This is a genomic window from Streptomyces flavochromogenes (assembly GCF_000717595.1).
In the GTDB taxonomy this organism is placed as follows: domain Bacteria; phylum Actinomycetota; class Actinomycetes; order Streptomycetales; family Streptomycetaceae; genus Streptomyces; species Streptomyces flavochromogenes.
In genome coordinates, this window is sequence record NZ_JNZO01000026.1 from 1 (window position 1) to 108,465 (window position 108,465).

A 108,465-nucleotide genomic window follows, 5' to 3' on the forward strand; every position below is an offset into this window, starting at 1 on the left:
GTTGCGGTCGACGACGGCCACGGAGACGCGCTGGTTCTCCTTCTCGGCGGCGTCCAGGGTCGCCTGCGCGGCCTTCGTCGCGGCCTCGACCGTCAGGTGGGTCGACTGCTGGAGGTTGGCGTCGCCGGCGTCGGCGCGGACCACGGCGGCGGGGGCGGCGGCCGGGGCGGAGGCGTTCGCGGAGACCGCGCCGAAGGTACCGGCGGCGACGACAGCGGCGGCGGTGGCGCCGAAGAGGATCTTCTTCATGAGGAACTCCATGAGGGTGAGGGGGAGGACGACGAGGAGAAGCGAGCCGAGCCGAGGCGAACCGTGCGAGTGGTCCGTTCCTTCGCTCTGCCATCCATCCTGTGGCCGGAACCCGGGCCGTCCGGTCCACGGTCCGGCTGCCCTCCTCACGCACACTGGAGGACGGCCGGGTCAGCCGATCGGCTGATGCCCCCGTGGTCCCCCCGGGTCAGGATGGACAGATATCCCCAGGCCAGGAAGGTGAGAACGTGACACGGCCGACGGAGACCGAGCAGGACCCCGACACCGCCTGGCTGGCGCGGGTCATGCACATCGCCTTCTTCCTCCTCCTCGGCGCCTCGCTCGCCCGCTTCCTGCTGCGCCACCCCTGGGAGGACCGCAGCCCCTGGATCGTCGCCCTCTCCGGCGCCCTCGCCTCCCTCTACCTCCTCGGCCCCGTCGTCGGCACCCGCGCCGCGCCGCGCCGGATCGCCTGGCTGAGCACCGTCGTCGCCGTCTGGATCCTGCTCGTCGTCCTCGCGCCGAGCTTCGCCTGGTGCGCGGTGCCGCTCTTCTACACGGGCCTGCGCACCCTCCCGGCGCGGGCCGCGCTCGGCCTGGTCACGCTGCTCACCGCATTCGTGGTGTTCGCGCAGGTGCAGCTCGCGCACGGCGGCTGGGACCCGAACCTGATCGTCGCCCCGCCGGCCGTCGCCGCCATCGCCACCGGTGTCTTCGTGTACTCGGACCGGCAGGCGGCCCGCCAGCGGGCGCTCATCGACGACCTCATCCGCACCCGGCGCGAACTCGCCGCGATCGAGCGCCGCGAGGGCACCCTCGCCGAGCGCCAGCGCCTGTCCATGGAGATCCACGACACCCTGGCGCAGGGGCTGTCCAGCCAGCAGATGCTGCTCCAGGCCGCCGACCGCACCTGGGACGGCGACCCGGACACCGCCCGCCGCCACGTCCGTACGGCCGAGTCCATCGCCGAACGCAACCTCGCCGAGGCCCGCCGCTTCGTGCACGACCTGGCGCCCGCCGACCTCGCCGAGGGCGGCGGCCTCGAAGAGGCCCTGCGCGGCCTGGCGGCCCGGGAGTCGACGGCGTTCCGGGTCGACGGGAGCGCCGTCCCGCTCCCCGAACGGGTGCAGTCGGCGCTCCTGCGGATCGCGCAGGGCGCCCTCGCCAACATCCGCGAGCACGCCGGCGCGGACTCCGCCGCGCTGACCCTCACGTACCTGGACGACCAGGTGGTCCTGGACATCGCCGACGACGGCCGCGGCTTCGACCCGGTCGACAGGCCCGGCGGGGTACGGGGGCACGGACTGCCCGCGATGCGCGTGCGGGCGCAGCAGCTGGGCGGCACCCTGACAGTCGAGTCCACCCCGGGCGAGGGCACGGTGCTCTCGGCCGCGATCCCGCTCCCGAGCACCCCCACGCACCCGCGCCCGCCTTCGGTCCCTCCCGCTCACCCGCCCTCGAACCCGCCCGTCCAGGAGTCGTGATGTCCGTACGGATCCTCCTCTGCGACGACCACGTCGTCGTCCGCGCCGGCCTGCTCGCCCTCCTCGGCAGCACCCCCGACATCGAGGTCGTCGGCGAGGCCGGCAGCGGCGAGGAGGCCGTCGCGATGGCGGCGAAGCTGAAGCCGGACGTCGTCCTGATGGACCTCCAGCTGGGCGCGGGCATCGACGGCGTGGAGGCGACCCGCCTGATCGCTCCCACCGGCGTCCACGTCCTCGTCCTCACCACGTACGACACGGACGCCGACATCACCCGGGCCATCGAGGCCGGCGCCACCGGCTACCTCCTGAAGGCGGAGCGGCCCGAGGAGCTGTTCGCCGCCATCCACGCGGCCGCCCAGGGCCGCACCGCTCTCTCCCCGCCGGTCGCCAGCCGGGTCATGGACCGGATGCGCGGCGCGGCAGGCCCGAGCCTCACGGACCGGGAGCGGGACATCCTGGGCCAGCTGGGGCGGGGCCTCGGCAACCGCGAGATCGCGCGGGCGCTGTTCATCAGCGAGGCGACGGTGAAGACCCACCTCGGCCGCATCTACGCGAAGCTCGGCGTCGACACGCGCGCGGGCGCGGTCGCGGTGGCGAAGGAACGGCGCCTGCTGCCGTAGATCGCGCTTCGTGCACGCCCAGGGGTCCCGCACTGCTACTGTGCGTGGCCGCGCGACAGCGCGGTGTCATGCCTCAGGCCCGGTCAGTCCAGTGGGAGCGCACGTGAAGCTCGCGATCGTCGGCGGCGGACCCGCCGGCCTCTACCTCTCGATCCTGCTGAAGCGGCAGGACCCCGCCCACGAGATCACCGTGTACGAGCGGAACCCCGAGGGTTCCACGTACGGCTGGGGCGTGACGTACTGGGCCGGGCTCCTCGACAAGCTGCGCGCGGGCGACCCCGAGTCCGCGGCCGCCGTCGCCGAGGCCTCGGTGACCTGGACCGACGGGGTCGCGATCGTCCGCGACGAGCGCACGGTCCACCGGGGCGACGCGGGCTTCGGCATCGGGCGGCGGCGCATGCTGTCACTGCTCGCCGACCGGGCCGAAGAGCTCGGCGTCCGCGTCGAGTTCGAGCACGACATCGCGGGCCCGGAGGCGCCCGAGCTGGCCGACGCGGACCTGGTGGTCGCCGCCGACGGCGTCAACAGCGTGCTCCGCGAGGCCCACCCCGAGCACTTCGGCAGCGCGGTCACGGCCGGCCGCAACCAGTACATCTGGCTCGGCACCACCAAGGTCTTCGACTCCTTCAGCTTCGCCTTCAAGGAGACCGAGCACGGCTGGATCTGGTGCTACGCCTACGGGTTCAGCGGCGAGCGTTCCACCTGTGTCGTCGAGTGCTCCCGCGAGACGTGGACCGGCCTCGGCCTCGACACGCTCGGCGAGGCCGACAGCCTCCACCTCCTCGAGAAGCTGTTCCACGACCTCCTCGACGGGCACGAGCTGATCGGCCGCGACCGGGCCGACGACGCCGCCCAGTGGCTCACCTTCCGCACCCTCACCAACCGGGTCTGGCACCACGGCAACCTCGTCCTCCTCGGCGACGCCGCCCACACCACGCACTACTCGATCGGCGCGGGCACGACCCTGGCCCTGGAGGACGCGCTGGCCCTGGCGGACGCGCTGCGCGCGCACACCGACCTGGACACGGCCCTCACCACGTACGGGAAGCGCCGCCGCGCCGAGCTCGTCTCCGCGCAGAGCGCCGCCCGCTACAGCGCCCAGTGGTACGAGAACCTCCCGCGGTACATGCGCCTGGAGCCGGCCCGGATGTTCGCGCTCCTGGGCCAGCGCCACTCGCCGCTGCTCCCGCACATCCCGCCGCAGCTCTACTATCGGATCGACCGGGCCGCCGAACAGCTGGAGCCGCTGCGCCGCCTCAAGCGCTGGCTGGGCCCGCGGGTGGCGCGCGCGGTGCACGGCCGCCGCTGAGCGTCTCTCACACGCCCCGGCGGTGGACCGCGAGCAGGGCCACCGCCACCGCTCCGAGCGACCAGACCGCGTACACCGTCCGCGCCCCGCCCGCCGTCCTCGGGAACTCCACCGGCACCGGCGAGTCCCCGACCTCCGTCAGCCCCCTCCACGCCCCTTCCCCGGAGTCACCGCCCGTGAGCGCCAGGCACTCGCCCTCGTCGGCCGGGGTCTGTCCAACGGCGAGATCACGGAACGGCTCCACATCAGCGCGGCCACCGCGAAGGCGCACGTGGCGCGCCTCTTCACCAAGCCGGACGCCCGTGACCGGGTGCAGCCGGTGATCCTCGCGTACGAGGTGGGCCTGGCGCCGTGACACCATCGGTTCCGTGCTCGACATCGGCTACTCCCTCTCGCGTCGCTTCCCCGACCCGCCGCAGACCGACTACCGCCACGCGGACGTCCACGCCCTGCGTCACGACCTGTTCTGCGGGGACGTGTACCTCGCCGACACCAAGACGGACCGCGAGGTGTCCACAGCCTGGGGATGGGTGCCGGTCCTCGACTTCGCCTGGGCCCTGTGCGACATCGTCGAGCAGATCGACCAGGACCCGCGCGGCAACCGCGCCTCCCAGCCGCAGTACGCCGAGCTCGACTTCACCGAGTCCTCGGACCGCATGCTCTTCGAGCGCCGCTTCGGCTGGGTGGACGTCGAGGCCGACTGGATGCCGGGCGACGAGCCGCCGATCACCTTCAACCACAAGGTGCTCCGCCGTGAGGCCCGCGACTTCCTGCACGACCTGATCGCCGACCTCACGGACATGCACGAGGGCCTCGCCGACAACCCGGCCATCTGGTCCCTGCAGGCCCGCTTCCCCCGCCTGCCCTGACCCCCGGGCCCGGCCGGCCTCCCCCGCCTGCCCTGCCCGGTCCTGACACAGCCGGTCTCCCCGCCTGCCCCCCGTGCGCACAAGCCTTGCCCCTCCAGCGCGCAAGCCGTGCCCCCCGGCGCACAAGCCGCTACTCCTCCACCCGCACCCCCAGCTGCGCCGCGAGCACCGGCGCCAGGTCGAGGAGCTGGGCCGTCGAGATCACCGCGCCCGCGAGCGACTCGACCCCGCGCGCGATCCCCAGCCGCTGGACGCCTCTCAGGTCCACGTCCTTGAGCCGCGCCCCGCTGAAGTCCACGCCCGTGAGCACGCAGTCCACGAACTCCACCCGTTCGAGCAGGGCGCCCCCGAAGTCGGGCTCGCTCAGCACGCACCCCTCGAAGACGACGTCCTTCAGCTTCGCCGACCGCAGGTTCAGGTAGTCGCTCTTCCCGCCCCGTACGACCACTCTCTCCAGCACCGCCCCGTGCAGCTGCGCCCCGCCGAGCCGCGCGTCCACGAGCTCCACGTCCCGCAGCTGCGCCCCGGCGAGGACCGTCCCCACTCCCCGTACGCCCGTGAGCACCGAGTCGAGGAAGCGGGCCCCCGTCAGCCGCGCCTCGTCGAGTCCGCAGTCGCGCAGCGCGCAGTCCAGGAACCGCGCGCCCTCCCCGGACTGCCCCGTGAGGTCGAGCCCGGTCAGTTCGAGGCTGTCGTAGTCCCCGTCCGGTTCGAGCCCTCCCCCGTACGGCTCCAGGGGAGGCAGCCGCAGCTCCGGTCGCCGCGCCCCCGCGACCGCCGCCTTCTTCTTCCGAGTCGTCGCCATGCCCCCATGGTGATGTACGCCACTGACAACGCCCCGATGTCACGAACGCGACCCCGCCCCTCGTCCCCTTTGCGAGACCGGACACGAGGTCGACGCGAGGTCGACCCGATCGAGAGGGAGAGCGACATGCGGAAGCTCACGATCATCGGCGGCGGCTTCGCCGGACTGACCGCGGCCATCACCGCCGCCGAGGCGGGCGTCAAGGTGACCGTCCACGAGGCGCACCGGACCCCCGGTGGCCGGGCTCGCACCGCCGAGGGCCCCTACCTCGCCAACGAGGGCCCACACGCGATCTACGCCGGCGGCCCGCACTGGACCTGGCTCAAGCAGCGCGGCCTCCTCGGTGCGCTGGCCCCGCTGCCGGTCTCCGAGGCCCTCCGGCTCCGCTTCCACCGCGGCGGCGCCCTGCGCCGCACCCCGCCGCTCGGCATGCTGCGCCAGTCCCTCCGTGACGCCGGGCAGGCCCCCGTGGACGTCGACTTCCGCACCTGGGCCACCGGGCTCGTGGGCGAGCGGGCGGCGCACGCCGCCGCCGCGTACGCGGCGGTCGCGACCTTCCACCACGACCCGGGCTCACTCTCCGCCCGCTTCGTTCAGGAGCGGCTCCACCGGGCCACCTCCGTGCCGCCGGAGGCGCATTTCGTCCGGGGCGGCTGGGGCCTGCTGATCGAGCGGATGGTCGCGCGCGCGTGGGAGACGGGCGTGCGCATCGAGACGTCGTCCCGTGTCGACAGCCTCGACGCCCTGCCGCTCGGCGAGGGGCCCGTGGTCGTCGCGACCGCGCTGCCGGCCGCCGCCCGGCTGCTCGGCGACCCGTCGCTGACGTGGGAGAGCGGCCGTACGGTCCTGTTCGACCTGGCGCTGCGCACCCGGAAGGGCGACCCGTTCGTGATCTCGGACCTGGACGCGCCGGGCTGGATCGAGCGCTTCACGGCCCAGGACCCCACGCTCGCCCCGGCCGGGCAGCAGCTGATCCAGGCCCAGCTGCCGATCGGCCCGGGCGAGTCGAAGGCGGACGGTGTGGCCCACGCCGAACGGCTCCTCGACCTCGGCTTCCGAGGCTGGCGCCAGCGGACGGTGTGGCGGCGGGATTCGGTGTGCCAGGGGCGTACGGGAGCGGTCGACCGGCCCGGCACGACCTGGCGCGACCGGCCGGCCGTCGACCGGGGCGACGGTGTGTACCTGGTGGGCGATCAGGTGGCGGCTCCGGGCGTGCTCGCGGAGGTGTCGTTCACGAGCGCGGTGGAGGCGGTGTCGCTGGCGCTGCGCGCGGAACGAGGTGTCCTGCGGAAGGGCCTTGACCTCAAGCACGCTTGAGGTCGGAGGGTGTTCCTCGTCGGACCACGCCCACCCGCACGACGAACGGGGAACGCCATGCGCGCCATCCGCCTCCACGCCTTCGGCCCCGCCGAGAACCTCACATACGAGGAGACCCCCGACCCCGCACCGGGCCCCGGCCAGGTCCGTGTCAAGGTCGCGGCGGCCGGGGTGCACCTCCTCGACACCGCGCTCCGGGAAGGCATGACGGGCCCGTTCCCGGCGCCCGCCGAGCTGCCCACGATCCCGGGGCGCGAGGTCGCCGGCACCGTCGAAGCCCTCGGCGAGGGCACCGACCCGGCCTGGCTCGGCAAGCGGGTCGTCGCCCACCTCGGCATGGCCCCCGGCGGATACGCCGAGCTCGCCGTCACCGACGCCGCCCGCCTCCACGCGCTGCCCGACCACCTCGGCGAGGCGGAGGCCGTCGCCATGATCGGCACCGGACGCACCACCCTGGGCATCCTGCAGTTCACCGAGCTCGGCCCCGACTCGGTGGCCGTCGTGCCCGCGGCGGCCGGCGGCATCGGCACCCTGCTCGTCCAGTACGCCAAGAACGCCGGCGCCACCGTCATCGGCCTCGCCGGCGGCCCGTCGAAGGTCGCGCTCGTCGCGGAGAACGGCGCCGACCTGGCCGTCGACTACAAGCGGCCCGACTGGCCGGAGAAGGTCCGCGCGTACCTGGGCGAGCGCACCGCCACCGTCGTCTTCGACTCGGTCGGCGGCGACACGGGCCGCGCGGCCGTCGACCTCCTCGGCAAGGGCGGGCAGCACGTCGTCTTCGGCTGGTCGGGCGCCGGACTCCACGACGGCGAGCCGCTCACCTTCGCCCCGGAGGAACTCGCCGCGCGCGGCATCACGTCGGAATCCGTCCTCGGCCCCGTCATGCTCCAGAAGGCGGGCGGCGACGTCCGCACCCTCGAACTCGCCGCCCTGGACGCGGCGACCACGGGCACCCTCCGCCCGGCGGTCCACCGCTTCCCGCTGGCGGACGCGGCGGGCGCGCACCGCGCCCTGGAGACGCGGGGCACGACGGGCAAGGTGGTCCTGATCCCCTAGGGGGTGCCGTCACATTCCCGTCGTCGCCCGAAGGGCGGCCCGGGGACCAGGCCGGACACCCCCGGCCTCAGACGGCGGCCCCGACCACGTCCCAGGAGTGCGCCTTGAACTCCTTCAGGAAGTCGGGGTGGTCCTCCCACATCCGGGCGACGGAGCGCAGCACGTCCCAGTTGTGCTCCAGCGCCTGGTCCACCACCTGCCGCAGCTCGGGCGCCGACTCCCGCTGCTCCACGAGACCGTTGACGGCGGAGGCCGCCTGCACGGTGTACCGCGCGGCACGCAGCGCCCGGGAGGTGTCGTCCATGCCGAACCCGTGGTCACTCCCGTTCGCCGGGTCGAAGAGCGGCGTCAACCGCGCCTCGATGAACGCCGTGATCCGCTGAAACCGCTGGGCAATATCCGTATCCATGCCCCCTTCCTACACCCCCGCCCCACCCAGCTCGGCCAGCGCCCCGTCCGTCAGCCGGTACACCGTCCACTCGTCCTGCGGGCGGGCGCCGAGGGACTCGTAGAAGTCGATCGACGGCTTGTTCCAGTTCAGTACGGACCACTCCAGGCGCTCGTACCCGCGCTCGACGCAGATCCGGGCCAGTTCGGTCAGCAGCGCCTTGCCGTGGCCGCCGCCGCGCACCTCCGGGCGGACGTACAGGTCCTCCAGGTAGATGCCGTGGACCCCGCGCCAGGTCGAGAAGTTGAGGAACCAGATCGCGAAGCCCACGACCTCGCCGTCCTCGGTCTCGGCGACGTGCGCGAAGGCGGCGGGGCGCTCGCCGAAGAGCGCCTCATGAAGCTGCTCGGGGGTCGTACGGACCTCGTCGAGGGCCTTCTCGTACTCCGCGAGATCACGGACGAGGGCGTGGACGACGGGAACGTCTGCAGGCGTGGCTGTACGGATCATGGGGCAAGCCTGCCCCGGGCGCACCGTTCCCGGCCAGGAGGTTTCACGGGGCCCGGCGCACGCCTCACCCCCGCGCCGCCCGCAGGATCCGCGCCACCTCCACCTGCTCTCCGTCCAGCCCCGGCTCCCCGTCCTCCACGTCCCACAGCCCGTTCTGCAGCACCCGCCCCAGCGTCCACGCCACCGCCCTCCCCCGGTCGCCGACGACCTCGGCGAGGAGGTCGAAGCGCCACAGGACGTCGGCCGGGTCGAAGCGGTCCATCAGGGCCGGCAGCAGGTCGAAGCCCGGGTCGCCCGCGAGCGGCTTGGGGTCGATCGCCAGCCACGGTTCGCGCTCGGCCGCGAGGACGTTCCCGAGGTGCAGGTCCCAGTGGAGCAGCCGGTCGCCCGGTTCGCCCGCCACCTCCCGTACGGCCGCCGCGCAGTCCCGCAGCACCGCCGCGTCCTCCGCGCCGAGGCGTCCGGCCGCGTCCGGCACGTCCGCGAGCATCCCGGCCGCGATGTCGCCGAGTCCCCGCAGCCCCTCCGGCGCCGGCAGCGCCACCAGCCGGGCGAGCAGCCCCGCGACGACGCCCATCGCCTCCCGCGTGTCGGCGACGGAGCTCAGCGGCCGGGCCTCGTCGAGCCTTTCGAGGAGCATCGTCCCCGTACCGGCGTCGTGGTCGAGGAGCCGCACGACGCCGCCGCCGTCCCAGGCGCGCAGCCCGACCGGCTCCCCCTCGGTCTCATCGTCGAGGATCTGCATCTTCAGCGCGGCCGGCATGCCGTCCGTGACCCGCTCCACGGGCAGCACCAGCGACGCCATGCCGTACATGGAGGGCCCGGTGACCCGCAGCCCCCACCGGTCGAGGAACTCCTCGGCCCGTTCCGGCAGGCCGGCGACGAACGCCCGTCCCGCCTCCCCGTTGTACTTCACCTGAGACGCGACGAGTCGGTCCGGTACGTGAATCACCCCACGACCCTAGACACCCGCGTCGCGCAGCGCCTCCGAGAATCGGGCCGCGTCGTACAGGGCGTCCCCGCCCGGCGCTGCGAGGCGAAGACGACGATCTTCGTACCGTCCACGGCCGCGGGAAGCTTCGCGAGCACGTCCGCGTGCCCCTCCGGAGCCACCGTCACCACGGCGGCCTCCGACGCCCCCCCTCCGAACACCCCACCGCCGCAAGGCCGATGAGACCTGCCGAGACAGCCGCGGCCACCAGGCGCCGGGTCCTGCGCACGGGCAAGGGAGAGTCCTTCCGGAGCGACGGAATCCGTAGCGGCCACACGTGTGCCGTCCACCCTCGAAGCCAGGCCGGGCCCCCTCCGGGAATCGTCGCCGAAGGACCCGTATCCACAGGACCAAGGCCCCCGGTAACCTCCCGCCCACGCACCCGGAAGAGGGATACACATGAGTACGGTCAACGGCGGCATCTCGTTCTGGTACGCACAGGACGGCGCCCCCGATCCCCGCGAACCGCTCCCCGGCGACACCACCGCCGACGTCTGCATCGTCGGCGGCGGCTACACGGGCCTGTGGACCGCCTACTACCTCAAGAAGGCCGTCCCCTTCCTCAACATCACCGTCCTGGAGGCGAAGTTCTGCGGGTACGGCGCCTCCGGCCGCAACGGCGGCTGGCTCTACAACGGCATCGCCGGCCGCGACCGCTACGCCAAGCTCCACGGCCACGAGGCCGCCGTCCGCCTCCAGCAGGCCATGAACGCCACCGTCACCGAGGTCCTCGACGTCTGCGAGACCGAGAAGATCGAGGCCGACCAGCACCGCGGCGGCGTCCTGGAGGTCGCCCTCTCCCCCGCCCAGCTGGCCCGCCTCAAGGACTTCCACGCGGTCGAGACCGCCTTCGGCGAGACGGACCGGGAGATGTACGGCGCCCGCGAGACCTCCGACCGCATCCGCGTCACCGGCGCCGTCGGCTCCTCCTGGACCCCGCACGGCGCCCGCCTGCACCCGGTGAAACTGGTGAAGGGCCTCGCGGCGGCCGTCGAGGCGCTCGGCGTCACCATCCACGAGTCGACCCCGGTCACCGAGATCAAGCCGAAGCACGCGGTCACCCCGTACGGCACGGTCCGAGCCCCGTACATCCTGCGCTGCACCGAGGGCTTCACGGCCTCCCTCGCCGGCCAGCGCCGCACCTGGCTCCCGATGAACTCCTCGATGATCGCCACCGAGCCGCTCACCGACGCACAGTGGGAGTCGATCGGCTGGGCCGGCCGCGAGACCCTCGGCGACATGGCGCACGCCTACATGTACGCCCAGCGCACCGCCGACGGCCGCATCGCCCTGGGCGGCCGGGGAGTCCCGTACCGCTTCGGCTCGAAGACGGACAACGACGGTCGCACCCAGCCCCGGACGATCGAGGCACTCCGCGACGTCCTGGTCCGCTTCTTCCCCCAGCTGGCGGGTGTACGGGTGGACCACGCCTGGTCCGGCGTCCTCGGCGTCCCGCGCGACTGGTGCGCCACGGTCACCCTGGACCGCTCGACGGGCCTGGGCTGGGCGGGCGGCTACGTCGGCTCGGGCGTCGCGACGGCGAACCTCGCGGCCCGCACCCTGCGCGACCTCATCCAGCAGGACTCGGGCCAGTCGGGCCCGACCGACCTCACGGCCCTCCCCTGGGTCAACCACAAGGTCCGCAAGTGGGAGCCCGAGCCACTGCGCTGGCTGGGGGTGCAGACGATGTACGCGGCCTTCCGGGGCGCGGACCGCCGCGAGGCGACGGGCCACGCGGCGACGACGGACAGGGTGGCGATCCTGGCGAACCGTGTGAGCGGCCGCTGAGACCGCGCTCCTCGGCCCTCACCCCTCGCCCTCACCCCTCGCTCTCACTCCACGTCGATGCCGAAGTCCCCGACAAGCTCCTCCAGCCCGCCCCGGTACCCCTTCCCGCCGAGGACGAAGTCCCAGTCGCCGCCGGAGCGCCTCCGGAAGGACCCGAGGACGAGCGCGGTCTCGCCGGGGCGGCCGTCGGAGACGACGAGCCGGTCGAGCTCGGCGCCGGAGTCGTCCCGCAGCCGGATGCCGGCGTCGGTGAACCCGCCGAGGTCGGCGTCCGGATTGACCTCGGGGTCGACGGCGGCGACGAGCACGAGCCGGTCGGCGGAAGCCGGCAGGGCGTCGAAACCGACCCGGACGGCCGCCCGGTCGCCGGGCGGGGCGGCGACCATGGCGACGGAACCGTCGGGCGTGGCGGGGTTGTTGAAGAAGACGAACCACTCGTCGCCGAGTACCCGCTGACCGGAACAGACGAGCGCGCAGACGTCGAGCGCGGCGGACCCGGACCAGTCCATCCCGAGGAGATTGAAGTCGGCGTCGGCCTCGGCGGTGGGGGCGGCGACGGGCGCGGCGGAAGCGACGGGGGACGCGGGCGACGCGGGCGTCGTCCCGGCCCCCAGGCGCCCGCGAAGTCCGTGCTGGTGCAGCAGATCGACGAGCTCGACGCCGGAGATCAGGGTCAGCGGCTTGCCGTTGGCGAAGGTGTAGGAGCCGGGCCCGAACCCGGACGTGGTGACCAGGACACCCTTGTTGGCGCCCGCGCTCTGCACGGTCCCGAAGAGGTCGCGTACGGCGGAGGGCGGAACGGTGTTCCGGTACCGCTTCACCTGGACGAGGATCGACCCGCCGCTGATGGGGTCGGGGTCGAGGGCCTCGACGTCGACGCCGCCGTCGTTGGACCGCTGGGTGGTGACCGCCTGAAGGCCCCGGGCCCGGAAGAGCTGGGCGACGAGCCCCTCGAAGGCGATCGGATCCATGGCGAGCAGATCGGGCTCGTCCCCGTCCCCCTGCACGACGACCTCGGCCCCGACCTGCTCGGGAGTCCACAGGGGGGCGACGGCCACGCGTTCGTCGGGCTTGGCGGAGAGCCGGCCGCCGAGGGCGCCGGTCACGCACTCCACGGCCCCGACGAACTCCAGGTTGAGCCGCTCGAAGACGTCCCGCCCGACGGCGACGGAGGCGACGCAGACGCGCCCGGCGAGCCCGGTGGCGGGATCCACGCCCCCGACGTACCCGTTGAGGGTGACGGCCTCCAGGGCGCCGGAGCGATCGGCGCGGAAGAGCTCGTGCAGGGCGAGGAGAACGCTCTGGGCGAGCACGTCGCGATAAAGGGCGCGCCGCTGGGTCACGGGCCGGGGAACGTCCTTCTCCTGATCGGTACTGAAAAGGTATTTGACCCCCTTGGCCTCGGGAACGACCTCGTACCCGGGCAGGTCCCAGTCGAGTACGAGCCGGCGTCGGCCGCGCTCGTAGGCGGCGGACACCTCGCGGGGGAAGCCCTCGGGCCAGGCGGTGGAGGCGAAGAGCACGGCGGAGAAGAACTCGACGACCGTCTCGGCATCGCCGCCGCCGAGGGCGACCTCGGTCCCGGCGACCCCACGGTTGTGCGCACGTATCTCGTCGAGCCGGGCGGCGGCCCATTCGTCGTACGCCCTCCGGTAGGCGGCCAACTGCTCGACGCGCCGCGCCTCAGCGGCCTGGGCGGCATACCAGTCCCGCTCGAACCGGGCACGCGCGTCCCGCTCGGCCTGGGCCCGTCCCGAGACGGTCCAGGAGGCCTCGGGCCGATAGAACCGCTGATCGGGCATGGGTACGGGCTCCCCGAGCGGCCCGGGCGAGAACGGCTCGATGCTCTCGGCCCTCCGCAGCGTGTCGACACTGAAGGCGGGCGCCCGGCACCCGGCGGCCAACAACCCCTCGAGCACCTGCACCCGCGCGTCCAACTCCTGGGTCCGCCGGAGGGCGTCGGCCTCGCGCTGCTGCCGGTACGCGGCCTTCTGCTCCCGCTGCATCCGGGCGACGTCCCGCTCGTACGCCCGCTGCACCCGCTCGGCATCCCGCTGCTGCCGCAGCACGGCCTGATGCTGTCCCTCCCGCTGCCGCTGCGCCACCCGCTGCTGCTCGGCCCACACCCCGATCAGCCCCCCGGAACGCCGCCCCATCAGCCCCACCCCTCCCGCAGAACACCCCAGCCACCAGTACGCCCCCGTAAGGACCAAGTGTCCCGGACCAAGACCGTCCGGGACACAGGAACGACGGGCACGGGTGCGCGACGACGGGCACCGGTGCGGTACGACGACATCGCGCACGCCCGGCTCAGGGCTGCTCCGCCTGTTTCAGCAGCCCCTTGACGGACACCTCCGAGTTGACACTGACCCAGCCGAGGCCGTACCTCTCGGCCTCTCTCCGAGTCTCGCCGTCGTCCAGCTCCCCGTACATTTCCTCGATCGACGGGCTTTTCTCCCGACCCGTGAGATTGACCGAGGTGACGAATCCCTCCGTGACCTCCGTCGGCGACCAGAACGCCACCACATATCGCGGCTTGCGCGTCACGTTGATCAAGTTGGTGTTGTAGCGCACTCTGCTGTGGTAAATGACGTACTCGCCGCAGTCGTCGGGTGCGCAGCGCCCACCGTCCGCCTCGACCCAGGAGAGGTCGGCGTAGATCTCGTCATCGAGCTTTCCCCGGTCCTGCCGGAGGAAGGTGAACGAGAGAACGGCGTCCAGCGTCTCGAACCTCGTGTCCTTGGGAAGGGTGATCACCCGCTCCATCTTGAACTCCTCCCCGATGTCCAAGGTCGACCCAGGTCCCTGGAACTGCCCCGATGCGATGATCTCAGGGACGAGCCCCCTCGCGAAGGCCTGGGCGTCGGCGCTCCATTCGATGTCCCCCTCGTCGGTTTTCCACTCCTCCATGCCGAGACCGTCCCGGGCGAACTCCGTCATGTATCCGGTGACCGTGTAGTCGTCGACGACGAGGTACACCGGAATCCCGCCTGCGTTCTTCGCGTAGAGCTTCAGGGGGACGTGGATGTAGGGCGAATCGGCATCCGCCTGCGGTTTCCCGAAATCCGCCCTCAGGACGAAGTGCAGGGGAGCGGCGATGGGTTGGTACAGAATCGAGTACCCCAGGCTGACCGCGGTCAGCGTCGCCGTGACGGTGACACCTGCCGCGAACCTCCTGGGGTGCGGTATCCCTCGCCACACCTTCTCGTGGACGAGGACGTGGAGGGCCCACAGCGACCAGAGCCACAGCGCGAGAAAGACGACGACCGCGCGGATGAACTCCCTCTCCTGCAGCCACAGGAACAGGAGCAGAGTCGTGGTGGCCAGCGCCATGAGCACGCCGAGCAGGACCAGCGCTCCGGACAGCCTGACCTGCCGGCGGCCCCAGTGGTCGACGACCGCGGGCAACGCGGCCGCCTGAACCACGCCGGCCAACAGGAACAGAACACCGACCAGCCGTTGCGCGAAGGTCAGCGCCCCCAGCGCGTCGGCCCAGCCGATGACGAAATGGAGGCCGATCGAGCCGAGCAGTCCCACGATCATGAGGCCGATGACCAGGTGCCGCCTCCAGCCGCGGTCGTCGGGCCAGCAGTTGCTGTCACCGCCACGCCAGTGAACGCGCGAACGGTCGTCGAGATCCAGGTCGTCGGGGTAGCCCAGCCGGCCGAGCACCTTCCGCAACTCGCGAAGCGACCAGGCGCTGCCCACCGACTTGCCATGAATGGTGATCCGACGCAGACCGCGCCGGTCAGGCGGCTCGACGACCACCCAAGGTCGTATGCCCATGACCCCACCCTCGACGCCCCACCCGCCATGTGCACGCCGAACTGCTGCGTTGGACTGAATCGAGCCCCGCACTGCCGGGCGCCACAAGGCTCCCGTGACGACCATCGGACTCGCCACTCTGTGCACTCACCCGATTACCTAACGCTAGGATCGCGGGCGTCGCCGCGGCTATGCGGCGGACCGAGAGAGGGGCACCTGAATGGCCATCATCGTCACCTTCGACCTCCCTGGCGCCGGGCAGGAGCTGTACGACGCGGTCATCGCGCGCGTGACCGACGGGCAAGGCTTCACACAGTTCGCGGACCTGGGAAACCCGGGCCTCGTCTCGCACGCGGCGGGACCGGTCGACGGAGGGTTCCGCGTGACCGAGGTCTGGGAGAGCGCGGAGGCCCTCGAAACCCACGCGAAGACCTTCGGCCCCATCCTGGCCGACCTCGGCCACGCCGACGTCCAGCCCACGATCATCCCGGCCCACAACGTCGTGGTCCGCTAGGACCGTTCACCACCACCCCGAACGCCGAAGACCCCCGACCACGATCGGTCGGGGGTCTTCACCGTCAAGCACCCTGTCGAGTTCGGACCATGCGGCCGAACTGCGGCAGGAACGTGTCGGCGGAGTGCGGTCCACGCCCTGCCGCCTTCTCCAGCCGGGCACTCTCCCTTGCAACGGCAGCCCCGTCCTGGGCCTCTAACGGCCGTCCTGCCCGGGCACAAGGACACGGTGAGCCGCCCAGCCGGCTGGGGTGAGCTCCCAAGGATCCCCATGCCGCTCGTAAGGCTTGAGAAGGCCTGCCTTGACCATTCGGTTCCGCTGCCAAGCGGTTCGGTTCTCCCACTTGACTTCTCCGTTGGACGGTTGCGGCAAGTGGTCGGTCTCGGTCAACTGGGACCCGTATCGCTCTTCGATCCTCCGAAGCACGGACCGCTTGGAACCCGCACCGCCCATCTCACCCAGCGTTGCGAGGAGCCAACGGCCGAGTACCTCATGGGGTGTCAGCTGCATGGCGCCGATCGTAGGATGCCGCGCCGGCCGGTGTGGCGCCCTTTGCCGACAAAGTGGCCAGGCCCTAGATGTATTGATCACGAGCGTTGTTGACACTGGTCTGGTCTTGAACATGGCGAAGACCTCCGGTGTGGTGGGAGCTGTCTAGGAACTCACCTCACGGAGGTCTTCGTGGCCCACCGTAATGCCCGGTTGACCGTCTTTGTCTGCTCGGGGCGCCCGGTCGCTCATGTGGCCGCCGAGATGGGCATATCGCGGGCCACGGCCCACAAGTGGATCCGCCGGTGGCGGGCCGAGGGTGAGGCGGGTATGCACGACCGGTCGAGCCGGCCTCGCACGACGCCGCACCGGACCGCGGCCGCGGTGGAAGACCGCGCCCGCGACCTGCGGCAGAGCCGTAAGCCTGGCTTGCCGGAACCGGGTGGTACCGGGAAGAGCTCGCTCGGTGGAACGACTCCTCAGCGACGGTGTCCAAGGCCCGGCCGTCCCTGAGCGCAGCCGCTGATGTCACCCGTGGATGCCGAAGACCCCCAACCATGATCGGTCGGGGGTCTTCGACGTTCCTGCCTGGAGCCCCCTGTCGGGTTCGAACCGACGACCCCCGCTTTACAAGTCCGTGGCGGACGATCGCTTGGCCTGCGGAGGACCATCCACAGGTCCCTGACCAGCCAGTTTGGCGTCATGGACTGTCGTCGACTACCCCGGACTATCACTGAGTGATGTGTACGGCACGCGTACTGCCACGGAGCATCTATCGCTCCGGATGAGTTGCTTTTCGACTCGCGTACTCGTAGAGTCGACTCGTCGGCCCCCGGAAATGGGGGCGGCCCCGGCCGGTGCGTCAACACCGGACTCGAGGCCTAGGAACGACCCTTCGAGAGAGGGACGAACCATGAGCATCACCGTACAGCGTGCTGCCCACAAGCTGCTGGCATCTCTGCCCAGCGCACTCCGCATCGGCCGCCAGACGGCCACCCGTGACCGGCACAGCGTTCCGGTCACCGCGCCCCGCACGTGGACCTTCACCGACCGCGACAGCGGCGAGACGCTGACGTTCACCTGCATGGCCGGCTGCACGGACGACCACCGGGAGATCCGCGACGGTGTCGCCGTCGCCGACGACGTGTGGTGCCTGAAGTCCCTGGGCGAGCTCACGCTCCCCATCAACGAGAACGGCGCGCCGGAAGAGCTGTCGGTCCTGCGGGCGTCGATGAACGTCGACCCGTTCGACCGGCGGATCGCGCAGCGCCTCCCGCACATCGACCTCGAGGTCATGGACGGGGCGTTCATCGAGAGCCTCGACCCGGACGGGTTCGCCACGGTCATCAACACCCTCCAGGGCCGTCTCGACGAGATGCGCGCCATGCACGCCGACCTGGTCGCCACCCGCGCCGCGTACATCAAGCAGGCGCAGCGATGAGCGACGAGCGTGACCCCCTGGAGGGGATCCCCGACGCGCTGCTGGACTGGCACAAGGGCGCCCTGGAGGGCGACTTGGCCGTGTGCGCCGCGCCGCAGCCGGGCTACCCCAACTTCCCGTGCATCAACAATCGCGCCTCCCATGCGCGGCACCGGGACGTTCTGGGCCGCACGTGGCCGCTGGACACCGAGGAGCCGCTGTACGTGGCCCGCCGGTCCCCGGTCGTCGACGGCATGGTGACCGTCGAGACCCGCGACCACGGGGCGGTGACGCTGCCGGAGCCGGAGTGGTGCCGCGGCTTCCACACGGAGGGCGGGTACCGCTCGGACATCGAGCACGCCAGCGAGGAGGAGGCGACGGGGATCCCGACGCTCTGCCACGACCTCGTCGACGTCCTCGGGGTGTCCCTGGTGCAGCGCCCGTTCTCCCCGACCGCGCCGCAGGTGCACGCGCTGGTCAAGGTCGACGAGGAGGTCCACGCCCTGAACTCCCGGGGCCTGGACGTCGCCGCGGCCCTGCTGGTCGAGCACGCGGCCACGATGCGCCACCTGGCCCGCAAGCTGGCCGCCCTGGAGGTGCAGCGATGAGTTGGGACATGAAGGCCCGACTGTTCGACGAGGTGTCCTACGGCAAGCTGTGGGACCTCGAGATGGGCCCCGACGGGTACGACGACGCCCCGGACGACTACATCCGGACGCTGCTGCCGGTCCTCACGGACTGGAAGCGGCAGCTGGAGAGGATGCGCGCCGACCTCCGCGAGATGCCGGCGCACAGCGTCTACCGGCCGGGGAACGAGCGGCGACTGCGGGAGGGGTCCGCGGCCTACCAGCGGGCCCTGTTGAAGCTGTCGGAGGCGTGGCTCACGTACTTCTTCTGCTGGCAGGGCTCCGACACCCCGACGTCGCTCATCTTCGACGTGGACGGGGGCGAGTCGTGATCGCGACGACTGTGCGCCGGCCGACGGAGAACGCGGCCTTCGGGCGGGCCTGCAAGGCGACCAAGCCCCTGCCGTCCATCGCGGACGCGTTCGCGTGCCTGGCGGCCTGCGAGGCCCGCGGCGACCTCCAGGGGGCCCGGCTGTGCCGGTTGCTCCTGCAGCGCGTGGCGCGGGACGGGCGGGTGGGGGAATGAGCAAGCGCGGCTTCCTCAAGAACACGCAGACGCGGCGGATGATCCGGGCCTACGTCCTCGAGCGCGACGGCTGGCAGTGCCACTACTGCCGCCGGCCGTTCGCGGCGGAGGCGGACGTCACCCTCGACCACTACATCCCGTGGAGCATCTGGCAGCAGTCCCGGCCGCGAAACCTGGTCGCGGCCTGCCAGCCTTGCAACAACGCGAAGGCGGACGCTCTGCCGCTCACGTTCGCGTGGCTGCTGCTCCGTCTCGCGCCGACGCTCGAGCTCGCCGCGTAGCCGCAGGCCGAATCCCAAAAGGGTCGGTCTGGCGGACGGAAAGTTCCCAGCGTGCGACCCAAGTGTCCCCCCCTCTGGAGGGGGCCACGAATGCCCAGCGTGCATCGCAAATGCCCCTGTCGCCGCAGGTCGTTCCGCAAGTGTTCGGGCCCTCCGTCCCGGGCCGTACCCGCCCCCGCACTCCACCGGGGACGGTGACGGTTCGGGGCGCCCCGAATGCGGCAGTCCCCAATCCCCCCAAGGGCTCGAAGCCCAATTCCCACTTGGCCTCCGAGCCCTTTCCCCCCATGGGGTCGGAGGCCCCCGCAGCCCAATACTCGCTTGGCCTGTAGCGGCCTCCGGTAACACTCCGAAGGAGACGTCACCATGACCCTCTACACCGTCGACAGCGCCCACACCCTCGACCTCCCGCCGGCCCTGGCGCCCACCAACTTGTGGGGCGCCACGGAGCCCGACGACGAGCCGCGCGCCGTCATCACCCTCCAGGTCGCCATGACCCGCGACATGCTCGCCGTCGCCTTCGACCTCATGGGCGGGCACCGCGACGACGAACACCCGGACACGTGGACCGTCGAGGACATCCGCGAGGCCGTCGAGGCAGGCCTCGCCAGCCACAGCTGGACCCTGCTCCAGGACTACGCCCGGGACTTCCCCGACCTCCTCAACGACCTGTCCATCCGAGAGCAGATCCAGGCCGAGTACCGGGCCGTCGACCGCGCCTACCCGCTGTACGCCCCGAAGGAGTCCTGACCGTGAAGACGTACACCGGACCCACCCTTGGCGGAGCCGTCGCGACGATCCAGTGCCCCGACTGGTGCACCACCGATCACGCCTACTGGGACGACACGGCCGACGACTGCCTCCACCAGAGCAAGCTGGTCGAGATCCAGGCGCCCCGGGACCGCGACTCGCGGCGCACGGCGCCCCCGTTCCCGCTCATGGGTGCGGAGATTCGGATGCACTCGACGGAGACGTCCCCCGCCGCGGCCTGCATGTGGGTCCAGTTCTCCGAGGACAAGGCCGACGGCCTCGAGCTGGACACCGCCGGAGTCGACCAGCTGCTCGCCGCCCTCGACACCTACCGAGCCGGCCTGGCCGACCTGCGGCAGAAGCTGGCCGCCGAGGAGAACGAGCGGCGCAAGCGCTGACCTGTACGTTTCGCGGCGCCGCGAAGATCACGTTATGGGCATCCATGAAGTGATCACACAGCGCCCTGTCGCCCGCCCCTGATGCAACCAGGGACGGTAGGCGGGGCGCTTCGGCATGCCCGGCTATGGCCCGTCTAGAGGGCGCCTCGACCCCGGCTATGGCCCGTCTGCGGCTCGCCTCGGGCCGCCAGCTAGACGGGTCCAAGACGGCCCACAGACGGGTACAAACCGGGTGCTATCCAGCTGCTCAGGGCCTGCTCAGTACTGCTCCGCCGCAGGTGGCGGCCGCTCAGGAAACTGCTCAGGCCCTGCTCAGAGCGCGACCTGAGCGGGTCCTGAGCACCCCACTGAGCAGCCCTGACCTGCAGTCGAGCAGCACTGAGCACTTGGCTGAGCACCCGGATTGCCCCGATCTACACCCCAGACGGGCGGCGAGCCCGTCTGGACGTGTCCGGGGCCTGTCCGCCCTGCTGTCCGCCCTGCATACCGGGGCATAGTGGGTGCGCGTCCGGGTGCGCGACCCTGCGTATCGGCAGGTGGCACCCTGCACAGACCCTGCGCGTGCGGCGGGGAGGCTGCGCGTCGGCGCGCAGGGTCCGCCCCGAATACGCACCCCCTGCGCAGGGTCCGCGCAGGGCCGCATACCGGGGCAAGGTGGGGCGTGACAAGCCCGTGACACTGCAGGCCGGGCCCGTGACAGAGCCCGTGACAGAAGGGCTCGACCCCGTGACACGTCAACGCCTTGTCACGGGGTCTGTCACGGGCTCCGCTACCTCCTTCGCCCCGCACGGGCCGCCATAACGGTCGTGTTGACCATGCTCGTGATCTGGCGGTCGGCCCGGGCGTCGACGTAGCCGTGGAACTCCTGCCCGTCCACGACGAGCGTGAGCGAGTCACCGGGCTGGAGCCCGACCGCTCCCCCCTGACTGGCCATGCGGCCCAGGGCGTTGGCCTGGGAGGTCGTAAAGACCGGCTCCGGCCGACCGGTGCCGTTGTAGGCCAGATTGAGGCCGGGCTGGAGATAGCCGCCCGGGGACCCACCACCACACCGTCGCCTCCGCGCGACTCCACGTTGACGCCGCCGATCGTGCCTGCGGTGTGGCCCACCCCCGCGTTGGTGATGCCGATCATGAACGGGCTCTTCCCGCCCAGCACCCATCCGGGCGGGGCCGTCTTGCCGGAGAACGCGCCGGTAGCCCACCTGCGGTGCGGCTTCTGCCCGCGGATCACCGACTCGATTGCCGACATGAACCCGGAGCAGTCCCACGACGGGTTTCCGTTGCCGCCCCACTGGTAGGGGAGCCCGTTCTGCGTGCGGGCCCACGACAGGGCCTTCTGGATCCGGGGCCCGCCGATACCGCCGGCGCCCCGCTTGTCGGCCTCCTTCGAGTAGCCGAAGATCGAGTCGACGATCCTCGTCGGGATCCGGCGGAGCATGCGGCCGAAGTCGGTGTCGGCGCCGGGGAACTGGGCGAGGAGCGGATCCACGACGCTGTTGAGTCCAGCACGTGCCGAGGACGCCATCGTGTCCGTCAGCCAGTCGGCGCTCGACTTGATGCCGTTCCAGGCCGCGCTTCCCGCTCCGGCCACCTTGTCGCCGATCCAGCCGAAGATGCCTCCGTCCGCGTACTTCAGGCTGTGATCGGTGGCGACGGGTGCACTGCCGCCGAGCGCCGGAGCCAGGGCCGCCTTCACGCCGGCCATGCCGCGACTGCGAGCGATGGCGTTCATGCCGTTGACGAACCCGGAGCCGACGGCGCGCGTGAACTCCGGGCGCATGATGGCCTCGCCGCCGGACAGCTCGAGGCCACCGCCGGTCGCACTGTAGAACTTGTGGACGTCCTTCCCCGGCGTGTAGCCGGGAAGGACACCGCCGGTCGCCCAGCCCTCCGTCTTCATCTTCTCGATCTTCGGCGCGCCGAATGCGTCCGCAATGAGATTCCACGTCGGCACGATTCCGCCGTTGTAGACCTTGTCGATGATGAAGCGGACCGGCTTCTTCGCGATGTCGGAGATCTTCGACCAGGCTGTGTCGATGAAACCGCGGGCCGTGTCGAAGCTCTTGCCGACAGAGTCGATACCGCTCTTGATGTTGCTGAAGGCAGGCTTCAGGGCTTTCTCCCACAGCCAGCCGGCCTTGTCGCCGACCCAGCCAAAGACAGGCTTGAGGATGCTGTCCCACACCCACTTCGCCGCATCGCCGATCTGCCGGAAGCCCCTCTTGAAGTTCTCGAATGCGGGCTTGACGCCGTACTCCCACAGCCACTTCGCGGCCGCGGCAATGGCCTGGAACACGGGCGACAGGATGTTCCTCCACAGCCATGTGGCATCCGCCGCGATGCCCTCAAATGCAGGCTTCAGGACGTTCTGCCAAAGCCACTCGGCGACCACGGCCAGCCCCTTGAAGGCGATCACCAGCGGCGCGACGAGGACCGTCAGGATGATGGTCGCCAGCAGGGCGGCAGCGTCACCGATGAAGGTGAACGTGGGCTTCAGGACCGTCTCCCACAGCCACACGGCAGCATCCGCGATCGCCTTGAACGCGACAACGAGCGCCCTGAAGATGGGCTGCAGCACGTTCTCCCAAATCCAGCTGACCGTGGCCTTGATGCCCTCCCACGCGTTCTGGACGACCTGCCGGAATGTCTCCGAGTTCTGGTAGGCGTAAACGATCGCCACAACCAGGGCGATGATCGCCGTGATGATGAGCCCGATCAGATTCGCGCGCATCGCCGTATTCAGCGCCCACACCTGGCCGGTCATGATCGCGGTAACGAGAGTGGCCGCCATGACTGCGGTACGCCAGATACCGAGCGCAATCGCGGCCAGCTTCGCACCGATCGCGATCGAGGCGAACGCGACACCCACCACCGTCAGAACGTTGACGGGGATAGCGGAGACTCCGTCCGCCAGAGCATTCAGGAACGCAGTCGCCGTACCCGCCAGAGGCGCCAGAGCCGCACCGACGTTGAACAGAGCCCCGAACAGGTTGCCCAGCAGCTCGGCAACGAACGGGGCATGCTCCGCGCTGTACGCCAGGAACCGCTCGAACGCGGGCGAGCCCTTCAGTGAAGAGCCCCAGTTCGCGAACCGCTCCGTGATGGTCTGCATCCGACTGGAGATGCCGTCCATGTGCGGGAAGAACGCCTGCAGAACACCGGCCATGCCCTTGAAGATGTTGCCGAAGGCGACGCCCAGGCCCTCGAGCGCAGGCTGCACAGCCCCAGTCAGGTCGGCCTTGAACTCCTTCCACCACGGCGACTTGAAGCCGGCCGACGCACGGTCCTGCAGGTTGCCGATCGCGGTCGCAGCAGCAAGCACGATCGGAGTCAGACCGGGCAGAGAGTTCTTCAGGCCGTCCAGCGCACGCGTGAACAGAGGCATCACGGCCGGCTGCAGGCTCCGCGACCAATCGCCGAACGCGGTCCGCAGACCGGTGAACGCTGTCATCGTCTCCCGGGCCGACGGCGTCAGCTTCGCGAGCGCCGCCTGGTACTTCGCCTGCGCGGTCGCCGCGGCCGACGCGGTAGTCGCCGCCTGGATCTGCGACGACGCGACCTGCCGCTGGGCGGAAGCGATAGAGTCCGCGGCCTGCTGCTGGGCAGTCGCCACACCCTTAACGGCGTCGCCGATGCGCCCCTGCGCCTCCGCGATGTCCCGCGAGTTCTGCACCGCCACACGGGCCTGCTCGGATTGTGCGTCGGTCACCGCCTCCGTGCGGTCCGCGACCTGCTCCTGCGCGTCCTTCAGCCGCTCCTGTGCCGCCCTGACCGTGTCGGAGCCGTCCACGCCGGCCTTGTTCGCGGCGTCGACCTCGGCCGCCAGCCGGGCCTGTTCCTGGCGCTGGTCCCCCAGAGCCTTCACAGCCTGGTCGTAGGCCAGCTGGGCGCGGTCCTGGTCGAGCTGGGACGCCTTCGAGCCCAGCTTCCGAACCGCGGTGAGCTCGGCCTCCGCCTCCTGCACGCGCAGCACCGCGGCCCGCTCGTCGAGGGCGCCGTCCGCCAGGCGCTTGTTCATGTCGCGCAGCTGATCCGCCGCAGACTTCCGGGCCCGGGTTAGATCCTCCTGGGCCCGCACCGCGTCTTCCTGAGCGTCCCTCAGGTCCCGCTCGGCGTCCCGTACCTGCCGGGCCGCGTCCGCCGTCCGCTGGGCCGCCTGCTCGGCCGCCAGGGCAGCCCTCTGGCGGGCCTGAGACACCTGTTCCTGGGCGGCGGCCACCTGCCGGGCCGCGTTGCGCTCCGCGGCTGCGAGTGCCTGCCGGGCCGACGCCTGCTGGATCGCCTTCTGCTGGGCCGCCACAGCTGCGGCGGCCCCAGAGTTCGTCGACGACGTCGCCGCGTCCTGGGCGGCCTTCTGCGCCTGCAGAGCACCCGCGATGTCCTTGATGGCCGGGACGCCGACCAGACCCACGGCGCCGATACCAGCGGCTGCGGCGACACCCGCGGAGGCGATCGCACCCAGGCCCGCCAGAACCACGGGCAGGACCGGGAGGATTGCGGGCCCGAACGCTGCCGCGGCCGTGACCAGCATGCCGAACGAGCGGACCGCCGGATCCACCCGCACATCGATCTCACGGCCGTCGATGGCGTCGATCTCTGTACGCAGTGCGGCCAGCTGCGCTACAGCTGCCGCCGTGTTCACCCGGACCGCGATGTCCGGGCTTGAGGCTCCGAGCCGCTGCAGTTCGCGCTCGACCGCCTCGATCTGGCGGCGGGCCGTCGCCGTGTCCACGTCGATGCCGACGCGCTGCGTAGAGAGCTGGTGCAGCTGCTCGCGCAGAGCCCGGATGTCGGCGTCCGCCTCCGTGGTATCGGCGCCGATGGTGATGTCGGGCAGGGAGCGCACCGCGGCCTCGACGCGGGAGCGGAAACTGCGGCCGAACGCACCGCCCGCATCAGATCCCTGCCGGCCCGCTGCGGTCGCGGCCTGCTGGCCGCCGCGCTGGATACCGTTCCGCATCGCGTCCACCACGTTGACCGTGATGTGACGGCCGATGATGCGGCCCATCTCGCTACCCACGCTGTCCGCGGGCCCAGTCAGACCAGAGCGCAGACGGGCGTAGATGTTCCGTGTGTTCGGGACGACGTCGACCTCGACGGATCCCACAGTGATCGCCATGTCTCCCCCTTTCAGGGAGTCGTGGCGCGGGCCCTTGAAAGGTCAGACGGGTGGTGCGGTGGTCAAGCCCGGGGAGGAGCAGTCGCGGACTCCCACCAAACGGGCGGACTGAGATGAGCCTCCCAGTCACCTCCCTCTAGGTAAGTGCGGCGGGCCACAACCCACTTGATGCGCGCATAGCCGACCTGCGTCGGGTCCTCGGGATCCACAACCCACCAGTCGCCGACGTCGAACACGGCGAGCCGAGGCGGGAAGTTGTCCTGCGCAGGGTCCGGCCGGCGGCGTCTCATGCCACGCGCCGGACACCGTAGGAGCCGCGGACCGCACCGCGGCGCTGGGGACGCTCGTCCTCCTCGCCCGACGGCATCCGCAGCGAGGCCAGTAGCCGGGCCAGGACGAGGGACTGCTGGCGGTGCTCCGTGATGACCGGGTTGGTCACCTCCTCACCCTTGGCGTTCTTCACCGTCAGCCGGCCCCGGGAGGCCTCGAGGGCGAGGCGGTCCAAGAGGTCGGCCGTGCGGCAGGCCTGCAGCAGGAGCAGCTGCTCGTGGACGTCGAGGTCGAACCCGTCAGCCACGGACTCCCACAGTCGGGTACCCGAATCGTCCAGGCCAGCCGGAGTCGGTGTTGCGGCTACAGGTCCTTGACCTGCACTGATGCTCTGGCGAGCCATGAGGGCCCTCCTCCTCTCCCTGACTGGCCGTCAGGGTGTACGGCAAACCCGCAGGTCAGCGGGCTGCATGGGATCGTTTCAGGGGTCACAGACAGTCAGGTGCTATACGGCCCCGATACGGAAGGACCCCCGGAGGGGGGTATCCCCCCACCCCCTGAGGGGCTCCGGTCGGCTGGAGTGAGGAGCCGACCGGAGCCATCGGCGCTGGAGCGGCGGGAGGTAGCACGCGCCGCACCATCGGTCCGCCGCTCGACCATGAGCCATCGAGGGCAGTGCCGTTGACGCCGAGTTCATGGGTCATGCTGCTGCATCACCGTCGAGCGGCTGCTGCGCGAGTCCGTCGACCTGGTGTCGGTGGGCCTCGCCCAGCCCGTCGGGGACGGCGAGCCCGTACCGCATGGCCTGCTGCAGCTTGAAGACTCCGTCGTCGGTGTTGGGGAGTTCCTGCATGGCCTTGAGCGTCTCGGCCTCGACGGGCCGCTCGGCCACGTACTCCTGGACCAGGGCGCCCCAGTGCGGGTCGCCACCCCAGTCCGCGGCGCGGGAGGCGATGGCCTTGGCGAGGATGGTGTCGCCGTCGCGCTCGGCGCGCTGCAGGGCCCGGCGCGCGTCGGCCGGCGACTCGTACTTCGCGGCCCGGTCGTCGGCGTCCCGCTTGGCGATGATGAGCTGCGGGTCGGGGTTGAACCCGGTCGTGCCGAACAGCTTGCGCTCAAGCTTCTGACGCTCCCGGACGACGGCCTTCGTCTCCTGCTCCCTCAGCTCGGCGAGGGCATCCCGGGCTTCGACGTAGGCGCGGGCGAGCATGACGCGCTTGGCGTGCGGGGTCAGGTCCCGCTTGCCGTTGATGCGCTGGGTGGAGTCGGTGAGACGGGCACGGATCTCATCTGCGTTCATGACTGGTCTCCTTCGGTGGCTGCTTCCTGGGCGAGGGCCTGGGCCTCGCCGATGGCGTTCTGGATGGCTTCGGGGGTGACGACGCCGCGGAGCAGTTCGGCCATCGCGAGGATGGCTCCCTCCGCGGTGGCTGCGATCTCCTCGGGCGGCAGGGTGTGCAGGAGGAGGTGGACGGTCATGTCGTCGTCGCGGAGGGCCGCTGAGGTGATGAGCGCGGCCGATCGGATGAACTGGGCGGGTACGGTCACGGCGTCCCTCCGGGACTGTCGGTGAACTGGCGGGCCTGGCCCGGGCATTGGGTGTTGTGCCGGTTGTGGCACTGCTTGAAGCCGCGGCAGAGCTTGGCGCCGCAGCCCTTGGAGCACAGCAGGTAGGTGTTGCGCATGAGGGGCCGCGCGCAGCTGCCGCAGAACCCGAGCCGGATCCCGGCCCGCTTTGCCTTTGCCCGGTGCCGGGCCATGAGCCCGCCGGTACGACGGCCGGCGAGTTCGGCCCGCTGCTCCTTCTTCTGCTGCGCCTTTGCCCTGGCCGCCGCTATCCGGGCCTGCACCTGCTGCTCGACGTGGGAGGTCATAGCGCCACGTACCCCGCAGGCTCGGAGACGTAGATGCCGACGGTCAGCTTCGGCTTCCCGGGGTCGGGGTGGATGTCGCTGAAGCTGCGCCGGTAGTTGCTGGCGACCATCGGCACGCCCCGCCACAGGAAGACCGGCTCGATGTCCGTGCACTCCCGCGATTCCGACCAGTCGTCGCGGCGTACTACGGCCCAGGCGACGAGGGGGAACTTGTGCTGCTCTGCCGTGGTCGCCTTGCCGCCGGGGGGTGTCTCGTAGTGGTGGACGTCGACTCGGAAGCCGGGCGGCGCCGGGACGACGGAGAGGACGGTGTGGTCGAACGGTTTGCTCACTGGGTGACTCCTGGTCTGTGGTTGCTGTCGAAAGGCGGCAGCAGAAGGGGGTCAGTGGGGGGCTCGTCCTGACGGCTGTCTCTCCCTACACACGCTGGGAGGTGACGAGATTGGTGATATTGGTTCTGACCTGCTGTTTTGTCTTGACGAGATTGGTGACGAGATTGAGAGAGGGGGTGACGCGAATGGTGAAATTGGGCTGCCATTCGCGTCACCATTCGCGTCATTCGCGTCACGGGCCTGATCTTGTGGAACCGCAGGTCAGGCCCAATCCCGTCATTGACGTCATTCGCGTCACTGTGTGGTGGGGGGCTTCTCGATGGACCAGATGGCGCGTCGCTCCTTCCCGAAGCCGAAGGATCGGTGGTGGTACCCCAAGCGGCGTTTCGCCCGGTCCATCGAGGAGGCGCTGAACCCCGCTGCCTTGGCGTGGTCCTTGATCTCCTTGGCTTCGGCCTCGCCTCCGAGGTCGGTGAGGTAGCCGCGGAGCCACTCGCATGCCTCGTTGGTCTCCGCCCGGTCCATGTCGGGTACCGACTCGGCTCGCATGACGTCGCGAACCGATGTGGTGATCTCGGGTCCGAGGACGAACCGCGAGACGTAGGACGGGCCCTCGGGGGTGTCGATGGTGACGGCCTGGATTGCGTACTGGTGTGAGGGGAGCCCGAGGCGGCCGAGGTTGTTCTTCTCCAGGCTCATGACGAACCGCTCGTCGCCTTGCTCGTCCTCGTCTTTGGCGAACGCGATGAGCCCGCGGATGAGCTGGCCGAAGGCGCCGGAGCCTGCCACGCGGGCGAGGGGGTCGGTGCCGCCTGCCTTGGTGAAGTGGGCGAGGCCGAGGATGGTGAAGCGGTGGTGGTCTGCTGCGGCGACGAGCGGTTCGAGTGCCTGGCGGACCTCGGCGGCCCGGTAGTCGTTGATGGTCTTGTCGATGTACGACAGCAGCGGGTCCATGACGAGCAGGGCGACGCTGTGCCGTTCGGCTTCCTTGGCGAGCAGGGTTGTGTCGACGGGCAGGCTGAGCCGCGCGTGCAGCTGGTTGTCGTCCATGACGGTGACGTGGAAGACGAGGTCCATGTCCGCGCCGGCGGCGATGAGCCGGGGGGCGATGGTGTACGCCCACGAGTCCTCGGCCGCGCAGTAGATGACGGGGCGGGGCTGGCCGTACATCTCGCCGGGGAGTTCGCCCCGGGTGATCTGTGCGGTCATCCACACGGCGTACTGGGACTTGCCCAGTCCGGGCCCGCCTGCCGCGAGGACGAGCGAGTGGAGAGGGATGCGTCCGTGGGACGTGGGGGTGGCGCCTTCCGGAGTGGTGTCCCACAGCCAGCGGACAGGCCGGATGCGGACGGCCGACGCGGGCCGCAGCAGCAGGCCGCGCGGTTGCGGCTGCTCCGGTACAGCGACGAGCCGCGGCCCGTCGGCGGAGGCGCCTCCTTCCCAGCCCGTAGGCCACATGTCGGGGGTGGTCACGCGGCCTCCAGGTGGCGGACGGGTCGGGGGATGTTGTGGTCGAGGTCGACTTGGCGGCCGTCGAGGTTGTGGCGCCACGTCTCGGTGCCGGGGACCTTGATGGGCGGCCAGCCGGGGGTGGCGATGACGTCGTGGGGGCGCCGGTGCTTGGCGAGCGCGTCGAGTTCGGCGAGGGTGCGCCGGGCCCAGAGCGGTTCGCGGGTGGCGTTGACGTCGCGGAACCACTGCATGAGTGCTTCCTCGTCGCCGTACTTGCGCCAGTTCTCGGCGGCGTCGAGCGCTCCGGCGAGGCGGCGGGGGTCGTCGGGGTGGAGCTGTCTCCACTCCTTGCTGGCGTACTTGGGGAAGTCGGCCGCGAAGTACAGTTGTCGGGCTTCGGCCCACAACTGGACGGCGTCTTCGGCGGGGATGTGCTCGACGTGTTCGGCGAGCACGACCGGCGGGGGGCTGTCGCCGTTGCAGTCGGGGCCGCAGTCGAGCGGGTCGCGGTGTCCGCAGTGCAGCGGCTCACATCGCCCGGCGGCTTCTCGGCGCCGCTGGAGCTGCGCTACGGTGGCAGTGAGCCCGCCCTCAGCGGAGACTTCCTGAAACGCCGCACCTAGCCCGTGCGGCGTTTCTGCGTTCTGCAGGGTCATGCTGCGGCGCCTCCGGTCTGGACGGTCTGCGCCTGCAGCCATGCCTCGATGGCACTGCGCCGGTACTTGATGCGCCCGCCCTTGCCGGGGGTCTGCTTGATGTACTCCGGCCCCTGCCCCATCCACCGCCAGTTCGCGAGCGTGGGCGGGGCGAAGCCGTACTCGGCCTGCACCTGCTTCGGCGTGAGCAGCTGGTCAGTCACTTCTCACCTCGGTTGCGTTGAAATGCGACTCAACTGGAGCTACAGTCGCCCCATGACAGTGACAGTAGCAGAGAGTTTGGGGCTGAGCGAGATTCACTTGAGTCGTAAGCTGGCACGTATGACGACGCCCCCCGCTCCGAAGGTCCCCCGCAAGCCCACTCAGATCACGGACGAGACCGGCCGGAACGTTGCTACCAACGTTCGCCGGCTGCGCGAGCTGCGAGGCCACTCCACCTATGACCTCTCCCGCCTCCTGGAAGCGGCGGGGCGCCCCATCGCCCCTTCGGCCATCGCCAAACTCGAGCGTGGCGAGCGTCGTGTGGACGTCGGCGACCTGACGGCGCTCGCGGCCGTCCTCCGGGTGAACCCGTCAGCCCTGATGCTGCCGCTCACCGACAGCGCTGCCGAGACCGTCGAGCTCACGGGCGTCGGTGCGGTCAGCGCTGAGGCGGCCTGGGACTGGATGGACGGCGAGATGCCCATCGAGCGCATCGAGCCGGGCGACCCGTCGGGTGCACTTCTGCAGTTCCAGGTGTACGCGCGACCGCGGGGCCGTCGCATGCAGCTTGCCCCGGGTGAGGAGAACTAGATGGCGCGAGTGTGGATCGAGGACCGGGAGAACCACGAGGACTACCGGGAGTCCATGGCGAAGTGGCAGGAGGCGAAGCGCGCCGGCAGCAAGCGTCAGCCGCCCGGCCGCTGGCGGGTCCGCTGGTACGGCCCCGACGGCAAGGGCAAGGCGAAGACGTTCGGGAAGCTGCCGCAGGCAGAGGCCGAGGTGCACGCCATCACGGCCCGCCTCGACAAGGGCAGCTACAGGGATCCCCGATCCGGCAAGGCTGCCACATCCCTTGTCGCGGAGGAGTGGTTCAAGACTCTCCGGAAGCAGTCCCGGCGAACGAAGAACGACTACCGCGAACTCCTCGACCTGTACGTCATCCCGAAGTGGGGCGACTGGCAGGTGGCCGCGATCCAGTGGGACGACGTCTCTACCTGGGTGGACGATCTCATCAACAAGCCGGGGGCGTCCGGCCGGCAGTTGAGCCCAGGCCGCATCGCCAAGACGTTCTACGTCTTCGGCGGCGTCATGAAGCACGCCATCCGCACACACCGCATCGCGGTGAACCCTGCCAGCGAGCACACGCTCCCCCGGCCGGACGAGGACGACGAACACGTCTACCTCACCCACGACCAGGTCGAGTCGCTGGCGGAGGCCGCGGGGGATCACCGGCTTCTGGTGCTCGTCCTGGCGTACAGCGGCATCCGGTGGGGCGAGGCCATCGCCATCAAGGCTTCACGGTTCAACGTCGACACCCGGCGCATCCGGATCGTCCAGGCCTACTCGGACGTCAACGGCAAGCTCGAGCTGGGCCCGGTGAAGAACCATGAGAAACGGTCCGTGCCCGTACCGCGCTCCTTCGCGGAGGATCTGCGCCCCCTTCTGGACGGCCGGAAGCGTGACGACCTGGTGTTCATCGCGCCGCAGGGCGGGCCGCTGCGCTACCGGAACTTCCGCCAGCGGGCGTTCGACAAGGCTGTGGCCGCGGCGGGGCTCGGGGACCTGGGCATCACGCCCCACAAGCTGCGGCACACGGCTGCGTCGCTGGCCATCGCGGCCGGCGCCGATGTCAAAGTTGTCCAGGTGATGCTGGGCCACAAGTCGGCTGCGATGACGCTGGATGTCTATGGGCATCTGTGGCCGGACCGGCTCGACGAGGTCGCCGACGCCCTCGACAAGGGCCGTCTTGCCGCACTGGAGCGCCGGAGTGCGATGCTCGCCGCGTAGGGCTAAAAGATCCAGCACGTACAGAATGCGTACTGCCCGCCAAGGTGATCTTGGCGGGCAGTCTCGCGTGTACCCACTCTGAGCAGGCACTTTCCCTACAGAGCCCCCTGTCGGGTTCGAACCGACGACCCCCGCTTTACAAGAGCGGTGCTCTGGCCAGCTGAGCTAAGGAGGCAGCGAGTGCAGTGTAACCAACCTCGTCCCGGCGACGGTCGGAAATCTCACCCCGGGTGGAGGGCTGACAGATCCCGCGGCGCCAGGTAGCGTCACGTGCAGTTCACCCAGGTGGACTAGACCTCAATCCTTCCTTTACTCGGATCGTCCGGCACGTTCCTGCCGGTGAAGGGACACATCACCATGGCTTCCGTCACTTTCGACAAGGCGACCCGGGTGTACCCCGGTGCCACCAAGCCCTCCGTCGACCAGCTCGACATCGAGATCGCCGACGGCGAGTTCCTCGTCCTCGTCGGGCCCTCCGGCTGTGGCAAGTCGACCTCCCTGCGCATGCTCGCGGGTCTCGAGGACGTCAACGCGGGCTCCATCCGCATCGGTGACCGCGACGTCACGCACCTGCCGCCCAAGGACCGGGACATCGCGATGGTGTTCCAGAACTACGCGCTGTACCCGCACATGAGCGTCGCCGACAACATGGGCTTCGCGCTCAAGATCGCCGGTGTCAACAAGTCCGAGATCCGCACCAAGGTCGAAGAGGCCGCGAAGATCCTGGACCTCACCGAGTACCTCGACCGCAAGCCGAAGGCGCTCTCCGGCGGTCAGCGTCAGCGTGTCGCCATGGGTCGCGCCATCGTGCGTGAGCCGCAGGTCTTCCTCATGGACGAGCCGCTGTCGAACCTCGACGCCAAGCTCCGTGTCTCGACCCGTACGCAGATCGCGGGCCTCCAGCGCCGTCTCGGCATCACCACGGTCTACGTCACCCACGACCAGACCGAGGCCCTCACCATGGGCGACCGCGTCGCCGTCCTCAAGGACGGTCTGCTCCAGCAGGTCGACTCGCCGCGCAACATGTACGACAAGCCGGCCAACCTCTTCGTCGCCGGCTTCATCGGCTCCCCCGCGATGAACCTGGTCGAGGTCCCGATCACCGACGGCGGCGTGAAGTTCGGCAACAGCGTCGTCCCGGTCTCCCGCGACGCCATCGCCGCCGCCTCCGCCAACGGCGACACCACCGTCACCGTCGGCGTCCGCCCCGAGCACTTCGACGTGCAGGGCCCCACCGGCAAGGACGGCCTGGCCGTCACCGTCAACGTCGTCGAGGAGCTCGGCTCCGACGGCTTCGTGTACGGCTCCACCCGCGTCGGCGGCGAGGACAAGGACCTGGTCGTCCGCGTCGGCGGCCGTGACGTCCCCGCCAAGGGCACCACGCTGCACGTCGTCCCGCGCGCCGCCGAGCTCCACGTCTTCTCGACGTCGACCGGCGCCCGCCTCAGCGACTGACCCTCGCCGGACACCAGCGCCACGCCGTGGCCGAACGGCCCCGTATCTCTTGCAGATGCGGGGTCGTTCGCCTTAGTGCGGGACCCAGTGGGGGTTTACCGGGGAAAACCCCGGCATTCCCGGCCCACCCCCACCCCTCGCGTCAACACGGAATTCGAAAAGCCGCTTCGAACCATCCCCCGCGAGAGTGACTAAATGTCGCCATATCACTACCGGCCGCTACGCTCGCCTGCGTGACGCCTACTGCCCGCCGAATCGGCCGCTCTCTCGCCCTCGTCCTGCCCGTCGTCCTGGTGCTCTCGGGAACGCTCGCGGTGTCCGCCGTGCCGTGGGCCGGCGAGGACGCCGGGACCCAGCTGACGGCGTCCTCCTCCGAGGTCTCCGTCCGGGCCAAGTCCCGTGCCCCGCAGGACATTCTGCGCGACCAGCTCCTCGCCGAGCTCCAGGAGAAGGACCCCGGGGTCGCCCTCACCCACCTCCAGCGCGAGGTGGAGAACCGGCCCTCCCTCGCCAAGCACTGCATGTCCATCGCCCGCTCCCTCGGCCGCGCCGCCGTCGAGCAGTACGGACCCTCCCGCGCCCAGGGCTTCTCGCGGCCGGTCTGCGACACCTCGTACGCGACCGGCGTGATGCGTGCCAGCTGAGTCACGACGCTGAGCCACGACGCGCGTCCGGCCGTCGGGCGTCCGACCGCCGGACGTACGGGGCGCCTATCGTTCCCCGTATGCACACCTCTCCGACGCAGGCCGTGGTCCTGGCGGGCGGCCAGGGCTCACGGCTCCGCCCGTACACCGACGACCGCCCCAAGCCGATGGTCGAGATCCCGGGCACCGGGACCCCGATCATCGGCCATCAGCTTTCCTGGCTTGCCGCCGAGGGCGTGACCGACGCCGTCGTCTCCTGCGGCCACCTCGCCGAAGTGCTCCAGGAGTGGCTGGAGAGCGCGGACCTCCCCCTGAAGGTGACGACGGTCGTCGAGACCGAGCCCCTGGGACGCGGCGGAGGCCTGAAGTACGCCGCCACGCATCTGCCGGCGCCGGACCGGCCCTGGTACGCCACCAACGGCGACATCTGGACCCGTTTCTCGCTGCGCGAGATGGCCGCCTTCCACGACGAGCGCGACGCCGTCGCCACCCTCGCCCTGGCCCGCCCCCGCATCCCGTGGGGCGCCGTCGAGACCGACACGTTCGGCCACATCACGGACTTCGTCGAGGCGCCTCCGTCGCCGTACCTCATCAACGCGGGCGTGTACGTCTTCTCCGCGGCCTTCACGGAGCTCCTCCCGGACCTGGGCGACCACGAGCGCACCACGTTCCCCCGGCTCGCCCGTGAGAAGCGGCTGGCCGGCTTCCCGCTGCCCCAGGGGGCCTACTGGCGGGCCATCGACACCGCCAAGGACCTCACCGAGGCCGCCAAGGAGCTTGCCGCGCAGCGGGGATGACCGAAACGGCTTCCTCCCGCCGGGGATGACACCACCACGTACGAAAGGGCGGCACCGCGTTCTCGCGGTGCCGCCCTTTCGTGTCGGTCGCCGTGACCGGATCTCCGTACGTACGGAGTACTCAGCCCAGCAGTCCGCCGATCGGGTTCCTCGTGCCGCCCGAGGTCGAGCTGCTCTCCGACGGCGTGCCCGTCGAGCCGCCGCCGGAGCCGCCGCCCGAGCCGCCGCCCGACGTGCTGCCGCCCGTGCTGCTCGGGGTGTCGCTGGTGGACGGCGGGGGCTCCGGGTTGGACCGCGTGGGCGTACGGCTGCTGCTGCCGCCGGTGCCCGTGCCCTGCGTGGCCGTCGGGCGCTGCTGCTGCGTCCGGGTGGCCTCGCGGGTGGTCTCGGTGGGCCGGGTCGCCTCCTTCGTCTCCTCACGCTCGGCCGGGGCCTCGCTGGTCGCGGCGGGCGTGGGCACGGTGGACGCGGCCTTGGAAGGGGCGCGGCGCTTCGGCTCGGTGGGGAGCGGCCGGCCCGGGAGGTGGTTGATCGGGTCGTCGTTGGGGCCCGGGACGGTGACCATCTCGGTGGAGCGGACGGCGCCGCCGAGGACGGAGCCGATGAGGAGGGTGAGGCCGACGACGACCGCGGCGACGAGGGTGCTGCGGCGCGTGACGCGGCGGCGCAGGTCCCACAGGTCGGCGCGCGGGCCGAGGGTGCGCCAGGCCTCTCCGGCGAGGCGGCCGTCGATCGAGTAGACGGGGGCGCCGGCGATGATCAGCGGGGACCAGGCGGCCAGGAAGATGATGTCGGCGGAGTCGTAGACCGGGACGGTCTTCCAACTGACCGTGAGAAGCAGCGCGGCGGAGAGCAGGGCTCCGACGACGGCGGCGACGCGCTGCCAGAGGCCGAGGACGGTGAGGACGCCGACGACGACCTGGAGGAAGGCGACGGTGAGGCCGGCGCCGACCGGGTGCTGGAGGGCGAAGTCGCGGAGGGGTTCGGCGAGGGGCCACGGGTGCAGGGAGTTGAGCCACTTCACCATGGAGCCGCGTTCGCCGCCGTCGAAGTAGACGGGGTCGCAGAGCTTGCCCATGCCCGCGTAGATGGAGATGAAGCCGAGGAAGACGCGGAGCGGCAGGAGGACGACGCCGAGGTTCATCCGGCGGCCGGGGTAGTAGGCGTGCCGGACGGTGTCCTGCCCGTGGCGCTGGGCGGGCCGGGCACCCGCCGTCTCGTCCTCGTACGCCGCCGAGCCGGGTCCTTCGGTCTCGGGGCGGAGCTCGTACAGGTCGTCGTACGCGCCCTCGGCGCGGCGCATCGGCGGCAGCAGGGGGCCGGAGTCGGCGGTCACCACGGGGGTGGGCATGGTGTCGTCGACGCGCGGGATGGCCTGGGTGGAGCCCCCGTCCAGTCCGGCGTGGCCGCCGCGACGGCCGTGGCCGACCGCCGGCTCGAGCGTGGAGACGGAGGACTCCCGTACGGCCTGGAGGAGGCCGGTCGCGCCCGGCGAGGACTTTCCGGTCCATACGACGGGACGACGGCGCGGTCCGCCCGCTCCTGCCCCGGCCCCGGACAGGGCTGCGGTGCGGGCGCCGGCGCCGATCTTCGGCTGCGGGGCCGGCGCGAGCCGCACACGGAAGCTGGCGTGGTTCACGATCACCTGGGCGGGATCGGAATCCACCTTGACCATGCTCAACGCGGGCTGATCGTCGAACCCCGGCCGGGGCGTTCTGGTGTCCACACTCATCTAACCGAGTGATCTGGGTTTAGGACACTGCCTTGACGGCTCGCAAATGTCCGAGACCCGTCAAGATCAACGGCGCCGGGGAACCGGCATTCGCTCATTGATCGTCAATCTTCCTTAGAATCACATTAGTTGACCCGGACCACGCACAGGGAGCGCCGACATGACCGATCCCGTCCCGCAGCCGGGAACCGAGCGGAGCCCGGACGCCGCACGGAACAGAGTGCCCGAGCCCCGCTCTTCCCGGCATTCCGCGGCCTCCGCACCCTCCGCGGCGAGGACACCGGACACCCCGGCGCAGGAGGGCCCGACTCCGGCCGCTCCCGTACGGGAGTCCCACCAGCTCGTCTTCGGCGATCTGCACGACTATCCCGTGATGGCACAGGCCCTGGACAACCAGTGGCTGCCCGCCGGACTCGCGGGCAGCCGCCAGCACGCCTCCGCGCCCGCCAGGCCGCCCGTGGAAGCGGTCGAGGCCGCCTCCGCCGAGCTGCGCCGCTCGCTCGTGAACAGCGGCACCCTGGTGGTCAACCGCGCGTTTCTCCTCAACAACGAGGCGCTGTACGCCAACTACCTGCCGTCCGCCGACCCCGTGGAGCGGGACGCGTTCATCCGGCTCCTGAACGACCGGGTGCTGGTTCCGTACCTGTACACGGAGCGGGAGCCCGCCGCGGACTTCACCTGGGCCCACGACCGGGCCGTCGGACACGCCTGGCGCCGGCTCGTGACCGAGGAGGCCGAACCCGCGCTGGTCCGCTTCGACTGGGACGACGACGCCAACCGCGACAAGGCGGGTCAGGTCGGCAACTTCTTCTCCACGAACGTCTCCGCCCTCCGGCGACTGCGGGCCCCCCAGCTCGCCCAGGACCTCGGCATCCCGGAAGAGCTGGCCCGGTCGATGCGCGAGGGCGTCCTCAAGGACATCTACTTCTGGGCCGGCGAGCAGGACAACGACCGGGACATCACCCGTAACGCGCTCTACCAGCGGTTCATCACCCGGCCCGGCACCGATCCGTACGAGAACCTGCTGCGCGACGGCGATCACGTCGTCCCCACCAAGCAACTCGTCGACCTGCTCTACAGCCTGGGCGTGCCCCGGGCCGGCGGGCTGATCCCGGTCACCCCGCCGGACTCCCCGCCCCGCTCGACGCTCCAGGAGCTGCGCAGCGACCTGCGGCCCCGCGACGACGACCCCGAGGCGATCGGCCGACTGCTGCGCGATCTGTTCGCGGACGCGTTGCACCGGGCGGTGGACGGGCCGAACTCCTACGCAGGCCTCTCGCTGGCCGACATCAACCGGCTGCGGCGGGAGGAGGAGTGGCGCGCGTACGTGGACTCCCTGGACGCCTTCGTCCGCGGCGGCTTCCAGGACGGGCGGATCCCCAGTCCGGAGGAGTTCTCGGCGGGCACCTCGGAGGTCGCACGACGGCACGCCCGGATGCTGCGGACCGCGCGCGCGACGAGCGGCAGCGGCAGCGGGTTCGCCCGGGACATCGTCTCGGTCCTGGTCATCGAGGCGGGCGGGGTCGCCCTCCAGGTGACGAGCGGCGAGGAGGTGTCGCTGCTCGCCGGGTCGATCCAGCTGCTGACCGCGGCCGCGGGGGCACTGACGCTCCGGCTGGAGTTCCGCGACCGGGGCACGAAGGGCCGGCGCGGAGGCCTCGGGCACTCGCTGACATTGCCGACGCTCCGGCTGGGCAGTCTGAAGCGTGACTGGGAGGCGCTCCTGGGGGCGTACGGAGGGAGGGTCGTCGAGACGGGACAGCTGCCCGGCACACCCCGCCAGGCCGACCAGCAGTGCCAGCCCGACTGATCCGGGCGCCGGAGCCGCCCCCGGACCCCGCGCCGAGAACGAGCCGGCCCGGGGCCGGGAAAGGCAGTGTCCGCCCATGAGCATGGAGCCCGCGCGCCGCTACGAGCAGCTGCGCGCCGAGCGGCCGGAGCTGTTCCGCAACGAGCCGGGCGGCATCGAGATCCTCACCGACCCGGCCGCGGTGGCGGCCGCCGGCGGAGTCCTCTACCAGGATCCGTACGTCCTGCTCGTACGGGACCCGGTGCGCTTTCCGGACGGCCGGGAGGGCACGTACATCCGCTCCCTGAGCGCGACGGCCGAGCCCGGCTGTGTCGTGCTGCCGCTTCTCGGCGACCGGGTCGTGCTCATCGAGCACTACCGGCACGCCACCAGGTCCTGGCAGTGGGAGCTGCCCCGTGGTTTCGGCACCCGGGGCATGACCGGCGCGGCGAACGCGGCGAAGGAGCTCGACGAGGAGATCGGGGCGCGGGTGGAGGAGCTGATTCCGCTGGGAGAACTGCATCCGGACAGCGGGATGACGGGCGACCGCGTCCTGCTCTTCGCGGCCCGGATCGAAGCCGTCGGCCGACTGGCGGAGTCGGAGGCGATCCGGAGTTCACTGACGATCCCCTTCGCGGAGGCGGAGGGGATGATCGCCGACGGCCGCATCACGGACGGCTTCACGATCGCCGCGATGACCCGCGCCCGCCTGGCGGGCCTGACGGCCTGAGGCGGGCGCGGGTACTGATGCGACGGGGGTGCGGCGGGAGCCGTACGGCCCGACGGGCTGCGGAGCCCGGTGTCAGCGGGCCATCCGGCGGCGGGCCGCCTCGTAGAGCACGACACCGGCCGCGACACCGGCGTTCAGCGACTCGGCGCCGCCCGGCATCGGGATGCGGACGAGGAAGTCGCAGGTCTCGCCGACGAGGCGGGACAGGCCCTTGCCCTCGGAACCGACGACGATGACGACCGGACCGCCCAGCTCCTCCAGCTCGTGGACCTCGCGGTCGCCGTCGGCGGCGAGGCCGACGACCGTGACACCGGCCTTCTGGTACTGCTCCAGGCAGCGCGTCAGGTTGGTGGCGCGGGCGACCGGGGTGCGGGCGGCGGTGCCGGCCGAGGTCTTCCACGCACCGGCGGTCATGCCGGCGGCGCGACGCTCGGGGACGACGACACCGTGGCCGCCGAAGGCGGAGACGGAGCGGACGACGGCACCGAGGTTGCGCGGGTCGGTGACGCCGTCGAGGGCGACGATCAGCGGGTCGTCGTGGTCGTCGAACGCGGCCGTGACGAGGTCCTCGGGGTGCGCGTACTCGTACGGCGGGACCTGGAGGACGAGACCCTGGTGGTTCAGGCCGTTCGTCATCCGGTCGAGCTCGGGGCGCGGCGCCTCCATGATGTTGATGTTGCCGCGGCCGGTGGCGAGGTTCAGGGCCTCGCGCACGCGCTCGTCGTTGTCGATGAACTGCTGCACGTACAGCGTCGAGGCGGGCACGCCGTCGCGCAGGGCCTCGAAGACCGGGTTGCGGCCGACGACCATCTCGGACTGGCCCTTGCCGCCGCGGCGGACGACGGGCTTGCGCTTGGCCACGTTGCGGGCCATCGCGTTGGAGACGCGGAATGCCTTGTGGCCCTTGCGGTTCTCGGCCTTGGGTGTCGGGCCCTTGCCTTCGAGGCCCTTGCGCCGCTGGCCACCGCTGCCGATCGTCGCACCCTTCTTGTTGGACGTGCGACGGTTCCTGCGCTGGCTGTTCCCGGCCATGACTACCTGTTTCCTCTGCTGACGTACAAAGTCTGTAACTGAAGTGTGCCGCCCGGAGGCCCGAGCGGCACGTCTTCTAACGGTTGCCCAGCGTCCAGCGGGGGCCGTCGGGGCTGTCCTCGATGGCGAGGCCGGACTGGTTGAGCTGGTCGCGGATCGCGTCCGCGGTCGCCCAGTCCTTGCGCTCGCGCGCCGACTCGCGCTGCTGGAGCACGAGCCGTACGAGGGTGTCGACGGCGCCGTGGAGCTCGTCGCCGCCACCGCTCTCCTCGGCCCAGTGCGGGTCGAGCGGGTCCAGGCCGAGGACGCCGAGCATGGCCCGGACCTCGGCGAGGCGGGCGATGGCCTCGTCCTTGTCGTCCGCGGCGAGGGCGCTGTTGCCCTGCCGGACGGTGGTGTGGATGATCGCGAGCGCGTGCGGCACGCCCAGGTCGTCGTCCATGGCCTCGGCGAAGGCCGGCGGCACCTCGGCGGCGGGGGAGACGTCCTTGCCGGCCTTCTCGGTGGCGCGCTGGACGAAGCCCTCGATCCGGGCGAACGCCGACTCGGCCTCGCGCAGGGACTCCTCGCTGTACTCGATCATCGAGCGGTAGTGCGGGGTGCCCAGGTAGTAGCGGAGGACGATGGGGCGCCAGTTCTTCACCATCTCGGACACCAGCACGCTGTTGCCGAGCGACTTCGACATCTTCTCGCCGGCCATGGTGACCCAGGCGTTGTGCACCCAGTACGAGGCGAAGTCGTCGCCGAAGGCCTTGGCCTGGGCGATCTCGTTCTCGTGGTGCGGGAAGATCAGGTCGAGGCCGCCGCCGTGGATGTCGAAGGCGGAGCCCAGGTACTTGTGGGCCATGGCCGAGCACTCCAGGTGCCAGCCGGGGCGGCCGCGGCCCCACGGGGTCTCCCAGTCGGGCTCGCCCGGCTTGGTCGCCTTCCACATCGCGAAGTCGCGCGGGTCGCGCTTGCCGGAGACGCCCTCGTCGGGCTGGCGGAGGTCGTCGATGTCCTGGTTGGACAGCTCCAGGTACCCCGGGAAGGAGCGCACGTCGAAGTAGACGCTGCCGTCGGCCTCGTACGCGTGGCCGCGCTCGATGAGGCCGCGCATCATCTCGATCATCTCGGGGACGTGCCCGGTGGCGCGGGGCTCGTACGTCGGCGGAAGGCAACCGAGCGCGTCGTAGCCCGCGTTGAACGCGCGCTCGTTCTCGTAGCCGATGGACCACCAGGGGCGGCCCTGCTCGGCACCCTTCCTGATGATCTTGTCGTCGATGTCGGTGACGTTGCGGATGAACGTGACGTCGTAGCCGCGGTACGCGAACCAGCGGCGCATGATGTCGAAGTTCAGCCCCGAACGGATGTGGCCGATGTGCGGGGCCGCCTGGACGGTGGCACCACAGAGGTAGATCGAGACCTGGCCCGGCGTGAGCGGGGTGAAGTCACGGATCTGCCGGGCGCTGGTGTCGTACAGGCGAATAGTCACCACTCCAGGGTAGTGGGCGTGTGGTAGTGCCCCGATACCTGTTCGCCGTCTCCGATGACGTTTTTCACCGGTACCGGTGGATGCCGGTACCGGTGAACGTGACGACCGACGCTCCGGAACGCGGTTACGGGCGGGCCACCGGATACACGAGAGCCGTCGCCAGCGCCGCGAGGCCCTCCGCGCGGCCCGTCAGACCGAGGCCGTCCGTCGTGGTGCCGGAGACGGAGACCGGTGCGCCGGCCGCCTCGCTCAGCGCCTTCTGTGCCTCGTCGCGCCGCTTGCCGACCTTGGGGCGGACCCCGATGACCTGGACGGCGATGTTGCCGATCTCGTACCCCTCGGCGCGGACGATCCGGGCGGCCTCCGCGAGCAGGGTGACGCCGGAGGCGCCGGAGTACTCGGGCCGGGAGGTGCCGAAGTGGGCGCCGAGGTCGCCGATTCCGGCGGCGGAGAAGAGCGCGTCGCAGGCGGCGTGAGCGGCCACATCGCCGTCGGAGTGCCCGGCGAGGCCGTGACCGTCGTTCTCGTCGGCGTCCCAGAGGAGGCCCGCGCACCAGAGTTCACGGCCCTTCTCGAAGGCGTGGACGTCGGTGCCGATGCCGGTGCGGGGCAGCACGGGGAGATCAGAAGCCATCGTTGGCCCTCCTGCGGGCGAGTACGGCCTCGGCGAGGACGAGGTCGAGGGGGCGGGTCACCTTGAAGGCCTCCTCGTGGCCGGGCACGACGACGACGGGCGCGCCGAGCCGCTCGACCATACCGGCGTCGTCGGTGGCGCCCTCACCGGTGAGGGCGATGGTGGCGTGGGCGTCGACCAGGGTGTCGTGGTCGAAGCCCTGGGGGGTCTGGACGGCACGGAGGCGGGCCCGGACCGGGGTGGCGACGACCTGCTCGGGGTCGCCCGGCTTCTCGGCCGGCTCGACCTCCTTGACGGTGTCGGCGACGGGCATCGCGGGGACGACGGCGACCGCCCCGTCCCGGACGGCCCCGATGACCGCGTCCACGGTGTCGACGGGGACGAGCGGGCGGGCCGCGTCGTGGACGAGGACGGTGCCGATGCCCTCGGGGAGCGCGTCGAGCCCGAGGCGTACGGACTCCTGGCGGGTGTCACCGCCGGGTACGACGAGGTAGTCGGTGCGCTCGGGGAGGGCGTGGGCGTCGAGGAGGTTCTTGACCTCCGCGACGCCGTCGGAGGGGGCGACCACGACGACGAGCGAGACCGCGCGGGAGGCGGCCATCGCGCGGACGGCGTGGATGAGCATGGGGGTGCCGTTCAGCGTGCGCAGCGCCTTGGGGGCGCCCGGCCCGAGGCGTACGCCCCGTCCGGCCGCCGGGATCACCACAGCGGTACGAGGAGGACGCACTTCGTCTGACATCGGTTGCACTCCGGCAGGTTTGTTTCCGCGGCCGACATGGGTATGGCCTCACCGTGCCGGACGCTCCGCCTTGACCGGGCCCTTTCCGTGACGACGGTCGAGGCGTTGACGCCCGTGCACAGGGGTTCGGACGTAACAGGGGGAACGAGAGCATACGTACATGAACACGCGTACGCGAAAGTGCGTACAGGAACATGCGTGCTGTCGCGGTCGTGCGGCTGTCTGGGTGTGACATGCGGCACTCGTGAAATGCCGCAGTGCCCGGCGGCTGCACTGTGTGGATCACAGCACGCCAGCGGGCACCGCGGCATCGCTTTCACTTGGTAGCGCGCTCGGATGTCTTCAGAGCACGCTCAGGACGCGAGGACCTCGTCGAGGAGAGCCTCGGCCTTGTCCTCGTTCGTGTTCTCCGCGAGGGCCAGCTCGCTGACCAGGATCTGCCGAGCCTTGGCGAGCATGCGCTTCTCACCGGCGGAGAGACCGCGCTCGCGCTCACGCCGCCACAGGTCGCGGACTACTTCGGCGACCTTGATGACATCGCCGGAGGCGAGCTTCTCGAGATTTGCCTTGTAGCGACGGGACCAGTTCGTCGGCTCTTCGGCGTACGGTGCGCGCAGCACCTCGAAGACCCGGTCCAGCCCGTCCTGACCGACTACGTCGCGAACACCGACGAACTCCGCATTGTCCGCCGGCACACGAACCGTCAGGTCGCCCTGCGCGACCTTGAGCACCAAGTAGGTCTTGTCCACGCCTTTGATCTGGCGAGTTTCGATGGCCTCGATCAGCGCGGCCCCGTGATGGGGATAGACCACGGTGTCGCCAACCTTGAACGTCATGTGACAGGTACCCCTTCCGTGGCTATCCAGGGTAACACGGATACGGCTTCTTCTGAATGGCGTTTTCGCAGGTCAGGGCATATCTCGGGGCTTGACAACAGCAACACGAACGTGCTGCGGAGGGCTTCCGGAAGGCGGTATTCGCAGGTCGGAGCGGCTGCGTGGACGGAGAGAAACGCGCACGTTACACCTACCCGAAGCCTCTCCAAGGAGGGTCGATGCCCCGTTTTGTCGGGTTCGGCGTGGCCTCCCCAACGTACTCCGTTCGAGGATCGTCCACCCGTACGGATGCATCCCGGGGTGATTCCGTAATTGATCAGCGGACGCCCGTCCCGGCTTTTCCGGAGGTACGGCTCCGGGGAATGCGGGGCGGCCCTCGAATTGATCAAGGCAGTTATGTGAACAACAGGTCAATGGGTCGTGATCCGGCCACGACGGCCGGTGCACAGCGAGAGAGAGGGCGTATGCCGGACCGCCACGGGATCGCCACCGGGGTCGGCCCCGCGGCCGCCCCCGGAGACCCCGTGGCCGGTAAGGGGCGGGTCGGGTGCGGGACGGAGAGTGCGGCTCGGTAACCTGAGCGCGCTGACACACCCTTAGTTGGCCGTTAGTTCCGAAGCCTGTCCGTACGTCCTAGGAGATGCCGCCGCCGTGAGCCGCAGCCTTCGACGCGGCGCCCTCGCCGCCACCGCCATCGTTTTCTCCATCGCCGCGCTGTCCGCCTGTGGGGCGGGCAACAACGCGCAGACGCTCGAAATCAAGCCGGACAACGCCGCGGTCACCGTGGACGACGTCAAGATCCAGAACGCCCTGGTGATCACCCAGCCCCTGGACGTGGCCAAGGGCCCGGCCGTCGTCTCCGCCACCGTCTTCAACAACGGTCAGCTGCCCCAGACGATCCAGTCCATCACCCTCCCGGGCACCAGCACCGCCGTGGCGCTGAAGTCGGCCACGGGCGCCGGCCCGATCGTCGTCCCGGCCCACGGGTCCGTCGTCATCGGCGGCGAGGGCAACGCCTCCGCCGTGATCGAGAACGGCAGCGAGGCCACCCGCGACGGTGACGCGCAGCAGGTCGTCTTCAAGCTCAGCCGCACCGGCGACGTGGGCCTGAGCGCCTTCGTGGTCCCGGCGACCAGCTACTTCAAGGGCTTCGGCCCGGCCATCCTCCCGGCGCCCCCGGGCACCGAGCCGACCGCCTCGGCGTCTCCCTCGGGCGAGGCCGAGGGCGAGCACGGCGGCGAGCCGTCGGGCGAGGCGAGCCACGCGGCCGGCCACTGACCGCAGGTACGCCGGAAGGGCGCCCTCCCCAGCGGGGAGGGCGCCCTTCCGGCGTATCCGATCCACTGCCGCCCCTGCGCCGGACTCCGTCCGGCCCCCTGGGACGCGCCTCGGTCTACGGCTCGAACTTGTAGCCCAGGCCACGAACCGTGACCAGGTAGCGCGGGGCACCCGGATACGGCTCGAGCCCATCCCACGTGCACCCCTCGCACCGCTCGGCCCAGGGGGCCTCACAGGCATCGGAGCACTGCACCGGACTCCGTCCGGCCCCCTGGGACGCGCCTCGGTCTACGGCTCGAACTTGTAGCCCAGGCCACGAACCGTGACCAGGTAGCGCGGGGCACCCGGATCCGGCTCGATCTTGGCGCGGAGGCGCTTGACGTGGACGTCGAGGGTCTTGGTGTCTCCGACGTAGTCCGCGCCCCAGACCCGGTCGATGAGCTGCATACGGGTCAGCACACGGCCCGCGTTGCGCAGCAGCATCTCCAGGAGGTCGAACTCCTTCAGGGGCAGGTCGACCTTGCCGCCGGCGACCGTCACCACGTGGCGGTCGACGTCCATCCGGACCGGCCCGGCCTCCAGGGCCGCGGGGGTGACCTCCTCCGGCTCACCGCGGCGGCGCAGGACCGCGCGGATGCGGGCGACCAGCTCCCGCGAGGAGAAGGGCTTCGTCACGTAGTCGTCGGCTCCTATCTCCAGCCCGACGACCTTGTCGATCTCGCTGTCCTTGGCCGTCACCATGATGACGGGGACGTTCGAGCGGCCGCGCAGCTGACGGCACACCTCGGTACCGGGGAGCCCCGGAAGCATCAGGTCGAGGAGGACGAGGTCGGCCCCGTTGCGCTCGAACTCGTCGAGGCCGTCGGGCCCGGTCGCCGCTACGGCGACTTCGAAGCCCTCCTTGCGAAGCATGTAGGACAGGGCGTCGCTGAAGGATTCCTCATCCTCGACGACAAGCACTCGGGTCACGGAAGGACCTCCGGGGCAGGAAGCGGTTCGGTCATGAGATCAGGGGTGTGGGACGAGGCGGGTCGGCGGTCCCGTACGGCGCCCGCCTCGGGCAGCCGCAAGGTGAAGGTGGAGCCCTGACCCTCGGTGCTCCAGACGGTGACCTCTCCGCCGTGGGAGGCGGCCACGTGCTTGACGATGGCCAGGCCGAGTCCCGTACCGCCGGTGGCACGGGAGCGGGCCGGGTCGACGCGGTAGAAGCGCTCGAAGATGCGCTCGCGGTCCCTCTCGGAGATGCCGATGCCCTGGTCGGTCACGGCTATCTCGATCAGGTCCCCGCCCGGCGCCGCGATGTGGCGGGCGGCGATGCCCACCCTCGTACGGGCCGGTGAGTAGTTGACGGCGTTCTCCACGAGGTTGCCCAGGGCGGCGGCGAGCTGGCCGCGGCTGCCCCAGACGTAGAGGTCGGCCGCACCCCCCGACACCATGGTGATCTGCTTGGTGGAGGCGGGCTGCCGCGAGCGGTCGATCGCCTCGGCGACGAGTTCGTCCACGGACACGGGCTCGGAGTCTTCCAGCGGGTCGTCGTTCTGCACGCGGGAGAGGTCGATGAGCTCCTGTACGAGGTTGGTGAGGCGGGTCGCCTCGATCTGCATGCGGCCGGCGAAGCGGGTGACCGCCTCGGGGTCGTCCGAGGCGTCCATGACCGCTTCGGAGAGCAGGGAGAGCGCACCCGTCGGGGTCTTGAGCTCATGGCTCACGTTGGCGACGAAGTCGCGCCGTACCGCTTCGATACGACGGGCCTCGGTGAGGTCCTCGACCAGCAGCAGCACGAGGCGCGAGCCCAGCGGGGCGACCCGGGCGGAGACGGCGAGGGCCTCGCCGCGTCCGCTGCCGCGCCGGGCCAGGTCCAGCTCGACCTGCCGTATCTCTCCGTCCCTGCGGGTGTCACGGGCCATGTTGAGCATGGGCTCGACAGCCAGTTTCCCGCCGCGGACCAGGCCGAGGGCGTACGCCGCCGAGCTGGCCTTCACCACGGAGTCGCTCTCGTCGAGGACGACCGCGGAGGAGCGCAGCACGGACAGCACGGTGTCGACGCCGGGCGGGAGCACGGCGTCGGTGTGCAGGGAAGTACGGGTGGGTCTCGCCTGGTCGCGCTCGCTCCAGCGGAACGCCAGCATGGCGATCACGCCGGTGCACACGCCGGCGATCGCGGCCAATGCGGCGACCGCCGCGTTCACGTCCATGCCTCCCAGGTTATGCGGGTGCGAGGACTCTCTCCCAGCCGTCCGAGTGGCTGCTCGAACACTCGTCGCTCAGAGTTCACCCCGAGGACCTGACTGGTTCACATGTGCCCGGAGGGGCGATGGCTCACGTCGCCCAGAGTTCACCTGGGAGAAAGTATTGATTCATGTGCGCGGGTGGAGCCGGACGCGTGCAGGGCCGAACGTGGGAGCGTGGGGATCCGAGGAACCCACTCCGGACCCCGGAGCTTTGCCGAGCTTTGCGTAGAGAGGGACATCCATGCGGGACGCGTACCACGAGGAACTGGACTCGATCGGCGAGAGCCTGGTCGAGATGGCCCGGCTCGTCGGGTCGGCGGTCGGGCGCGCCACCACGGCGATGCTCGACGCGGATCTCAAGCTCGCGGAGAGCGTGATCGCCGCCGACCAGAAGGTCGACGACCTCCAGCACGAACTGGAGGCCCGGGCCATCGCACTGCTGGCGCGGCAGCAGCCGGTGGCGACGGACCTGCGGATAGTGGTCACCTCGCTGCGGATGAGCGCCGACCTGGAGCGCTCGGGCGACCTGGCGCAGCACGTGGCGAAGCTGGCCCGTCTGCGGTTCCCCGAGTCCGCGGTGCCGCGGGACCTGCACGCGACCATCCTGGAGATGGGGCAGCTGGCGCAGCGTCTGATGGCGAAGGCGGCGGAGGTCATCATCACGAAGGACGTCGACCTGGCGCTCCAGCTGGAGCAGGACGACGACGAGATGGACCTGCTGCACCGGACGCTGTTCCAGCACCTGATCGACGACCGCTGGAAGCACGGCATCGAGACGGCGGTCGACGTGACGCTGCTCGGCCGCTACTACGAGCGGTTCGCCGACCACGCGGTGTCGGTGGCGAAGCGTGTGGTGTACCTGGTGACGGGTGAGCACGCGGACGAGCTCCAGGCGGCGGACGCGCCGGTCGAGGGCGCGTAGCGTCGCACGGGCGCCGATGCGCCGTTGATGCGCCGGTCCGGGTGGGCATGCAATGGGGGGAGGCGATGTGCGCCTCGAAAGGGAGGGACCCCCATGGCCGAATCCCCCAACACGACCGTGACCGACTCCGGGGCGGAGGCACCGCGCGAGGCGGTGCGCCTGCCCCTCCTGGGCGCCTGCGGGTGCGGCTCGGGCTGCGGCTGCGGCTGCCAGTCGGGCGGCCCGTGCCAGTGCGGCGGCTGCTCGGGCTGATCGGGTGTGGCGGAGGGGGTGGGGTGCGGCGTCCGCACCCCACCCCCGCTGTCCTCCCTCTCCCCGTTCTACAGGTCCAGCACGCCCACGACCTGGTCGCCGCTGGTCTCCCCCGTCGTACGGAAACCGAGACGGTCGTAGAAGGCGCCGGGCCCTTCGTCGCCGGGTGCCCAGGTGACGTACAGCTGCGATGCGCCGCGTCGGCGCAGCTCGTCGCGGACGGCTTCGACGGCGAAGCGACCGTACCCCTTGCCCTGTCCTTCGGCGGCGATGTTGAGCCGCCAGAGACCGCTGCGCCGGTCTGCGGGGTCCTTCTGCGCGTCCCAGGGGAGGTCGAGGAAGGCCATCAGGAAGCCGACGAGTTCGTCCCCGTCGAAGATCAGCCGCGGCCAGGCGGCCTCCCCGTAGGCGTACGCCTCGGCGAGGGACCGCACGATGGGGGAGACGTTCCGCTCCTGGTGCGGATGGACACGCAGGGCGAGGGCGGCGTCGATGGTGGCGGGGGTGACTGTCTCCAGGCGGAGGGAGGAACGGGTGCTCATGGCGCGACGGTAACGGCGGGGAGGGACGGGCGCCGGTGATTTATCCGCCCGGCCTGTCCTTCGGGCTGCCGCACGCTTCGGCGCTTCGGCGCTTCGGCAGTTCAGCGCTTCAGGGCTTCAGCGCGGCGACGGCCGTGTCGAAGGCGGAGTCGCGGTTCTGCGCGAACTCCTCCTCGGTGAAGACCGGTGTGGGCAGGTGCGGGGGGATGCCGGTGACGTCGAAGGTCCTCCCCGTGCGGGTCAGGAACTCCTCGTTCGGGAGCGAGAACTCCATGCCGTTCGGGAGCGAGCGGTCCAGCATGTCCGAGAAGACGCCCTGGGTCGGTCCGCCGACGCGGACGGTCCGGCCGGGTCGGTCGATGAGGGCCTGGGTGAAGGTCTCCCCCGCGCTGAACGTCGTGTCGGCCGTGAGCACGGCGACGGGGCCGGTGTAACGGGGAGCGTCGTGGGCCGGCTGCACCCGGACGGACTGCGGCGGGGTGTACCGGGTGCGCTTGCGATAGGCGAGGTACGGGGTGTCGGTCAGGCGTCCGGCGAGGTGCACGCCCAGGGCGTCGAAGCCGCCGCCGTTGAGCCGGAGGTCGATGATGAGCCCCTGGAGGGAGTCCGTGCGCTCACGGGTGAGGACGGCGTCCAGTGCCCGGTCCAGTTCGGCGAGCTGGCGGGCGTACGTACGGTCCTTCGGGTCGTAGCCGGCGAATCCGGAGATCCGCAGGTAGCCCTGTCCCTCGGGCAGGTCGGCGTAGGAGATGCGACCGTTCGCGAACTCCTGGGGGTTCTTCCCGCCGAGGTCCCGCTCGATGATGTGCGCCTTGGCCCTGGGGTCCAGCAGATGGGGCTCGGTCGTGGTGCCGGGCCGGACGTGGGGGTCGGAGCTGAGGTCCCCGTAGGAGACGGAGACGTGCGCGTCGTTCAGCGGAGCCACCATGTCGTCGAAGAGCGCGAGGAGTTCCTCTCTCGTGGTGTCCGCGTGGACCTTGGGGCGGTAGGTGTCCCGGACGGCGTGCCAGTCGACGCCCCGGGCCGCGAAGAAGGGGTAGTTTTCCTCGAAGGTCTGCCAGAAGACGTCGAAGGCCGTGAGTGCCGTCACCCGGTCGGCGGGAGGCACGTGGCCGCAGGTCTTCGGCAGCGCTGCGAGGCGCCGCAGTCGGCGGTCGCCGGTGGCGCCGGCCACGTGCAGCGTTCCCTGCGGGCGGACCGTCAGCAGGGTCTTGTCGGTGGTGCGATAGGTGCCCGGGGCCGTCTGTACGGCCGCCTCGCCGGGTACACAGCTGATCGCCGTGGTCTGGTACTCCCGCAGGTGCCCGTCCGCGATCGACAGCACCGTGCCGTAGCCGTCCACGCGCCAGACGCCGTCGACCGAGCCCCCGGCGCCGGTCGGGTGGCCCGCCGCGACGGCGGGCAGGGCCGTCCCGGCGGCCAGGGTCGATGCCATGACGATCGTCATGGCGATGGCTCCTCCGAGCCTCTTGTGTCGCATCAGGCTTCCCCGTTTTCTCGTCCCTCGTGTGCCGGGCCGTACGGCCCCACGCAGAAAACGATCATGGCCGGGGCGGGCGCCCGGGGAACATCCGGCGAACCGGTGGCCCGTCCGGGGCCCCCCGGACGCCCGCCTCAGCGGGCCGGCGGAGGCGGGCGACCCGCCCGCAGACCCTCACCCATGGGCTGCCATTCGCCCGTCGGCCAACTCGCCGTGATCGTCGAGAAGTTCAAGGAGTGGACCGATCCCGCCGCCGAGCTTCCCGCGGCGTTCGTCACCGACGTCCGCGCCTCCTTCGGCGCACTCGCCGACCGACCCGGCATGGTCCCCTGAGGGCCGGCGCCGCAGGGTCCAGGCATGAACGAGGCCCCCACTTGCGGAGAGACCGCAGGTGGGGGCCTTGATCGTGTGCGTTGTTACTTCTTGCCCTGGTTCTTGACCGCCTCGATGGCCGCCGCCGCGGCCTCCGGGTCGAGGTAGGTGCCGCCCGGGTTGAGGGGCTTGAAGTTCTCGTCCAGCTCGTAGGCCAGCGGGATGCCCGTCGGGATGTTGAGGCCCGCGATGGCCTCGTCCGAGATGCCGTCGAGGTGCTTCACCAGCGCGCGGAGGCTGTTGCCGTGGGCCGCGATCAGGACCGTGCGGCCCGACAGGAGGTCCGGGACGATCGCGTCGTACCAGTACGGGAGCATGCGCTCCACGACGTCCTTCAGGCACTCGGTGTCCGGGCGCAGCTCCGGCGGGATCGTCGCGTAGCGCGCGTCGTGTGCCTGCGAGAACTCGCTGTCGTCCGAGAGCGGCGGCGGCGGGGTGTCGTACGAGCGGCGCCACAGCATGAACTGCTCCTCGCCGAACTCGGCGAGCGTCTGGGCCTTGTCCTTGCCCTGGAGGGCACCGTAGTGGCGCTCGTTGAGGCGCCACGAACGGTTCACCGGGATCCAGTGGCGGTCCGCGGACTCCAGCGCGAGCTGGGCGGTGCGGATGGCGCGCTTCTGGAGGGAGGTGTGCAGTACGTCGGGGAGCAGGCCGGCGTCCTTGAGCAGCTCGCCGCCGCGCGTCGCCTCCTTCTCACCCTTCGCGGTGAGGTTCACGTCCACCCAACCGGTGAACAGGTTCTTCTCGTTCCACTCGCTCTCGCCATGGCGGAGGAGGATCAGCTTGTACGGTGCGTCGGCCATGCGTACGAGCCTAATGGACCTCTGACGATTGACGCGCGTCGTCAATCCGCTGGCGTCCGGCACATGAGATGCGTAAGTTACGAGAGCCGTAAGAGGGACTTACAGATAGCAGGGGGCCGGCCACACATGTCCATCGATTCGCTCAGACGATCAGCCAGCGCGACCGTCTCCGGCCTCCCGCAGGGCTTCTGGTGGCTGTGGCTGTCGACCCTGGTCAACCGGACCGGGGCTTTCGTCCTGACCTTCCTCTCCCTCTATCTGACGGTGGAGCTCGGGCACTCGGCGTGGTTCGCCGGACTCGTCGTCGCCCTCCACGGCCTCGGCGGCGTCGCCGGCTCCCCGCTCGGCGGCGCGCTCACCGACCGCTGGGGCCGGCGTCCCACCATGGTCACCATGCACCTCGCGGCCGCCGCGTCCGCCGCCGCCCTCGCCGTCGTCACCAGCGCGTGGGCGATCGCGACGGTCGTGCTCCTCATGGGCGTCGCGATGCAGGCCGTCCGCCCGTCGATCAACGCCACCATCGCCGACATGGTCCCCGCCCACGACGTGCGCCGGGCCTACGCCCTCAACTACTGGGCCCTCAACCTCGGCTTCGCCATCGCCTCCATCGGAGGCGGCGCCGCGATCTTCCTCGGGTACCGGACACTGTTCGTCGTCGACGCCGTCGCCACCACGCTGTGCGCCCTGATCGTCTTCCTCCGCCTCCCCGAGACCCGGCCCGAGGCCCGGACCGACAAGGCCGGCAAGCCGGTCGTCGAGGCCAAGGTCAGCATGCTCACCGTGCTGCGCGACGCGCCGTTCCGCACCCTCGTCCTCCTCAACCTCCTCGTCTGCCTCGTCTTCACCGCCCCCTGGATCGGCCTCCCCCTCACCATGGCGGACCAGGGCCTCTCGCCCTCGTCCTACGGCGTCGTCATCGCCGTCAACGGCATCGTGATCGTCGGCTTCCAGCTGCTCGTCAACAAGGTGACCGACAAGCGCTCCCCCGTCCTCCTGCTGACCCTCTCCTCTCTTCTCTTCGCCCTCGGCACCGGCGCCACCGCCCTCGCGGGCTCCTCCGTGGTGGCCTTCGCCGCGACCGTCGTCGTCTGGACCGTCGGCGAGATGATCCACGTCCCGACGAACGCCGCCGCCACCGCGCGCCTCGCCCCCGAGCACGCCCGCGGCCGCTACCAGGGCGTCATGGGCATGTCCTGGGCCGTCGCCGGATTCGTCGCCCCGATCGGCGCCGGCGCCATCGTCGGCGGCCCGGGCCCGAACGTCCTCTGGGCCGCGACCTTCGCCATCGGGGTCCTCGCCGCCGTCGGCTACACCGTGCGGCTGCGCAAGGCCCTCGACGACGACATCGACATCGAGCGTGGCGGCGGCGATGACAGTGACGCCGACAGCGGCAGCGGCAGCGCCGTCGACGCGGTCCTCGACGCCGTCGTCGAGCCCGGACTCGCCGTCCGACCCGGACTCGGCGTCGAGCCCGGCGAGGGCGTCGGCGACGTCGACTCCGCCGGGAAGTCCCCCGTCAGCGCCTGACCCGGGGCCCCCTCCCGGCGAGCCTGAATCCGCTCCCCGCCCTGCGCACTTCGGCGATGCCCGACCCGCCGAAGTGCGCGGGCACGACCAGCTCCCGCTCGTCGGCGGCTCGTTCGAGGATGCGGCGACGGCTCACCGACGCCCCTCGCGCGTCCAGGCAGAAGCAGCTGCTGTGCGCGGGGTCCAGGATCTGCACGGGACTGTGCAGGAGGTCCCCGACGAAGACCGCCCGCTCACCCGCCGACGCGAGCCTCAGCACGGCCGACCCGGGCGTGTGGCCGGGCGCGGACTCCAGGGTGAGGTGCTCGTCGATGCGGTGGACGCCGTCCCAGAGCACGATCCGCCCCGCGCGGTGGAGAGGGGCGACGCTGTCCTCGTAGACGAACCGGTCGCTCTGGCTCCGGCCGCCGCCGTAGGCGTTGCCCGGCCCGAAGTGGGCGTCGTCCGCCGCCGGTACGAGGTACTCGGCGTGCGGGAAGGTGGGCACCCACTCCCCGCCGCCGTGGTCGTCGGTGGGGCCGGTGCCGCCGCCGTCGCTGCCGTCGGCGGCCCGGGTGTTCCAGCCGACGTGGTCGGCATGGAGATGGGTGTTGACGACGACGTCCACGTCCTCGGGCCGGACCCCGGCCCGCTCCAGGACGCCGAGGAAGTCCCCCTGCCAGTGGTGGAACTGCGGCGATCCGGGCCGCTCGCGCCCGTTGCCCACCCCGGTGTCGACCAGGATCGTCCGTCCCCCGCTGCGCAGCACCCATGTCTGCAGCGCCATGACCGCCCGGTCGCTCAGAGGATCCCAGTGGTCCGGCGCCAGCCAGTCCTCGTTGTCCTTCCAGGTGTCCCCGCCGGCCGAGGGGACGAGCTCGCCGGTGGTCGCGAACGGCCCCTGCCACTCGACGACCCGGATGACCTCGACGTCCCCCACCACCGTGCGCTGTGCGCTGTCCTGTGTCATGCCGTCGACGTTAGGGAGCGCCGATGAGCCTCTCAATGCCCGTGCGGCTCCATCGGATACGCGTACGTCTCACCGTGGAGTCGTCGGGTGTTCCCGCGGGGCTACGCTGGCGCGATGGACGTGGTGAGCGACGCGATCTCGGCCGTACGGATCGGGCGGCCCTCCTCCCAGCGGGTGCGGGTCGCCGGAAGCTGGTGCACCCGTCTCGCCCCGTACGACGGCGCGGGCTTCCACGTCGTCCTCGAGGGACACTGCTGGCTGCTGCCCGACGGCGGTGAGCCGGTCGAACTCGGCCCGGGCGACGCCGTCCTGCTGCCGCACGGGACCGGGCACGTGATCGCGGACGGGCCCGCCGACGCGGCGCGGCTCGCACGCGCCGCGTCCTTCGAGCGGTGGCTGGACGGGGCCGGGGCGGGGCCGCCCGTCGTCCCCGAAGGGAGCGCCGCCCCCGAGGACGGCGCCGTGGTCGAGATGCTGTGCGGCAAGTACCGGCTCGACCGCAGCCACGTCCACCCGCTCCTCGCGGAGCTCCCCCCGCTGGTCCATCTGCCGAACCGGGACGACCGCGCCGACGGCACCGGCGGAACCGGCGGCGCCGACCCCGGCCTCCGCTCCGCCATCGCCCTGCTCGGCCACGAGGTGGGCGCGCGGCTTCCCGGCTCCGGGGTCGCCCTGCCGAGCCTGCTCGACCTGCTCCTCGTCTACATGATCCGTTCCTGGACGGCCGAGCACGCCGCCCCGGGAAGCCGGGCCGGCACCGCCGGAACCTGGCCGGCCGCCCTCGGCGATCCGGTGACCGCCGCCGCCCTGCGGGCCCTGCACACCGACCCGGCCGCCCCCTGGACCAACGACCTGCTCGCGGCCGAGGCCGGGGTCTCCCGGCCCACCCTGGCCCGCCGTTTCACCGCCCTCGTCGGCCGGCCCCCGATGGCGTACCTGACCTGGTGGCGGCTCACCCGCGCCGCCGCCCTGCTCCGCGACACCCCGGACCCGTTGGCCGCCGTCGCCCGGCGCGTCGGCTACAGCACGCCGTACGCCTTCTCGCACGCCTTCCGCCGGGAGTTCGGCACGACCCCGGGGCAGTACCGGACGGGCCTGGCCGCGGCCGGGGGTGATGTGTAGATCAGCGCCGGCCGAGCGCGCGCTGCGCCTCGTACAGGTTCGCCGGGCGCACCGAACCCGGGCTGCCGTAGGCCTCCACGCGCGCGTGGAGCTCGCCCGTGAAGTCCGGCACGTCGATCTGGTCGAATTCGCGGACCTCGCTGATGCCGACCGTCGCGCTGTACGGGGCGATGGTGTCGATCTTCACCAGGCCGGCCCTGCCGTTCGTCACCGTCACGTTCCAGTGGGCGAACCGGGCCCCGTAGAGGGGACCTGCGGAGGCGTCGCCGCCGTGCCGGCCGTTGTTCTCGACCGTGATCTCGGTCCGTACGTTCGCGAAGGGCATGCCCCGGTGGGTGTCGAAGGTGCCCATCTCCATCACCCCGCGCGACCAGACGTTGTGGCTGGACAGGCCCTCGACGTTGATGCCGTGGAGCTGGGTGCCGGCCGGTGCCGGGACCGTACGGGCCGCGATGCGGAAGTCCTCGACCAGGTTGTCGTGCGCGCCCTCCCGGCAGAAGTACGGGTGGTGGGAGCCGCGGCCCTCGACCCGCGTACGGCGCAGGGTGCAGGCGGAGGCGGCGACGAGCCCGAAGCCGTTGTCGACGTGCCGGACCACCACGTCCTCCGCCCAGCAGTCGTACGCGCACTGGAAGGTGACGCCGTTGAAGCCCTTGTCCAGGAGGTGCGGGGACTGCGGGGTCTCGACCGCCTCCAGGGTCAGGCCCACCACCCCGGAGTGGGTGAGCGCCTCCGCCCCGGAGACGAGCCGGGGGTCCCACTCCGGGCGCGTGTCGAGCGGCAGCGGGCGCTCCAGGGTGACCGTCCGGCCGCGTACGGCGGCGATCCGCACGGGCCACTCGTAGGGGACGTAGCTGGTCAGCTTGGTCTTGTCGTCCCAGACGTACGCCCTTGGGCCCGGGCCGTCGCCCGCCATGTGCTGCAGGAGCGTGTGGTCGGCGTCGTCGGCGAGGCGGAGGACGACGAGGCGGCCGCGCCGGAGGGCCGAGGGGTCGTCGACCGTGACGGTCCGGTCGCCCCGGCGGCCCGGGCGGACGGTCGTCAGGCTGCTCCACTCGTCGCGCCTGTTGCCGGTCCAGCCCTCGAAGGGCCAGGCCCGGTCCCGTATCGCGGCGACGAGGGAGGTGTGCCGGGCCTGCGGGGAGAGCCAGATCAGGCCGCCGGCCCAGGACCAGGAGGACTTGTCGCCGCCGTAGCGGGAGCCGTAGGGGCCGATCAGTTCGGTGAGGTGCCGGGTGGCGAGCAGTGTCGTCCGGCCGGAGCCCGCGCCGCGCAGGACGACGCCGCTGTGGCCGATCCGCAGGTAGTCGTCGATCCGGTACGTGCCCGGCGGGAGGAGGACGGTGCCGCCGCCGCGCTCCCCGGCCTCCGCGAGGGCGCGGTTGATCGCGGGCGCCGAGTCGGTCGAGCCGTCGGGGGTGGCCCCGTGGGTGAGGGCGTTCGCGACGACGCGGGGGCGGGGTGCGCGGCGGGCGCCGCCGTGGGCTCCGGCCCGGCCCACATAGGGAATCCGGGGGTGGGTGTAGGGGGCGGCCTCGAACTCCTGCCAGAGCTCCGCGGGGCGGGTGGGGGGAGCGAAGCCGGTGGTGGCCATTGCCGCGGTCGTGGCTCCCGCGACGGCCACCGCGCCGCCGACGAACTGCCTTCTGCTGAGTGCCATACCCCTGAACCTTTCATGTATATGAACGGTGTTCAGATGTGCGTCGGGCGTGAGCATGGCACTGGAAGGCCCTTGCGGGAAGAGGTCAGTTGCCCGGTTTCTGGGTCAGGTTCTTGAACGCGTCGAGGTTCCGGGTCGACTCGCCGCGCGAGACGCGCCACTCGTACTCCCGCCGGATCGCCGACGCGAAGCCCAGCTCCAGGAGGGTGTTGAAGTCGCCGTCCGCCGCCTCCAGGACCGAGCCGAGGAGCCGGTCCAGCTCCTCGGGCGTCACGGCGGAGAGCGGCAGCTTGCCGGCCAGGTAGATGTCACCGAGGCCGTCGACCGCGTAACTCACCCCGTACAGCCTGAGGTTGCGCTCCAGGAGCCAGCGGTGGACACCCGCCTCGTTCTCGTCGGGGTGGCGGATGACGAAGGCGTTGAGGGAGAGCGAGTGGCGTCCGACGCGCAGGGAGAGCGTGGTGAAGAGTTTGCGCGTGCCGGGGAGTTTGACCACGTAGGAGCCCGGTTCGGGGGACTCCCACTCCAGTTCCGCGTCCTTGAACGTGTCCTCGACGGTCCGCCGGACGTCCTCAAGATCAGCCATGGTGGGAGCGTACGCGACGGCGGTTCTCGCGCAGCCGATGGTCGTGCACGGCGGCCGTGTACACATCCGCCGTGCCCGAGGCCGCCGTGTCCCAGCCGAACGACCCGGCGTGCAGGGCCGCGGCCGCGCCCATCCGCGCCGAGAGCGACGGGTCCGCCACGAAGCGGCCGAGCGCGCGGCCGTAGTCCACGGGGTCGTGCCCCTGGACGAGGAAACCGGTCACGCCGTCCCGTACGGCCACGGGCAGCCCGCCCACCGCCGCCGCGACGACCGGGGTGCCGGCCGCCTGCGCCTCGATCGCGACCAGGCCGAAGGACTCGCTGTACGACGGCATGACGAGGACGCTCGCCGCGCGGAACCAGTCGGCTAGCCTGTCCTGACCCACCGGCGGGTGGAAGCGCACGATGTCCGCGATGCCGAGCCGGGCGGCCAGCTTCTGCAGCCCCTCCGGCTTCGCCAGGCCGCTGCCGCTCGGGCCGCCGACCACGGGAACGATCATGCGCGAGCGCAGCGAGGGGTCCCGGTCGAGGAGCTCGGCGGCGGCGCGCAGCAGGATGTCCGGAGCCTTCAGCGGCTGGATGCGGCCGGCGAAGACGGGTATGAAGGCGTCCTGCGGCAGCCCGAGCCGGGCGCGGGCCGCGGCGCGGCCGTCGGCCGGGCGGAAGTGGTCGAGGTTGACGCCCGGGTGGACGACCGCGATCTTGCCGGGGTCCGCGTCGTAGAAACGGGCGAGCTCGTCGGCCTCCTCGGCCGTGTTGGCGATCAGCCGGTCGGCCGCGTCGACGATCTGCGTCTCGCCGATCACCCGGGCCGCGGGCTCGGGGGTGTCGCCCTCGGCGAGCGCCGCGTTCTTGACCTTCGCCATGGTGTGCATGGCGTGGACGAGCGGGACGCCCCAGCGCTCGGCGGCCAGCCAGCCGACGTGGCCGGAGAGCCAGTAGTGGGAGTGGACCAGGTCGTAGTGGCCGGGCCGGTGGCCCGCCCAGGCCTGCATCACGCCGTGCGTGAAGGCGCAGAGCTGAGCCGGCAGCTCTTCCTTGGCCAGGCCCTCGTACGGTCCGGCGTCGACGTGCCGGACGAGGACGCCTGGGGTGAGCTCGACGACCGGCGGAAGGCCGCCGGTGGTGGCCCGGGTGAAGATCTCGACCTCGATGTCGATGGCGGCGAGTCGTTTCGCCAGCTCGACGATGTAGACGTTCATGCCGCCCGCGTCGCCCGTGCCGGGCTGGTGCAGCGGGGAGGTGTGGACGCTGAGCATGGCCACGCGGCGCGGGGTGCGGTTCCGGCCGGGGAGCCGGAGCCGGGCCGGCGCCGGGTGCCGGTGCCGGGTACCGGCGAACCGGGACACGTACTGGCTCACGTCGGCGGTCCTTCCGCTCGGGGACGAACGTATCGGGTCCGACACGTTCGGGGCTGAGCACGTCGGGCTGAACAGGTCGAACACGTCGGGCCGGGCCGGCCGGCCCGAACGGGTCGGGCCGAGCGCGGCGCCGTGGGCAGGACGGCGGCAGGGCGTGGTGCGCCCTCCGGCCGGGACAACACCGGAACGGACCCTTTCATTTCCATCGCCGATGCCGCTTTGCCAATTCATTACCGGGGCGCACCACCCCCTACCCCCACCCCGTAACCTTTCGGGCATGGCCCCGCGCACCACACGCCCCGTCGGCACCCCGACCCGCGGGACCACCAACCCCAACCGACTGCGCCGCATGGACCGCTGGATCGCCGCCGTCCACGGGCCCGCCCTGCGCCGCTCGCCCGAGCCGCCGCTCGCCGTGGACCTCGGGTACGGGGCCGCCCCCTGGACCGCCGTCGAGCTCCTCGCCCGGCTGCGCACCGCCGAGCCCCGCACCCGCCTCTACGGCATCGAGATCGAGCCCGCCCGCGTCGAGGCGGCGAAGCCGTACGAGCACGAGGGCCTCTCCTTCCTGCACGGCGGTTTCGAGGTGCCCGTACCCGGCCGGGTCGCCCTGATCCGGGCGGCGAACGTGCTGCGCCAGTACGACGAGGAGCAGGTCGCGGCCGTCTGGGAGCGGCTGTGCGGGCGGCTCGCCCCGGGCGGACTGCTCGTGGAGGGAACCTGCGACGAGATCGGGCGCCGGCACGTATGGGTCGCGCTCGACGGGAGCGGGCCGCGGACGGTGACCTTCGCGACCCGGCTCGGCTCGCTCGACCGGCCGTCGGACCTGGCGGAGCGACTGCCGAAGGCGCTGATCCACCGCAATGTGCCGGGTGAGCCGGTGTACGCGTTCCTGCGGGACTTCGACCGGGCGTGGGCGGCGGCGGCCCCGTACGCCTCGCTCGGCGCGCGGCAGCGGTGGATCCGCTCGGCCCGCGACCTGGCGGCGGACTGGCCGCTGACGGACGGGCCCCGGCGGTGGCGCCAGGGCGAGGTGACGGTGCGATGGGAGGCACTGGCGCCTCGGAGGTGAGGGGTCGGTGAGGAACGAGGCGCCGCGGGAGTGACGGGTCGGTGGGGACGCCGGCGCCGCGGCAGTGAGTGAGCGAGACCTCTCTTTGCCCAACCGCCTCTGAATTTCCGGTACGTCGGGAACGCCACGCGCGTATCTCTCGTCCCCCGTGAGGGGAGCAGGCCCGACAGGCCCCGGTTTCCCCTGTTGCTTTACGGTTTCGCATGGCACTATCGCCAAGGTCACCGTCAAGTTACTGACGGTAAATCAGATTTGGTCACTCGAGGGGGAGCTCGTGAACCGACGCCGCCACGCCACCGCCGCGATCACCATGATCTGCGCCTTGACCGTGCTGGCCTCGCCCGCGCTGACCCTGCAGGCCGCCGCCGCGCCGCTCCCGCCGCCGCCTCCGAAGAAGAGCCTGGAGGAGGTGCGCAAAGAGATAGACACCCTGTACCGGCAGGCCGCCGTCGCCACCGACGCGTACAACCTCGCGGAGGAGAAGACGAAGGAGCAGTCCGCCGAGATCGTCCGGGTCGCCGTGATGATCGTGGAGGGCCGCGAGAAGATCGAGGCCCTCAAGGCCAGGGCCGGCGCCACCGCCCGCGCCCAGTACCGCAACGGCGGACTCCCCGACGGCGCGCAGCTCGTCCTCACGAACGACCCCCAGCTCTTCCTCGACAACGCGGGACGCCTCAAGGCCGGAGCGAAGGCCACCACGGACCTGCTCGGCGAAATGACCCGCACCCAGGCCCAGTTGGACGTCTACGCCAAGGACGCGGGCGTGAACTGGACCAAGCTGGAGGCCAACCGCGTGCGGCAGGCCCAGGCGAAGAAGGAGATCGACGGCAAGATCGCCGCCGCGAAGAAGCTGGAGTCCGAACTCGCCGCCGAGGAGCGGGAGCGGCTGCGTCGGCTCGAGGAGCAGGCGCTGTCCAGGGCCCAGACGACCTGGCTCGGCACCGGTGTCCTCGCCGGCCTCAAGGGGGACGCGACGCCGGAGGCGAAGAAGGCGATCGCGTTCGCGACCGCGCAGATCGGCAAGCCGTACGTGTGGGGTGCGGAGGGCCCGGACTCGTACGACTGCTCGGGACTGACCCAGCTCGCCTGGGGCACGGCCGGCCGGCCGATCCCGCGCACCTCGCAGGAGCAGTGGCGCCTGCTGCCGCGCGTGGACATCAAGGACATGCGGCCCGGCGACCTGATCGTCTACTTCAAGGACGCGAGCCACATCGGGATGTACGTCGGAAACGGCACGATGGTGCACGCACCGCGCCCCGGCCGGAACGTGACGCTCGCGGGGGCGGGCTCGATGGAGATCCTGGGCGTCGTCCGCCCGACGTGACGGGACACCGTCCGCCGGTGTGACGGCGGACACCGCCTCGCGCTCTCCCCCCGACGTGACGGAGTCCACGCGTCGCGGCGGAACCGCGGGCGCCGCCCCGGCGTGACCTTTCTCATTGCCTCGGGGGCGCCCCGTCGGCCGTTCGGGGGCAAGTACCTCCCCTTCCGCGGCATATGCCAATCGAGACGCGGACGCCGACCCGCTGATCGCCATTCCGCTGCGCACCGCCGTACCGCTATGGTCCGGGACGGGCGGGACGCCACCCGGCGCCCTGCGCACCCTCGGGGGGAGGGAAGGAAACCCGGACCGATGCCCGTATCCGTACCGCGTCAGAGAAACGTCTCTGCCGTTGTGGGACCCGGCGACGTCGCCACTACGGACGCCACCGCCATGGACGCCACCGCTATGACAGGCACAGTCACAGGCACCGATCGCACCGATCTCACTCTCCTGGTCGTCGAGGACGACCCGGCGGGTGCCCTCGCCGTACCCGAACTGCTCGACGCGGCCGACGCCGCCGGCACCCGGGTCCGCATCCGTACCGCCCGCAACCTCACCGAGGCCGAGCGGCTCCTCACCGACGACGTCCACTGCATCCTCGTCGACCTGTCCCTGCCCGGCCCCCGCGCCGCCGCGGGCGACGACCCGCTCGCCCCGCTGCGGCACATCCTGCGGCTCGCCCCGCGCCACGCCGTCCTCGCGCTCGCGGCCTCCGCCGACGCCGAGCTGGCGGCCGAGGCCGTACGCGTCGGAGCCCAGGACCACCTCTTCCGCGAGGAACTCGACGGGCGGCTGCTCAGCCGGGCCATCCGGTACGCGGTCGAGCGCAAGCGCGCCGACGCCGTCCAGGTGAAGCTCGCCGAGTCCCGGCTCCGCGCGCAGGAGAACGCCCGCCTGGAGCGCGGGCTGCTCCCCACGCCGCTCCTGGAGGGCTCCGACCTCCGGTTCGCGGCCCACTACCGGCCCGGCCGCTCGCGCGCCCTGCTCGGCGGCGACTTCTACGACGTGGTCCGTACGCCCGACGGCACCGTCCACGCCATGATCGGCGACGTGTGCGGCCACGGCCCCGACGAGGCCGCACTCGGCGTCGAGCTGCGGATCGCCTGGCGGGCCCTGACCTTCGCGGGGCTGTGCGGGGACGAGCTGCTCTCCACGATGCAGCAGGTCCTGGAACACGAGCGGGAGAGCGAGGAGATCTTCGCGACCCTCTGCACCGTCGACATCGCGCCCGACGGCCGCCGCGCGGGCCTGTGCCTCGCCGGGCACCCCTCGCCGCTGATCGCCCGGCAGGGGCGGGCGGCACGGCTGCTGCCGTACGAGGACGGCGGCCCGGCACTCGGACTGCTGCCGCGCGCCCGCTGGCCGCGCCGGCAGGTCGAGCTCGGCGGGGCCTGGAGCCTGCTCATGTACACGGACGGACTGATCGAGGGCCGCTCGGCCGGACCCGGCTCGCCGCGGCTCGGCCAGGACGGGATGGTCGACATGATCAACCGGCAGCTGACCTCGGGCCTGCGGGGCGACGAGCTCCTGGAGGCCGCGGTCACGGAGGTCCGGTCCCTGAACGGCGGCGAGCTGACGGACGACGTCGCGGTCCTGGCCCTGGAAAGGGACAGGGCCCGGGGATGACCCCGGGCCCTGATGTCGCTTCTCGCGGCTAGCGGCCGCCGTTGTAGGGGCCGTACGGCCCGTCGCTGCTGGAGCCGCCGCCCCGCCGGCCGCCTCCGCCGCCCGACACCTGCTGGAGCGCGGGGCGGACGTCGACCATGAAGACGATGGCGGCGATCACTCCCGCGATCTGCAGGAACAGCATCGGGAAGAGCAGGTTCAGGGCGAGGTTGATGCCCAGGACGATCAGCCAGAACTTCTTCGTCTGCTTCTCGGCGGCGCGGTAGGCGTCCTCGCGCGCCATGGCGGCGAAGACGAGCGCGGCGACGGCGAAGCCGGTGAAGATCAGGAACATCACCAGGGAGAGGAGGGAGTCGAATCCCGCGCGCAACATGCTGAGCACCGCCTAGGGAAGAGGGGAAGAGCGCCTCGCGGTCAAGGTACCCGGTTCAACGCACCAGGTACCCGTATTGGTGCCCGGCGCTACTCCTTCTCGGCGGCGACAGCCGCCTTCTTGGCGGGCGCCTTGCGGGCGGTGGTCTTCCGGGCGGGCGCCTTCTTGGCCTCGGCGGGCTCGGCGGAGGCCTCCACCGGCTCCTCGGCCTTGGTCTCCTCGGCCTTGGTCTCCTCCGGCTCGACGACGACGGCGATCTCGACGATCTCCTCGGCGACCTCCCCACGCCAGGCCTTGACGGCCTCCTCGCCGTGGGCGGCGACCTCCTCGTACTTCTCGCGCGCCTTGACGGCGTACTCGGCGGCGACGCCGACGCCGCGCAGCGCGAGGTCCTGGGCGGTCTCGCCGAACTTCTTGAGGTCCGTGTCGAGAGCGCCGACGACGTCGGCGAGCTTCGACTGCACGGTGGCCTGGGCCTCCTTGGCCTGCGAGGTCACCTTCTCCTGGACGGCCTTGGGGTCGGTGTTCCGTACGGCCTCGATGCGGGCGGGCGCCTCGGCGGCGATCTGCTCGATCAGGCCGGGAACCTTCTTGGCCTGCTGCACGGCGAGGTCCGCGGTGCCGGCGGCGAAGTAGAGAGGGGTACGCAGTTCGTCGATGATGGCCATGCTGGTGGTCCTCCCGGATGTGACGTACGAGCGAGCGCTGGCTCAGGGACGGTCAGGCATCGGACGCGTCGGCGGGCCGCTCGGCGGCCGCGCCGCGGGCGCCCGCGGGGGTCTCGGTGGTTCGGTAGGCGTCGGTGGCTCCGGCGGCTCCGGCCTGATCGGCCTCGGCAGTCCGGTCCGCCTGGGCGGCCGCTGCGGCGGCCTCGGCGGCGTTCTCCTTGCGGAAGGAGTCGTAGATCTGGAGCAGCACCTGCTTCTGCCGCTCGTTGATCGAGGGATCGGCAAGGACGACGGCGCGCGTCTCCAGCTCCTCCCGCTCCTTCTCGTCGAGGATCCCGGCCCGTACGTAGAGCGTCTCGGCGGAGATCCGGAGCGCCTTCGCGACCTGCTGCAACACCTCGGCGCTGGGCTTCCGCAGCCCCCGCTCGATCTGACTCAGGTACGGATTCGACACCCCGGCGGCGTCGGCGAGCTGCCGCAGGGAGAGCTGCGCGGTCCGCCGCTGTTCGCGGAGGTACTCACCGAGATTGCCGACGTTGAGCGATGCCATGCTCCGACCATGCCAGCCTTTGCTAACTATTGCAAGCAGCCGCTTGCAAGAGTCGCCCCCGACCGGTCGGACCCGAAGTGCCCCCGGAGCGGGCTCTCGGCCGAGCGGTCCGAGAAGGTCCTCCGCACCCCGCGCACCCGGGCGGGGCCGCCCGTAAACCCCGTGATCTTCGCGGTCGCTGCTGCGAGACTGGGCCGCATGGAGACGACGACGGGGCGCTTCCGGGCGGCGGTCAGGGAGTGGGCGGCCGACGGCTCGGCGGCTTCGGCGGCCGCCGAGGTCGCGCGCGACGTCGCGGCCGGCACCGAACTGCGTACGGCCGTGCTCGTGGAAGGGGTCAGCGACCACGTCGCGCTCGACGCGCTCGCGGCCCGGCACGGCCGCTCCCTCGACGCCGAGGGCATCGCCGTCATTCCGCTCGGAGGAGCGACGAACATCGGCAGGTTCGTGCATCTGCTCGGGCCCCGGGGGCTCGGCGTCACGCTGGCGGGCCTGTGCGACGCCGGCGAGGAGGGCCACTTCTCGCGCGCCCTCGAACGCGAGGGGCTCGGCCACGACCTCGCGCGCGCCGACATGGAGCCGCTCGGCTTCTACGTGTGCGACGCCGACCTGGAGCAGGAGCTGATCCGCTCCCTCGGCGCCGAGTCGGTGCAGCGGGTCGTCGACGCCCAGGGCGACCTGCGGGCCTTCCGCATCTTCCAGAAGCAGCCCGCCCAGCGGGAGCGGGACGTCGAGCGGCAGCTGCGGCGCTTCATGGGCACCATCAGCGGCCGCAAGAGCCAGTACGCCCGCTCGCTCGTCGACGCCCTCGACCTCGCCGAGGTACCCCGCCCGCTGGACCGCCTGCTCGCGCACGTGTCCCCGTCCGCACGCTAGGGCACCTGCTCCCCGCCACCCCTCGCGCCCCTCCTGCCCCGCCGTGCCATGCTGGTGGGCGTGGCACTGGAGGACCTGGTACGGCTGCGCCGGGCGCGGGACGTGATGGATCGCGACTACGCGCTGCCGCTCGACGTCCCCGCGCTCGCCTCCGTCGCCCTCATGTCGACCGGGCACTTCGCCCGCAGTTTCCGCGCCGCCTTCGGCGAGACCCCGTACAGCTACCTCATGACCCGCCGCGTCGAGCGCGCCAAGGCGCTGCTACGGCGGGGCGACATGACCGTCACGGACGTCTGCTTCGCCGTCGGGTGCACCTCGCTCGGGTCCTTCAGCTCCCGCTTCACCGCACTCGTCGGCGAGACGCCGTCCGCCTACCGGGCCCGCCGCCACGAGCACGGGGCCGCGATCCCGGCGTGCGTCGCGAAGGTGCGGACGCGGCCGGTCCGGAAGAGCTGAGCCCATCGATCAGTTTCGGAGAAGCGGAATCCTGTGGGCCGCCGTAGCTTCGAAGGCATGAACGTCAAGCTCTCGCAGTGCTTCATCGCAGTCGACGACCACGACAAGGCCCTCGCCTTCTACCGCGACGCCCTCGGCCTCGAGGTGCGCAACGACGTCGGTTTCGAGGGGATGCGCTGGGTGACCGTCGGGTCCCCCGCGCAGCCGGACGTGGAGATCGTCCTCGAACCGCCGCTCGCCGACCCCAACGCCTCCCCCGCCGACCGGCAGGCGGTGGCCGAGCTGCTCGCCAAGGGCATGCTGCGCGGCGTCATCTTCGCCACCGACGACGTCGACGCCACCTTCGAACAGGTCCGGGCGGCCGGCGGCGAGGTCCTCCAGGAGCCGGTCGACCAGCCGTACGGCGTCCGCGACTGCGCCTTCCGCGACCCTGCGGGCAACATGCTGCGCTTCACCCAGCCCCGCTCCTCCTAACGACCCGAACCTCCCCGAACCCCCTGTCGGCCTCCGCCGCCCGTGCCACCATGGCCGGGGCGCCCGAGTCGGGCCGAGGCCTACAGGGGGTTCCGCATGCCGGTCGACCGCGTCTGGCTGGACGTGCCGTACGCCGAGAAGGACGCGGCCAAGCGCGGCGGGGCCCGTTGGGACCCCGTCGCCAAGCGATGGTTCGCGCCCCGGGCCGGGATGACCGAACTCGCCCGCTGGGCCGCCTCCGCCGACGTCCCCGACCTGCTGCCCGGCGAGGACCGGACACTCGGCAGCGGGCTCTTCGTCGACCTCGTGCCCCGCACCTGCTGGTTCACGAACGTCCGGTCCTGCGTGGCCGAGGCCGACTGGGAACGGCTCCGCCGGATGATCACCGGTCGGGCCGGGCAGCGCTGCGAGGCCTGCGGGGCGGGCGAGGACCGCCCGGCGCGGCGGTGGCTGGAGGCTCATGAACGATGGACCTATGACGCCACCACCCGCGTCCAGACCCTCAGGCGGCTCATCTGCCTCTGCACCGACTGCCACACCGTCACCCACTTCGGCCTCGCCCAGGTGCGCGGCATCGAGGACCGTGCGTACGCCCACCTCGTGAAGGTCACCGGGATGAGCGAGCCGCGGGCCCGGGACCATGTCCGGGCCGCGTTCGCCGTCTGGGAGGACCGCTCCCGGCACGACTGGGAGCTGGACCTCGGCATCCTCACCGGGGCCGGGATCGCCCTGGCGCCGCCGCCCGGCGCCGGCGACCGCGCCCGGGTCGCCGACGAGACCCTCGTGCCCCGGCAGCCCGGGGCGCGGCCGGCTCGCGCGAAGGGGGCCGACACGCGCCCCGGCCCCGGCTGAGGCGTTGCCCCCGAGCCCGCGGGAGACCCACCGCATCATCGGCAGGGACTGAAGCCCTCGAACGCCTCGCCGATTCCGTCGTACTGCTGACGCACGCCCATATGGCGCCCCCTCATGTCCTTCGTCATGTGGTCCCGAAGTCCTGCGCGCCCGTCGAGTCTGCGCCGCCGCACCCCGCTCGCCGTACTGACAGATGACACGAGAGGGCGACGAGGTGACCCTCGTATCACCCGACACCCTTCTTCGGAGCGGTGGTTGGTTCGGTCGGTCACTCCGCCCAGGCGGCGAGCGTCCCGAAGTCCGCCGCCGTGAGCCCCCGCCGGGGGTCCACCCGGTGGAGCAGCGCCCGGCCGGAATGGTGGGCGGCCACCCAGTCGCGGTCGGCCGCGCCGATCTCGTCGTCGACCCAGGCGAACGGCCGCCCGTCGGCCCAGGCCACGAGTGCCGGTGCCTTCCAGTGCACTCCTGGCGCGGGATCGGGCCCGTCGTCGGGCCACCGGACCAGGGGCAGGGCCGGAAGTCCGAGGCGCGGCGCGACCCAGGTGTTCGCGTCGTCCTCCCAGGTCGTCGCCCAGACGAGTGCGTACGGGAGCGCCGCGAGCCGCGGCCCCTGCGCGGGATCGAGCCGTGCGAGGAGGGGGCTGACGGACGGGGGCGCCGGTGGCGCGTACGTCGGGTACTCCCGCCCGCTCGCCCCGAAGGGGATCAGCGGGCCGTCGACGTCCAGGAAGAGGAGGGGGGTCACCATGGGGCCATGCTGGGCGGGCTGCGGCCCGGTCGCCACGGGGCCCATGCCGACCGGGCCGGGAGCCCGCCCTCCATTCGTCCACTTCGCGATAATCCGCGACGGATCGATCCTCGTTACCCTTGCAGGCATGACAGCCATGGCACCCACCCGCACCGAGCCCGACCTCTCCTACCTCCTCGACCACACCAGTCACGCCTTGCGGACCCGGATGACCGCCGCGCTCGACGCGATCGGGCTGACGCCCCGGATGCACTGCGTCCTCGTCCACGCCCTGGAGGAGGAGCGCACCCAGGCGCAGCTCGCGGAGATCGGGGACATGGACAAGACGACCATGGTCGTCACCGTCGACGCCCTGGAGAAGGCCGGGCTCGCCGAGCGCCGGCCGTCGAGCACCGACCGGCGCGCGCGGATCATCGCCGTGACCGAGGCGGGGGCCAGGGTCGCCGAGGAGAGCCAGCGGATCGTCGACGGCGTCCACGAGAGCGCCCTCGCCTCGCTCCCCGACGAGACCCGCGTCGCCCTGCTGAAGGCCCTGGACCTGCTGGTCACCGGCCACCTGGAGACCCCGGTCGAGAGTCCGAGGCCGGCCCGCCGGGCCCGCCAGCGCGGCTGAGCCGGACACCGGGAGGCACCGGAAACCCTCACTCGTTCCGTAAAAAATAGTCTTCAACAAAACCTTCTGCTAACGTCACTCCTGTCGGCTCCACCGAACAGGAGTGATCCCCGTGCCCACGCCCCCGCGCACCCCCTCCCGCCAGCTCGCCCTCGGCGTCCTCGCCACCGGCATGCTGATGACGATCCTCGACGGCAGCATCGTCACCGTCGCGATGCCCGCCATCCAGAGCGACCTCGGCTTCACCCCCGTCGGTCTCAGCTGGGTCGTCAACGCCTACCTGATCGCCTTCGGCTCGCTCCTCCTCCTCGCCGGCCGCCTCGGCGACCTGATCGGCCGCAGGCGGATGTTCCTCGCGGGCACCGGGATCTTCACCGCCGCCTCGCTCCTCGCCGGAGTCGCCGCCTCCCCCGGCGTCCTGATCGCCGCCCGCTTCCTCCAGGGCGTCGGCAGCGCGATGTCCTCCGCCGTCGGCCTCGGCATCCTCGTCACGCTCTTCACCGTGCCGCGCGAACGGGCCCGCGCCATCGCCGTGTTCAGCTTCACCGGCGCCGCCGGGGCCTCCCTCGGCCAGGTCCTCGGCGGCATCCTCACCGACGCCCTCGCCTGGAACTGGATCTTCTTCATCAACCTGCCCATCGGCCTCGCCACCCTCCTCGTGGCCCTGCGCGCCCTCCCCTCCGACCGGGGCCTCGGGCTCAGGGCGGGCGCCGACGTCCTCGGCGCGGTGCTCGTGACGACCGGCCTCATGACCGGGATCTACGCGGTCGTCAAGATCGAGGAGTACGGAGCCGGTTCGGCGCACACCCTCGGCCTCGGGGCCCTCGCCCTCGCCCTCCTGGCCGGCTTCCTCGTGCGCCAGGCGAAGACCGCGAACCCGCTCATGCCGCTGCGGATCCTCCGCTCGCGCAGCGTCTCCGGCGCCAACGCCGTCCAGATGCTGATGGTCGCCGCTCTCTTCTCCTTCCAGATCCTCGTCGCGCTCTACCTGCAGAAGGTCCTCGGGTACGGGGCCGCCGAGACGGGTCTCGCGATGCTGCCCGCGGCGGCCGTCATCGGCGCCGTCTCCCTGGGCGTCTCGGCCCGTCTCATCGCCCGATTCGGCGAGCGGAACGTCCTGCTCACCGGCCTCGTCCTGCTCGTCGGCGTCCTCGGCCTGCTGGCCCGCGTCCCCGTCCACGCCTCCTACGTCACCGATCTGCTCCCCGTGATGCTGCTCGCCGCCGGCTTCGGCCTCGCGCTCCCCGCGCTCACCTCGCTCGCCATGTCGGGCGCCGAGGAGAAGGACGCGGGCCTCGCCTCCGGCCTCTTCAACACCACCCAGCAGATCGGCATGGCCCTCGGCATCGCGGTCCTCTCCACCCTGGCCGCCACACGCACCGAGTCGCTCACCGCGGCCGGCCGCCCCGCCCCCGAGGCCCTGACCGGCGGCTACCACCTGGCGTTCGCCGTCGGCGCGGGTCTCCTGCTCGCCGCCCTGGCCATCGCCTTCACCGTCCTGCGCCGCCCCGGGAAGCCGGGGGCACCGGGCTGGCAGGAGCAGGCGAAGGAGACGAAGAGCCCCGCGACAATGGCGGCATGAGAGCCGGCAGACTCGGCGCCCCGCTCTTCCTCCAGACCCGGCAGCGCGTCACCGCCGCCGCACCGGACGTGTCCGAGCGCACCGCACGCCGGGGCCTCGAAGCTCTCGCGAGCTCCGGGGTCCCGGCGTACCGGAGCTCCTGGACCCGCCGCAGGCACGTAGGGCCCTCGCCCGCGTCGGAGCCGAACTCACCCTGCTCCACGGTCAGTCGACGCCGCCAGACACTCCGGAAGCTCCGCCTCGTGCACCAGGGTCAGCCGTGACACCGCCCGCGTGAGCGCCACGTACAGCCGGTTCGGGCCCCGCGCCTCCGCCGCCACGATCGCGGCCGGTTCGACCACGACGACATGGTCGAACTCCAGGCCCTTCACGACCGTCGCGGGAAGCACGGTCACCCGCTCCGCCGCCCCGCACGCCCGTACGGCCTCCTCCACGGGACGCACCAGGCCGCCGGCTGTGATCACCCCGACCGACCCCTCCGCCACGAGCGCCTCGCGTACGGCCCCGGCGGCCGCACCGAGCAGATCGAGGCGGTCCGTCGTCCGGACGACCGTCACCTCGCCGTCCTTCCGGACGGAACGGCCCGCCGGTACGTCCGCGCCCAGGTGCGGCAGGAGGCGGTTGGCGAGGTCCACGATCGCCGCCGGGACCCGGTAGCCGAGGGTGAGCGGCACCACGGGCGCCCCGCGCTTGCCCAGGTGGACCAGCTGCTCGTCCCAGTCACGGGCCGCCCACGGGGTGGTGCCCTGGGCGAGGTCCCCGAGCACGGTGAGCGAGCCGAACCCGGTGCGGCGGGCGATCGCCCGGCACTCCATGGGCGAGAGGTCCTGGGCCTCGTCGACGACGACATGGCCGTAGCTCTCGGGCCGCTCGATCAGACCCGCGAGTTCGTCGAGGAGCACGAGGTCGGCCGCGGTCCAGCGCGCCGAGCGGTACGAGCGCGGCGGCCGGTCCCAGCGGATCGCCGCCCGTTCCGCCGCTGTCAGGGCGGTGTCGGAGGGGTCCGTGAGGAGGTGCGCGAGCACCTCCTCCGGGATCGCCTTCGGCCAGCACGCGTCGAGGAACGCCGTCACCGCCCCCGCCCGCTCGATCCGCCGCGCCCAGGCCGCGCCCATGGGCCCCCACCGGCGCTCGGCCCGGAGCTGGAGGGCCCGCACGATGCGGGCGCGGACCCGCTCGCGACCGGTCGCGTAGGGCGGCGCCTCCTCCCGTACGTCCGCGACGATCGCGGCGAGCTGCGCGGCCGGCAGCCGCCAGTGGTACGAGCCGTCCGGCACCGCGAGGTCCTCCGCCGGCGCCGGGTCGACCCTGCCGTACAGCGCGCGGTGCAGCACCTCCGCCATCCGGGCGTCGTGCTTGACCCGGGCCGCCGCCCCGCCGTCCTCGGCACGGACCGGGTGCCGGGCGATCTCGTCGTGGAGGGTGGCCTGACGGACACCGGTCTCGCCGAGCGAGGGCAGCACCTCGGAGATGTACGAGAGGAACGCGCGGTGCGGGCCGAGGACGAGCAGACCGGAACGCCGGATCCGCTGTGGATGGGTGTAGAGGAGGTACGCGGCCCGGTGCAGGCCCACGGCGGTCTTGCCGGTGCCGGGCGCGCCCTGCACGCACAGGGAGGCGGCCGGGTCGGAGCGTACGAGGTCGTCCTGCTCGGGCTGGATGGTGGCCGCGATGTCCCGCATCGGGCCCACCCGGGGGCGCTCGATCTCTCCGGCGAGCAGCGCGCTGACGGTCACCTCCCCGCCCGCGGTGAGCCGTTCGTCCTCAAGGGCGGTCAGATCCTCCGAGGCGCCCTCGCTGTACGGGGCCCAGCCGAAGCGGCGGCGGCGGAGCACGCCCTGCGGGTCGCGGGCGCCCGCCTGGTAGTAGGCGCGGGAGACGGGCGCACGCCAGTCGACGACGAGCGGCGGGGCGGCCGGGTCCTCGCCGATCCGCCGGCGGCCGATGTGGTGCACCTGACCGTCGTCGAGGTCGAGGCGCCCGAAGAACAGCGGTCCCGCGGGCTGCTCCCGCATCTCCTTGGCGCGACTGCGCAGATGGCGGCCGAGCGCCTCGGCGTCGGCGCCGGAGGCGGCGGTGTCCTCGCCGGTGACGACCTGTTCGGCGACGTCCTCGGTCATCCGGGTCAGGGCGGCACGGCAGGCGTCGTGGTGGGAGCGTTCGCGAGCAAGCTCAAGGTCCAGTGACGTCATTCCGACAAGACTAACGGAAAACGTTACCGAGTTACATTTTTTACCTGTCTACGTGACGCCTGCCCGGCACGCCCACTCAGTACGGAAGCCCCTCCCGCAACGCCCGGAACGCCAGCCCCGCCGCCGCCACCGCGTCCGCCTCCACCTCGTCGGCCGTCTCCCCGGCCGCGATCCGCGCCGTGTTCTCCTCGGCGAGGACCCGGAGCACGGTCACGATCTGCCCGGCGGCGAGCCGCGCGAGGAGGGCGTCGCCCCGCGAGCCCTCCGCGCCTCCCGAGCCCCCCGAGCCCTCCACACCGGCCGCCAGCGCACCCGCGAGCGCCGCCTCCGACCGCACGCGGTAGGCGTGGAGGCGACCGACCAGGGCCGGCGTGCCGTACAGCAGCCGGAGGTACGCCAGGACCGCGGGGTGGTCGCAGAGCCCGGTGACCGGATCGCGCCGGGCGAGGCCGTCGAGCAGATGCGCGGACAGCGCGTCGAGCGGGGCCGTGCCGGCACGACGGCCCGCGGCCACCACCCGGGCCGACTCGTCCTCGTGATCCGCGAACCGGTGGAGGACCAGATCCTCCTTGGCCGGGAAGTACCGGAAGAGGGTCGGCTTGGAGACCTCGGCGGCGGCCGCCACCTCCGCGACCGAGACGGCGTCGAAGCCCCGCTCCAGGAAGAGCGCGACGGCCGCGTCCGACAGGGCCTGACGGGTCCGCTCCTTCTTCCGTTCGCGCAGCCCGGGGGCGGCGGCATCGCGGTCCGGGGTCACGAGGCACGCCCCTCCACCAGTACGGCGACCCCGTCGAGGACCCGGGCCAGACCGAAGCGGAACTCGACCTCGGGCTCGTCGGCGACATCCATCACGCCCGAGTCCAGCATCCGCGCCACCTCCGGGTACCTCTCCGGATCGGCGAGCCGCCGCAGGGTGCGGCCGTACCGGGCGAGCACCTCTCCGGGATCACCCTCGGCCGAGGCGATGACCGAGGCGAGGTCGGCCATGACCAGGGCGTCGTTCCGCACGTATCCGCTGACCAGCAGGGTCACCGAGATCTTGGAGCCGGGGTCGAGACCGGTGCCCTCCAGGGCGACGAGGGCCTTCTCCCACCAGGCGACCAGGTTCGGGGTCGCGGGCGGGCCGGAGACGGGGACCCGCAGCATCCAGAGGTTGCGGTGGTAGACCTCGCGCAGCGCCCACGCCCAGGCCTCCAGGGCCTCGCGCCAGGCGGTGCCGGCCGGGAAGAGCTCGGGCGGGGCTCCGGTGGCGGCCTCCAGCATGAGGACGTACAGCTCGCTCTTGGCGGAGACGTACCGGTAGAGGGACATCGTCGAGGCGCCCAGTTCCTTGGCGACCCGGCCCATGGAGACGGCGCCGAGCCCCTCGGTCGAGGCGAGGGCGACGGCCGCGTCGACGATCCGGTCCAGGGTCAGCCCGGGCTTGGGGCCCTTCGAGGGGCGCTCCCGCAGCCCCCAGGCCGCCTCGATGCTCGGCGGCAGGAAGGTCCCGCCGTCACCGGTCACAGCACCGTCACCGGCCGCGGCACCGCCGCCGCCGACGTCTCCGCCCGCACGTCCCTCGCCGTCCGTCGTCACAACCCGCCGCCTCCCGGCCACCTCGCACGCTTGACGCCCATCCTAGTAATGCGTAACCCTTACACAGTAACGCGTATGACATACGCAGTACGGAAGAGGTATCCCCACCGTCCACCCGCCCAGGGAGCACCCATGCCTCCGGCCATCGAAGCCACCGGCCTGACCAAGACCTACGGAGACGTCCGCGTCCTCGACGCCCTCGACCTCCACGTCCCGCGCGGCACCGTCTTCGCCCTCCTCGGCCCCAACGGCGCCGGCAAGACCACGACCGTCCGCATCCTCTCCACCCTCACCACGCCCGACGCCGGCCACGCGCGCGTGGCCGGGCACGACGTCGTCACCGCCCGCTCCCGGGTCCGCCGCGCGATCAGCCTCACCGGACAGTTCGCCGCCGTCGACGAGACCCAGACCGGCGCCGAGAACCTCTGGACGGCCGCCCGGCTCTCCGGCCTCTCCCGCCCCGCCGCCGCCCGCCGCGCCGCCGAACTCCTCGACCGCTTCGGGCTCACCGAGGCCGGCGGCCGCCTCACGAAGACGTACTCGGGCGGCATGCGCCGCCGCCTGGACCTCGCCGCCGGCCTCGTCCGCGACCCCGGCGCGACCCAGGTGATGTTCCTCGACGAACCCACCACCGGACTCGACCCGCGCAGCCGCCGGGAACTGTGGCAGGCGGTCCGCGAACTCTCCGACGCCGGTACGACGGTCTTCCTCACCACCCAGTACCTGGAGGAGGCGGACCGGCTCGCCGACCGGATCGCGGTCCTCGGCCTGGGCCGCACCCTCGCCGAAGGCACCCCCGCCGAGCTCAAGGCCCGGTACGCCGCCCACCGCCTCGACGTCGTGGCGTCCGACGAGCAGAGCTACGTGCGGCTCACCGAGCGGACGAGCCCCGCGGCGACCCGGGACCCCGAGACCCGCACGCTCGGCGTCCCCACCGACGGCAGCGCCGCCCACGTGCGGGAGCTGCTCGACACGCTCGACCCCGGGCGCCGGGACATCGCCCGCTTCGGGCTGCACACGGCCACGCTCGACGACGTCTTCCTGACCCTCACCGCCGACAAGGAGCCCAGCCGTGTCTGACACGCTCACCGCCGCGAGCACCCTCGCCGGGCGCGGCATCCGCCTCAGCCGCCGCAACCTCGACGCCGTCATCACCTCGATGATGCTGCCGATCATGCTGATGCTGGTCTTCGTCTACTTCTTCGGCGGAGCCATCGACACCGGCACCCGGTACGTCACCTACGTCGTCCCCGGCGTGCTCGTCCTCTGCGCCGGGTTCGGCGCGGCGAGCACCGCCCTCTCCGTCAGCGAGGACATGCGGCTCGGGGTCGTCGACCGCTTCCGTACCCTCGACATCGGCGGGACGCCGTTCCTCGCTGGGCACGTCGCCGCCGCCGTCACCCGCAACGCGCTCTCCACCACGCTCGTCCTCGGCGCCGCCTTCGTCATCGGCTTCCGCCCGAGCGCCTCACCGGGCGGCTGGCTCGCGGCCATCGGACTGCTGCTCGCCTACATCACCGCCGTGTCGTGGCTGTCGGCGGCGATCGGCCTCGTCACCAGAACGGCGGAGGCGGCCGGCGCGGTGACGTTCTTCATGATGTTCCTGCCCTATCCGAGCAGCGCGTTCGTGCCGATCGAGACGATGCCGAGCTGGCTGCACGGCTTCGCCGAGCACCAGCCGGTGACCCCGCTGATCGAGTCGATGCGGGGCCTGCTGCTCGACCAGCCGGTCGGCGACTCGCCGTGGATCGCGCTGGGTTGGTGCGCCGGCCTGCTGACCCTCGCGGTCACCGCATCGGGCTTCCTCTTCCGGCTCCGCACCCGCTGACGGGCGGAGACCTCAGAAGGAGCCGGGCATCAGAAGATGTCGGGCGAGAAGGGCCGCAGCGGCGTGCGGAACAGCAGGTCGGCGCGGGCGGCCGCGCCGGCCGTCAGCTCCTCGACGCGCCCGAGGCGGCCGAGCCGCACCGCCGACTCGTCGCCGAACGCGAGGACGCCCAACTCGGCGATGTCGAAGGCGAGATCGGCGGACTCGTCCGTACGGACACAGGAGGCGCCGTCCGGGGAGGCGTCGATCCGGTAGCGCCCGCCGGCGAACCCGTCCCCGTCCCGCAGGTCGAGCACCAGACCGTCCGTCACCGGGTACGTCCGGCTCTCCAGGACCCGGACGACGTCGAGGACCCGGACCCACAGCATGTCCGCGTACGTCAGCAGCTTCGCGGCGCGCGGGTCCGGCAGGAGCAGCGGCAGCGGGTCGTCGGGCGCCCGGTAGCCGGAGCGGACCGTGCTGATCCAGTCGACGGAGCAGAGGTAGTGCCAGAGGGCGCGCTCGGCGGCCGGAGTGACGGCGATCAGGTCCCGCACGGTCGCCGTGTTCATCGGCTGCTTGGCGTCGTCCCACTTGTCGTCGGCCGTGTAGGCCACGAACCCCTCGATGGCGCCGGACTCCGCGCGGTACAGCGCGTAATAGGGCTCACGCCACGGCTCGCTCTGCACCCCCAGACCGGTGCCGACGTCCCAGCCGCGCGCGTTGCGGTCGGTGACCCCGGCGCGGACGCCGCCGAGCCGGGCGTACACCTCGGGGCCGACCTTGCGGATCTCGTCGGCGTCGGTCAGATCGATCCGGCCGCCCTCCTCGGGGCGGCCCGAGCGGCGCGGGTCGAGCCCGGCCCGGCGCACGTCCACGCTCCACTCGGCGCACCAGCTGGCCGCGCCGAAGCCGTACCGCCCGTAGATCGGGTACTCGGCGGCGATCAGAGTGGCGACGGCGTCGCCCCGCTCCTTCGCGGCGGCCAGGTCGGCGCCCATCATCCGGCTGAGCAGTCCGCGCCTGCGGTGCGTCGGGGAGACGGTGACCTGGGTGATCGCGTCGGCGGTGAGGCTGCCGCCGCCGACCGTGCTGACCTCCTGCCGGAAGGACCGGAAGGTCGCGACGGTCCGGCCGCGGTCGTAGGCGCCGAGCGTCCGGGCGAGGTCGACGTGCGGCAGCCGGTCGGCGACCTCGGCCTCGGACACGACGGGCGGGTTGAGGAACCCGGTGCGCAGGGCACGCTGCCAGTCGGGGAACTCGGACTCCGTCACCGCGCGTACGTCGACAGTCATCCTTCGACCCTACGCAGGGCCCCGGGACACCCGCACCCGAGTTTTCCCCCGGCGCCCTCCGCGGCCTCGTGGGCCCCGCCGCGCCCCGCCTCCGCGCCCTTCGCGGCCTCCGTGACCTTCGCGGCTCACGCCAGCAGGTCGTCGACCTGAGCCTCGCCCTCCCGGTAGCGACGGGCGATCTCGGCGCTGCAGTCGTCGGCGGTCCGCTGGAGGTGCTGCCGGCGCCGGGAGATCTGCTGCTCGTACCCGGCGAGCCGCCCCATCCCCGCGTGCAGCTCGTCGTCCGTGCGGGCCGTGAGGTCCGACAGCTCGACCTCCGACAGCATCTCGGACGCGAGCCGCCGGTACTCCTCGCTGCGCGGCGTCGACAGCGTCACGTGCCGGGCCGACGAGCGGTGCCGCGACGGCACGTCGGCGAGGATCTCGGAGAGCCGGTCGAGGACCGGGGCCTCCGGGTCGGTCCGGCGCGCCAGCTCGGCCCGCAGGATGTCGATCCGGCCCTGGAGCATCCGGCGCACATAGCTCAGGTCGGCCTCGTCGCTCTGCGCGTCCCGGCGCAGGGCGCGCAGCTCGGGCAGCCGGAGCGCACCGAGCTCGGGCTGGGTCCGGTCCGACAGGGCGGGTTCGGCGGTCCTCTGTACGGGTGGGCGCGTGGCCGGGCCTCCGCCCGGTCCACCGCCCCTGGTTCCGGCGCGGATCAGCGGTACGGGGCCGGACGGCGTCGGCCCGGTGCCAGGTGCACTCATGAGAATCGTCCCCTCGACCGGTGCGGAGCCGCACCGCCTGACACGCATCGTGCCACTCCTGCATGTGCGCGTGCAGGCGCTCTGCACCCGTTCGGCCCCTCATCCGTCGGAGTGGTCGCCACTCGGTAGGTTGGGGCGTATGCGTGCAGTGGTGCAGAGGGTGGACGGCGCGAGTGTCGTCGTCGCAGGGGAGACCGTCGGTGAGATCACCGGCGAGGGCTTGTGCGTGCTGGTCGGGGTGACCCACGACGACACCCCGGAGAAGGCCGCCCAATTGGCCAGAAAGCTCTGGTCCGTCCGGGTACTGGACGACGAGAAGTCGTGCTCGGACGTGAACGCACCGCTGCTCGTCATCTCCCAGTTCACGCTCTACGGGGACGCTCGCAAGGGCCGCCGGCCCACCTGGAACGCGGCCGCGCCCGGCCCGGTGGCGGAGCCCCTCGTGGACGAGGTCGTGGCCCGGCTGCGCGAACTGGGCGCGCACGTGGAGACGGGCCGGTTCGGAGCGGACATGCGCGTCTCGCTCACGAATCACGGCCCGTTCACGGTGCTGCTGGAGGTCTGAGCGACGCCCGGCGCCCCTACGGCTCGACGACGGTCTCCTGCGCGGCGGCCGTCGTCCCGGCGATCAGCGGGGCGTCCACCGGCACGTTCCGCTTCACCAGGGCCAGGGCGATCGGCCCCAGCTCGTGATGGCGGACGGAGCTGGTCACGAAGCCGAGCTGGCGGCCCTCCTCGCCGTCGGCGGCGAGCCGGAGCGGGGTGCCGTGCCCGGGCAGCAGCACCTCGCTGCCGTCCAGGTGCAGGAAGACCAGACGGCGCGGCGGCTTCCCCAGGTTCTGCACCCGGGCGACGGTCTCCTGGCCCCGGTAGCAGCCCTTCTGGAGGTGGACGGCGCTGCCGATGAGGCCGACCTCGTGCGGGATGGTCCGGTGGTCGGTCTCGAAGCCGAGCCGAGGCCGGTGGGCCTCGACGCGCAGCGCCTCGTACGCGAGGATGCCGGCGGCCGGGCCGTGCGAGGCTTCGAAGGACTCCAGGCCGGCGCGGGGCAGGAAGAGGTCGCGGCCGTGCGGGGTCTCCCGTACGACGACTCCCTCGGGCACCTCGGCGATGGAACCGGCCGGGAGGTGGACGACGGCGATGTCGTCCGTACGGTCGGCGACCTCGACGCGGTAGAAGAACTTCATCGACTCCAGGTACGCGACGAGCTCCTCGCGCGTGCCCGGCTCGACGTGAGCCCACACCGTCTCGCCGTCGTCGACGAGGTACATGGCGTGCTCGATGTGCCCGTTCGCGGAGAGGATCAGCGCCTCGGTGGCCTGTCCGGGCGCGAGGTCGGTCATGTGCTGGGTGACGAGCAGGTGCAGCCAGCTCAGCCGGTCGTCACCGGTGACGGCGACGACACCGCGGTGCGAGAGGTCGACGAAACCGCGTCCGTCGGCGAGGGCGCGCTGCTCCCGGAACAGGTCGCCGTAGTGCGCGGCGACACCTTCGTCGCGGCCTTCCGCGGCGACGGCGCCGGGCAGGGACAGCAGAGGGCTGGTCGTTGAATGTCGCTGCATGGGGCAAGCCTACGACTCGCTGTCCAGCGCCTTCCGCGTACAGTCCGCGCATCGCCCGAAGATGGCGAAGTGCTTCATGTCGGTCTCGAAGCCGAAGGTCTCACGGAGCTTCCCGGTGAACTCGGAAGCCACCTCGACATCCGCCTCGATCACCTCGGAGCAGTCCCGGCAGACCAGGTGCAGATGGTGGTGCCGGTCGGCGAGGTGGTACGTCGGAGCCCCGTGCCCCAGATGGGCGTGACTCACGAGCCCGAGCTCCTCCAGGAGCTCGAGGGTCCGGTAGACGGTGGAGATGTTCACCCCGGACGCGGTCCTGCGGACTTCGACGAGGATGTCGTCGGGCGTCGCGTGTTCGAGCGCGTCGACCGCCTCGAGGACGAGCTGACGCTGCGGCGTCAGCCGGTAGCCGCGCTGCCGCAGGTCGCTTTTCCAGTCGGTACTCACCACGCCCCCCAGTGTAGGAGGGCGCGGCGCTCAGCCCCAGGTTCCGACGGGATCCAGCGGGATCCCGCGGGTTCTAGCGGAAGAAGGCGATGCCGTCGTCCGGCAGGTCGCCGAGGTTGCGGGCCATGTCCGCGACCTCTTCAGGCGTCACGACCTTCTTCAGGTGCGCCGACATGTACGGCCGCAGCGGAACCTCGGGGGTCGCCTTCTCGCCCACCCACATGAGGTCGCTCTTGACGTAGCCGTAGAGGCGCTTGCCGCCGGAGTACGGACCCGAGGCCGCGGTGCGGGCGACCGCGTCCGTGGCCAGGTCGATCTGCGGCTTCTGGTCGGCGAGCTCGCCGTACCAGATCTCGACGATGCCCTGGTCACGGACCATGACGACCTCGACCTTGCGGTCCTTGTCGATGCGCCAGTAGCCGCTCTCGCTCTCCAGCGGACGGACCTTGTTGCCCTCGTTGTCCAGGACCCAGGAGTGGGACGTGTACTCCAGGAAGTCCCGGCCGTCGTGGCTGAACGTCACGGACTGCCCGAAGTTGCACTTGTCGGCGCCGGGGAAGTCGGAGACACCCGCGCCCTCCCACGTGCCGAGCAGGAACGCGAGGGGGACGAGGTCCGGGTTGAGGTCGGACGGGATCTCGATCATGAGCAGCTCTGGCGTTCTCTAGAAGTGGTTGGCGAGAAGGATTAGCGCTGGCCCTGGTACAGCTTCTTCACGGCCAGACCGGCGAAGGCGATCACGCCGACGGCGACCAGGACCAGGAGGATTTCGAAGAAGATGATCACAGGGTGCTCCTCGACTGAGCGGTGAAGGCGGAACGGGCCGGACCCCAGCTTAGTGGGCGGGGACCCGGCCCACTCGGTGAGGTGGGTCTCGCACGCTGTGACCGGCGCGACGGTGCCGCGCATTACAGTTCGACGCATGCCGAAGAAGCTCGTGATCAAGGTGACCGCGGGGGCCGAGGCCCCCGAACGCTGTTCCCAGGCCTTCACGGTGGCCGCCGTCGCCGCCGCCAGCGGCGTCGAGGTCTCGCTCTGGCTGACCGGCGAGTCCTCGTGGTTCGCCCTCCCCGGCCGCGCCGCCGAGTTCGAGCTCCCGCACGCCGCACCGCTTCCGGACCTCATCGACGGGATCCTGGCGGCCGGCGGGCGCATCACGGTCTGCACGCAGTGCGCGGCCCGCCGTGACATCGAGGAGAAGGACCTCCTGGAGGGCTTCCGCATCGCCGGCGCCCAGCTCTTCGTGCAGGAGGCGATGGCGGACGAGACGCAGGCGCTCGTCTACTGACCGCGACTATTCGTGGCGGCGCTTCTTGCCGTCCAGCTCGTCCCACCACTCGTCCGACGTCGGGTCGCCCGAGGGGTCGTCCCACCAGCGATCCTCCGGGCCCCGACGGTTCGCGACCATCGCGGCGACCGGGGGGATGAGCATGGCGACCACGCACATGCCGATGGCCACCGGCATCGAGAAGAGGCGCACGACGGCCCAGGCGCCCACGAAGAGCAGCAGGCAGGCGCCCATCATCCAGAAATAGACGTGGCGACGTCGTGCGTACACACCTTCAGGGTACGACCGAAGGGCCGTGCCTCAAGTCCTGGAAATGGCGTCCAACCCCCCAGGAGGCACGGCCCTTCGGCCGGTTCGGTGTCGCGGATCAGACCGCGATGGCGACCTCCGCGAGGCCACCGTGCTGCGCCACGACCTGACGGTCGGCGGTGCCGCCGGGGACCAGGGCGCGGACGGTCCACGTGCCCTCGGCCGCGTAGAAACGGAACTGGCCGGTGGCGGAGGTCGGGACCTCGGCCGTGAACTCGCCGGTCGAGTCCAGGAGGCGGACGTAACCGGTGACGGGCTGGCCGTCCTTGGTCACGAAGCCCTGGATGGTGGTCTCACCGGGCTTGATCGTCGAGGCGTCGGGGCCGCCGGGCTGCGCTCCACACATGTCGTTCTGTCCTTACGGTCGAGGGGTCCGGAGGAGGGAGGGTCCGGGGTTACTTGTTGGCGCCGAGCTCGATCGGCACGCCGACGAGGGAGCCGTACTCGGTCCACGAGCCGTCGTAGTTCTTGACGTTCGTGACCTCGAGCAGCTCGTGCAGCACGAACCAGGTCAGCGCGGAGCGCTCACCGATGCGGCAGTAGGCGATGGTGTCCTTCGCCAGGTCGACCTGCTCGTCCTCGTAGAGGGCCTTGAGCTCGTCGTCCGACTTGAACGTGCCGTCGTCGTTGGCGTTCTTCGACCACGGGATGTTGCGGGCGCTCGGCACGTGGCCGGGGCGCTGCGACTGCTCCTGCGGGAGGTGCGCCGGGGCGAGCAGCTTGCCGGAGAACTCGTCGGGCGAGCGGACGTCGACCAGGTTCTGGGCGCCGATCGCGGCCACGACGTCGTCGCGGAAGGCGCGGATCGAGGAGTCCTGGGCCTTGGCCTTGTACTCCGTGGCCGGGCGGGCCGGCACGGCGGCGCCGTCGACCAGGTCGCGGGAGTCGAGCTCCCACTTCTTGCGGCCGCCGTCGAGGAGCTTCACGTCCTGGTGGCCGTAGAGCTTGAAGTACCAGTAGGCGTAGGAGGCGAACCAGTTGTTGTTGCCGCCGTAGAGGACGACCGTGGTGTCGTTCGCGATGCCCTTCGCCGAGAGGAGCTTCTCGAAGCCCTCCTGGTCGATGAAGTCGCGGCGGACCGGGTCCTGCAGGTCCTGGGTCCAGTCGATACGGATGGCGTTGCGGATGTGGTTCTTCTCGTAGGCCGAGGTGTCCTCGTCGACCTCGACGATGGCGACCTGCGGGTTGTCGAGGTTGGCCTCGACCCAGTCCGCGTCGACCAGGACGTCGCTGCGAGCCATGCTGTTCTCCTCCGGGGCAGTGTGCGGCGGTGTGGTGCGGGTGTGCGATGTGGTGCGGTACGCCTCGTCGCGGGCGGCTCGTCGGGTGACGTGTCGGTGGACGTGTCGGGCAAGCGGACGTGCGTGACGGACGTGCGTACGGCTACACGGGGCGGCCCCGACCGCGGTCGGAGGGCCTGAGGAATACGGGAGTGGTGAGTCCCGCTCAGACGGAGCGACAGAGCATGGCGGCGACGCGGCACAGGTCTACTGCCCGCCGCTTCGTGAGATCCGCCTGTCGCTTCATGCCCTCGATCGTAGGGACGGACAGGTGGCCGTGTCACCGGCGTGTCGTATTTTGAGACGCGATCGTCCGAGATACGAGACGCGATCACCGCACGAGAGGGCCCCGGACGCCTCCGCGGCGGGGCGTCCGGTTCCGATTCTGCTGGTCGGACAGCGGTGTCTCAGCATGTGACCAACGAGTAGACGGCGGGGTCCTCCGGCAGCTTTTCGGCGCCACCCTCCGACGGCTTCCCGGGCGGCCGTCCGGCCGCTTCCCGAGCGCCCTGCCGACGGCTTCCGGGCATGCTGGCAACGGTTTCCGGGCGCCCAGCCGGGGCTTCCCCGCTGTCTTCCGCGCGGCCTTCCGAGCCGCCTTCCGGGATCGCCTTCCGGACTCGCCCTCCCGCGGCGGCCGGACCGCCTCCGGTGCCGTCAGCCCGCCAGGACGACGTCCTTGCCGGTCACGGTGACGGCCAGGCCGTCCGGCCTCGGCTCGACCTTCTCCACCTTCATCCCGGCGATCACGCCGATCGGACGGTCGAAGTCGGTCCGCGCCCGGACCAGGTCCTCGATGCCCGGGATGCCCTCGCCGGGCACCTCGTCGGCACGGACCCGGATCGTGTCGCCGTTCACCACGGTCACCGTCGAGAGGACGGTACGGGTCAGGGTGCGGCCCATCACCTGCACGCCGCCGGTCACCTTCACCTTGCCGTTGCCGCCGTAGGCGACCGTGGCCTCGCGGTCGGAGGCGGCGGTGAGGTCCGCGTACGAGATGAGGGCCGTGCCGCTCGCGGAACCCGCCTTCGCGCCCGCCCAGTCGCCGGTCACGGTCACGTCCCGCAGGGCCACGTTCAGCTCGCCGACCCGGATGTTCTTGTCGCCCGCCGTCGCGGTGACGCCGGTCAGCCTGACGTCGACCTCGTCGAGCCGCTTGTCCGCGACCTGGGTCAGGAACGGGAAGCCCTTGATGTCGACCTCGACGGCGTCGCTCTTCGCCGAGGAGAGCTTCACCCGGCCCGCGGCCTCGTCCTCGGCGTACGACACGGCCAGCCGGTCGATCCCCACCAGGACCCCGCCCAGCACGACGGCCACGATCAACAGAATCCGCAGTGCTCTCATGGGCTGTGTGTCCCCCTGATGGAAGTGGATGAAGTCCGGCCCCCCGACACGAAGATCGACGTGTCAGGGGGCCGGTTGGTTCCCTCATGGTCCGCGGGCGCGGTCAGACCAGGGCCCTGCCCAGCAGGTAGACGGCGGGTGCGGCGGCCGTCAGGGGCAGTGCGACACCGGCCGTCATGTGCACGAAGCGGGACGGGTAGTCGTAGCTCGCCACCCGCAGGCCGACCAGCGCGCAGACCCCGGCCCCGAGGCCGAGCAGCGCGCCGGAGGAGCCCAGGTCGGTGAGACCGCCGGCCGCGATCCCCGCGCCCGCCGAGGCCGCCAGCGCAGCGATCAGGGAGACGGGACCGGGCAGCGGGAGCGCCCGGGCGAGGACGGCCGCGGCGACCGCGACCCCGCCGACGACGACCGCGTCCGGGTCGGCACCCAGGTGGCCGGTGGCGACGACGGCGAGCGCCGCCGAGGCGATGGTGGCCATCAGGCCGTACATGCGCTCGTCCGGGTCGGCGTGGCTTCGCAGCTGGAGGACCAGGCAGAGCAGCACCCAGACGCCGAGCGTGCCGAAGATCGCGGCGGCCGCGTTCTCCCGGCCGGTGACGAGCAGGGCCGCGTCGGCGGCGAGACCGCCGGCGAAGGCGAGGGCGATGCCCTGGCGGGCGGGCCACATGCCGTTGAGCCGGAACCAGCCGGCGGCGGTGAGGCCCTGGAGCAGCACGAGCGGGACGAGGAGCCCGTACGTGCCGAGGGCGGCGCCGCCGGCGAGCAGCAGTCCGAGGACGGCGGTCAGCGCGGCGGGCTGCATCCCCGGCTCGATGATCGGCGAGCGGCCCTCGGCGCGGGCGCGCTGGGCGTCGGTGATCCGGGTGTTCCCGGAGGTGGTCGGCGAGGACCAGCCGGGACCCGCCTCACCGGAGGACGCGGGGGGCGCCGCAACGGGCTCCGCGACGGGGACGGGCGCGGGGGCGGGGCCGGGCGCGGGGGCCGCCGCCACCGGCTGAGGCTGGTGTTGGGGCTGCGCCTGCTGCTGCGGCTCCCCGTAGTACGCGGCGGGGGTCCCGTACGACTCGTAGGAGGCCTGGCTCGACGCGTACGCCTCGTACGGCTGCTGAGGCTGGTGCGGCTGCTGCGGCTGCTGGTAGGCCTGCTGGGCCTGCGCGGCCCGCGCCCGGTCGGCCTGGACCTGCTCGTGCGTGACGGCCGGCTGGAACTGGGTGTCCCAGGTCTGGCCCTCCCACGTCTGGGTGACGTCGGGGCCCTGCTGCTCCTGGTGCCCGTTTCCGTTCGCGTACGGGTCGTACTGCTGACCGCCGTAGTACTGGTCGTTGCTCATGCTCTGGGGTTCACCCTCCTGCGAACGGGGGGAGCACCTCGACCGTGCCGCCCTCGGCAAGCCGTACCGTCTCATGGCTCCGGGTCCCGACGGGGTCGCCGTCGACCAGGAACGAGCACCGCTTGAGGACCTGGACGAGCTCGCCCGGGTGCTTCGCGCGGGCCGCGTCGAGGGCCTCGGCGAGGTGCTCGGCGGTGTACGGCTCCTCCGCGACACCTGCGGCGGCCTTGGCCGCGGCCCAGTAGCGGATGGTTCCCGCTGCCATAGCGGCGCTCCCTTCGTTCGTGTGCGCGCCGCCCCCCATGATGGGCTATGCGCGCGTCAGCCAGTCCCCGAGCCGGGCGAGCAGCTCCTCGTCCGCCGCGTTCTCGGCGTGGCCCATCCCCCGCTCCAGCCACAGTTCCGCCTCGCCCGCCCCGGCCAGCATCCGGGGGTGGTCGAGGGGGAAGTACGCGTCCCGGTCCCCGTGCACGATCAGCAGCGGGGTCGGCGCGATCAGCGGGACCGCCTCCACGGGAGAGAGGGGCACGGGGTCCCAGGCGCGGCTGTCGATCCGGGTGCGGAGGCCGTACCGCCCGACGAGGCGGCCCGCCGGGCGGGTGACCACCCAGTGGACGCGGCGCATCGGCGCCGTCCCCCGGTAGTACCAGCGGGCCGGCGCGGAGACGGCGGCCACCGCGTCGGCGCGTCCGTCCGTCTCCCGGGCGAGGGCGGCGTGGCGGAGGACCACGGAGCCGCCCATGGAGAAGCCGACGGTCGCCACGCGCGCGTGGCCGAGCTCACGTGCCCAGCGGACGGCGGCGGACAGATCGCGGACCTCCCGGTCGCCGAGGGTGGAGAGGCCACCGGAGGCGCCGTGACCCCGGAAGGAGAAGGTGATCACGGCCGCGCCCCGCTCGGCGAACACACGTGCGGCGCGGCGGACGGCGGGCCGGTCGGCCGACCCGGTGAACCCGTGGGCGACGACGACCGCCGTATCGGTGACACTTGCCGGAGAGGGTTCGTAAACCGCCTCGATCCGGACATCGTCATCCGTACGCAACATTGCCCGCCGGGAGCCGGAAGTGATCAGGGAGACATCCACCATATGAAATCCACCCTCTCCCTCTGAACCCATGTGGGCTATTCTCCTTGGCAGAGGATCCGGGCGACGCAGCCCCCGGGTCCTTTTGCGTTTTCCGACCGTTGTTACGGACGGATGAACAAAAGCTCTCAGGGCGCGAGAGCCGGCAGTGATATGTACGAAGCAGTGCACGTCCTCGCAGGGACCGAGGAGGAACCGACGTTATGAGCGAGCGACCGAAGCACGACCGACCGACGGCAGGGACGGCAGGTGGTGCGCGATGAGCGCCTTGCTGCTCCTGACCAACGCTCTCCAGCCTTCCACCGAGGTGCTGCCCGCCCTCGGTCTGCTCCTGCACAACGTCCGGGTCGCCCCGGCCGAGGGCCCCGCCCTCGTGGACACCCCCGGCGCGGACGTGATCCTCGTCGACGGGCGGCGCGACCTCCCGCAGGTCCGCTCGCTCTGCCAGCTGCTCCGGTCCACCGGGCCCGGCTGTCCCCTGATCCTCGTCGTCACCGAGGGCGGTCTCGCGGCCGTCACCGCCGACTGGGGCATCGACGACGTCCTCCTCGACACCGCGGGACCCGCCGAGGTCGAGGCGCGGCTGCGGCTCGCGATGGGCCGCCAGCAGATCGTCGCGGACGACTCCCCCATGGAGATCCGCAACGGCGACCTGTCGGTCGACGAGGCGACGTACAGCGCCAAGCTCAAGGGCCGGGTCCTGGACCTGACCTTCAAGGAGTTCGAGCTCCTCAAGTACCTGGCCCAGCACCCGGGCCGCGTCTTCACACGCGCGCAGCTCCTGCAGGAGGTGTGGGGGTACGACTACTTCGGCGGCACCCGGACGGTCGACGTCCACGTACGGCGGCTGCGGGCCAAGCTCGGCCCCGAGCACGAGTCGCTCATCGGCACCGTCCGTAACGTCGGCTACCGCTTCGTCACCCCCGAGAAGGTCGAGCGGGCGGCGGAGGAGGCGCGTGCCAAGGCCGAGGAGGCCCGTGCCCAGGAAGAGGCGCGTGCGGCCGCACGCGTCAAGGACGCCACGACCGATGTCACCCCCCTGGCGGACAGGAACGTGGCAGATGCCACAGTGCGACCTGCCGGTAGGTAGGTCACCCCGCGTAGACTGCCGCGCGTGGCCAAGGTGACGCGGGATGACGTAGCTCGACTGGCAGGTACTTCGACCGCGGTCGTGAGCTACGTCATCAACAACGGACCCCGGCCGGTCGCCCCGGCCACGCGCGAGCGTGTCCTCGCCGCGATCAAGGAACTGGGCTACCGCCCGGACCGGGTCGCGCAGGCGATGGCGTCCCGGCGCACGGATCTCATAGGCATGATCGTGCCGGACGCACGGCAGCCGTTCTTCGCGGAGATGGCGCACGCGGTCGAGCAGGCCGCCGCCGAGCGCGGGAAAATGGTCCTGGTCGGCAACTCCGACTACCGCGACGAGCGCGAGGTCCACTACCTGCGGGCCTTCCTCGGCATGCGGGTCTCCGGACTGATCCTGGTCAGCCAGGGCATGAGCGAGCGGGCCGCGAGCGAGATCGAGGCCTGGGACGCGCGCGTCGTGCTGCTGCACGAGCGGCCCGAGGCCCTCGACGACGTGGCCGTCGTCACCGACGACATCGGCGGCGCCCAGCTCGCCACCCGGCACCTCCTGGAGCACGGTCACGAGTACGTGGCCTGCATGGGCGGCATCCCGAACACCCCGGCCGTCGGCGACCCGGTCGCCGACCACGAGGAGGGCTGGCGGCGGGCCATGCTGGAGGCGGGCCGCTCGATCGAGGGCCGGCTCTTCCAGGCCCCGTACAACCGCTACGACGCCTACCAGGTGGCCCTCAAGCTGCTCGCGGGCCCGGACAGGCCGCCGGCCATCTTCTGCTCCACCGACGACCAGGCCTTCGGTGTCCTGCGGGCGGCGCGCGAGCTGCGCATCGAGGTGCCGACGGAGCTGGCGGTCGCGGGCTTCGACGACGTGAAGGAGGCGGCGCTCACCGACCCGCCGCTGACCACGATCTCCTCGGACCGGCCGGCCATGGCCCGTGCGGCGGTGGACCTCGTCCTGGACGACTCGCTCCGCGTGGCGGGCTCGCGCCGCGAGCGCGTGAAGCTCTTCCCGTCGGCCCTCGTGGTCCGCCGCTCCTGCGGCTGCGACGGCGGCTGATCCCGGCTCCGGAGCGCCGAGGCCCGGCGCCCCCGTGACGGAGCCCGTACGGGCTGCGGCTCACGCCGCCTCCCGTACGGGCTCCGTCACGGCACGGCGAGGACGTCGGCCGACGAAGAGGGTCCGTCCTCGGCACGAGGCATCTTTATATCGGGCATACAGGCTTCTGTCGGGCTTCTCAGCCGCTCCTCAGACGGCTCTCATGTACGGCTCCGAGAGTCATAGCCATGACGGACTTCCAGGAGCAGCAGCCGCAGCAGCCCTACTTCCCGCCGCACCCGCCGAGGCCGCCCTACGCCCCGGCCCAGCCGCCGGTGGGCGCCGAGCAGACCGCCACCCAGCCGATCGTCACCGAGCCCGGCACCACCGTCTGGCCGTCCGGCGGGCACGTCCCGCCGCCGGTTCCGCCCGTCCCGCCGTCGGTTCCGCCCGTCCCGCCCGTCGCCATGGGCGCCCCTGCCGCCGCCCCCGCCGGGGGCCCCGGTGCCCGGCGCCGCACCAAGCGCGGGGTCGGTCTCATGGCCGCCGTGGCCATCGCGGCCGCCGCGATCGGCGGCGGTACGGCGACGCTGGTCCAGCAGGTCACCTCGGACACCCCCGTCACCGCCTCCTCGAACGTGAACGGCACCAACGTCTCCGCGAGCAGCACCGGCACGGTCGCCGGCGTCGCCCAGGCCGTCTCCCCCTCGATCGTCGAGATCTCCGCGAGCTCCGGCTCCGGCAAGTCCACCGGCTCCGGCGTGATCATCACGTCCGACGGCGAGATCGTCACCAACAACCACGTGATCTCCGGCGCGTCCGAGATCACCGTGCAGCTCAGCAACGGCAGGTCCTACGAGGCCGAGGTCGTCGGCACCGACCCCGACAAGGACCTCGCCCTCATCAAGCTCCGGGGCGCCTCCGGCCTCAAGACCGCCACCCTCGGCGACTCCTCCAAGGTGCGGGTCGGCGACCAGGTCGTCGCCATCGGCTCCCCCGAGGGCCTGACCGGGACCGTCACCAGCGGCATCGTCTCCGCGCTCGACCGGGACGTGACCGTCGCGAAGGACGACGGCGGCGACAGCCAGAACCCGCAGGGGCAGCAGCAGTACGACCCGCGGCAGGGCTGGCCGTTCGAGTTCGGCGGACAGCAGTTCAACGGTGACACCGGTTCGTCGAAGACCACGTACAAGGCGCTGCAGACCGACGCCTCGCTCAATCCTGGGAATTCCGGCGGCGCGTTGATCAATATGAACGGCGAGATCATCGGAATCAATTCGGCCATGTATTCGCCCAGTTCTTCGAACGGTTCGACGGCCGGCAGTGTCGGTCTCGGATTCGCCATCCCGGTCGACACCGTGAAGGCCGACCTGGAGAGCCTGCGCGCGGGCGGCGACAGCTGACCGGCGGCCCGGCGACATGCGACGCTGAGCCCATGACCGCCCAGCGACACGAGCCCGAACGCATCCTCATCGTCGACGACGAGCCCGCCGTACGGGAGGCCCTGCGCCGCAGCCTCGCCTTCGAGGGGTACGGGACGCAGGACGCCGTGGACGGGCTCGACGCGCTCGGCCGGATGGAGTCGTACGCCCCCGATCTCGTCGTCCTCGACGTCCAGATGCCCCGCATGGACGGGCTGACGGCGGCCCGCCGGATCAGGGCGGCCGGCTCGACCGTGCCGATCCTGATGCTCACCGCGCGCGACACGGTCGGCGACCGGGTCACCGGACTCGACGCGGGAGCCGACGACTACCTCGTGAAGCCGTTCGAGCTGGACGAGCTGTTCGCCCGGATCAGGGCGCTGCTGCGGCGCAGCTCGTACGCCTCCGCCACGGCCTCCGGCCCGGCCGACGCCGACGTGCTGTCCTTCGAGGACCTGCGGATGGACCTCGCCACGCGCGAGGTGACCCGGGGCGGGCGGACGGTGGAGCTGACGCGGACGGAGTTCACGCTCCTGGAGATGTTCCTGGCACACCCGCGGCAGGTGCTGACCCGGGAGCAGATCCTCAAGGCCGTATGGGGCTTCGACTTCGAACCGAGCTCGAACTCATTGGACGTGTACGTGATGTACCTGCGACGCAAGACGGAGGCGGGCGGCGAGCCGCGCCTCGTGCACACGGTGCGGGGCGTGGGCTACGCGCTGCGCGGAGGAGGCGGGGAGTGAGAAGTCCCCTCGCCTGGTTCCGCTCGCGGCCGCTGCGGTCCCGGCTGGCGCTCCTGACGGCGACGGCGGTCGCCGTGGCGGTGGCGGCGGTCTCGCTGGCCTGCTGGTTCGTGACGCGGGCGCAGTTGGAGGCGGAGCTGGACTCCTCGCTGCGCAACACCCGGCTCACCGACGAGCAGGCGCGGAGGCTGCTCGGCTCCTGCGCCCCGGGGGCTCAGAACCGCCCGGTGGCCGGGCCCGCGCAGACCCTGCAGATCGTCACCGTCACCGGCGACCTCTGCACGCTCGGGACGTCCCCGATCCCCGCCCGGGCCGGAGACCTCGCGGTCGCGCGGGGCGAGCAGCCGTACACGCTGCACACCACGAACGCGGAGAACGGCACGGAGATGCGGGTCTACTCGTACCCCGTGTCGATCGCCGACCAGCCGGTCGCGGTCTCGGTCGCCCGTCCGCTGGACGAGATCGACCGCTCGATGTCCACCCTGCGCTGGGTGCTGCTCGTGGTCTCCGGGATCGGCGTCGTCGGCGCGGGCGCGGCCGGCCTGTGGGTGGCGCGGACCGGCCTGGAGCCGGTGAACCGGCTGACCGGGGCGGTCGAGCACGTGGCCGCGACCGAGGACCTGACCGTGCGGATCCCGGTCGAGGGCGAGGACGAGATCGCCCGACTCTCGCGCTCGTTCAACGCGATGACGGCGGCGCTCGCGACGTCCAGGGACCGGCAGGCGCAGCTGATCGCGGACGCCGGACACGAGCTCCGTACGCCGCTGACCTCGCTCCGTACGAACGTCGAGCTCCTCGCGCGGAGCGAGGAGACCGGCCGGGCGATCCCGCCGGACGACCGGCGGGCCCTGATGGCCTCGGTGAAGGCGCAGATGACGGAGCTGGCGGCGCTGATCGGCGACCTCCAGGAGCTGGCCCGGCCGGACGCGGCGCAGCCGGGCCCCCTCGAAGTGGTCCCGCTCCACACGATCCTGCGGGCGGCCCTGGACCGGGCGCGGCTGCGCGGCCCCGAGCTGACCTTCGTGACCGATCTGGCGCCCTGGTACGTACGGGCGGAGCCGGCCGGTCTGGAGCGTGCCCTGGTGAACGTCCTGGACAACGCGGTGAAGTTCTCGCCGCCCCGGGGCAGGGTGGAGGTGACCCTGATGCGCGGCGAACTGGCCGTCCACGACCAGGGTCCCGGAATCGCCCCGGACGAGCTCCCGCACGTCTTCGACCGGTTCTGGCGCTCCCCGTCGGCCCGCAGCCTCCCGGGCTCGGGTCTGGGCCTGTCGATCGTGGCCCGCACGGTCCACCACGCGGGCGGCACGATCGCCCTGACCCCGGCGGAGGGCGGCGGCACTGTGGCCACGCTCCGTCTGCCGGGGGCGCCCACCCCGCCGCCGTCAGTTGTGGCGGATGAGTGACTCGACGAGGCCTGAGCGGGTGTTCGGGTAGTCCAGGACGGTGATGCCGAGGCCCTTCCAGGTGTTCGCGGTGCCGTCCAGGAAGCCGTGGACCCGGGGGTTGAGGTTGTCCGAGTTCCACCGGGGCGGCAGGGACGCGGAGGTGCTGACGAAGTTGATGTACAGCTTGCCGGGCTGCTCGACGGCCGTGCGGTAGTGGGCCTCGACCTTGGGGTACTTGGCGTTCGGCAGGGCGTTCCAGTCGTCCTGGAGGGCGATGGCCCCGCCGTCCCACCACTTGAGGCCGGGCAGGCCGCCGTTGTCGGCGATGAGGACGACCTTGCCGCGGGCCTCGCCCAGGGAGGGAAGGGTGTCGCCGATGCGGAACAGCGAGCGCCAGCCGCGGTTGTCGAGGTAGTCGGTGAAGACGGCGCCGAAGGTGGCGTCGGACTCCGAGGAGTACTCCTGCTTGACCCGCATCAGGACGGTCTCGGAGGGGTGGGCGGCCAGGAAGTCGCGGCAGGCGATGAGGACGTCGCCGAACATCATGTTCTGGTACGAGACGCCGTGGTGGATGGCGAAGGAGCCGCCGGTGACCCGGCAGCGTACGTCGAGGAACCTGATTCCGGAGGCGAGCTGCTGCGCGATGGTGGTGTTCTGGCACTCGGACCAGGGGCCGCCGAAGCGGGCGCCGGAGTCGTGGGTGCCGGGGATGGTGAGCTTCTGGAGCGGGGTGGGGTCGCCGTGGCCGGCCATCCAGTCCTGGGTCGTGGCCGCCCGCGCGGAGGGGGCGCCGACCAGGAGGACGGCACCCGCTGCAGCGGCTCCCGCGAGAAAGCTTCTACGGTCCATGCGCGGAGTATGACGTGTACGCGTCAGCACGCGCCAGGGTGCCGCACGTAGAAGGGAACGGAGAAGGAAAGAGGGCGGCGGACCGTCGAACGGTCCACCGCCCCCTCGGACGTGCGGAGTTACTTCACGACCGTGATCCGGCCCGTCGCCGGCGGGGCCAGCGGGGCGCTCGCGGTGGAGTGCGCCGCCAGGTAGGCGGTGAACAGGTCCAGGTCGGACGCGCCGACCAGCTTGTTCTTGTGCTCCTTCAGGACGGCGAAGCCGTCACCGCCACCGGCCAGGAACTCGTTCATCGCGACCCGGTAGGTCTTCGACGGGTCGATCGCCTCGCCGTTCAGCTTCACCGAGGACGTCACGATCCGGTCGGCGCCGGTCTTCGTCATGTCCAGCGTGTAGGTGAAGCCCTTCGAGACCTGGAGGATCTTCGGGGCGGCCTGGTTGGAGCCGCTGACCTGCTGCTGGAGCGTGGTGATGAGCTGGGCGCCGGTCAGGTCGACCGCCGTCATCATGTTGGTGAACGGCTGGACCGTGTACGCCTCGCCGTAGGTCACCACCCCGTCGCCCTCGGCGCCGGACGCCTTGTGGACCAACGGCGCGCGGACACCGCCCGGGTTCATCAGGGCCAGCTGCGCGCCGCCCTTGTCGGCCGGGGCCATGCCCTCCAGCTGCGCGTCGGCGATCAGGTTGCCCAGCGGCTTCTCGGGCGCGTCGGCGGGGTTGTCGACGTCACCGGAGATGTAGCCGACGGGACGGCTCGCGATCGGCGCCGCCAGCGCGTTCCAGCGGGTGATCAGCCGGGTCATGTCCGCGGCCTTCGGCACGTCACGGGTGACGACGTGGTTCGCGGAGGCGACGGCCGTACGGACGATGTCCTTGGAGCGACGGTCGTAGGTGAGCGTCGTGTCGGTGTAGAGCTTGCCGAACGAGGCCGCCGACGTGACCGTGCGCGGCTTGCCCGCCGGGTCCGGGATGGTGCACGCGTACGCCTGGTGGGTGTGGCCCGTGACCAGGGCGTCGACCTGCGGGCTGACGTTCTTCGCGATGTCCACGATCGGGCCGGAGATGCCGTCACCGGGGCCGGGGCTGTCGCAGTTGTAGTTGTACGAGCCCGAGGCCGGCGCGCCGCCCTCGTGCAGCAGGGCGACGATGGACTTGACGCCCTTGCGCTCCAGCACCTTGGTGTACTTGTTGATCGTCTCGATCTCGTCGCCGAACTTCAGGCCCTTGATGCCCTCGGCGGAGACGATGTTGGCCGTGCCCTCCAGGGTCACGCCGATGAAGCCGATCTTGACGCCGTTGCGCTCCCAGATGAAGTACGGGTCGAGCAGCGGCTTGCCGCTCTTCTCGTTCGTCACGTTGGCGGCGAGGTACGGGAAGTTCGCGCCCCGGAACCGCTTGCCCTCCTCGAAACAGCCGGCGGTCGGGTGACAGCCGCCGTTCTGGATGCGGGCCAGCTCATTGGCGCCCTCGTCGAACTCGTGGTTGCCCACCGAGGTGACGTCGAGCTTCAGGCGGTTGAGCGCCTCGATGGTCGGCTCGTCGTGGAAGAGCCCGGAGACCAGCGGCGAGGCGCCGATCATGTCGCCGGCGGCGGCGGTGATCGAGTACCGGTTGCCCTCACGGGCCTGGCGCAGGTGCGTGGCCAGGTACTCGACGCCACCGGCGTCGATCGTCCTGGTGGTGCCGTCCGGGTTGGTGTGGGTGACCCGCCCCGCCGAGCCGGTCGGCGGCTCCAGGTTGCCGTGCAGGTCGTTGAAGGAGAGCAGCTGGACGTCGACGTACCGCCCGTGGTTGCTCCCGCCCTTGGTCCCCGAGGCGCCCGCGGGCAGCGCGGCGACGAGTGCGCCGACGGTGGCGAGCCCCGCGCCGACGGCGAGTATCCGCCCGGCTGTCCTCTTCTTCTTCGGTGTCGCTGCCATCGCTCCCCTTGTCCCCGCGCCCGTTCCGGTGCGCCTCTCGACTGCTGACGTGCCAGCGAAGCCTAGAGTCAACGCGCGTAGCGCAACAGGGGGTAGCGGGTTACGAGACAGTTGCCGTCGCCTTTCCCCGGGGCGGCGGCGCATCACCGTAGGCTCGGGTCCATGACTTCCGACGCGGCGCCGGCCCTCGAACCCGGACGGCAGATCCACACCTACGACGAGCTCACGCCCGAGCAGATCCAGGACGTACTGGACCTGCTGGAGGCCGCGGACCAGGCCGACAGCGTGCACGCCGTCTCCGAGCAGGGCAGGCTCTACCTCCGGCACGGCGGCCGTGAGGGCGTGCGGCACTTCCTCCTCACCGTCGGCACCCACCTCTACGGCTACGCCCAGCTGGAGGAGACCGACCCCATCGAGGCCCCGGCCGCCGAACTCGTGGTCCACCCCTCCCATCGCGGCCGCGGCCACGGCCGGGCGCTCGGCACCGCCCTGCTCGCCGCCTCCGGCAAGCGGCTGCGCGTCTGGGCGCACGGCGGAAAGTCCGCCGCCCGGCACCTCGCCCAGGTCCTCGGCCTGACGCTCTTCCGCGAACTGCGCCAGCTCCGCCGCTCCCTGACCCCGCTCGACATCCCGGAGCCGGTGTTCCCCGAGGGCGTCACCGTCCGCACCTTCGTCCCCGGCCAGGACGACGCGGCCTGGCTGGCCGTCAACTCCGCGGCCTTCGCCCACCACCCCGAGCAGGGCTCGCTCGTCCAGCGGGACCTGGACGACCGGATGGCGGAGCCCTGGTTCGACCCGAAGGGCTTCTTCCTCGCCGAGAAGGACGGCCGGCTGATCGGCTTCCACTGGACGAAGACCCACGCCGAGGAGCAGCTCGGCGAGGTGTACGTCGTCGGCATCCTGCCCGACGCCCAGGGCGGCGGCCTCGGCAAGGCGCTCACCGCGATCGGTCTGCGGCATCTGGCGGCGCAGGGGCTGCCGACGGCGATGCTGTACGTGGACGCGGACAACACGGCGGCGGTGACGGTGTACGAGCGGCTGGGCTTCGTCACGCACGAGGTGGACCTGATGTACCGCACGGAGTCGTAGGACCGGAGCCGGAAGCCAGGACTCGGCACTCCGGACTCGTAGGCCGGACTCGTAACGCCTGTGACACAGGGGGCGGTTGACACCGCCCCCTTCCTTCCACCACCCTTTCACTACTTGATTAGTGAAAGGGTGGTGGAAGCGATCGTGGTCGAGTACCGCATCGACCGGCGCAGTGGCGTCGCCACCTACCTCCAGATCGTCCAGCAGACGAAGCAGGCCCTCCGGATGGGCCTCCTGGAACCAGGCGACCGACTGCCCACCGCACGCGAGGTCGTCGAAGCGACGGCCATCAATCCCAACACGGTCCTCAAGGCCTACCGCGAACTCGAACGCGAAGGCCTCGTCGAGGCCCGCCGCGGCCTCGGCACCTTCGTCCGCACCACGCTCGGCACCGGCCCGGCCGACTCACCCCTGCGCGGCGAACTCGCCGACTGGGCCCGTCGCGCCCGCACCGCCGGACTGGACCGCGAGGACGTGGCCGCGCTCTTCACATCCGTACTGAAGGAACACTTCGAGGGGGACGACGCATGACAAGAGACGGCATCGCACTGAAGGCCGATCTCCTGGGCAAGAAATACGGGGGCAGAGGCCAGGGCTGGGCCCTGCGGGAGTGCGACTTCGCCCTCCCCACCGGCCGCGTCTGCGCCCTCGTCGGCCCCAACGGCGCCGGCAAATCCACCCTCCTCGCCCTCGCCGCAGGGCTCCTCCGCCCCACCGAGGGCACCATCGAGGCCCCGGACCGCGAACACCTCGCGTACGTCGCCCAGGACAAACCGCTCCACCCCCGGCTCACCGTCGCCGACACCCTGCGCATGGGCCGCGAACTCAACCCGGGCCGCTGGAACGACGCCACCGCCCGGCGCGTCATCGCCGACACGCTCGACCCCGAGGCCGTCGTACGGACCCTCTCCGGCGGCCAGCGCACCCGCGTCGCCCTCGCCCTCGCCCTCGGCAAGCGGCCCGAACTGCTGCTCCTCGACGAGCCGATGGCCGACCTCGACCCGCTCGCCCGGCACCAACTGATGGGCCTGCTCATGGCCGACGCCGCCGAACACGGCACCACCGTCGTCATGTCCTCCCACATCCTCACCGAGCTGGAGGGCGCCTGCGACCACCTCCTGCTGCTCCACGGCGGCCGGATCCGCCTCGACGGCCCCGTCGACGAACTCCTCGCCGCCCACACCCTGCTCACCGGCCCGGTCGCCGATCTCGCGCCGCACACGGTCGTCGAGTCCCGCACGACGGGCCGTCAACTCACCGCTCTGATCCGCCGCGAGGGCCCCGTCGAAGGCCCCTGGGAGACGAGGGACCCCTCCCTCGAGGACCTCCTCCTCGCCCACCTCCGCACCACCGAAGGAGCCCCGGCATGAGCACCCTCGCCCTCAAGGGCACCTACTGGGTGACGGTCCGCCAGTACCGTCGCACGCTGTGGCTGGCCGCGGCGGCCGTGGCCGTGTCCCTCGCGGTGATCGGCGGACTGCGGATCTGGGACGCCCAGACCCCCGACCGCTACTACGAGGACGGCCAGAGATACGCCGCCGACGACAACCGCGGCTACGAGGCGCTGCGCCTGGCCCTCGAATACGGAGGCATGTGGCTGCTCCTCCTGCCGCTGCTCGTCGGCGCCTTCGTCGCGGGCCCGCTCGTCGCCCGCGAATTCGAGTCGGGGACGTACAAACTCTCCCTCACCCAGTCGGTGAGCCCGACGGACTGGCTCCGCGCCAAGCTCCTCACCGCGACCGCCACCGCCCTCCTCGTCACCCTCGCCCTCACCGGCGTCTTCCGGATCGGCTGGAGCCGCGTCTCCGGCAGCTACAACCTCGACTGGTCCGACCGCGGACCGTACGAGGCGACCGGCACCGTGATCTTCGCCTACGTCCTCGCGGCGATCGCCGTCGGCGCGCTCGTCGGCCAGCTGATCCGCCGCACCCTCGTCGCCATGGCGGCCACGGGCCTGGTCATGGGCGTGGTCCTGCTGATCCTGGGCGCGTTCCGCTGGTCCTTCCTCACGGTGAAGACGGTCACCGGCCCGGCCGGCCCCACGCTCTGGGCACCCGAGAACGCCCTGATGACGGACGCGGGGCTGCTCACGACCTCCGGCGTCCGCTTCGACCAGTCGATCTGCTGGGACGAGGTGAACAGGACCCCCGGCCTGGACGGCATGAACGACGGGGGCATGAAGATCTTCGAGCGCTGCCTCGCCCAGCATGACGTCACCAGCCAGTACGTCGACTACCACCCGCAGTCACACTTCTGGCCCACTCAGCTCATCGAGAGCGGCATCCTCCTCGCCCTCGCCGCCCTCGCGGCCTTCGCCGCCTTCCGCGTCCTGCGCGCCCGGCACCCGTAAAGATCCACCGGCACCCCTGAAACATCCGAACGACCGGGGGCGGAGCCCGCACACGGCCCCGCCCCCGATTCCCGTACGACATGTCGTCGTTACCGGCCATTCAGACGCGCTTGCGACGCTCACGCAATGAAGCGCTCCGTGACGTCGCCCGGCAGGGCGACCCTCCCCAAAGGGAGACTTCCCTCCCCCACGGCCCGCTCCGACGCGCCCGACCACCCCTTCGCGCGGAAGAATGGGGCCATGAGCCAGCAGCCCGCCGAGGTCCCGGTCCAGTCCTCCGCCACGCCGTCCGTCCCGTCGTCCGCCTCGTCGTCCGCCGACTCCATAGCCGCGCGCCGCGCGACGGTGGTGAACGGTGCCGTCGTCACCGATCTCGACGCCGACCTGGACTCCGACCCGGACACCTACGAGGACGACGGCATGCTCGGCGACGAGCTGCCGCAGGGGCGTTTCCTCGACCGGGAGCGCAGCTGGCTCGCCTTCAACGAGCGCGTCCTCGAACTGGCCGAGGACCCCACCACCCCGCTCCTCGAACGGGCGAACTTCCTCGCGATCTTCGCGTCGAACCTCGACGAGTTCTTCATGGTCCGCGTCGCCGGCCTCAAGCGCCGCATCGCCACCGGCGTCGCCACCCGTTCGGCCTCCGGCCTCCAGCCCCGCGAAGTCCTGGACCTGATCTGGACCCGCTCGCGCGAACTCATGGCCCGGCACGCGGCCTGCTTCCAGCAGGACGTGGCCCCGGCCCTGGCCGACGAGGGCATCCACCTGATCCGCTGGCCCGAGCTCACGGAGAAGGAACAGGCGCGCCTCTTCACCCTGTTCCGGCAGCAGATCTTCCCGGTGCTCACCCCCCTCGCCGTGGACCCGGCGCACCCCTTCCCGTACATCTCGGGACTCTCGCTCAACCTCGCCGTGGTCGTACGCAACCCGGTCAGCGGCCACCGCCACTTCGCGCGCGTGAAGGTGCCGCCGCTGCTGTCCCGCTTCCTGGAGGCCTCCCCGCAGCGGTACGTCCCCCTCGAAGACGTCATCGCCGCGCACCTGGAGGAGCTCTTCCCCGGCATGGAGGTGCTCGCGCACCACATGTTCCGGGTGACCAGGAACGAGGACCTGGAAGTCGAGGAGGACGACGCCGAGAACCTGCTCCAGGCCCTGGAGAAGGAGCTGATGCGGCGCCGCTTCGGCCCGCCGGTGCGCCTCGAGGTCGAGGAGTCCATCGACCCGTACGTCCTCGACCTGCTCGTCCGCGAGCTGAAGGTCTCCGACGCCGAGGTCTACCCGCTGCCCGGTCCGCTCGACCTCACGGGCCTCTTCGGGATCTCCGGGCAGGACCGGCCGGAGCTGAAGTACCCGAAGTACGTGGCCGGCACCCACCGGGACCTCGCCGAGGTCGAGTCGGCGTCCGCACCGGACATCTTCGCGGCCCTCCGCGAGCGGGACGTCCTGCTCCACCACCCGTACGACTCCTTCTCGACCTCCGTACAGGCCTTCCTGGAGCAGGCGGCGGCCGACCCCGACGTCCTCGCGATCAAGCAGACGCTGTACCGGACCTCCGGGGACTCTCCGATAGTCGACGCCCTCATCGACGCCGCCGAGTCCGGCAAGCAGGTCCTCGTCCTCGTCGAGATCAAGGCCCGCTTCGACGAGCAGGCCAACATCAAGTGGGCGCGCAAGCTGGAGGAGGCCGGCTGCCACGTCGTCTACGGCCTCGTCGGCCTCAAGACCCACTGCAAGCTGTCGCTCGTCGTACGGCAGGAGGGCGAGCTCCTGCGCCGCTACTCCCACGTCGGCACCGGCAACTACCACCCCAAGACGGCCCGCCTCTACGAGGACCTGGGCCTGCTGACCGCCGACCCGCAGGTCGGCGCGGACCTCTCGGACCTGTTCAACCGGCTCTCCGGCTACTCCCGCCGCGAGACGTACCGGCGCCTGCTCACGGCCCCGAAGTCGCTGCGCGACGGGCTCGTCTCCCGCATCACCAAGGAGATCGCCCACCACCGCGCCGGCCGGCCCGCGTACGTACGGATCAAGGTCAACTCGATGGTCGACGAGGCCGTCATCGACGCCTGCTACCAGGCCTCGCGGGCCGGCGTCCCGGTCGACATCTGGGTCCGCGGCATCTGCGCCGTACGCCCCGGGGTCACCGGCCTCTCGGAGAACATCCGGGTCCGTTCCATCCTCGGCCGCTTCCTGGAGCACTCCCGGATCTTCGCCTTCGGCAACGGCGGCGAACCCGAGGTGTGGTTCGGCAGCGCCGACATGATGCACCGCAACCTGGACCGCCGGATCGAGGCCCTCGTACGGGTCTCGGACCCGGCGCACCGGGCAGCGCTCACCCGGCTCCTGGAGACCGGGATGTCCGACACCACCTCCTCCTGGCACCTCGGCCCCGACGGGAACTGGACGCGGCACGCGACCGACCCCGACGGCCGACCGCTCCGGCACGTCCAGGAGATGCTCATCGACGCGCGGAGGCGCCGGCGTGCACAACCCTGACCAGTCGCAGGACGTCTCGGCGGGCGAGGTCCTGGCCCCCTACCTGCACGCCCGGGCCGCGGACTTCCTCCGCGGCCTCCGGCTCCACGGCGAGAGCGGCTCGGACACCGCCGGAGCGGAGGAGGCGGCCCGCACGCTGCGCGGCGCCGCCCGCCGGATCAGCGGGACGCTCCACACCTTCCGGCCGCTGCTCGACACGGCCTGGGCGGACCAGCTGCGCACCGAGCTCGCCTGGCTCTCGGGCACCCTCGCCCTTGAGCACGCCTGCACCTCGCGGCTGGTCCGCCTGGTGGACGCGCTGTCCCGCCTGTCGAACGGTACGGGCGGGATGAACGGCAACGGCCCCGTCCCCGCCGCCCGCGGCAGCGAGGCGGCCGGCCTCACCGTGGGCGCCGCCCGGGCAGGCGCCCTGCTGGAACGGCAGCTGACACTGGCCCGGACACGCGCCCACTCGGCCTCGCTCCAGGCACTGGGCTCGGCCCGCTTCCACGCGGTCGCCGACGCCGTCGCGCTCCTCGCCTCCGAGGTCCCGCTCGGCCCCGTCGGCAGCGCCCCGGCCGTCGAGGTCCTGGACGGCCCCGCCGAGGTCGCCGAGCGGCGCCTCCGGGACGCGGTGGCCGCCCTGCCCCTGACGCGGGCGGCCCACCCGTACAACGCCGACGCCCTCGCCCTGGCCACCGGGGAGAGCCAGGACGCCCCCTGGCACCAGACACGGCTCCTGCTCCGGCTGCACCGCTACGCCACCGAGGCCCTGCACACCGGGGGCGAACCCGACGCCGTCCTGTTCGAGGCCGCCCGGGCCCTCGACCGGCACCGGGACGCCGCCGAAGCCGCGTCGGCGGCCGCCGCTGCCGCCCGCACCCCACGCATCGCCCCCGCGACCGCGTACGCCCTGGGCGTCCTCCACGCCGACCAGCGCCACGAGGTCGAGGCCTCCCGCTTCGCCTTCCAGCACGCCTGGCGGAGAACGACGGCGCCCGTCCCATGAGCGGGGAGCGCCAGGATCCTGTCCGAGCGGCCGGGTGCGTCCTGTGGCGTCCGGCACTTTCCGGCCACGGCATCGAGGTCGCGCTCGTCCATCGACCGAAGTACGACGACTGGTCGCATCCGAAGGGGAAGCGGAAGCGGGACGAGTCGGCGGAGGCGTGCGCGCTGCGCGAGGTCCTGGAGGAGACGGGCCAGGACTGCGCGCTCGGCCTCCGGCTGCCGACGGTCCGCTACACGGTGGACGGCCGCCCGAAAGAGGTCGAGTACTGGGCGGCCCGCGCCCTCGGCGGCACGTTCACCCCGAGCCGCGAGGTCGACCGTGTCGTCTGGCTGCCGCCCGTGGCGGCCCGCCTCCGCCTCACCCAGCCGCGGGACCGCGACCTCCTGAACGCCCTGACGGCGACGACGACGGGCTAGCCGCCGACGGCGAGCGCTCCCGTGCCCCACCGTCGGCGGAAGGCGCCCCCGTGCCCCACCGTCGGCGGAAGGCGCCCCCGTGCCCCGGGCGTCACCCGGAATCCGCATCCGCCACGGGGGGGGGCGTCACCCGGCCTCTGTCGCAGGCGTCCACCGGGCCCCGGCGCGCCCGCCCCCGCGACCCCGCACCCGGCCTTACGGCACGGTTCACTTTCCGTTCACTCTGTCCCGTCGACGGCTTCACCTGTTCTGCCTAATTTCGGCCTTACACGGTGCACAGCGCTCCACGACGCACCGCCAACCGACACACGCCGCCGTAGAAACGTTCAGGACACTCGGTCCGCGACAGGGCGGCTTCTGGAAGGAACACCCGAAAGTGAAGCTTTCGCGCAAGAACGGGCTTCGCGCCTCCGCGATCGGTGCCCTCGTCGTCTCCGGTGCGCTCGTCCTCTCGGCGTGTGGCTCGGACAACAACACGGAGACGCCGGCCAAGGAAGGCGGCACGAAGACCTCCGCCGCCGCCTCGGACATCGCCTGCGAGGGCGCCAAGGGCCAGCTCCTCGCCGCCGGTTCCAGCGCGCAGAAGAACGCGATGGACCTCTGGGTCAAGAACTTCCAGGCCGCGTGCTCCGGTGTCGAGATCAACTACCAGGCCATCGGCTCCGGCGGCGGCATCACCAAGTTCAACCAGGGCCAGGTCGCCTTCGCGGGCTCCGACTCCGCCCTGAAGGACGAAGAGGTCGCCGAGTCGGCGAAGATCTGCAAGACCGGCAAGGGCGTCAACCTGCCCATGGTCGGTGGCCCCATCGCCATCGGTTACAAGCTGGAGGGCGTGGACAACCTGGTCCTCGACGCCTCCACCATCGCCAAGATCTTCGACAACAAGATCACCAAGTGGAACGACCCGGCGATCGCCAAGCTGAACCCGGGCGCCAAGCTCCCCGACAGCTCGATCCAGGCCTTCCACCGCTCGGACGAGTCGGGCACCACCCAGAACCTGGGCAAGTACCTCTCCACCGCCGCCGCCGCCGACTGGAAGCACGACCCGAAGTCGAAGTCGTGGCCCGCCCAGGGTGGCCAGGCCGCCAACGGCTCCTCCGGTGTCGCCACCGCGGTGAAGGACGCCGAGGGCTCCATCGGCTACTTCGAGCTCTCGTACGCCACCGCGAACAAGATCTCCACCGTCAGCATCAACACCGGCGCCTCCGCCCCGGTCGCCGCCTCCTCGGAGAACGCGTCCAAGGCCATCGCCGCCGCCAAGGTCAAGGGCACGGGCAGCGACGTCGCCCTCTCCCTCGACTACGCGACGAAGGCCGAGGGTGCCTACCCGATCGTCCTCGTCACCTACGAGATCGCCTGCGACAAGGGCAACAAGGCGGAGACCCTGCCGACCCTGAAGGCGTTCCTCAACTACACCGTGAGCGAGGAGGGCCAGAAGGTCCTCGCCGACGCCGGCTACGCCCCGCTCCCGGCCGAGATCGCCGCGAAGGTCCGCGCGATCGTCCCCACCCTGTCCTGACCCCCGGCCGGGTCCGGCCCCCCGCTCCGGGGGGCCGGACCCGGCATCCGGTGCACCGCCGCCAGGAGCCCGTACATCCGTAGGGGCCCCGCAGACCGGAGAAGCAGATGGCTACCACCACACCAGACATAAAGAGGAGCCGGAGCGCCAAGAGCGCGTCCCGCCCCGGGGACCGCATCTTCAGCGGTCTCTCCCGAGGCTCCGGCATCACCCTGCTCGTGATCATGGCCGCGATCGCCGGCTTCCTCACCTACCGCGCCGTCCTCGCGATCTCGAAGGACAGCACGAACTTCTTCACCACCTTCGAGTGGAACCCGGCGGGCAGCCCGCCGGTCTTCGGCATCGCCGTCCTCGCCTTCGGCACGGTCGTCTCGTCGATCATCGCCATGGCCATCGCCGTGCCCGTCGCGATCGGCATCGCGCTCTTCATCTCGCACTACGCGCCGCGCAAGCTGGCCAAGCCGCTCGCGTACGTCGTCGACCTGCTCGCCGCCGTGCCCAGCATCATCTACGGCCTCTGGGGCGCGATCTTCCTCGTCCCGTACCTGGACGGCCTCAACAAGTGGCTGAACGAGTACTTCGGCTGGACGTACATCTTCGACAAGGCCAACGACGGCCCCGCCCGCAACCTCTTCACCGTGGGCATCCTGCTGGCGATCATGATCCTTCCGATCATCACCAACGTCACCCGTGAGGTCTTCCTCCAGGCCCCGAAGATGCACGAGGAAGCCGCCCTCGCCCTCGGCGCCACGCGCTGGGAGGTCATCCGCATGTCGGTGCTGCCCTTCGGCCGCTCCGGCATCATCTCCGCCTCCATGCTGGGCCTCGGCCGCGCACTCGGCGAGACCATGGCCGTCGCCGTGGTCCTCTCCCCCAGCTTCCTCATCTCGGGCCACCTTCTCGACCCGGGCGGCGGCACGTTCGCGCAGAACATCGCCGCCAAGTTCAACGAGGCCAACGAGTTCGGCCGGGACGCGCTGATCGCGTCCGGTCTCGTCCTCTTCGCCATCACCCTGCTGGTCAACGGCGCCGCCCGCTGGATCATCGGCCGCCGCAAGGAGTACTCGGGGGCAGCGGCATGAGCCACGCCATACAGGATCGTCCGGTCACGACGGTCAAGCGCGCCAGTTCGCTCTCCAGCGCCCGCCTCCCCCGCTGGAGCCCGATCGCCATCGCCGCCGGCTCCATCGCCGCGGGCATCGGCATCGGCCTCGGCGCCGGCTGGCACAGCAAGGTGCAGTGGGGCATGATCGCCGCGCTGCTCTTCGTCCTCACCACGTACGCGGTGACCACCAAGGTCGAGGGCAGCCGCCAGGCCAAGGACCGCGTCGCCACCAGCCTCGTCTGGGTCTGCTTCATCCTGGCCGTCGTGCCGCTGCTCTCCCTCGCCTGGGTCACGATCAGCAAGGGCATGGAAGTCCTCGACCCGTACTTCCTGGGCCACTCGATGAACGGCGTCCTCGACGCCGAGGCCGGCGGCGGTGTCTACCACGCGCTGCTCGGCACCATCGAGCAGGTCGCCATCGCGACCGTGATCGCGGCCCCGATCGGCCTCCTCACCGCCGTCTACCTCGTCGAGTACGGCGGCGGAAAGCTCGCCCAGGCCGTCACCTTCTTCGTCGACGTCATGACGGGCATCCCGTCGATCGTCGCCGGCCTCTTCATCCTCGCCACCTGGAACCTGATGCTGGGCTTCGGCCCCTCCGGTTTCGCCGGCGCGATGGCCCTCGCCATCCTGATGATGCCGGTCGTGGTCCGCTCCACCGAGGAGATGCTCAAGCTCGTCCCGAACGAGCTCCGAGAGGCCTCCCTCGCCCTCGGCATCCCCAAGTGGCGCACCATCCTGAAGGTGGTCCTCCCCACCGCGATCGGCGGCATCACCACGGGCGTCATGCTCGCGGTCGCCCGTATCACCGGTGAGACGGCCCCGGTCCTGCTCCTCGTGTTCGGTACGAAGCTCATCAATCCGAACCCCTTCGAAGGCGCTCAGTCCTCCCTGCCGCTCTACGTGTACGAGCAGTACGCGGTCGGCACCGACGCAGCCGTGTCCCGCGCATGGGCCGCAGCGCTCGTCCTGATCGCCTTCGTCATGATCCTCAACCTGGTGGCCCGCGGCATCGCCCGCTGGAAGGCCCCCAAGACCGGCCGCTGACCGCGGCATCATTGGAAGTAGTGATTCACATGGCCAAGCGAATCGACGTCAGCGGCCTCTCCGCCTACTACGGCGCCCACAAGGCGATCGACGACATCTCGATGACCGTCGAGCCCCGCTCCGTGACGGCCTTCATCGGCCCGTCCGGCTGCGGCAAGTCCACCTTCCTGCGCACCCTGAACCGCATGCACGAGGTCACCCCCGGCGGCCGTGTCGAGGGCAAGGTGATGCTGGACGACGAGAACCTGTACGGCTCCAACGTCGACCCTGTCGCCGTGCGCCGCACGGTCGGCATGGTCTTCCAGCGCCCCAACCCCTTCCCCACCATGTCGATCTTCGACAACGTGGCGGCGGGCCTGCGCCTCAACGGCAAGTACAAGAAGTCGCAGCTCAACGACATCGTCGAGAAGTCCCTCAAGGGCGCCAACCTCTGGAACGAGGTCAAGGACCGCCTGAACAAGCCGGGCTCCGGCCTCTCCGGCGGTCAGCAGCAGCGTCTGTGCATCGCCCGCGCCATCGCGGTCGAGCCCGACGTCCTGCTGATGGACGAGCCCTGCTCGGCCCTCGACCCGATCTCGACGCTGGCGATCGAGGACCTCATCGGCGAGCTGAAGGAGCGCTTCACGATCGTCATCGTGACGCACAACATGCAGCAGGCCGCCCGCGTCTCGGACCGCACGGCCTTCTTCAACCTGGCGGCCGTCGGCCAGCCCGGCAAGCTGATCGAGCTGGACGACACCGAGCGCATCTTCTCCAACCCGAGTGTCCAGGCGACCGAGGACTACATCTCCGGCCGCTTCGGATAAAGACTCGTCTGCGGTGCTGCATGGCGGTGCCACCGTAAGACGAAGGGCCCGGCTCCCCCACAGGGGAGCCGGGCCCGATCATTTCAAGCCACTGTCGGCCTCAGCCGAACAGGAGCTGCACCACGTAGAAGCTGCCCGCGGCGACCAGCGCGGCCGCCGGCATGGTGATGAACCAGCCCAGGATGATGTTCTTGGCGACACCCCACCGCACCGCGTTGACCCGCTTCGTCGCACCCACGCCCATGATCGCGGAGGTGATGACGTGCGTCGTCGAGATCGGCGCGTGGAAGAGGAACGCCGAGCCGAACATGATCGACGCACCCGTGGTCTCCGCCGCGAATCCCTGCGGCGGGTCCAGCTCGATGATCTTGCGGCCGAGCGTCCGCATGATGCGCCAGCCACCCGCGTACGTACCCAGCGAGAGCATCACGGCGCACGCGATCTTCACCCACACCGGGATGTCGTCGCCGGCGGCCTGCACATCGGCGATGACGAGGGCCATCACCACGATGCCCATCGTCTTCTGCGCGTCCTGCAGACCGTGGCCCAGCGCCATGCCGGCCGCCGACACCGTCTGCGCGATACGGAAGCCGCGCTTGGCCTTGTGCGGGTTGGCCTTGCGGAACATCCACATGATCGCGCACATCACCAGGTAACCGGCCACGAGACCGACCACCGGCGAGATGAACATCGGGATGACGACCTTGTCGAGGACGCCACCCCAGATGACCTCCGTACCGCCGGCGAGCGCCGCACCCACCATGCCGCCGAACAGGGCGTGCGAGGAGGAGGACGGCAGACCGAAGTACCAGGTCACCAGGTTCCAGATGATCGCGCCGACCAGCGCGGCGAAGAGGATGCCCATCCCCTTGTCGCCGTGCGGCGTCTCGATCAGGCCCTCGCTGACCGTCTTGGCGACCCCGCTGCCCATGAAGGCACCGGCGAGGTTCATGACGGCGGCCATGGCCAGGGCCGCGCGAGGGGTCAGCGCACGCGTCGACACCGAGGTGGCGATGGCGTTCGCCGAGTCGTGAAAGCCGTTCGTATAGGTGAAACCGAGCGCGACACCGATGGTCACGATCAGAGCAAAGGTGTCCACGAAGCCTCAGGACTCCTTGACCGCGATGGTCTCCACCGTGTTGGCAACGTGCTCGAACGCGTCGGCCGCCTCTTCCAGCACGTCGACGATCTGCTTGAGCTTCAGCACCTCGATGGCGTCGTACTTGCCGTTGAAGAGCGTCGCGAGCAACTTGCGGTGGATCTGGTCCGCCTGGTTCTCCAGCCGGTTGACCTCGATCCAGTACTCGGTCAGGTTGGCCATCGTCCGCAGGTTCGGCATCGCCTCGGCGGTCAGCTCCGCCGCCCGCGCCAGCACCTCGATCTGCTGCTCGACACCCTTGGGAAGCTCTTCGACGTTGTAGAGGACGACCAGGTCGACGGCCTCCTCCATGAAGTCCATGATGTCGTCGAGGGAGGACGCGAGGTTGTAGATGTCCTCGCGGTCGAAGGGCGTGATGAACGAGGAGTTCAGCTGGTGGAAGATGGCATGGGTCGCGTCGTCGCCGGCGTGCTCCGCTGCCCGCATCCGCTCCGCGATCTCGGCCCGGGCGGAAGGTTCCGCTCCGAGCAGTTCCATCAGGAGCTTCGAGCCCGTGACGATGTTGTCCGCGGACGCGGCGAACATGTCGTAGAAGCTCGTCTCCCTGGGGGTCAGACGAAATCGCACGTGAGGTCCTCGGGGTGCTGGGTTTCGGTCAGGCTGATGCTAGGCGCATCATCCGGCCACGGCTAACCGGCGTCTCTCAGTGTCGCCCATCAGGCACAGTGAACAGCACGGGCCCCCGCCCGGATCGGCGGGGATCGGTACCATATACCCACGAGGGGTATACACCCCCTTATTGGACAACGGGAGGACGCCATGACGACCACCGAGGCGGACCAG

The 108,465-nt window shown here is 71.4% G+C and carries 114 protein-coding genes, 1 tRNA gene and 3 pseudogenes (1 of these 118 only partly in view); 60 read left to right on the forward strand and 58 right to left on the reverse strand.

Annotated features, from left to right (window positions below):
- Window positions 1-249: pseudogene (locus tag IF00_RS0129160) on the reverse strand (heme-binding protein); the annotation flags it as partial.
- Between the two features lie 248 nt (window positions 250-497).
- Between IF00_RS0129160 and IF00_RS0129165 the strand changes: the two are divergent.
- The 5 genes from IF00_RS0129165 (at window position 498) to IF00_RS0129190 (ending at window position 4,531) form a co-directional block, all read left to right on the forward strand.
- Entirely contained in the window at window positions 498-1,733 is a 1,236-nt protein-coding gene (locus IF00_RS0129165; protein WP_051820667.1) for a sensor histidine kinase, read from the forward strand.
- Window positions 1,733-2,353 (forward strand): response regulator, encoded by a 621-nt coding sequence (locus tag IF00_RS0129170; protein ID WP_030323137.1) that lies wholly within the window; start codon window positions 1,733-1,735, stop codon window positions 2,351-2,353. The genes IF00_RS0129165 and IF00_RS0129170 overlap by 1 nt, the downstream gene beginning before the upstream one ends.
- A gap of 103 nt (window positions 2,354-2,456) precedes the next feature.
- Window positions 2,457-3,662 (forward strand): FAD-dependent monooxygenase, encoded by a 1,206-nt coding sequence (locus tag IF00_RS0129175; RefSeq protein ID WP_030323139.1) that lies wholly within the window; start codon window positions 2,457-2,459, stop codon window positions 3,660-3,662.
- A gap of 22 nt (window positions 3,663-3,684) precedes the next feature.
- Entirely contained in the window at window positions 3,685-4,017 is a 333-nt protein-coding gene (locus IF00_RS48090; protein WP_388310460.1) for a response regulator transcription factor, read from the forward strand.
- Window positions 4,018-4,030: 13 nt separating this feature from the next.
- The gene (locus tag IF00_RS0129190) at window positions 4,031-4,531 is read left to right on the forward strand and encodes a hypothetical protein (RefSeq protein ID WP_030323142.1); all 501 of its coding nucleotides are present in this window, start codon (window positions 4,031-4,033) and stop codon (window positions 4,529-4,531) included.
- Between the two features lie 130 nt (window positions 4,532-4,661).
- On the opposite strand, the gene IF00_RS0129195 is transcribed toward IF00_RS0129190, so the two are convergent.
- Window positions 4,662-5,336, reverse strand: coding sequence for a pentapeptide repeat-containing protein (locus tag IF00_RS0129195; RefSeq protein WP_030323144.1), 675 nt, complete (start codon window positions 5,334-5,336; stop codon window positions 4,662-4,664).
- 126 nt (window positions 5,337-5,462) lie between these two features.
- On the opposite strand from IF00_RS0129195, the gene IF00_RS0129200 reads away from it, so the two are divergent.
- Together IF00_RS0129200 and IF00_RS0129205 are read left to right on the forward strand one after the other, a co-directional pair.
- Window positions 5,463-6,653, forward strand: coding sequence for an NAD(P)-binding protein (locus tag IF00_RS0129200; RefSeq protein ID WP_030323145.1), 1,191 nt, complete (start codon window positions 5,463-5,465; stop codon window positions 6,651-6,653).
- Between the two features lie 57 nt (window positions 6,654-6,710).
- Window positions 6,711-7,709, forward strand: coding sequence for a zinc-binding dehydrogenase (locus IF00_RS0129205; protein WP_030323147.1), 999 nt, complete (start codon window positions 6,711-6,713; stop codon window positions 7,707-7,709).
- Window positions 7,710-7,776: 67 nt separating this feature from the next.
- Here the strand turns inward: IF00_RS0129205 and IF00_RS0129210 are convergent, their stop codons facing one another.
- The 3 genes from IF00_RS0129210 to IF00_RS0129220 form a co-directional block, all read right to left on the reverse strand.
- Window positions 7,777-8,118 carry a hypothetical protein gene (locus IF00_RS0129210; protein WP_030323149.1) on the reverse strand — a complete coding sequence of 114 codons (342 nt, stop codon included), beginning with the start codon at window positions 8,116-8,118 and terminating at the stop codon, window positions 7,777-7,779.
- A 9-nt stretch (window positions 8,119-8,127) separates the two neighbouring features.
- Window positions 8,128-8,607, reverse strand: coding sequence for a GNAT family N-acetyltransferase (locus IF00_RS0129215; RefSeq protein ID WP_030323152.1), 480 nt, complete (start codon window positions 8,605-8,607; stop codon window positions 8,128-8,130).
- Between the two features lie 64 nt (window positions 8,608-8,671).
- On the reverse strand, window positions 8,672-9,559 hold the full coding sequence (locus IF00_RS0129220; RefSeq protein WP_030323153.1) for an aminoglycoside phosphotransferase family protein: 888 nt from the start codon (window positions 9,557-9,559) through the stop codon (window positions 8,672-8,674).
- Window positions 9,560-9,997: 438 nt separating this feature from the next.
- Between IF00_RS0129220 and IF00_RS0129230 the strand changes: the two genes are divergently transcribed.
- The gene (locus IF00_RS0129230) at window positions 9,998-11,386 is read left to right on the forward strand and encodes an NAD(P)/FAD-dependent oxidoreductase (protein ID WP_030323155.1); all 1,389 of its coding nucleotides are present in this window, start codon (window positions 9,998-10,000) and stop codon (window positions 11,384-11,386) included.
- A gap of 44 nt (window positions 11,387-11,430) precedes the next feature.
- On the opposite strand, the gene IF00_RS0129235 is transcribed toward IF00_RS0129230, so the two are convergent.
- Complete coding sequence (locus tag IF00_RS0129235; protein WP_030323157.1) at window positions 11,431-13,542, reverse strand: restriction endonuclease; 2,112 nt, start codon at window positions 13,540-13,542, stop codon at window positions 11,431-11,433.
- A gap of 154 nt (window positions 13,543-13,696) precedes the next feature.
- Window positions 13,697-15,154, reverse strand: coding sequence for a hypothetical protein (locus IF00_RS42865; protein ID WP_051820668.1), 1,458 nt, complete (start codon window positions 15,152-15,154; stop codon window positions 13,697-13,699).
- A 217-nt stretch (window positions 15,155-15,371) separates the two neighbouring features.
- Here IF00_RS42865 and IF00_RS0129245 point away from each other — a divergent pair, with 217 nt between their 5' ends.
- Window positions 15,372-15,665 (forward strand): hypothetical protein, encoded by a 294-nt coding sequence (locus IF00_RS0129245; RefSeq protein WP_030323160.1) that lies wholly within the window; start codon window positions 15,372-15,374, stop codon window positions 15,663-15,665.
- A 195-nt stretch (window positions 15,666-15,860) separates the two neighbouring features.
- Here the strand turns inward: IF00_RS0129245 and IF00_RS48095 are convergent, their stop codons facing one another.
- A complete protein-coding gene (locus tag IF00_RS48095; RefSeq protein WP_078944890.1) occupies window positions 15,861-16,289 on the reverse strand; it encodes a winged helix-turn-helix domain-containing protein in 429 nt (142 codons plus the stop codon).
- Between the two features lie 57 nt (window positions 16,290-16,346).
- Between IF00_RS48095 and IF00_RS44110 the strand changes: the two are divergent.
- From IF00_RS44110 to IF00_RS0129280, 8 genes and pseudogenes are all read left to right on the forward strand, one after another.
- A pseudogene (locus tag IF00_RS44110) lies at window positions 16,347-16,583 on the forward strand (helix-turn-helix domain-containing protein); the annotation flags it as partial.
- Between the two features lie 484 nt (window positions 16,584-17,067).
- Complete coding sequence (locus IF00_RS0129250; RefSeq protein ID WP_030323162.1) at window positions 17,068-17,595, forward strand: DUF6907 domain-containing protein; 528 nt, start codon at window positions 17,068-17,070, stop codon at window positions 17,593-17,595.
- The gene (locus IF00_RS0129255; RefSeq protein ID WP_030323164.1) at window positions 17,592-18,182 is read left to right on the forward strand and encodes a DUF6907 domain-containing protein; all 591 of its coding nucleotides are present in this window, start codon (window positions 17,592-17,594) and stop codon (window positions 18,180-18,182) included. Before IF00_RS0129250 ends, IF00_RS0129255 begins: the two co-directional genes overlap by 4 nt.
- Complete coding sequence (locus IF00_RS0129260) at window positions 18,179-18,532, forward strand: hypothetical protein (protein WP_158710532.1); 354 nt, start codon at window positions 18,179-18,181, stop codon at window positions 18,530-18,532. Before IF00_RS0129255 ends, IF00_RS0129260 begins: the two co-directional genes overlap by 4 nt.
- Complete coding sequence (locus IF00_RS45195) at window positions 18,529-18,726, forward strand: hypothetical protein (protein ID WP_030323167.1); 198 nt, start codon at window positions 18,529-18,531, stop codon at window positions 18,724-18,726. The genes IF00_RS0129260 and IF00_RS45195 overlap by 4 nt, the downstream gene beginning before the upstream one ends.
- Window positions 18,723-19,007, forward strand: coding sequence for an HNH endonuclease (locus tag IF00_RS0129270; RefSeq protein WP_037639297.1), 285 nt, complete (start codon window positions 18,723-18,725; stop codon window positions 19,005-19,007). Before IF00_RS45195 ends, IF00_RS0129270 begins: the two co-directional genes overlap by 4 nt.
- 366 nt (window positions 19,008-19,373) lie before the next feature.
- Window positions 19,374-19,757: a hypothetical protein gene (locus IF00_RS0129275; protein ID WP_030323169.1), complete on the forward strand. Its 384-nt coding sequence runs from the start codon at window positions 19,374-19,376 to the stop codon at window positions 19,755-19,757.
- A gap of 2 nt (window positions 19,758-19,759) precedes the next feature.
- Window positions 19,760-20,155 (forward strand): DUF6907 domain-containing protein, encoded by a 396-nt coding sequence (locus IF00_RS0129280; protein WP_030323170.1) that lies wholly within the window; start codon window positions 19,760-19,762, stop codon window positions 20,153-20,155.
- 312 nt (window positions 20,156-20,467) lie between these two features.
- On the opposite strand, the gene IF00_RS0129285 is transcribed toward IF00_RS0129280, so the two are convergent.
- The 9 genes from IF00_RS0129285 to IF00_RS0129325 all read right to left on the reverse strand — a co-directional run bounded on the left by IF00_RS0129285 (window position 20,468) and on the right by IF00_RS0129325 (window position 30,060).
- Window positions 20,468-25,273 (reverse strand): hypothetical protein, encoded by a 4,806-nt coding sequence (locus IF00_RS0129285; protein ID WP_051820669.1) that lies wholly within the window; start codon window positions 25,271-25,273, stop codon window positions 20,468-20,470.
- A 286-nt stretch (window positions 25,274-25,559) separates the two neighbouring features.
- Window positions 25,560-25,850: a hypothetical protein gene (locus tag IF00_RS0129290; protein ID WP_245234668.1), complete on the reverse strand. Its 291-nt coding sequence runs from the start codon at window positions 25,848-25,850 to the stop codon at window positions 25,560-25,562.
- A 393-nt stretch (window positions 25,851-26,243) separates the two neighbouring features.
- A complete protein-coding gene (locus IF00_RS0129295; protein WP_030323174.1) occupies window positions 26,244-26,843 on the reverse strand; it encodes a hypothetical protein in 600 nt (199 codons plus the stop codon).
- Entirely contained in the window at window positions 26,840-27,091 is a 252-nt protein-coding gene (locus IF00_RS0129300) for a hypothetical protein (RefSeq protein WP_030323176.1), read from the reverse strand. Before IF00_RS0129300 ends, IF00_RS0129295 begins: the two co-directional genes overlap by 4 nt.
- Complete coding sequence (locus IF00_RS0129305; RefSeq protein WP_030323178.1) at window positions 27,088-27,417, reverse strand: hypothetical protein; 330 nt, start codon at window positions 27,415-27,417, stop codon at window positions 27,088-27,090. The genes IF00_RS0129300 and IF00_RS0129305 overlap by 4 nt, the downstream gene beginning before the upstream one ends.
- Entirely contained in the window at window positions 27,414-27,749 is a 336-nt protein-coding gene (locus IF00_RS0129310; protein ID WP_030323179.1) for a hypothetical protein, read from the reverse strand. Before IF00_RS0129310 ends, IF00_RS0129305 begins: the two co-directional genes overlap by 4 nt.
- A gap of 294 nt (window positions 27,750-28,043) precedes the next feature.
- A complete protein-coding gene (locus tag IF00_RS0129315; protein ID WP_051820670.1) occupies window positions 28,044-29,222 on the reverse strand; it encodes an AAA family ATPase in 1,179 nt (392 codons plus the stop codon).
- The gene (locus tag IF00_RS47160) at window positions 29,219-29,857 is read right to left on the reverse strand and encodes a hypothetical protein (protein ID WP_245234669.1); all 639 of its coding nucleotides are present in this window, start codon (window positions 29,855-29,857) and stop codon (window positions 29,219-29,221) included. Before IF00_RS47160 ends, IF00_RS0129315 begins: the two co-directional genes overlap by 4 nt.
- Window positions 29,854-30,060 (reverse strand): helix-turn-helix transcriptional regulator, encoded by a 207-nt coding sequence (locus tag IF00_RS0129325; RefSeq protein WP_030323185.1) that lies wholly within the window; start codon window positions 30,058-30,060, stop codon window positions 29,854-29,856. Before IF00_RS0129325 ends, IF00_RS47160 begins: the two co-directional genes overlap by 4 nt.
- A gap of 118 nt (window positions 30,061-30,178) precedes the next feature.
- Here IF00_RS0129325 and IF00_RS45800 point away from each other — a divergent pair, with 118 nt between their 5' ends.
- Together IF00_RS45800 and IF00_RS0129335 are read left to right on the forward strand one after the other, a co-directional pair.
- Window positions 30,179-30,649 carry a helix-turn-helix domain-containing protein gene (locus IF00_RS45800; RefSeq protein ID WP_051820671.1) on the forward strand — a complete coding sequence of 157 codons (471 nt, stop codon included), beginning with the start codon at window positions 30,179-30,181 and terminating at the stop codon, window positions 30,647-30,649.
- Entirely contained in the window at window positions 30,650-31,846 is a 1,197-nt protein-coding gene (locus IF00_RS0129335; protein WP_051820672.1) for a tyrosine-type recombinase/integrase, read from the forward strand.
- A gap of 101 nt (window positions 31,847-31,947) precedes the next feature.
- Here IF00_RS0129335 and IF00_RS0129340 read toward each other — a convergent pair.
- A tRNA-Thr gene (locus tag IF00_RS0129340) sits at window positions 31,948-32,021 on the reverse strand.
- Between the two features lie 182 nt (window positions 32,022-32,203).
- Between IF00_RS0129340 and IF00_RS0129345 the strand changes: the two genes are divergently transcribed.
- From IF00_RS0129345 to IF00_RS0129355, 3 genes are all read left to right on the forward strand, one after another.
- Window positions 32,204-33,301: an ABC transporter ATP-binding protein gene (locus tag IF00_RS0129345; RefSeq protein WP_030323200.1), complete on the forward strand. Its 1,098-nt coding sequence runs from the start codon at window positions 32,204-32,206 to the stop codon at window positions 33,299-33,301.
- Window positions 33,302-33,534: 233 nt separating this feature from the next.
- Window positions 33,535-33,945 (forward strand): hypothetical protein, encoded by a 411-nt coding sequence (locus IF00_RS0129350; RefSeq protein WP_030323202.1) that lies wholly within the window; start codon window positions 33,535-33,537, stop codon window positions 33,943-33,945.
- A gap of 80 nt (window positions 33,946-34,025) precedes the next feature.
- Window positions 34,026-34,742: a nucleotidyltransferase family protein gene (locus IF00_RS0129355; protein ID WP_030323204.1), complete on the forward strand. Its 717-nt coding sequence runs from the start codon at window positions 34,026-34,028 to the stop codon at window positions 34,740-34,742.
- Window positions 34,743-34,863: 121 nt separating this feature from the next.
- Here the strand turns inward: IF00_RS0129355 and IF00_RS0129360 are convergent, their stop codons facing one another.
- Entirely contained in the window at window positions 34,864-36,474 is a 1,611-nt protein-coding gene (locus IF00_RS0129360) for a DoxX family membrane protein (protein WP_030323205.1), read from the reverse strand.
- 160 nt (window positions 36,475-36,634) lie between these two features.
- Between IF00_RS0129360 and IF00_RS0129365 the strand changes: the two genes are divergently transcribed.
- Entirely contained in the window at window positions 36,635-38,284 is a 1,650-nt protein-coding gene (locus IF00_RS0129365) for a hypothetical protein (protein WP_030323207.1), read from the forward strand.
- Window positions 38,285-38,360: 76 nt separating this feature from the next.
- Entirely contained in the window at window positions 38,361-38,993 is a 633-nt protein-coding gene (locus tag IF00_RS0129370) for an NUDIX hydrolase (protein ID WP_245234670.1), read from the forward strand.
- Window positions 38,994-39,065: 72 nt separating this feature from the next.
- Here IF00_RS0129370 and rlmB read toward each other — a convergent pair whose 3' ends face one another.
- From rlmB to IF00_RS0129395, 5 genes are all read right to left on the reverse strand, one after another.
- Window positions 39,066-40,025, reverse strand: coding sequence for a 23S rRNA (guanosine(2251)-2'-O)-methyltransferase RlmB (rlmB, locus tag IF00_RS0129375; protein WP_030323210.1), 960 nt, complete (start codon window positions 40,023-40,025; stop codon window positions 39,066-39,068).
- 76 nt (window positions 40,026-40,101) lie between these two features.
- Window positions 40,102-41,499 carry a cysteine--tRNA ligase gene (gene cysS, locus IF00_RS0129380; protein ID WP_030323211.1) on the reverse strand — a complete coding sequence of 466 codons (1,398 nt, stop codon included), beginning with the start codon at window positions 41,497-41,499 and terminating at the stop codon, window positions 40,102-40,104.
- Between the two features lie 124 nt (window positions 41,500-41,623).
- Window positions 41,624-42,133 (reverse strand): 2-C-methyl-D-erythritol 2,4-cyclodiphosphate synthase, encoded by a 510-nt coding sequence (ispF, locus tag IF00_RS0129385; RefSeq protein ID WP_030323213.1) that lies wholly within the window; start codon window positions 42,131-42,133, stop codon window positions 41,624-41,626.
- Window positions 42,123-42,872 carry a 2-C-methyl-D-erythritol 4-phosphate cytidylyltransferase gene (ispD, locus tag IF00_RS0129390; RefSeq protein ID WP_030323214.1) on the reverse strand — a complete coding sequence of 250 codons (750 nt, stop codon included), beginning with the start codon at window positions 42,870-42,872 and terminating at the stop codon, window positions 42,123-42,125. The genes ispF and ispD overlap by 11 nt, the downstream gene beginning before the upstream one ends.
- Window positions 42,873-43,225: 353 nt before the next feature.
- Entirely contained in the window at window positions 43,226-43,708 is a 483-nt protein-coding gene (locus IF00_RS0129395) for a CarD family transcriptional regulator (RefSeq protein ID WP_003953493.1), read from the reverse strand.
- Window positions 43,709-44,359: 651 nt separating this feature from the next.
- Between IF00_RS0129395 and IF00_RS0129400 the strand changes: the two genes are divergently transcribed.
- Entirely contained in the window at window positions 44,360-44,986 is a 627-nt protein-coding gene (locus IF00_RS0129400) for a hypothetical protein (protein WP_030323215.1), read from the forward strand.
- 115 nt (window positions 44,987-45,101) lie between these two features.
- Here IF00_RS0129400 and IF00_RS45200 read toward each other — a convergent pair.
- From IF00_RS45200 to phoR, 3 genes and pseudogenes are all read right to left on the reverse strand, one after another.
- Window positions 45,102-45,173 (reverse strand): annotated as a pseudogene (locus IF00_RS45200) (DNA-binding response regulator); the annotation flags it as partial.
- A gap of 101 nt (window positions 45,174-45,274) precedes the next feature.
- Entirely contained in the window at window positions 45,275-45,946 is a 672-nt protein-coding gene (phoP, locus tag IF00_RS0129405) for a two-component system response regulator PhoP (protein ID WP_466728736.1), read from the reverse strand.
- Window positions 45,947-45,951: 5 nt separating this feature from the next.
- A complete protein-coding gene (gene phoR, locus IF00_RS0129410; RefSeq protein ID WP_030323216.1) occupies window positions 45,952-47,181 on the reverse strand; it encodes a two-component system sensor histidine kinase PhoR in 1,230 nt (409 codons plus the stop codon).
- 277 nt (window positions 47,182-47,458) lie between these two features.
- Here phoR and phoU point away from each other — a divergent pair, with 277 nt between their 5' ends.
- Entirely contained in the window at window positions 47,459-48,139 is a 681-nt protein-coding gene (gene phoU, locus IF00_RS0129415) for a phosphate signaling complex protein PhoU (protein ID WP_030323218.1), read from the forward strand.
- 93 nt (window positions 48,140-48,232) lie between these two features.
- Window positions 48,233-48,391 carry a hypothetical protein gene (locus tag IF00_RS46230; protein WP_167346889.1) on the forward strand — a complete coding sequence of 53 codons (159 nt, stop codon included), beginning with the start codon at window positions 48,233-48,235 and terminating at the stop codon, window positions 48,389-48,391.
- Window positions 48,392-48,459: 68 nt separating this feature from the next.
- Here IF00_RS46230 and IF00_RS0129420 read toward each other — a convergent pair whose 3' ends face one another.
- Window positions 48,460-48,933: a GNAT family N-acetyltransferase gene (locus tag IF00_RS0129420; protein WP_030323219.1), complete on the reverse strand. Its 474-nt coding sequence runs from the start codon at window positions 48,931-48,933 to the stop codon at window positions 48,460-48,462.
- A gap of 109 nt (window positions 48,934-49,042) precedes the next feature.
- On the reverse strand, window positions 49,043-50,380 hold the full coding sequence (locus IF00_RS0129425; protein WP_030323221.1) for a S41 family peptidase: 1,338 nt from the start codon (window positions 50,378-50,380) through the stop codon (window positions 49,043-49,045).
- 213 nt (window positions 50,381-50,593) lie between these two features.
- Here IF00_RS0129425 and IF00_RS46505 point away from each other — a divergent pair, with 213 nt between their 5' ends.
- A complete protein-coding gene (locus IF00_RS46505; protein ID WP_209439806.1) occupies window positions 50,594-50,746 on the forward strand; it encodes a hypothetical protein in 153 nt (50 codons plus the stop codon).
- Window positions 50,747-50,829: 83 nt separating this feature from the next.
- On the opposite strand, the gene IF00_RS0129435 is transcribed toward IF00_RS46505, so the two are convergent.
- Window positions 50,830-51,588 carry a phosphoglyceromutase gene (locus IF00_RS0129435; RefSeq protein ID WP_030323222.1) on the reverse strand — a complete coding sequence of 253 codons (759 nt, stop codon included), beginning with the start codon at window positions 51,586-51,588 and terminating at the stop codon, window positions 50,830-50,832.
- Window positions 51,589-51,714: 126 nt separating this feature from the next.
- Here IF00_RS0129435 and IF00_RS0129440 point away from each other — a divergent pair, with 126 nt between their 5' ends.
- Window positions 51,715-53,115: an MDR family MFS transporter gene (locus IF00_RS0129440; protein ID WP_245234671.1), complete on the forward strand. Its 1,401-nt coding sequence runs from the start codon at window positions 51,715-51,717 to the stop codon at window positions 53,113-53,115.
- Here the strand turns inward: IF00_RS0129440 and IF00_RS0129445 are convergent.
- Entirely contained in the window at window positions 53,105-54,064 is a 960-nt protein-coding gene (locus IF00_RS0129445; RefSeq protein ID WP_030323226.1) for an MBL fold metallo-hydrolase, read from the reverse strand. The two genes, IF00_RS0129440 and IF00_RS0129445, sit on opposite strands and share 11 nt — an antisense overlap.
- A gap of 114 nt (window positions 54,065-54,178) precedes the next feature.
- Between IF00_RS0129445 and IF00_RS0129450 the strand changes: the two genes are divergently transcribed.
- On the forward strand, window positions 54,179-55,186 hold the full coding sequence (locus tag IF00_RS0129450; RefSeq protein WP_030323229.1) for an AraC family transcriptional regulator: 1,008 nt from the start codon (window positions 54,179-54,181) through the stop codon (window positions 55,184-55,186).
- Between the two features lies 1 nt (window position 55,187).
- On the opposite strand, the gene IF00_RS0129455 is transcribed toward IF00_RS0129450, so the two are convergent.
- The 3 genes from IF00_RS0129455 to mshA all read right to left on the reverse strand — a co-directional run bounded on the left by IF00_RS0129455 (window position 55,188) and on the right by mshA (window position 58,792).
- Window positions 55,188-56,846, reverse strand: coding sequence for a glycosyl hydrolase family 28-related protein (locus IF00_RS0129455; RefSeq protein WP_030323230.1), 1,659 nt, complete (start codon window positions 56,844-56,846; stop codon window positions 55,188-55,190).
- 85 nt (window positions 56,847-56,931) lie between these two features.
- Window positions 56,932-57,432 carry a type III secretion system chaperone family protein gene (locus tag IF00_RS0129460; RefSeq protein WP_030323232.1) on the reverse strand — a complete coding sequence of 167 codons (501 nt, stop codon included), beginning with the start codon at window positions 57,430-57,432 and terminating at the stop codon, window positions 56,932-56,934.
- On the reverse strand, window positions 57,425-58,792 hold the full coding sequence (gene mshA / locus IF00_RS0129465; protein WP_030323234.1) for a D-inositol-3-phosphate glycosyltransferase: 1,368 nt from the start codon (window positions 58,790-58,792) through the stop codon (window positions 57,425-57,427). Before mshA ends, IF00_RS0129460 begins: the two co-directional genes overlap by 8 nt.
- Before the next feature lie 277 nt (window positions 58,793-59,069).
- On the opposite strand from mshA, the gene IF00_RS0129470 reads away from it, so the two are divergent.
- From IF00_RS0129470 to IF00_RS0129480, 3 genes are all read left to right on the forward strand, one after another.
- A complete protein-coding gene (locus tag IF00_RS0129470) occupies window positions 59,070-59,864 on the forward strand; it encodes a class I SAM-dependent methyltransferase (protein WP_030323235.1) in 795 nt (264 codons plus the stop codon).
- A 274-nt stretch (window positions 59,865-60,138) separates the two neighbouring features.
- A complete protein-coding gene (locus IF00_RS0129475) occupies window positions 60,139-61,188 on the forward strand; it encodes a C40 family peptidase (RefSeq protein WP_030323237.1) in 1,050 nt (349 codons plus the stop codon).
- Window positions 61,189-61,578: 390 nt separating this feature from the next.
- A complete protein-coding gene (locus tag IF00_RS0129480) occupies window positions 61,579-62,814 on the forward strand; it encodes a PP2C family protein-serine/threonine phosphatase (protein ID WP_106975895.1) in 1,236 nt (411 codons plus the stop codon).
- 28 nt (window positions 62,815-62,842) lie between these two features.
- Here IF00_RS0129480 and IF00_RS0129485 read toward each other — a convergent pair whose 3' ends face one another.
- From IF00_RS0129485 to IF00_RS41650, 3 genes are all read right to left on the reverse strand, one after another.
- Window positions 62,843-63,187, reverse strand: coding sequence for a DUF2516 family protein (locus IF00_RS0129485; protein WP_030323240.1), 345 nt, complete (start codon window positions 63,185-63,187; stop codon window positions 62,843-62,845).
- A gap of 89 nt (window positions 63,188-63,276) precedes the next feature.
- Window positions 63,277-63,855, reverse strand: a complete 579-nt coding sequence (locus IF00_RS0129490; RefSeq protein ID WP_030323241.1) for a hypothetical protein — start codon at window positions 63,853-63,855, stop codon at window positions 63,277-63,279.
- 52 nt (window positions 63,856-63,907) lie between these two features.
- A complete protein-coding gene (locus IF00_RS41650) occupies window positions 63,908-64,405 on the reverse strand; it encodes a helix-turn-helix domain-containing protein (RefSeq protein WP_030323242.1) in 498 nt (165 codons plus the stop codon).
- 198 nt (window positions 64,406-64,603) lie between these two features.
- Between IF00_RS41650 and IF00_RS0129500 the strand changes: the two genes are divergently transcribed.
- The 4 genes from IF00_RS0129500 (at window position 64,604) to IF00_RS0129515 (ending at window position 67,063) form a co-directional block, all read left to right on the forward strand.
- The gene (locus IF00_RS0129500; RefSeq protein ID WP_030323243.1) at window positions 64,604-65,281 is read left to right on the forward strand and encodes an ATP-dependent endonuclease; all 678 of its coding nucleotides are present in this window, start codon (window positions 64,604-64,606) and stop codon (window positions 65,279-65,281) included.
- A 48-nt stretch (window positions 65,282-65,329) separates the two neighbouring features.
- The gene (locus IF00_RS0129505; protein WP_030323247.1) at window positions 65,330-65,737 is read left to right on the forward strand and encodes a helix-turn-helix domain-containing protein; all 408 of its coding nucleotides are present in this window, start codon (window positions 65,330-65,332) and stop codon (window positions 65,735-65,737) included.
- A 57-nt stretch (window positions 65,738-65,794) separates the two neighbouring features.
- Window positions 65,795-66,211: a VOC family protein gene (locus IF00_RS0129510; RefSeq protein WP_030323249.1), complete on the forward strand. Its 417-nt coding sequence runs from the start codon at window positions 65,795-65,797 to the stop codon at window positions 66,209-66,211.
- 96 nt (window positions 66,212-66,307) lie between these two features.
- Window positions 66,308-67,063, forward strand: a complete 756-nt coding sequence (locus IF00_RS0129515; protein ID WP_051820673.1) for a DUF5710 domain-containing protein — start codon at window positions 66,308-66,310, stop codon at window positions 67,061-67,063.
- A 268-nt stretch (window positions 67,064-67,331) separates the two neighbouring features.
- Here IF00_RS0129515 and IF00_RS0129525 read toward each other — a convergent pair whose 3' ends face one another.
- Window positions 67,332-67,811 (reverse strand): HAD domain-containing protein, encoded by a 480-nt coding sequence (locus IF00_RS0129525; protein ID WP_030323252.1) that lies wholly within the window; start codon window positions 67,809-67,811, stop codon window positions 67,332-67,334.
- 127 nt (window positions 67,812-67,938) lie between these two features.
- Between IF00_RS0129525 and IF00_RS0129530 the strand changes: the two genes are divergently transcribed.
- Together IF00_RS0129530 and IF00_RS0129535 are read left to right on the forward strand one after the other, a co-directional pair.
- Window positions 67,939-68,424, forward strand: a complete 486-nt coding sequence (locus tag IF00_RS0129530) for a MarR family winged helix-turn-helix transcriptional regulator (protein WP_030323254.1) — start codon at window positions 67,939-67,941, stop codon at window positions 68,422-68,424.
- Between the two features lie 172 nt (window positions 68,425-68,596).
- Window positions 68,597-70,006: an MFS transporter gene (locus IF00_RS0129535; protein ID WP_245234673.1), complete on the forward strand. Its 1,410-nt coding sequence runs from the start codon at window positions 68,597-68,599 to the stop codon at window positions 70,004-70,006.
- A gap of 188 nt (window positions 70,007-70,194) precedes the next feature.
- On the opposite strand, the gene IF00_RS0129540 is transcribed toward IF00_RS0129535, so the two are convergent.
- The 3 genes from IF00_RS0129540 to IF00_RS0129550 form a co-directional block, all read right to left on the reverse strand.
- On the reverse strand, window positions 70,195-72,198 hold the full coding sequence (locus tag IF00_RS0129540; protein ID WP_030323257.1) for a HelD family protein: 2,004 nt from the start codon (window positions 72,196-72,198) through the stop codon (window positions 70,195-70,197).
- A 76-nt stretch (window positions 72,199-72,274) separates the two neighbouring features.
- The gene (locus IF00_RS0129545) at window positions 72,275-72,955 is read right to left on the reverse strand and encodes a TetR family transcriptional regulator (RefSeq protein WP_030323258.1); all 681 of its coding nucleotides are present in this window, start codon (window positions 72,953-72,955) and stop codon (window positions 72,275-72,277) included.
- Window positions 72,952-73,776: a TetR/AcrR family transcriptional regulator gene (locus IF00_RS0129550; protein ID WP_388310372.1), complete on the reverse strand. Its 825-nt coding sequence runs from the start codon at window positions 73,774-73,776 to the stop codon at window positions 72,952-72,954. The genes IF00_RS0129545 and IF00_RS0129550 overlap by 4 nt, the downstream gene beginning before the upstream one ends.
- A gap of 132 nt (window positions 73,777-73,908) precedes the next feature.
- Here IF00_RS0129550 and IF00_RS0129555 point away from each other — a divergent pair, with 132 nt between their 5' ends.
- Together IF00_RS0129555 and IF00_RS0129560 are read left to right on the forward strand one after the other, a co-directional pair.
- A complete protein-coding gene (locus tag IF00_RS0129555) occupies window positions 73,909-74,856 on the forward strand; it encodes an ABC transporter ATP-binding protein (protein ID WP_030323262.1) in 948 nt (315 codons plus the stop codon).
- A complete protein-coding gene (locus IF00_RS0129560) occupies window positions 74,849-75,604 on the forward strand; it encodes an ABC transporter permease (RefSeq protein ID WP_030323263.1) in 756 nt (251 codons plus the stop codon). Before IF00_RS0129555 ends, IF00_RS0129560 begins: the two co-directional genes overlap by 8 nt.
- A gap of 29 nt (window positions 75,605-75,633) precedes the next feature.
- Here IF00_RS0129560 and IF00_RS0129565 read toward each other — a convergent pair whose 3' ends face one another.
- Together IF00_RS0129565 and IF00_RS0129570 are read right to left on the reverse strand one after the other, a co-directional pair.
- A complete protein-coding gene (locus IF00_RS0129565) occupies window positions 75,634-76,878 on the reverse strand; it encodes a GNAT family N-acetyltransferase (protein ID WP_030323265.1) in 1,245 nt (414 codons plus the stop codon).
- A 125-nt stretch (window positions 76,879-77,003) separates the two neighbouring features.
- The gene (locus IF00_RS0129570) at window positions 77,004-77,624 is read right to left on the reverse strand and encodes an RsiG family protein (protein ID WP_030323270.1); all 621 of its coding nucleotides are present in this window, start codon (window positions 77,622-77,624) and stop codon (window positions 77,004-77,006) included.
- A 139-nt stretch (window positions 77,625-77,763) separates the two neighbouring features.
- Here IF00_RS0129570 and dtd point away from each other — a divergent pair, with 139 nt between their 5' ends.
- On the forward strand, window positions 77,764-78,189 hold the full coding sequence (dtd, locus tag IF00_RS0129575; RefSeq protein WP_030323272.1) for a D-aminoacyl-tRNA deacylase: 426 nt from the start codon (window positions 77,764-77,766) through the stop codon (window positions 78,187-78,189).
- Between the two features lie 16 nt (window positions 78,190-78,205).
- Here the strand turns inward: dtd and ygfZ are convergent, their stop codons facing one another.
- From ygfZ to IF00_RS0129590, 3 genes are all read right to left on the reverse strand, one after another.
- Window positions 78,206-79,186, reverse strand: coding sequence for a CAF17-like 4Fe-4S cluster assembly/insertion protein YgfZ (ygfZ, locus tag IF00_RS0129580; protein ID WP_030323275.1), 981 nt, complete (start codon window positions 79,184-79,186; stop codon window positions 78,206-78,208).
- A gap of 9 nt (window positions 79,187-79,195) precedes the next feature.
- On the reverse strand, window positions 79,196-79,633 hold the full coding sequence (locus IF00_RS0129585) for a Fur family transcriptional regulator (protein ID WP_030323276.1): 438 nt from the start codon (window positions 79,631-79,633) through the stop codon (window positions 79,196-79,198).
- 70 nt (window positions 79,634-79,703) lie between these two features.
- Window positions 79,704-80,276 carry a heme-binding beta-barrel domain-containing protein gene (locus IF00_RS0129590; protein WP_030323277.1) on the reverse strand — a complete coding sequence of 191 codons (573 nt, stop codon included), beginning with the start codon at window positions 80,274-80,276 and terminating at the stop codon, window positions 79,704-79,706.
- A gap of 276 nt (window positions 80,277-80,552) precedes the next feature.
- Here IF00_RS0129590 and IF00_RS0129600 point away from each other — a divergent pair, with 276 nt between their 5' ends.
- Window positions 80,553-80,918, forward strand: coding sequence for a DsrE family protein (locus tag IF00_RS0129600; protein ID WP_030323279.1), 366 nt, complete (start codon window positions 80,553-80,555; stop codon window positions 80,916-80,918).
- A 6-nt stretch (window positions 80,919-80,924) separates the two neighbouring features.
- On the opposite strand, the gene IF00_RS0129605 is transcribed toward IF00_RS0129600, so the two are convergent.
- The 8 genes from IF00_RS0129605 to IF00_RS0129635 form a co-directional block, all read right to left on the reverse strand.
- Window positions 80,925-81,188, reverse strand: a complete 264-nt coding sequence (locus tag IF00_RS0129605) for a DUF3099 domain-containing protein (protein WP_030323280.1) — start codon at window positions 81,186-81,188, stop codon at window positions 80,925-80,927.
- A 97-nt stretch (window positions 81,189-81,285) separates the two neighbouring features.
- On the reverse strand, window positions 81,286-81,573 hold the full coding sequence (locus IF00_RS0129610) for a DUF1416 domain-containing protein (protein ID WP_015035121.1): 288 nt from the start codon (window positions 81,571-81,573) through the stop codon (window positions 81,286-81,288).
- Window positions 81,574-81,622: 49 nt separating this feature from the next.
- On the reverse strand, window positions 81,623-82,468 hold the full coding sequence (locus IF00_RS0129615) for a sulfurtransferase (RefSeq protein ID WP_030323281.1): 846 nt from the start codon (window positions 82,466-82,468) through the stop codon (window positions 81,623-81,625).
- A gap of 205 nt (window positions 82,469-82,673) precedes the next feature.
- Window positions 82,674-82,754, reverse strand: a complete 81-nt coding sequence (locus tag IF00_RS48100; protein ID WP_350497993.1) for a putative leader peptide — start codon at window positions 82,752-82,754, stop codon at window positions 82,674-82,676.
- A 410-nt stretch (window positions 82,755-83,164) separates the two neighbouring features.
- Window positions 83,165-83,851: an LmeA family phospholipid-binding protein gene (locus IF00_RS0129620; RefSeq protein WP_030323282.1), complete on the reverse strand. Its 687-nt coding sequence runs from the start codon at window positions 83,849-83,851 to the stop codon at window positions 83,165-83,167.
- Between the two features lie 103 nt (window positions 83,852-83,954).
- The gene (locus IF00_RS0129625) at window positions 83,955-85,256 is read right to left on the reverse strand and encodes a hypothetical protein (RefSeq protein ID WP_425338347.1); all 1,302 of its coding nucleotides are present in this window, start codon (window positions 85,254-85,256) and stop codon (window positions 83,955-83,957) included.
- Window positions 85,192-85,446 (reverse strand): MoaD/ThiS family protein, encoded by a 255-nt coding sequence (locus tag IF00_RS0129630; RefSeq protein WP_030323286.1) that lies wholly within the window; start codon window positions 85,444-85,446, stop codon window positions 85,192-85,194. The genes IF00_RS0129625 and IF00_RS0129630 overlap by 65 nt, the downstream gene beginning before the upstream one ends.
- 45 nt (window positions 85,447-85,491) lie before the next feature.
- Entirely contained in the window at window positions 85,492-86,298 is an 807-nt protein-coding gene (locus IF00_RS0129635) for an alpha/beta hydrolase (protein ID WP_030323287.1), read from the reverse strand.
- 226 nt (window positions 86,299-86,524) lie between these two features.
- Between IF00_RS0129635 and IF00_RS0129640 the strand changes: the two genes are divergently transcribed.
- The 5 genes from IF00_RS0129640 (at window position 86,525) to IF00_RS0129660 (ending at window position 91,957) form a co-directional block, all read left to right on the forward strand.
- Complete coding sequence (locus tag IF00_RS0129640; protein WP_030323289.1) at window positions 86,525-87,355, forward strand: response regulator transcription factor; 831 nt, start codon at window positions 86,525-86,527, stop codon at window positions 87,353-87,355.
- Between the two features lie 24 nt (window positions 87,356-87,379).
- Window positions 87,380-88,408: a LacI family DNA-binding transcriptional regulator gene (locus IF00_RS0129645; protein WP_030323291.1), complete on the forward strand. Its 1,029-nt coding sequence runs from the start codon at window positions 87,380-87,382 to the stop codon at window positions 88,406-88,408.
- A gap of 227 nt (window positions 88,409-88,635) precedes the next feature.
- Window positions 88,636-89,790, forward strand: a complete 1,155-nt coding sequence (locus tag IF00_RS0129650; protein ID WP_030323292.1) for a S1C family serine protease — start codon at window positions 88,636-88,638, stop codon at window positions 89,788-89,790.
- A gap of 32 nt (window positions 89,791-89,822) precedes the next feature.
- Window positions 89,823-90,551, forward strand: coding sequence for a response regulator transcription factor (locus tag IF00_RS0129655; RefSeq protein ID WP_030323294.1), 729 nt, complete (start codon window positions 89,823-89,825; stop codon window positions 90,549-90,551).
- Complete coding sequence (locus IF00_RS0129660; RefSeq protein WP_030323296.1) at window positions 90,548-91,957, forward strand: sensor histidine kinase; 1,410 nt, start codon at window positions 90,548-90,550, stop codon at window positions 91,955-91,957. The genes IF00_RS0129655 and IF00_RS0129660 overlap by 4 nt, the downstream gene beginning before the upstream one ends.
- On the opposite strand, the gene IF00_RS0129665 is transcribed toward IF00_RS0129660, so the two are convergent.
- Both IF00_RS0129665 and IF00_RS0129670 read right to left on the reverse strand, forming a co-directional pair.
- Window positions 91,937-92,788 (reverse strand): phosphatidylinositol-specific phospholipase C, encoded by an 852-nt coding sequence (locus IF00_RS0129665; RefSeq protein WP_030323298.1) that lies wholly within the window; start codon window positions 92,786-92,788, stop codon window positions 91,937-91,939. The two genes, IF00_RS0129660 and IF00_RS0129665, sit on opposite strands and share 21 nt — an antisense overlap.
- A 119-nt stretch (window positions 92,789-92,907) precedes the next feature.
- Window positions 92,908-94,707: a bifunctional metallophosphatase/5'-nucleotidase gene (locus IF00_RS0129670; protein ID WP_030323300.1), complete on the reverse strand. Its 1,800-nt coding sequence runs from the start codon at window positions 94,705-94,707 to the stop codon at window positions 92,908-92,910.
- 162 nt (window positions 94,708-94,869) lie between these two features.
- Here IF00_RS0129670 and mshD point away from each other — a divergent pair, with 162 nt between their 5' ends.
- The 11 genes from mshD (at window position 94,870) to pstB (ending at window position 106,523) form a co-directional block, all read left to right on the forward strand.
- Window positions 94,870-95,796 (forward strand): mycothiol synthase, encoded by a 927-nt coding sequence (mshD, locus tag IF00_RS0129675; RefSeq protein ID WP_030323301.1) that lies wholly within the window; start codon window positions 94,870-94,872, stop codon window positions 95,794-95,796.
- Window positions 95,797-95,940: 144 nt separating this feature from the next.
- Entirely contained in the window at window positions 95,941-96,327 is a 387-nt protein-coding gene (locus IF00_RS0129680) for a GntR family transcriptional regulator (protein ID WP_030323302.1), read from the forward strand.
- The gene (locus IF00_RS0129685; RefSeq protein ID WP_030323304.1) at window positions 96,324-97,166 is read left to right on the forward strand and encodes an ABC transporter ATP-binding protein; all 843 of its coding nucleotides are present in this window, start codon (window positions 96,324-96,326) and stop codon (window positions 97,164-97,166) included. Before IF00_RS0129680 ends, IF00_RS0129685 begins: the two co-directional genes overlap by 4 nt.
- Window positions 97,163-98,146 carry an ABC transporter permease gene (locus tag IF00_RS0129690; protein ID WP_030323306.1) on the forward strand — a complete coding sequence of 328 codons (984 nt, stop codon included), beginning with the start codon at window positions 97,163-97,165 and terminating at the stop codon, window positions 98,144-98,146. The genes IF00_RS0129685 and IF00_RS0129690 overlap by 4 nt, the downstream gene beginning before the upstream one ends.
- A 240-nt stretch (window positions 98,147-98,386) precedes the next feature.
- Complete coding sequence (locus tag IF00_RS0129700) at window positions 98,387-100,642, forward strand: RNA degradosome polyphosphate kinase (RefSeq protein WP_030323308.1); 2,256 nt, start codon at window positions 98,387-98,389, stop codon at window positions 100,640-100,642.
- Window positions 100,629-101,630, forward strand: coding sequence for a CHAD domain-containing protein (locus IF00_RS0129705; protein ID WP_030323310.1), 1,002 nt, complete (start codon window positions 100,629-100,631; stop codon window positions 101,628-101,630). The genes IF00_RS0129700 and IF00_RS0129705 overlap by 14 nt, the downstream gene beginning before the upstream one ends.
- Window positions 101,627-102,046, forward strand: a complete 420-nt coding sequence (locus IF00_RS0129710) for an NUDIX hydrolase (protein WP_030323312.1) — start codon at window positions 101,627-101,629, stop codon at window positions 102,044-102,046. The genes IF00_RS0129705 and IF00_RS0129710 overlap by 4 nt, the downstream gene beginning before the upstream one ends.
- A gap of 376 nt (window positions 102,047-102,422) precedes the next feature.
- Window positions 102,423-103,565 carry a phosphate ABC transporter substrate-binding protein PstS gene (pstS, locus tag IF00_RS0129715; RefSeq protein WP_030323314.1) on the forward strand — a complete coding sequence of 381 codons (1,143 nt, stop codon included), beginning with the start codon at window positions 102,423-102,425 and terminating at the stop codon, window positions 103,563-103,565.
- A 107-nt stretch (window positions 103,566-103,672) separates the two neighbouring features.
- Window positions 103,673-104,647 (forward strand): phosphate ABC transporter permease subunit PstC, encoded by a 975-nt coding sequence (gene pstC / locus IF00_RS0129720; RefSeq protein WP_030323315.1) that lies wholly within the window; start codon window positions 103,673-103,675, stop codon window positions 104,645-104,647.
- On the forward strand, window positions 104,644-105,717 hold the full coding sequence (gene pstA, locus IF00_RS0129725) for a phosphate ABC transporter permease PstA (RefSeq protein WP_030323317.1): 1,074 nt from the start codon (window positions 104,644-104,646) through the stop codon (window positions 105,715-105,717). Before pstC ends, pstA begins: the two co-directional genes overlap by 4 nt.
- Window positions 105,718-105,746: 29 nt before the next feature.
- Window positions 105,747-106,523 carry a phosphate ABC transporter ATP-binding protein PstB gene (pstB, locus tag IF00_RS0129730; protein ID WP_030323320.1) on the forward strand — a complete coding sequence of 259 codons (777 nt, stop codon included), beginning with the start codon at window positions 105,747-105,749 and terminating at the stop codon, window positions 106,521-106,523.
- A 100-nt stretch (window positions 106,524-106,623) separates the two neighbouring features.
- Here the strand turns inward: pstB and IF00_RS0129735 are convergent, their stop codons facing one another.
- Together IF00_RS0129735 and IF00_RS0129740 are read right to left on the reverse strand one after the other, a co-directional pair.
- Window positions 106,624-107,622 (reverse strand): inorganic phosphate transporter, encoded by a 999-nt coding sequence (locus IF00_RS0129735; protein WP_030323323.1) that lies wholly within the window; start codon window positions 107,620-107,622, stop codon window positions 106,624-106,626.
- 6 nt (window positions 107,623-107,628) lie between these two features.
- Window positions 107,629-108,249 carry a DUF47 domain-containing protein gene (locus IF00_RS0129740; protein ID WP_015035093.1) on the reverse strand — a complete coding sequence of 207 codons (621 nt, stop codon included), beginning with the start codon at window positions 108,247-108,249 and terminating at the stop codon, window positions 107,629-107,631.
- 192 nt (window positions 108,250-108,441) lie between these two features.
- On the opposite strand from IF00_RS0129740, the gene IF00_RS0129745 reads away from it, so the two are divergent.
- Window positions 108,442-108,465: the 5' end (the start) of a metal-sensitive transcriptional regulator gene (locus IF00_RS0129745; protein ID WP_030323325.1), read on the forward strand. 324 nt of this gene lie beyond the right edge of the window; only the first 24 of its 348 coding nucleotides appear in the window; its start codon is at window positions 108,442-108,444; the stop codon falls past the right edge of the window.

What these genes read in the sequence shown, in the direction of transcription:
- IF00_RS0129670 (WP_030323300.1), bottom strand. Translation starts at nt 94,707, where the DNA reads ATGGCAGCGACACCGAAGAAGAAGAGGACAGCCGGGCGGATACTCGCC.
- ispF (WP_030323213.1), bottom strand. Translation starts at nt 42,133, where the DNA reads ATGGCTTCTGATCTCCCCGTGCTGCCCCGCACCGGCATCGGCACCGAC.
- IF00_RS0129525 (WP_030323252.1), bottom strand. Translation starts at nt 67,811, where the DNA reads ATGGTGACCCCCCTCCTCTTCCTGGACGTCGACGGCCCGCTGATCCCC.
- IF00_RS0129470 (WP_030323235.1), top strand. Translation starts at nt 59,070, where the DNA reads ATGGCCCCGCGCACCACACGCCCCGTCGGCACCCCGACCCGCGGGACC.
- IF00_RS0129255 (WP_030323164.1), top strand. Translation starts at nt 17,592, where the DNA reads ATGAGCGACGAGCGTGACCCCCTGGAGGGGATCCCCGACGCGCTGCTG.
- IF00_RS0129535 (WP_245234673.1), top strand. Translation starts at nt 68,597, where the DNA reads ATGCTGATGACGATCCTCGACGGCAGCATCGTCACCGTCGCGATGCCC.
- IF00_RS0129505 (WP_030323247.1), top strand. Translation starts at nt 65,330, where the DNA reads ATGCTGGTGGGCGTGGCACTGGAGGACCTGGTACGGCTGCGCCGGGCG.
- IF00_RS0129570 (WP_030323270.1), bottom strand. Translation starts at nt 77,624, where the DNA reads ATGAGTGCACCTGGCACCGGGCCGACGCCGTCCGGCCCCGTACCGCTG.
- IF00_RS0129455 (WP_030323230.1), bottom strand. Translation starts at nt 56,846, where the DNA reads ATGGCACTCAGCAGAAGGCAGTTCGTCGGCGGCGCGGTGGCCGTCGCG.
- IF00_RS0129700 (WP_030323308.1), top strand. Translation starts at nt 98,387, where the DNA reads ATGAGCCAGCAGCCCGCCGAGGTCCCGGTCCAGTCCTCCGCCACGCCG.
- IF00_RS0129625 (WP_425338347.1), bottom strand. Translation starts at nt 85,256, where the DNA reads ATGAGACGGTACGGCTTGCCGAGGGCGGCACGGTCGAGGTGCTCCCCC.
- IF00_RS0129275 (WP_030323169.1), top strand. Translation starts at nt 19,374, where the DNA reads ATGACCCTCTACACCGTCGACAGCGCCCACACCCTCGACCTCCCGCCG.
- IF00_RS0129250 (WP_030323162.1), top strand. Translation starts at nt 17,068, where the DNA reads ATGAGCATCACCGTACAGCGTGCTGCCCACAAGCTGCTGGCATCTCTG.
- IF00_RS0129635 (WP_030323287.1), bottom strand. Translation starts at nt 86,298, where the DNA reads ATGGGTTCAGAGGGAGAGGGTGGATTTCATATGGTGGATGTCTCCCTG.
- ispD (WP_030323214.1), bottom strand. Translation starts at nt 42,872, where the DNA reads ATGTCAGACGAAGTGCGTCCTCCTCGTACCGCTGTGGTGATCCCGGCG.
- IF00_RS0129450 (WP_030323229.1), top strand. Translation starts at nt 54,179, where the DNA reads ATGGACGTGGTGAGCGACGCGATCTCGGCCGTACGGATCGGGCGGCCC.
- IF00_RS0129355 (WP_030323204.1), top strand. Translation starts at nt 34,026, where the DNA reads ATGCACACCTCTCCGACGCAGGCCGTGGTCCTGGCGGGCGGCCAGGGC.
- IF00_RS0129665 (WP_030323298.1), bottom strand. Translation starts at nt 92,788, where the DNA reads ATGGACCGTAGAAGCTTTCTCGCGGGAGCCGCTGCAGCGGGTGCCGTC.
- IF00_RS0129710 (WP_030323312.1), top strand. Translation starts at nt 101,627, where the DNA reads ATGAGCGGGGAGCGCCAGGATCCTGTCCGAGCGGCCGGGTGCGTCCTG.
- IF00_RS0129565 (WP_030323265.1), bottom strand. Translation starts at nt 76,878, where the DNA reads ATGACTGTCGACGTACGCGCGGTGACGGAGTCCGAGTTCCCCGACTGG.
- IF00_RS0129335 (WP_051820672.1), top strand. Translation starts at nt 30,650, where the DNA reads ATGGCGCGAGTGTGGATCGAGGACCGGGAGAACCACGAGGACTACCGG.
- rlmB (WP_030323210.1), bottom strand. Translation starts at nt 40,025, where the DNA reads ATGGCCGGGAACAGCCAGCGCAGGAACCGTCGCACGTCCAACAAGAAG.
- IF00_RS0129360 (WP_030323205.1), bottom strand. Translation starts at nt 36,474, where the DNA reads ATGAGTGTGGACACCAGAACGCCCCGGCCGGGGTTCGACGATCAGCCC.
- IF00_RS0129490 (WP_030323241.1), bottom strand. Translation starts at nt 63,855, where the DNA reads ATGGCCATCATCGACGAACTGCGTACCCCTCTCTACTTCGCCGCCGGC.
- IF00_RS47160 (WP_245234669.1), bottom strand. Translation starts at nt 29,857, where the DNA reads ATGACCCTGCAGAACGCAGAAACGCCGCACGGGCTAGGTGCGGCGTTT.
- IF00_RS0129245 (WP_030323160.1), top strand. Translation starts at nt 15,372, where the DNA reads ATGGCCATCATCGTCACCTTCGACCTCCCTGGCGCCGGGCAGGAGCTG.
- IF00_RS0129555 (WP_030323262.1), top strand. Translation starts at nt 73,909, where the DNA reads ATGCCTCCGGCCATCGAAGCCACCGGCCTGACCAAGACCTACGGAGAC.
- IF00_RS0129260 (WP_158710532.1), top strand. Translation starts at nt 18,179, where the DNA reads ATGAGTTGGGACATGAAGGCCCGACTGTTCGACGAGGTGTCCTACGGC.
- dtd (WP_030323272.1), top strand. Translation starts at nt 77,764, where the DNA reads ATGCGTGCAGTGGTGCAGAGGGTGGACGGCGCGAGTGTCGTCGTCGCA.
- IF00_RS48100 (WP_350497993.1), bottom strand. Translation starts at nt 82,754, where the DNA reads ATGAAGCGACAGGCGGATCTCACGAAGCGGCGGGCAGTAGACCTGTGC.
- IF00_RS0129615 (WP_030323281.1), bottom strand. Translation starts at nt 82,468, where the DNA reads ATGGCTCGCAGCGACGTCCTGGTCGACGCGGACTGGGTCGAGGCCAAC.
- IF00_RS0129170 (WP_030323137.1), top strand. Translation starts at nt 1,733, where the DNA reads ATGTCCGTACGGATCCTCCTCTGCGACGACCACGTCGTCGTCCGCGCC.
- IF00_RS0129500 (WP_030323243.1), top strand. Translation starts at nt 64,604, where the DNA reads ATGGAGACGACGACGGGGCGCTTCCGGGCGGCGGTCAGGGAGTGGGCG.
- IF00_RS0129365 (WP_030323207.1), top strand. Translation starts at nt 36,635, where the DNA reads ATGACCGATCCCGTCCCGCAGCCGGGAACCGAGCGGAGCCCGGACGCC.
- IF00_RS0129540 (WP_030323257.1), bottom strand. Translation starts at nt 72,198, where the DNA reads ATGACGTCACTGGACCTTGAGCTTGCTCGCGAACGCTCCCACCACGAC.
- IF00_RS0129655 (WP_030323294.1), top strand. Translation starts at nt 89,823, where the DNA reads ATGACCGCCCAGCGACACGAGCCCGAACGCATCCTCATCGTCGACGAC.
- IF00_RS0129230 (WP_030323155.1), top strand. Translation starts at nt 9,998, where the DNA reads ATGAGTACGGTCAACGGCGGCATCTCGTTCTGGTACGCACAGGACGGC.
- mshD (WP_030323301.1), top strand. Translation starts at nt 94,870, where the DNA reads ATGACTTCCGACGCGGCGCCGGCCCTCGAACCCGGACGGCAGATCCAC.
- IF00_RS0129270 (WP_037639297.1), top strand. Translation starts at nt 18,723, where the DNA reads ATGAGCAAGCGCGGCTTCCTCAAGAACACGCAGACGCGGCGGATGATC.
- IF00_RS46505 (WP_209439806.1), top strand. Translation starts at nt 50,594, where the DNA reads ATGGGCTGCCATTCGCCCGTCGGCCAACTCGCCGTGATCGTCGAGAAG.
- IF00_RS45800 (WP_051820671.1), top strand. Translation starts at nt 30,179, where the DNA reads ATGACGACGCCCCCCGCTCCGAAGGTCCCCCGCAAGCCCACTCAGATC.
- IF00_RS0129510 (WP_030323249.1), top strand. Translation starts at nt 65,795, where the DNA reads ATGAACGTCAAGCTCTCGCAGTGCTTCATCGCAGTCGACGACCACGAC.
- IF00_RS0129530 (WP_030323254.1), top strand. Translation starts at nt 67,939, where the DNA reads ATGACAGCCATGGCACCCACCCGCACCGAGCCCGACCTCTCCTACCTC.
- IF00_RS0129620 (WP_030323282.1), bottom strand. Translation starts at nt 83,851, where the DNA reads ATGAGAGCACTGCGGATTCTGTTGATCGTGGCCGTCGTGCTGGGCGGG.
- IF00_RS0129205 (WP_030323147.1), top strand. Translation starts at nt 6,711, where the DNA reads ATGCGCGCCATCCGCCTCCACGCCTTCGGCCCCGCCGAGAACCTCACA.
- IF00_RS0129610 (WP_015035121.1), bottom strand. Translation starts at nt 81,573, where the DNA reads ATGTGTGGAGCGCAGCCCGGCGGCCCCGACGCCTCGACGATCAAGCCC.
- IF00_RS0129210 (WP_030323149.1), bottom strand. Translation starts at nt 8,118, where the DNA reads ATGGATACGGATATTGCCCAGCGGTTTCAGCGGATCACGGCGTTCATC.
- IF00_RS0129425 (WP_030323221.1), bottom strand. Translation starts at nt 50,380, where the DNA reads ATGACGATCGTCATGGCATCGACCCTGGCCGCCGGGACGGCCCTGCCC.
- IF00_RS0129590 (WP_030323277.1), bottom strand. Translation starts at nt 80,276, where the DNA reads ATGATCGAGATCCCGTCCGACCTCAACCCGGACCTCGTCCCCCTCGCG.
- IF00_RS0129460 (WP_030323232.1), bottom strand. Translation starts at nt 57,432, where the DNA reads ATGGCTGATCTTGAGGACGTCCGGCGGACCGTCGAGGACACGTTCAAG.
- IF00_RS0129285 (WP_051820669.1), bottom strand. Translation starts at nt 25,273, where the DNA reads ATGGCGATCACTGTGGGATCCGTCGAGGTCGACGTCGTCCCGAACACA.
- IF00_RS0129395 (WP_003953493.1), bottom strand. Translation starts at nt 43,708, where the DNA reads ATGACGTTCAAGGTTGGCGACACCGTGGTCTATCCCCATCACGGGGCC.
- phoU (WP_030323218.1), top strand. Translation starts at nt 47,459, where the DNA reads ATGCGGGACGCGTACCACGAGGAACTGGACTCGATCGGCGAGAGCCTG.
- IF00_RS0129440 (WP_245234671.1), top strand. Translation starts at nt 51,715, where the DNA reads ATGTCCATCGATTCGCTCAGACGATCAGCCAGCGCGACCGTCTCCGGC.
- IF00_RS0129195 (WP_030323144.1), bottom strand. Translation starts at nt 5,336, where the DNA reads ATGGCGACGACTCGGAAGAAGAAGGCGGCGGTCGCGGGGGCGCGGCGA.
- IF00_RS0129235 (WP_030323157.1), bottom strand. Translation starts at nt 13,542, where the DNA reads ATGGGGCGGCGTTCCGGGGGGCTGATCGGGGTGTGGGCCGAGCAGCAG.
- phoR (WP_030323216.1), bottom strand. Translation starts at nt 47,181, where the DNA reads ATGGACGTGAACGCGGCGGTCGCCGCATTGGCCGCGATCGCCGGCGTG.
- IF00_RS0129640 (WP_030323289.1), top strand. Translation starts at nt 86,525, where the DNA reads ATGAGCGCCTTGCTGCTCCTGACCAACGCTCTCCAGCCTTCCACCGAG.
- IF00_RS0129515 (WP_051820673.1), top strand. Translation starts at nt 66,308, where the DNA reads ATGCCGGTCGACCGCGTCTGGCTGGACGTGCCGTACGCCGAGAAGGAC.
- IF00_RS0129480 (WP_106975895.1), top strand. Translation starts at nt 61,579, where the DNA reads ATGGACGCCACCGCTATGACAGGCACAGTCACAGGCACCGATCGCACC.
- IF00_RS0129445 (WP_030323226.1), bottom strand. Translation starts at nt 54,064, where the DNA reads ATGACACAGGACAGCGCACAGCGCACGGTGGTGGGGGACGTCGAGGTC.
- IF00_RS0129200 (WP_030323145.1), top strand. Translation starts at nt 5,463, where the DNA reads ATGCGGAAGCTCACGATCATCGGCGGCGGCTTCGCCGGACTGACCGCG.
- IF00_RS0129630 (WP_030323286.1), bottom strand. Translation starts at nt 85,446, where the DNA reads ATGGCAGCGGGAACCATCCGCTACTGGGCCGCGGCCAAGGCCGCCGCA.
- IF00_RS0129690 (WP_030323306.1), top strand. Translation starts at nt 97,163, where the DNA reads ATGAGCACCCTCGCCCTCAAGGGCACCTACTGGGTGACGGTCCGCCAG.
- IF00_RS0129600 (WP_030323279.1), top strand. Translation starts at nt 80,553, where the DNA reads ATGCCGAAGAAGCTCGTGATCAAGGTGACCGCGGGGGCCGAGGCCCCC.
- IF00_RS0129435 (WP_030323222.1), bottom strand. Translation starts at nt 51,588, where the DNA reads ATGGCCGACGCACCGTACAAGCTGATCCTCCTCCGCCATGGCGAGAGC.
- IF00_RS0129420 (WP_030323219.1), bottom strand. Translation starts at nt 48,933, where the DNA reads ATGAGCACCCGTTCCTCCCTCCGCCTGGAGACAGTCACCCCCGCCACC.
- IF00_RS48095 (WP_078944890.1), bottom strand. Translation starts at nt 16,289, where the DNA reads ATGTTCAAGACCAGACCAGTGTCAACAACGCTCGTGATCAATACATCT.
- IF00_RS0129370 (WP_245234670.1), top strand. Translation starts at nt 38,361, where the DNA reads ATGAGCATGGAGCCCGCGCGCCGCTACGAGCAGCTGCGCGCCGAGCGG.
- pstB (WP_030323320.1), top strand. Translation starts at nt 105,747, where the DNA reads ATGGCCAAGCGAATCGACGTCAGCGGCCTCTCCGCCTACTACGGCGCC.
- IF00_RS0129215 (WP_030323152.1), bottom strand. Translation starts at nt 8,607, where the DNA reads ATGATCCGTACAGCCACGCCTGCAGACGTTCCCGTCGTCCACGCCCTC.
- ygfZ (WP_030323275.1), bottom strand. Translation starts at nt 79,186, where the DNA reads ATGCAGCGACATTCAACGACCAGCCCTCTGCTGTCCCTGCCCGGCGCC.
- pstC (WP_030323315.1), top strand. Translation starts at nt 103,673, where the DNA reads ATGGCTACCACCACACCAGACATAAAGAGGAGCCGGAGCGCCAAGAGC.
- IF00_RS46230 (WP_167346889.1), top strand. Translation starts at nt 48,233, where the DNA reads ATGGCCGAATCCCCCAACACGACCGTGACCGACTCCGGGGCGGAGGCA.
- IF00_RS0129345 (WP_030323200.1), top strand. Translation starts at nt 32,204, where the DNA reads ATGGCTTCCGTCACTTTCGACAAGGCGACCCGGGTGTACCCCGGTGCC.
- IF00_RS0129295 (WP_030323174.1), bottom strand. Translation starts at nt 26,843, where the DNA reads ATGAACGCAGATGAGATCCGTGCCCGTCTCACCGACTCCACCCAGCGC.
- IF00_RS0129305 (WP_030323178.1), bottom strand. Translation starts at nt 27,417, where the DNA reads ATGACCTCCCACGTCGAGCAGCAGGTGCAGGCCCGGATAGCGGCGGCC.
- IF00_RS0129650 (WP_030323292.1), top strand. Translation starts at nt 88,636, where the DNA reads ATGACGGACTTCCAGGAGCAGCAGCCGCAGCAGCCCTACTTCCCGCCG.
- IF00_RS0129685 (WP_030323304.1), top strand. Translation starts at nt 96,324, where the DNA reads ATGACAAGAGACGGCATCGCACTGAAGGCCGATCTCCTGGGCAAGAAA.
- IF00_RS41650 (WP_030323242.1), bottom strand. Translation starts at nt 64,405, where the DNA reads ATGGCATCGCTCAACGTCGGCAATCTCGGTGAGTACCTCCGCGAACAG.
- pstA (WP_030323317.1), top strand. Translation starts at nt 104,644, where the DNA reads ATGAGCCACGCCATACAGGATCGTCCGGTCACGACGGTCAAGCGCGCC.
- IF00_RS0129485 (WP_030323240.1), bottom strand. Translation starts at nt 63,187, where the DNA reads ATGTTGCGCGCGGGATTCGACTCCCTCCTCTCCCTGGTGATGTTCCTG.